Genomic DNA, 81119 nt, shown 5'->3' on the forward strand with positions numbered 1-81119 from the left:
AACCGTAAGAAAGCAATTCGAAAAACTGGGTGTGCAGCCGGCTACACTGCGCGATACGGCAGGAATTGATGAATTGAGATTTATGCGGTAAATATCACCCCATGCCTTGTTATTCAGCTTGGCATGGGGTTGTTTCTTCAAGGAGCCATTGCAGCTTTTGCGGTGAGATAACCAACATATGTATAAGATAGCATGAATTGCGGTACTACTCTGAAAAGTACGGTATTTCCCCGCAGGAAGACCAGTATGGCAACCACGGCTTCCGAAAGGTCCTGGTTCGCAAGCTGCACAACTACATCTACAAGGAGCAGAAAAATAGCAAATTCTCTTCCGCTCCGTACTGTTCATTTTACGTTCCCCCTCGTGAGATGTATATGCTGCTACTGAATTTAGTTATACTTTATGCTATTTGCGTAAATGCCGAAATATATTTCTGTATGGTATGGAATGCCCGAGGTTCATTACAGTCAATATCACACCTATATGCGTGCAAAATCGCCTCCCTCGCAAGCAGTTTCGATTACTTTTCATCATGCCTACGTGCAAACATAAAGGTGTCAAATACGGCCCATGATGTAGTCTCGCAGGAAGTGTGTGCGCGCGGCGCCGGGAGCAAGACTGCTGCCTAACCTTTTATGACACATAGCTGCCGCAATCGCGCACGCCGAGAATATTCAAATGGTTTTCGTCCGCTTCTGCAGTATTCCCTCCTCAAGATCATCTGACATTTTCCGCCCGAATATGCTATACTGAAGATACTACATGCAAAAGAGGAAAAGAGTTATGCAAATTCAGCAGCTTACCTACTTTGTCGCCATTGCGGAGCAGGGCAGCATCAACAAGGCCGCGGAGAAGCTGTTCGTCACGCAGCCCAATCTGAGCAAGGCCATCAGCAATCTGGAAAACGAGCTCAAGGTGCGTATTTTCAACCGCACGAACAAGGGCGTTGCGCTGACCGACGAGGGCAAAAAGCTCTACCAGTACGCGCGCACGATCATCAACCAGATGGAGCTCATTCAGGGCTTATCGGAGAAAGAGCACGCGCCGGTGCTGTCTATTGCCTCCTATCCGATCATCACAATGGGGCGTCTGATGGCGAAGTTCTACAACGATTACCACGATAACCGCGTGGCGCTCAAGCTGGTGGAAAACCGTCTGCAGCAGGTGATCGAGAGCGTGGAGCACGGCGAAGCAGAGATTGGCTTTGTGATGAGCAACAACGTGCAGGTGAAGGAGCTCAAGCACATGCTGAAGTTCAAAAACATTCAATTCCACGCGCTAGGCACGGACACCTGGTACGCAAACCTCGGTCCGAACCATCCGCTGTACCATGCGGCTGAGGTGACGATGGAGCAGCTCCTGCCCCATCCGTTCGTCCGCCTTCCGGACGATTATTTCTCCAATCTGAGCTTTTATCTGGAGATCGACGGCGTGCGTCTCGAGCAGTTCAAGCGTGTCGTTTACGTCAACGACAGCGCAGCGATTCTGTCGCTGCTGCGCTCGACCGATGTGGTTCGCCTCGGTCCGGGACTGAGCGCGCCGGACTTTGCGGAGTACGGCATCCGCACCATCCCGATCCGGAACTGTCAAGTACAGATCAATGTAGGCTGGATTCAGCGCAGCCGAGAAATGCTGAGCACAGAAGCACAGGCATTTGTGAAGATGCTGGAGGAGCTTTACCCGAAGAATGCGAAATAAGACGTTTCGAGGGTTATAACGGGATATTCCGTTTTGTTATGGCTGGGTTATAACAAAAGCGAAATGGACAAAAAAGCGCAGAATGGTATACCGAATAGTGTCAAAGCAAGGGCGCTGTGATTTAGTCACAGCGCCTATTCTTTTGTCTGTTTTTCCTGAAAAGCGGGCGTGAAACTGTACAGGAATACTATTCCGTTTCGGTTATAACGTCACTATAACTTTTATGATTTGGACAGGCATAACAAATTTATGATACGGTATAGACACAGAAAGGAATGAGGCTTATGACACCGATCAGCGCACTTGCGATTCTGTTCTGCATCTACGCAGTCAGCGATCTGATTGCGCAGAAGACCAAAGCAATATTCTCCACGGTGCTCAGCATTGCAATCCTGCTGCTTGCAGGCTTCTGGAGCGGTATCCTGCCGCGCACACTGATCGACGATGCGCAGATCACCGGGTTCGGCAACATCATTGCCGGCCTGCTCATCGTGTCGCTCGGCACGACAATCGACTTCGCGGAGCTACGTCGGCAGTGGAAGGTAGTCGTCACCGCGCTGTGCGGCGTGTGCGGCGCAGTTGCAGCAATCGTACTGATTGGACGACCGTTCATTGGCAGCGAGATGGCGATCGCCGGTGCACCGATCTTCGCAGGCGGCAGCGCGGCAACGCTCATCATGACGAGCACGCTCAAGGAGATGAACCTCACGACGGCGGCGACGTTCTGCATCGTGCTTTACGTGACGCAGAAGTTCATCGGCGTACCGATTGCGTCCCTTCTGCTGCGGCGCACCGCAAAGCTCATCCGCGATGACGCGGTGCTCGTGGAGCAGTACAGCACTTTGCAGGAGGAAAACGACGCGGCGCATCACGGTCCGCTGCATCTGCCGAAATGCTGCGAGCGTCCTTCGATGTATTTCGCCAAGCTGGCAGTCGTTGCGGTCATCGCGTACTATGCGTCCAAGCTGACCGGCGGTGCGGTTCACTACTTCGTCATGTGCCTTATCATGGGCGCGGTGTTCTTCGCACTGGGTTTCCTCGATAAAAACATCCTCGGAAAAACGCAGGCCTCCAGCCTGATCACGTTTTTCGTCACCATTCAGATCTTTTCCAATCTGGCGCAGACCACGCCGGAGCAAGTGTTATCCGTTCTGCCTGCGCTGCTGACCGCAGCGGCCTGCGGCGTTTTCGGAACCATGGTGGCCGCGCTGCTGTGCGCGAAGCTGCTGCACATACCGGTCAGCCTTGCGGCGGCCTACGGCATCAGCTGCACGTTCGGCTTCCCGACCACTATGCTCATTCCGCAGGAGGTCTCCGAGGCGTTCGGACGAAACGAGAAGGAAAAGAAAGCGATCTTGAATTTCCTGCTGCCGAAAATGCTGACGGCAGGCTTCGTCACCGTTACCATCGTGTCCGTACTCATTGCGGGCGCGGCGGTGAAAATGCTGTGAACTGAGACCTTAATAACAGGTTTTCCAATCAAGGAGGTACACAAAAATGGAGCAAATTTACACGCAGATTCGTCGATATATCGACGAACAGCGACAGCCGATGCTGAACCTTTGGCGCGATCTGGTGAACACGGAGAGCGGCACGACGCAGATCGACGGCGTGAACGCGGTATGCAGCATCCTGCGCCGCGAGATGGAGAACGCCGGCATCCACACCCGTGTCCGCGCCATTCAAAACTCCGGTGACATGCTCATCGGCGAGTGGAACCCCGGCAGCACCAAAGCGCCTCTGCTGCTCATCGGCCACATGGACACCGTGTTCAAGGAGGGCGCGGCGAAGAAAAATCCGTTCCGCGTAGACGAGAACGGTATGGCGCACGGCCCCGGCGTGCTGGACATGAAGGCCGGTCTGGTCATGGCACTGTACACGGTCAAGGCACTCGACAGCGTGGACTGGAAGGAACGCCCGATCAAGTTCATCTTCGCAAGCGACGAGGAAAACCTGCATATGCGTTCGGACGCGAAGGAGATCTTCGCAGAGGAGGCAGCAGGCGCGCTCGCGGCGTTCAACTTCGAGACCGGCTACATGGACAACCGTTTCGTGGTCGGCCGCAAGGGCGGCGGCCCGGTCAGCATCAGGATTCACGGCAGAGCATCCCACTCGGGCATTGCGCCGGAGAAGGGCCGCTCGGCGGTGCTCGAGGCAGCGCACAAGATCGTTGAGATCGAGTCGCAGAACGACATCATGCGCGGCAGATTGATGAACTGCGGCATGGTGGACGGCGGCATCGGTGAGAACACCATCCCCGACTCTTGCGAGGTGCGCATCGGCATCCGTTTCCCGAATGCGGAGGTGCGAGACGAGATTTTCGAAATTCTGCATCGTGCAACCAATCACAACTCGGTGCCGGATACGACGGCAGAGCTCGATCTGAGCCGTGTTATGCAGTGTATGGATACGACCGACGGCGTTATGGCGCTGTTCCATCATTTGCAGCGCACCGCACATGACTGCGGCTTCGGTGAGATCGGCTGCTTCCAGGTCGGCGGTCTGTCGGACTCCGGCATTACGGTAGCGTGCGGCGTGCCGACGGTGTGCGGCATGGGCGTGCGCGGCGAGGGCAATCACACCCCGGACGAATATGCGGAAGTAGAATCGCTGTTTCAGCGCAGCGTGCTTGCGGCGTGCGCAGCGTATACGCTGAACGACGATTTTGCAAAGGCTGCCGAATAAGCGGCGGCGCAAAAGGGATAAGGAGGTATAAACTCATGGCAAACAAAGAGAAACAGGCAGAAAACAAGGAAAAGATCGGTATTGGCGCGTGGCTGGCACTGATTGTGCTCATTCTTGTGCTGTCCGGTGCATTCCGCACGGCGGAGGGTCCAATCAAGGTGCTTGACTTTACCAATCTGGCAGGCTCGTTTGGACAGATCGGTGACACAGGTGCGAACCTCATCGGCAAGGGCGGCACCGGCGCGAAGGACGGCTTCATGGCAGGCTTCAACCTGATCCCGGCGGTCATGTTCTTCTGCGGCCTGCTCGGTGTATTCGAGCAGCTCGGCGCATTCAAGGCATCGGACATCCTGTTCCGTCCTCTGCTTCGTCCGCTGCTCGGCATCCCAGGCAAGTGCGGCATCGCATTCATCTCGAGCTTTACCGGTTCGGACGTTGCGGCCGTCATGACCCGTGAGCTGTACGAGGACGGCGAGATCACGGATGACGAGCGCACGATCTTCGTAGCGTATCAGTACGCAGGCTCTGCGTGCATCAACAACACCATCACCGGCGGCGCGCCGCTCGTGGCGATCTGCCCGGTGGCACTCGGTCCGTGCATCGTCATCATGTTCGTCTGCAAGCTGATCGGCGCGAACATCGTCCGTCTGATCCTGCGTGCAAAGCGCGGCAAGGCATAAGGAGGTAACAGAAATGAGCAATCAGGCAACCAATACGGCGGCTGCGGCCGCACCGGCAAAGGCAAAGAAACCCTCGATCGTAGATACCTTCCTCAAGGGCTGCGCAAAGGGCTTCAAGGTCGGCATTGAAAATATCACCCCTGCAATGATCCTCGGCTATGTACTGGTGTACATTCTGAAGGAGACCGGTCTGATGGACATCCTCGGCACGGTCATGTCGCCGGTCATGGGACTGTTTGGTCTGCCGGGCGAGGCATTCGCCGTTCTGATCTCGGCGTTCTTCGCCAAGGCCTCCGGCTGCGCGACCGCTGCTTCCATGTATGAGGCTGGCGCGCTGACGCTCGGTCAGGCCTCCATGATGCTCCCGGCGTGTATCCTGATGGGCACGCTCATCGGCCACTATGCGCGCATCGTGCTCGTAACCGATACCAACAAGAAGTGGCATCCGCTGCTCATCGCCGTCTGCCTGCTTGATGCGGCTATCAGCCTTGTCATCATGCGCATCATTCTGGCGGCAATGGGCGTTCAGTAAAAGGAGGCAAAGCATATGCTTTCCAAGTTATCGCGTCGGCGCGGCCTTCAGCTTGAAGCGCTCGGCAGCGTGCTGATCTGCACGGTCATGCTGGCCGACCGGTTCCTGTTTACGCTTCAGGACGGCTTTGTCCTCACCATAGCCATCATTTCCGCCGTGCTGCTGACGATCGGCATCCGCGTGGTCAAGCGGCACGACGAAGAAAATCAGAACTGATCCTTCGGGCGTTCCTGATACCCAAACCGCCCGATTTCACCCCTCTTTTGGAAAGGGCCTGCGCTGTCAGGCCTTTTCTGTTTCTCCCCCCATTTTGCACAGCAGCGATCTGGTCAGCTACACGATTTCAGACCGTCCGGTACTGAGACCATGCTGAACGAGGCATTTGCAAAAATAAAAAATCCCCGATTAAACCGCAAGGTCAGCAAGTTCGGCTGACCTTGGGTTAAACGAGGATTTTTTTAATTCTGCTTATTTTTTCGCCTTGCTGCCGACCAGATAGCACACAGCAGCAACGATCATGCCGTTGATGGATGCGATACCCCACGGAACCAGATTTGCCACCACAGCGCCCAGCAGAACGCCGATAACCGCAAACCAGTTCACCGTTTCGGTGATCTCCATGTCGTTGTACTTCTCTCGGTTCATAAAGAAGCTCATCACCAGAATAATGCCGACCGGCGGCAGTGTGCAGTTGAGGATATTCAGCCAGCCGCAGAAGTTCCAGTATAGCCAGACCGACAGCACCGTGCCGACAATACCGGATATCAGCACCATCGGCTTCTTTCTCTGGCCGAAGATGTTCGCCAGACCCAGACCGGCGGTGTACAGCGCGTTGTCGTTCGTGGTCCAGATGTTGAGACCGAGGACCAGAATCGCCAGATAGAACAGACCGAGGTTGATCATAACCTCAAAAATGTCATTGCCGCCGACGTAGACCGACGAAATACCGCCGAAGAAAAACATCAGCGAGTTGCCGATAAAGAACGCGATAACGGTCGTGATCGCACCAACCTTGCCGTTGCGGGCAAAGCGGGAGAAGTTCGGCGTTGCCGTGCCGCCGGAGACAAACGAGCCGATAACCAGACCGGCGCCGCCGACAACGGTCAGCGTACCGCTGGACTTGGCAAACTGATCAATCAGCGTGCCGTTGCCCTGTTTAACTGCCATCACCATGGCAACCGTACCCAGGATTGCAACCAGCGGAACCGCAATATAGCTGATGAGCGTCAGCGATTTGATGCCGAAATACGCCGAGGCCGTCATGCACACACCCGCAATGATAACGAGCACCCATTCTGCCGCTGTGCTACCGCCGAGCAGCTCATTTGCAACCGGAATGGCAAACATGGCGATACCGACGCCGAACCAGCCGATCTGCGTAAACGAGATCATCGCGCTCGGCAGGTACGAGCCTTTTGCACCGAAGGCTTTGCGTGCCAGCAGGTCAAGGCTCATGCCGGTTTCCGCGCCGACGTAGCCGAGCAGACCGGTGTACAGGCTCAGGATCAGGCCGCCGATGATCATAGAGATGATAAAGCCGCCGAAATCCAGTCCGTCTGCCAGCTCCTTGCCGACCCACATGCTGGCCGAGAAGAAGGTGAAGCCCAGCATGATCATGAACATGGTTACGATGCCGCGGCGCGCATAATGCGGCACGGCCGCTTCCGCAAAGTCGATATCGACCGATGTGTTGTCATTTTTCATAGATTCTTATCCCCTTTTGTGGCAATACCGCATAATTGAACAAGCGCGATTTGCGGGCAAATTTTGCATCCTGATCAGGCGCGGTTTTGCGGTAATACTTGCTGTATTACCGTGAAATCGTAACGACATCAGGGTACAAAATTTCCGCAAAGCGCCGCAGCTTTCATTGTGTGGTGTTGCCTTATTTATTAAAGAATGTACTTTTTGAGCGTCGTGGTGAACTCGTCAATGCGCTGACGCGCGATCTCCTTCAGCGTTACGTCCTTCAGGCTCTCGACAAAGCCGCGCTCCTGCTGATACAGCCAGCGCGTCAGCTTTGCGTCCAGCTTTTCGTAATGGCAGTCCTTCAGCCAGTCCTCATAGGAAATCGGCAGCGCATGACCCAGTTTTTCCTCCAGCAGCGCCTGCTTGTCGATCTTGTCGGCACGCGCGAGAATGCCGTTCCAGAATTCCAGCACCTCTTCAATGTGCTCGTGGATTTCATAGCGGCGTGCGCCGCCATCGTAGATCGTGCACTTCTCAAACAGCGGATTCTGCATGGAAAGCGTCTGACGGCGGAACTCCGGCGCCACGATGCCGCCCTTCCAGTAAAAGTCGATGAGCGCACGGTTGATGCCGGAAACGCCCTTGTCGCCTTCCTCGTAGCAGCTGAAAACGCCCTCGTAGTACACGGTGATGAATCCCTCAAAGTCCGGCCAGTAGGTACGGATTTCCCTAGTCAGCTTTTCGAGGATTTCAATGCCCTGGGTACCGCCGATGGTAAACAGCAGAATGTTGCGCAGCTTGGCACTCTGCTTGCGGTAATAGTCAGTGACATAACGCAGGCACTGCACAAGTGTCTCGCCCGAGGCGATGATATCGCCGATCATCAGCGTGCTGTTGGGCACCATGGTCAGCTTGCAGTACTTGATATCAAGCGACATCTCATCATTCTCGCCAAACACGCGCTCACTGGACATAAAGCTGATGTCATGCACGCGGATATGCTCCTTATAGCAGCTTTCCTCGAGCGGGTAGTTGAGTGCGCCGCGCAGAATGGACAGAATGTTCGCCGAAGTGATCTTTTTCTGCTCCTTGAGGTAGTACATCATCTGCGAGGTAGCCGTCACGAGCGACGCATACACCTCGTAGCCGACAACCTCCGGATGGTTCATCAGCTTGCGGGTCTCTGCCTCCGAGACGATGTAGTATTCATTGACAAAGCTGCCGCCCGCCAGACGGTAGCAGTCCACACCCTGATCGCTGAATTCCGGTACGATATGGACGTCATTCCAATTTTCGATCATATCAGTTTCCTCCCTAAAAAAAGGGACCTTCTGCCATTTTTGCTGGCAGAAGGTCCTTGGTTTTCATCGTTTTCCTATTTGATTCAACGGAACGCCGCATGTTCTGTTTTTACACAGCATATCCGTCCATCCCCTCTTTTTCGACTTCATTTTACTGAATTTATTATACGGGAGAAACCATACTGTTGTCAACAGATTTGCAAGCCTCAGGCCGGATTTCTTACTTATAATCCGCATTCAGAAACAGCGGCTTGATCGTAGAAATCTCGGCGTATTCCTCCTGCGAGACCTGCATATCCGCATTCATGGTCTGCAGATCGGCCTTGACGACCTCAAGCGCCTCCATGACATTCAGCGCATGGCCTTCCGCGATGGCCTGCTGCATACGGCGCAGCACGATCGGGTGCGCGTACCGTGCGGGCAGCGGAAATGCCGGAAACCGATCGATATAGTTCTGCATCTGTACCCGCGCCTGCTTATCCCCGCGCAGAACAGCCGCATTGTTGTTGCGTGCCGTCGGCAGCAGGCGCCATCCGCCAAACAGGAAAGCTGCCGCCAGCAGGCACAGCAGCAGGTATCCGCCGGAGAAACCGCGGCACACGAGCGACACCACGCCGTAAATCAGCGCCGTCGCCCCGAGCACCATGATCGCTGCAGCCGCCCACCGATATCCTGCACTCCTGCTCTGGTAGTTGCGCCGCCGTTTGGCTGCACGACTGAGCCGCTTGTACAGCTCGGGCTTGCGCTCGAGATACGCGATCGCATTCTCCAGCTCCTCAATCTCCCGCTCGGCGCGTATGCTGAGTGGCGGTCGTCGGCGTTCTTCCGCTCTCCGGCGCTCGCACTCGACCTCGAGTTCGGCCTCCTCTTCCTCGCTGACGCACGGAATCTCCGGATGTATCTTGTGCAGCACGCGCAGCAGCTCGTCGATCTGATCCTCGTACTTGAAACAGCACACCTGCTGCATGCCGCCGTCATACTCCACAAGCAGACAGGCTCTGCCTGCGAGCACCCCCCGGACACCGCCGGTGCCTTCTTCTATAAACTTAAATGCCCGCGTAATGGCGGAAAACGGCACATAATAATGCCGGTCAATAAAATAACTGTTCAAATATAATGCCCGGCGCCCAACACCGCACGGACCGATCCGGCGGCAGTGCTGCTTATCGCGGACAAGCGAAGCGTCATCCAGCATGGTTCTGCTGAGCGGACGCGGTTTAAAAATCATATTCATCACCTGTAAATATTGTAACACAAAAGCATGGATTCAGCCACCCGATCCCATAAGAAATCCTGCTGCATTGGTTCTTTATGAAAACCGACAAATTCTCTCTTTCAGACAAATTGTTTTTGGCATACTATCCAAAATCACAGTATTCCTATTGACAATTAGGATATTCAAGTCTATACTTTCAATCACCAAAACCCGATAGGATTTATATGAATTGAAAGGAGAACCTGTCATGAGCCGAATGTACTGTATGAATCGCTGCTGTATGTGTATGCACCGCTGCTCGTGTATGCGTTCCCTTGTGACCTGGCGAATGTGCGAATAACGCGCATAAACCATCCTGGCGGAAGGCATACGTCTTCTGCCTTTTTTTGTCGAAAGGAGCTCTCCCTTGTGAAGCATTTTGTTAAATCACTGCCAGTTCTCTCCATTCTGCTGGCGCTCGCCTGCGATACTCTGCTGCCGGATTCCGCGCAGCACCCTGCCGCAGAACATCCCTATCTTACATGGGCGCTGCTCATCGGACTGGCCGTGTATGTGATTGCCCTGCTGATATCGCTCGGCAACACCAAGGTACGCGATAAGCTGTCGTACAGCGCACTGTTCTATGCAGGAGCGGTTCTGGTGCTGAACATCCTCAACCTGCTGACCGCCAAGTTTGCGATTCTGCCGGTGCTGTACTTCCCCTCGCTCGACCGTGTGTTCGGCGTTCTCGTTGAGGACAGCGCGTTCCTCGCGACCTGCCTTGCATACTCGGCACGCCTGCTGTTCTTCGGCTGGCTCGGCGGTGCGGTAGTCGGCATGCTGACCGGTATCGCCATCGGCTTCAACAAGACCTTCGCCTACTGGGTACAGCCGCTCGTCCGCGTGCTCGGCCCGATCCCGTCCACCGCGTGGATCCCGCTGGTGCTCATCGCTTTCCCGACTGCGGTTTCCGCCAGTGCCTTCCTGATTGCGCTGGCTGTGTGGTTCCCGACTACCGTGCTCACCAGCAGCGGCATCGCTTCCATCCCCAACTCGTACTTTGAAGTCTCCTCGACGCTCGGCGCGGGCAGCTTCTACCGCATTGCCAAGGTCGGCATTCCGGCGGCTATGCCGCATATGTTCCTCGGCCTGTTCAACGGCACCTGCTCGTCGTTCATCACGCTCGTCACCGCCGAAATGCTCGGTGCCAAGTACGGCATCGGCTGGTACATCAACTGGCAGAAGGAAATGATGGCATATGCCAACGTATATGCCGGACTGATCATCATTGCAGTCACCTTCTTCATTCTCATCACGCTGCTGTTCAAATTCCGCGACCGCGTGCTCGCATGGCAGAAAGGAGTTATCAAATGGTAGGAAGTATTTCGATTTCGGGTGTATCCAAGCATTTTGTCAATCCCACCGGAGAGCGCATTACCGCTCTCGACAATGTTTCGCTCGATATTCCCGCCGGTTCGTTCGTGTCGCTCATCGGACCGTCCGGCTGCGGCAAGTCCACGCTGCTGCGTTTGATCTCCGGTCTGATTCCGATGGACGACGGCAGCCTGACGCTGGACAGCACACCTATCAAGGCCCCCGGTGCAGACCGCGGCTTCATGTTTCAGGAGCACACGCTGTTCCCGTGGCTGTCGATTTACGATAACATCGCGTTCGGCCTGCGCGCCCGCGGCATCTACAAGCAGGAAAAGGACCGCGTAGACGAGTTCATCGAAATGGTCGGTCTCAAGGGCTTCGAGCATTCGTATCCGCACCAGCTTTCCGGCGGCATGTGCCAGCGCGCGTCTCTCGCAAGAGCACTCGTCGGCAAGCCCAAGGTGCTCCTGCTCGATGAGCCGCTCGGTGCACTCGATGCCTTCACCCGCATGAACATGCAGGACGAGATCCTGCGCATCTGGAAGGAGACCGGCATGACCGCCATCATGGTAACGCATGATGTGGACGAGGCCGTGTATCTTTCGGATAAGGTGGTCGTTATGACACCCCGACCGGGACGCATCACCGGTACGTTGGATATCCGGCTTGCTCGCCCGAGAGCACGCAGCTCGGAGGATTTTCTTCACTACCGTGCAGAGATCCTTCGTCAGCTCCATTACGGCGGCACAATCAAAGAACCTAACTACTACATTTAAGATCGCATTAAAGAACGTACGTTCATTATTATTACTTTTATTATATATTTTCCTTGAAAGGACAGAAACCCATGAAAAAGAACGGTATTTTATTTCGAGTGGCAAGCGGACTTCTCGCAGCTTCACTGACACTCTCGCTTACCGCCTGCGGCGGTTCGAGCAGCAATTCGGACGCTTCCGCGGCAGCGGATTCCGCTTCAGACAGCGGCGTAACCCATCTGCGTTTTGCCTACCACGGCAATCTCTGCGGCGCTCCGATCTACATGGCGATCGAGAACGGTTACTTCGCGGATGAAAACATTGAACTCGAGCAGGTAACGGTCGATGCGGCTCACGTTGGCGAAGCCATCGGCGCAGATCAAGTCGATGTCGGCATGGAGCTGCTCGGTAAAATGCTTCAGCCCATCGAGAACGGCCTGCCCATCAAGTTCACCACCGGCATCCACACCGGCTGCACCAAGCTGCTCGTCCCCGGTGACAGCGACATCAAGAGCGTTGCCGACCTCAAGGGCAAGAAGATCGGCGTACCCGGTCTGGCTGACGCGGCAACCGTTGTCTCCAAGCGCTCGCTGAGCGCGGCAGGCATCGGCGTGACCGACCAGAACATGGAGGTTGAATTCTCGGTTTACTCCCGCAACGATTTGGCACAGGCACTGCAGAACGGTGCCGTTGACGCAATCGCACTCGGCGACCCGGCGGCTTCTATTGCAGAGGAGCAGTACGGTCTGACCGCTCTCATCGACACTGCAACCGACCCCGAGTACAAGGACGAGTACTGCTGCGCAGCATTCGTCACCAGCAAGCTGGCTGAGGAGAACCCGAAGGCTGCAGCAGCCTTCACCCGTGCCGTACAGAAGGCATCTCAGTGGGTACAGGAAAACCCGGACGAGACTGCAAAGATCATCACCGAAAAGGAGTATGTCTCCGGTGATGTGGACTTCTGCGCACAGATTCTCAAGACCTACAACTACAAGCCTTCGGTTCAGGGCGGCTATGACGCACTCAAGCAGAACGCCGAAGAGCTGACCAAGATTGGCGTGCTCAAGGAAGGCACCGATGCGACCAAGTTCGCAGACAATGCATATATCTTCTTCGATGATGTTCCGGATGCACCGGAGAGCGACGCTTCCACCAATACCGCCACTAAATCCACAAAGGCCTCCTCTGCCAGCTTCCAGCCGGCAGCAGCAGCCGAGGCTGAGGACGACTGCTGCAGCGGCAAAATCACCAAGCCCGCACAGGACACAAACGCAAAGGCATAACATTGTTTTTACAGGGAGGAAAGGATTATGTCGGAACTGAAATGCACACACAGCTGCTCGGACTGCAGCAGACTCGGCTGCCGTTCGGCCAGCGAGGAGCAGTACCCGCCGTTCTGCCTGACGACGAACGTAGATAAGGCACTGCTCGAGGAAACACTTGAAATCTACCGCAACGACCCGGAACAGGGTCTGATTGCCCGCACCTCCGCGTGCATTGAAGGCGAGTTTTACGGCCGCCTGACCCGTGTCGAGGAAACCATCGAGTTCATCAAGCGCATGGGTTATAAAAAGATCGGCATCGCGTCCTGTGTCGGTCTGATGCGGGAGGCTTCTATCTTCGCCCGTATTCTCAAGGCAAAGGGCATCGAATATTTCACGGTCGGCTGCAAGGTCGGTGCACAGGACAAGACCGAGATCGGCGTACCGAACGAGAAAAAGCTCAACGGCGGCTACGGCCACGAATCCATGTGCAACCCGATCATGCAGGCCAAGACGCTTGCCTCGCACGGCTGTGATTTCAACATCGTGATCGGTCTGTGCGTCGGACATGATACCCTGTTTCTGCGCCACAGCAAGGTTCCGACAACGGTTATGATCGTCAAGGACCGGGTACTGCAGCACAATCCGGTGGCGGCACTGTACGGCGCACAGTCCATGTATTCGCGGTTTAAGGATTTGGGATTGTAAATTCGGTAAACCGGCTGCAATCTGTCACGATCCGGACTGCATCCCCGTGTTTTTACTCTTTGGGCTTCATCGTCATCTCTCTTTCGCCGTTTTGAATGATTGCAAAAATCCTCCTGCCTTCTTTCTGAAGACAGGAGGATTTTTCAGCTTAACCTGTAGCATCGGGCATAGCCAAGGCGTCTCATCTGGTTTTCTCTTTGCCGAGCGTTGAATACAGCACACCGAACACGATAAGCACCGCACCGGCAATAAAGCCGACCGTCATGTGCTCGTTCAGCAGCAGGACACCGAGCACCATCGAGGTGAGCGGCTGAATCGGGTAAAACAGAGAACAGGTGCTCGCCTCTGCACGGGAGAGACAGTAATTCCACAGCGAATGCGGAATGGTCGTGCAGAAAATCGCCACATAAAACAGCACAAGGATGTACTTCGCGTGCAGGAAGTCCATCTCCGGGTGGGTGATGATCTCGCGGAGCATCAGCGGCAGCGTACCGATAGCGGCAACGTAAATACCGTAGGTCGTGACGGTCAGCGCGTCATACTTCTGCGAGAACGAGCGCATGAACACGCTCAACGCACTCCACGTCAGCACCGAACCGAGTGAAAGCGCTATGCCGAGGATATGACCGCCGCCGGCGTCTCCGCCGACAATGCAGACCGCACCGGCAACCGCGCTGACAATGCAGACGACCTTCTTCATCGTCATGCGCTCATGCAGCAGCAGCACCGCAAAGAAGCAGATGGCGATCGGGTTCATGCAGTTGATGAGCGATGCCAGCGATGCTCCCGCCAGCTTGGTGCCGTACTGCTGCAGACCGATGGACAGCACATAGCCGCCCAGACCGAACATGATAACATATTTCCAGTCACCGCCCTTGATCCTGCGCGGCTTGCCGTTCGGGTCGGGCTTACGCAGGCGCTGCAGGATGGTCATGGCGATGGCTGCGATGATGTAGCGCAGGCACAGAAGCGTGAACGGCTGAATCACATCGAGCAGCACCTTGCTTGCCGTGTACAGGCTGCCCCAGAAAATCGTGGTCAGCGCAAGCAACAGGCAGGTTGTTTTATCGTTCTTTTGTTGTTGCACAGTTTGTCAGCTCTCCTTTTGTGCATTATGCTTTTATTATAGCACTACTTTGGCAGATTGAACATAGGACAATATGATTTTTTAGTGATATTGCATTATGCTACTCCCGCACGTTCTCTTCACTCTGAATCAACCGCACGATATGAAAAAAAGAGGACCCAAAGGTCCTCTTTCACCCAGTTTAGTAAACGTACTCGAACTCGAACTCTCCGATCACGACCGGAGCGCCCTCCTCGATGCCCATTTCCTCCAGCTTGGCGTAAATGCCTGCAGACTGGAGCATACGATCCATATACTGGCGGGATTCATAGTCGTCGATGTTGACCGAGCCCATAATCTTGTCCACCCATGCACCGGTGACAACGTATGCGTCGCCGTCGCGCTCGATGGTCCAGTCGTTCTCGGTTGCGGCCTTCTCCTCGACCTCGACGAACTCCGGCTCGTAGATGAATACCGGCGGCAGCTGCTGCAGCTCGTGCCACGTCAGGTTCATCAGCTCCTTGACGCCCTGATTGGTCGCCGCGGACAGCTCCGCAAACAGGAAGCCGTGCTCCTCTGCGTACTTGCGGATCTTCTCAACCGACTCGCGGTCATCGCCCAGCAGGTCGGTCTTGTTGGCAACAATGATCTGCGGACGTGCTGCCAGAAATTCGCTGTAGCCGGCAAGCTCTGCGTTGATCTTCTCAATGTCGTCGATCGGGTCGCGGCCCTCGCTGCCTGCCGCGTCAACCAGATGCAGCAGCAGACGACAGCGGTCAATGTGGCGCAGGAAGTCGTGGCCCAGACCGGCACCCTCGCTCGCGCCCTCGATAATGCCCGGAATGTCGGCCATGACGAAGTTCTGCTCCTCACCAACCGAAACCACGCCGAGGTTGGGCACCAGAGTCGTGAAGTGGTAGTTTGCAATCTTCGGGCGCGCCGCCGAGACCATGCTCAGCAGCGTGGACTTGCCGACATTCGGGAAGCCGACCAGGCCGACATCGGCCAGCAGCTTCAGTTCGAGGATAATATCGCGCTCGACACCCGGCAGACCCGGCTTGGCAAAACGCGGCGCCTGACGCGTCGGCGTTGCAAAATGCGTGTTGCCCCAGCCGCCGTTGCCGCCCTTGGCTGCTACAAACGGCTCGCTGTCGGACATATCCTTCATGACCTGACCGGTTTTCTGGTCACGGATGATCGTGCCGCGCGGTACACGAATGATCAGATCCGCACCATCCTTGCCCTTGCAGCGCTTACCGCCGCCCGGCTCACCGGGAGCCGCGACATACTTTTTCTTGTAACGGAAATCGAGCAGCGTGGACAGATTGTCGTCCACCTTGAAGATGACCGAGCCGCCGCGGCCGCCGTCGCCGCCGTCCGGACCGCCGGCCGCCACATACTTTTCGCGGTGGAAACCAACCTTGCCGTCACCGCCCTTGCCGGATACGATCTTGATTTTTGCAATATCAATAAACATGGTAGTCCTCCTTTCTTCTCAAAGGTGTAATATCTATCTAAAATCAACAAAATCCCAGACGAAGTCTGGGACAATAAAATACCAGTTTGCTTGCAAACTGCAACCACATGGCAGATTTTCCGGACGGAAAATCGAGCCATTGGCTCGCCGCAGCGAATTGCGCCTCCGGCGCAATCATTTAATCGCGGCACTCCGTGCCGCAACAAAACGTCCAGCTTTGCCGGATGTTTTGTTACCCCGACCCAGCCGCATTGTGCGGCGCCGTTGGGGTATCAAATTTCGGTTTCGCAAGGAACCGGAATTTGAATATAGGGGGCTTTTGAAGCCCCCTATACTGCAATCGCTATAATTACTGCGGGTAAACGGAAACCTGCTTGCGGTCCTTACCCAGACGCTCGAAGCGAACAACGCCCTCAACCTTTGCGAACAGGGTGTCGTCCTTACCGCGGCCAACATTCACACCCGGGTGGATCTTGGTGCCGCGCTGGCGAACCAGGATGTTGCCTGCCGGTACGGTCTGACCGTCTGCACGCTTTACACCCAGTCGCTTGGACTCGGAATCACGACCGTTCTTGGTCGAACCAACGCCCTTTTTATGAGCGAAAAACTGTAAGCTAATCTTCAGCATCTGCTTGCACCTCCATTACGTTCAAGAAATCAGAATAATTTTGTTCCAGTTCGGAAAAATGCAGCTTCAGAGCACAAAGTGCATCCTGCCCGCGTTCTACATCGCCTTTCGGCAACGTAAAGCGGATATGCGCTCCGTCATCCTCGATGAGAGTATCGACCGGAATATGCTGTACATCATACAGCAGCGCATGCGTCAGCATAACCGCACTGGAGATCGCTGCGCAAACGATGTCTTCCCCTTCCTCCGCATAGCCTGCGTGGCCGAGAATATCCACCGCGAGGATTTTATCCTCCTGCAGCGAAAAAGTGACTTTGGTCACGGTCTTACGCCTTGATGGACGCGATGGTCACCTTGGTGTACGGCTGACGATGACCCTGACGACGGCGATAACCCTTCTTCGGCTTCATCTTGAAGATGTTGATCTTCTTGCCCTTGCCGGTCTTCTCAACCGTGCCGGTTACAACCGCGCCGGAAACGTACGGAGCGCCTACGGTGATGGAATCACCCTCGCCTACTACCAGAACCTCGTCAAAGGATACGGTAGCACCGTCCTCTACGCCGAGCTTCTCAACGTAGATTACGTCGCCCTCGGATACCTTGTACTGCTTGCCGCCAGTTTTCAGAATGGCATACATGTGTTTTCCCTCTCTTTCGTTGTAGAGTCACGCTTGGCACGGCGGTGCATCGTTTGATACACACTTACAAAAGCCTATGCACAATGCGGCTTTTAATAGCATAGCACAAGAGGCACGAACTGTCAAGTCCATGCCTCTGATTTTTTTAATTTTCCCGCAGATTATGCGTTTGCATCCGCAGATGCGGAAGAAGCGCTGCTGTCAGACGAATTGTCGGACGCACTGCTGTCGCTCGAACTGTCAGAGCTGCTATCCGAGCTGCTGCTATCGCTCGAATTGCTGCCGGAAGCCGTGGTATTGCTGCTGTTATTGAAGAACGAAGCAACAAAGTCATAGAAGCCGGACGGAATCGTGCTCGTCGAGCCGGTTGCGCTGCGGTCGGTGCTGACAAAGCCGGTGTCACCCTCTGCAAGACCGATCACGCGGTCGGTGAACAGCACATAGTACTGGCAGATCGGTGCATCGCCGGTGGAGGCGGCATAGCCGGAAGCGTCATCGCGGTACTCGCCCAGCTTGTCCTGCAGATAGCCCTTCGGAACGCTGATGTAGCGAAGCTGCGAGCCGGTGCTCTGTACTACATAAACGCCGTCGTTCAGCATCGGGATCAGATCCACGATGCTGTTGGTCTCTGCGGTCTTAGCCGCAGGAAGCGTTGCGGTGATGCTGCTCTGCAGGGTCTGATTCTCCTGCGTCAGCGCACCAATCTGTGCGGACAGATTGTCCTTATCCTTATTCAGTGTTTCGATCTGCGAGTTCAGGTCCGCAATTTTACTGCCGCGGGACTTGAACAGTCCGCCGAAGATGATCGTCAGCAAAAGCAGTACCAGCACGGCAATGCAGAGCACCATGCGGTAGTTCAGCTTAACCGATGCTCTGCGCATCGGCTTGCCTTTGCCCATGCGCATGCCGGAACGCACCGGACGTGCCGACTGACGTCTGCCTGTGCGTGCGGGACGCTCACTGCGGTCGAGGCTGCTCGAGCGCTCACTGCGGTCCGAGGCACTTTCGAACCGGCTGAAGTCCGGCTCAAAGCGGTCGAATCTGTCGAAGCGGTCGTTCTGATCGTTCTGATCCATCATTAATTCTCCTGCCTTTCAGCTGCGCTTACTTGGACGGATTTTCGATGACCTGAACCTCACCGTTGGAGTGGCCGACGATCATGCGCTTGCACATGTTGAGGAACAGACCATGCTCCAGCACGCCGAGCATACCGGTCAGCTTGGAGTAAACGTCCTGAATGTCAAAGCCTGCGCCGAGGTGCAGATCCGCGATAAAGTTGCCGTTATCGGTAACGAAGGTCTTGCCGTCGCGTACACGCAGAACCGGATTCCAGCCGTAAGCTGCCATGCGCTCCATCGCCTGCTTGGAGCCGTACTGTGCGATCTCAACCGGCAGATGGAAAGCGCCGATCTTATCTACCAGCTTGGACTCGTCCATGATCCAGATAACTTCCTTCGCCATGGATGCAACGACCTTCTCGCGGTACAGCGCACCGCCGCCGCCCTTGATGGCGTTGAACTGCGGGTCGATCTCATCTACGCCGTCGATTGCCAGATCAACGTGATCCAGCTCGTCGATGGTCAGCAGCGGAATGCCCAGTTCACGAGCCTGCGCCTCGGTAGCCTTGGAGGTCGGGATCGCCTGAATCTTCAGGCCGTTCTTTACCATCTCGCCTACTGCATTTACCATGTGGTACGCAGTGGAACCGGTGCCCAGACCAACAACCATGCCGTCCTTTACATACTCTGCCGCCTTATCGCCGGCAAGCTTCTTCATATCCATTGTATTCGTCCTCCCCTGACGTGATAAACCGTATGTTGCGGTTAACTCATTAGCTTTATTATAGAATGAATCCGGACAAAGGTCAATCTTTTCTAATTTACAAAATAAAAACAATCCCGCCGAAATTTGGTGGGATTGCAAAAGCAGTCGATTTCTGTTATACTTGTCGTTAAGAAAGGTGCTGCCGCGCCTGCGGTAGGCGGTTAAGTCTTGCCCCTGTAAAGGGGGTGGTTTTATGGAATATCTCGTAATTCGTGTAGTGATACTTGTACTTATTGAGCGTATTTTAGGACCAAAGAAGAAATAACCGCCTCTCACTCCCAATGATTGCGGTTATTTCTTCCGTTTTCTTTAGGTGCTGACCGTCTACCGGCAGCACCTTTCGTTATCTTTAGTATACCCGCCCGCACCCGGATTGTCAACCCGGATACGGACGTTTTTTATTTACCGGATGCCGTTCTGCAGCTTTGCCGCCTTGAGCGTATTCTTCATCAGCATGGTGATGGTCATCGGACCGGCACCGCCCGGAACCGGCGTCATGTAAGAGGCCTTTTCCATAACCTCCGGTGCCGCATCGCCGCAAACCTTGCCCTCGGCGTTGCGGTTGATGCCAACGTCAATCACCACTGCGCCCTCCTTGACCATATCCGGCGTAATAAAGCCTGCCTTGCCGACAGCGGCTACCAGAATATCCGCACGACGGCACACCTCTGCGAGATCCTGCGTGCGGCTGTGGCAAATGGTAACCGTGCCGTGACGGTGCAGCAGCAGCATGCTCATCGGCTTGCCGACGATATTCGAGCGGCCGACTACGACGCACTCCTTGCCCTTCGGGTCGATCTTGTACTCGTCGAGCAGTTCCATGACACCCGCGGGCGTGCACGGCACGAAATCAAAATTGCCGACCATGATCTTGCCGACATTGACCGGATGGAACGCGTCCACGTCCTTCTTCGGGTCAATGGCGTCGATGACCGCCTGCTCGGAAATATGCTTCGGCACCGGCATCTGGCACAGGATGCCCGAAATTGCCGGACTTTCGTTGAGCTGCGCGATCAGACCAAGCAGCTCCTCCTGTGTGGTCTCCTCGGGAAGCGCGTACTTCTCGCTGTAAAAGCCGCACTGCTCGCAGGCGCGCTCCTTATTGCGGACGTAAATCTCGCTCGCCGGATCGTTGCCGACGATAATAACCGCCAGACCCGGCGTTACGCCCTGCTTTTTCAGCGCCTCGGTCTCTGCCAGAATGCTGCCGCGCACCTTCGCAGACAGTGCCTTGCCGTCCATTCTTACTGCACTCATGTTGTCGTTCTCCTTTATCGTGAAATGTTATTCGCCTTTTTTCTCGTCCGCCTTGTCCTGCTCCGGCGCATAGAACGCCTTTTCAACCTTGATGCGGTTATACTGCCGTACCAGCACAACAATCGCCGCAATGCAGCTTATGCCGGCTAGCAGCTGCGATACGCGCACCGGGCCGAGATACAGGCTGTCCGTCCGCAGGCCCTCGATCCACGCACGGCCCAAACCGTACCACGCTACATACAGCAGCGCCATTTCGCCCTTGAACCTGCGCTTCTTCGAATAGAAATGCAGCACAAGGAAACCGACAAAGTTCCACAGCGACTCATACAGGAAGGTCGGATGCACCGGAGAGGCGCCGTCAATGCTCATGCCCCACGGCAGAGAGGTTGCACCGCCATGTGCCTCACCGTTGACAAAGTTGCCCCATCTTCCGATGCACTGACCGATCAGCAGACCGAACGCCGCCAGATCGCACAGGCTGGCAAACGACAGTTTCCTCATTCTGCTGTACACCGCCAGTACAATCACAACACCGATGACCGCACCGTAAATCGCAATGCCGCCCTTCCAGATGGCGATGATCTCATTCGGATGCTGGCTGTAGTAGCCCCATTCAAACGCCACATAGTAAATGCGGGCGCTGATGATGCCGACCGGCACACAGATGATCAGGCAGTCCATCAGATTGTCCGACGTAACGCCGAACTCCTGCGTCCGCCGATTGACATACAGCGCCGCCAGCACAAAGCCCAGACAGATAATAATGCCATACCAGTAAATATCCTTGCCGAACAGATTGACAGCGACACGGTTGATGTCAAGGTTCAGGCCGAGCGCCGGAAATGAAATTGTGTGTTCCATGATCTTTCTTCTTTCTATCGTTACTTCGGCTCTACCACCGACATGGTCGAGCGGTTCGGCTGTGCCCAGCGGCGGAACATTTCCTGCACATCCTCCGCATGAATGGTGTCAAACAGCCCGGCAAAATCCAGATAATGCTCGCCCGCAAAAACAGACGCGATCTCCTGCCGTGCATATAGATCGGGCACATCCAGCATACGCAAACGCATGCCGTACAGTGCGTTCTTCATGCGGCGGAACAGCTTCGGCTCGATGCCCTCCTGCGCCAGCCGTGCAGTCTCCCGCTCGAGCGCTTCGCGCACAGCCGCAGGATCTCGGCTCTCGCCGCCGAGGATCGCGCATGCGCCATCCGGAATAAGCGAGTAATCCACATCAAAATCGCGTCCGAGCAGCCGCTTTTCGTACAGCTTTGCATACAGCGGAGAGGTATCGCCGCACAGAATACGCACCGCCAGATCACCGATCAGACTGCGGCGCAGGCGGCTTTCGCCTGCCGGAACCGGTACGTCCTTAAAGCCGACCATACACTGCGGCAGCGACACCTGCATTTTGCGCGTCACAACCGGCTGATGGACTTCCGCGCGGCGCTCGCCGTAATGACGCTGACCGATCTCCGGTGCGTCCTGCGGTGAAATCTCCTCTGCCATGCGGCATACCTGCTCAAAGTCCGCTGTGCCGCACACCACGAGCGCCATGTTCTTCGGACTGTAAAACGCACGGTGACAGGTGTACAGCAGCTCCGGTGTAATATGCGAAATGCTCTCCTCGCTGCCCGGAATGGACACGCGCACCGGATGATTGCGGTACAGGCCCTCATACGCGCCGACGAACACCTCCCAATTGGGTGTGTCCTCTACCATGCGGATCTCCTGATTGATAATGCCGCGTTCCTTCTCCACGTTTTCATCCGTGAAGTACGGCGTGAACACGAATTTAAGCAGAATCTCCAGATTCTCCTCAAACCGGTCGGTGCAGGAAAAGTGATACGCCGTCATGGTGTGGCTTGTGAAGGCGTTCGGACTTGCACCGGTGCGGGCGAATTTCTGCAGTGCATTGCCGTCCTCATCCTCGAACATCTTATGCTCAAGGAAGTGCGCAACGCCCGCCGGTGTGTCATACCGCTTGCCCTCAAAGGTGAACGATGCGTCCACCGAACCGAAATCGGTCGCCAGAATGGCGAAGGTCTTGCTGAAGCCCTCCTTGGGCAGATAGCAGATGCGCAGACCGTTTGCCAGCGTGCGGGTCTGCATACTCTCGTGCAGAGCGGAATCATTCTTTGTCATTTTGCCGCTCCCTTCATAAAGAATACCGTGTCAAGCGCTGTGCCCTGTGCCGCGGCAATGACCTGCTCGCGCGTGATGTCGGCCACCTGCTCGATGCGCGCCTCGGGCGATACAAGCGTGCCTGCGGCCGCCTGTCCCATCCAGTAGCGCTCGAGTGTAAGCGGGTCGTCGAGCATAGTGCGCCAGCCGTTGACCAGCGTTTTGCGTGCGCTTTCGAGTTCTGCGTCCGTAATTTCGCCTGCACGGCACAAATCCAACTGGTGCAGGATTTCATCGCGTGCGACCTCGAAATTTCTGTTCTCGATGCCGGAGCCCACGATCATCAGTCCCTTAGATGCTACAAACTGTGCGCTTGCATAGTAGCACAGCGACTTTTTCTCTCGCACGTTGAGGAACAGCTTCGCGCTTGTCGAGCCGCCGTAGATGGTCTGGAACATCCAGTACGCCGCCGGTTCTCCGCCGGTCAGTGATGCACCGCCGGTGCGGAAGCCGAGTGACAGCTTGCCCTGGGTTACCTCGGCATCCTCAACGACCTCACGAACGTCACCAACAGGCCGCGCCTGCACGACCGTGTGCGGCTGATACAGCGTGCCCTCGCGCGGCTGGGCCAGCGGCGTTGCCATGAAGCGCGCTTCCACCTCGTCCGGCATCATCGTACCGCAGTAGAACAGCTCCACCTGCGCCTCACTCAGCGCGCGGCGATAGGCCGCGTACAGCGTTTCCGATGTAATGCGCTCCGCCTGCTCGATCGTACCAAGCGCGGACTTGCCGTAGTCCTCGTTTTCGCACATGATCTCATTCAGCCGGCGCGGCGCCCACGAACGCGGATCATTTTTAAGGGCAGCAATGCGGTCGATCAGGTTGCCGCGCTCTCCCTCTGCATAGGCGGCGCAGAACAGGCCGTCCTGCAGATACGGGTTGTACAGCAGATCGCACAGCAGACCGATCACACCGGCGGTCAGGCCGTCGGCTCCCGGTGCATAAGCCTCATCAATACAGTCGGACAGAAAGCCGATGCACAGGTTCTCGCCCTCCTTGCGCACTGCAGCTTCAATACGCGCACCGTACAGCTCATCGAGCGCGGTGCCGAACGCCTGCATATCGTTCAGCCTGGCCGTGCCGCGGCGCAAAACCTGCGGCAGACACGCGCGCAGCGCGGCATCCTCGCCGCCGAGCGGCAGCACCAGCATCGCACGCAGCACTGCCCGCTTAAACTTCGGTGTGGTCACGCAGGTGAGATTGATTCCCGCACCCAGCGTTTTTCGGGTCACTTGTTGCATAATTTCCCTCGATTCCGGAAAAGTTTGTCTAACGGGTTATATTATACCGTATATGTGGGAGTAACGCAAACGTAGTTTATGTGAAGTTGCGGTGGTTTAACCGCAACGCAGGCTATTCCGGCACCGACCCGCTGGGATGCACGAACCGCGCAGGCGGTTCGCCCTATCCGGGCGGCATTTCTCAGCACCGGCTGAGTGGGGTACTCGAACCGCGCAAGCGTGTTCGTCCCTTTCCGGGCGGAGAGTTTTCCGCTGAACCTCAGCGGGGGATTCGCCGTCTGCGGACGGCGGGAACGTGCCGCGCCCCGCGCTCCGCAGAGCGCAACTCCTCGCTTGATTTCAAGTGAAAAACCTCCCGCCCAGACAGGGCGTATTGCTGACGAAACTCGTGCCCCCGAAAAGCCAGTGGTTTCTAAAGGCAAAAAGAAAAACCACTCACTTTCGTGAGTGGTTTTCGTGGTGGAAGTTAACGGGCTCGAACCGCTGACCCTCTGCTTGTAAGGCAGATGCTCTCCCAGCTGAGCTAAACTTCCAAGTGGTGACCCGTGGGGGAATCGAACCCCCGTTACCGCCGTGAAAGGGCGGTGTCTTGACCGCTTGACCAACGGGCCAAGGGAAAATGGTAGCGGTAATTGGACTTGAACCAATGACCTTCCGGGTATGAACCGGACGCTCTAGCCAACTAAGCTATACCGCCATATCCTTTTCCGTTGTTATCGCCCGCTCGCTGACGACTTGTTTAGTATAGTCCATAATCGAGTAAATGTCAACACCTTTTTTCAAATTTTTTTGAAAAAGTTTTGGAACCGATTTTTCCGCTATTTCCCGCCCTGTTGCAGACTGTCCAGAAGCTGCTCGTAGAACGCCTCATTCCAAGTATGCGTCTGCGCCAGCTCTTCTCCGGTGAGCATAAAATACTGATCGGATACATATTCGCCTCTGTCCGGAATCGGGTCGTCAAACGTGCAGTCGATGTAATATGTTGTGCCGCCCAGCCGCACAGCATTCCAGCCGTGGTTCATTTCCTCGGATGCGACATAGATGACCTGAATGCCTGCCGCCTTGCACAGCATCTCATACGCGCGACCGTAACCGGCACACACAGCCTTATGATCGAGCAGCGCGCCGTCTGCCGCGAAAGCGGGTGCCGAGCCGTCCGGAGCGTCCTCCTCTGCCGTATCCACATCGTACTCACACTGACGGATGAGGGTATCGTGCAGCGCACGCAGCTTCTCCTCGGCCGTCATGGTCTGCGAAACCGAGCCTGCCGCCAGAACCCTGGCGTACTCCCACGCCTGCTCCTGCCGCGCCTGCCGAGAAACCTCAGTGTTCAGCTCAATGGTCTTATTCGGCCGTGTTACCGCGTGCAGCGCGAATGCGTATGGATACTGCGCCTCCAGTGCCCTGTACACCTCGTCCGCGTCCACGTTGTCCTCGCGGAAGGCAACGCCGTTTCCGCCGTTCTCCGCGTCCTGCCGGAGCAGACCTGCCGCCTGATAGACATTATCCACCGGCTTCGCCTGCAGATACGGCAGCCAGAATGCACCGCCGCCAAGCAGAGTCATGGTCAGCAGAAAGCCGAAAAATCGTCTCATACGTCCCCTCCTTCGGGTATGACAAAGCGGGCGGCTGCGCCGCCCGCTGTCTAACCGTCAAAACGCACCGCGCTTCGACAAAAATGCAATTATCACATCAGCTTCACAGTGTAATATACCGCAGTGATGAACAGATATGCCGCTGCCGCACCCAGTGCGATCATGACATGACTTGCCGCAAGTACAACGACTGCCGTCAGCGCTACCATCACGATCGGCGTAATGGTGAGCATCAGGTACGCGTTCTTGCTGAACCGGGTGTCGATCTTGCTGCCGCGGAAGGTGAACTTGCCCTTCTTGCGGCGCAGAGAAGCCGTAACACCGATCTGGATCAGCGCCAGCACCGCGGTACCTGCTACCGCCACGGTGGACATCCACGTATGGTTAGCCGAAACCAGTGCACGGTGAATCACCAGCATCGCCGCAACACCCACACCGGTATCTACTGCAATCAGGAAAAATTCCGGCGCATAAGAATGATACACCAGATAATACACTGCCAAAACCGGCAGAACAACATACATCGCCTTGATCGGCATGGTGCCGTAGTAGTTGATCGCGGTCAGGAATACGATGGCAACGATGCTTGCAATCAGCATATTGCGTCCGCATACGATGCGGCGCACGCTGCTGCGCTTGCCTGCATGCTCCTGTCCCAGCATGATAATGCCGGCTGCTGCGCCGACAATGCCCACGCCGAGCAGCACCCGCGTTACCAGCACGCCGGTCTTCCAAGTGTTGCTGTAGCCCAGCAGACGCTCGAGGATCATCAGCACCAGCACGCCGAGCAGGCACACGCTGAATACCGCGAGTACCTTGTTGGTGGTATACTCTTCCTGAGAAATTGGCTTTTTACCCACATTGTTTTTTGCCAATGTTTAACACTCCCTTTATTTCTTCTCACATGTTGCCACCGGCATAGAGCACGGCCGCAAGCGCCGCAATCGGCGCAGTCTCACACCGCAGGATGCGTGTACCGAGCGAAACGCTCTGCAGTCCCGCGTCCACGGCTGCCTTTGCCTCAGCCGGATCGAAGCCGCCTTCCGGCCCGACCATCAGCGAAACCGTGTCCTTGACACCGCCTGCAAGCGCGTCGTGCAGACCGGTCCGCTTCTCGTTTTCGTAGAAAAACAGTGCCGTTTCACTTTGCGCCGCCTGCACGATCGCCTGAGCGACCGGTACAACGGCTGCCACCTCCGGCAGACGTCCTCTGCCGCACTGCTTTGCTGCCTCGGCAGCGATTTTACGCCAGCGTTCCACCTTCTTTTCGGTCTTATCCGGTCGGGAAACGCAATTCTTGGACAGATACGGCACGATACGGCTGACGCCGAGTTCTACCGCCTTCTGCACGATAAATTCCATTTTGTCGCCCTTAGGCAGCGCCATAAACAGCGTGATAGCCTGCTTCGGCTCGGTATCCGCCGCGTGGCAGCTTACGACCCGGCAGGTCACGGCTTCCTTCTCCACGGCTTCCACCGTGCAGTCAAAATCCATTCCGGCACCGTCACACAGGGTAACACCTTCGCCGACGCGCAGACGCAGAACACGTCCCGCATGATGCGCGTTTTCTCCGGTAAGGGTCAGCACGCCGTCCTGCGGCTGCTGATCGACAAAAAATCGAGGCATAATAATCAAATAACCTTTCCTATTTTAGCAAAAAAACAGCCGTTTGGCAAGTGAACATTCCGTGAATCCTGAAATAAATCACTTTTTCGCAGCAAAAGCGCTCCAGTCATCGCTCTTCTCGTGCGAAAGAATCGTAAATCCGCTCTTTTCCAGCGCCGTGCGCACCTCCTCGGCACGCTCGTTGAGGATGCCGGAGCAGATCAGCGTACCACCCTTGACCAGCTTATCCGCAAACATGGGCGACATGCCGATGATGACATCAGCCACGATGTTCGCCACGATCACGTCGTAGCCGCCGCCGATGTCCTCGGCAAGCTTCGGGTCGCGCAGCGCGTCGCCGCACAGACCCCTGCCGATCTCAACATGGTTCTTTTCCGCATTTTCGTGTGCAGTTTTCAGGCAGTTCTCGTCGATATCGACGATAGTCTGCACATCCGCACCGAGCATAGCCGCCGCAATGGCCAGAATACCCGAGCCGGTGCCCATATCGAGCAGCTTGTCACCCGGCTTTACCGCATCCTCGAGCGCCATCATGCACAGCTGGGTCGTGTCGTGGCTGCCGGTGCCGAAGGACGACGCCGGGTCGATTTCAAGGATACGGCGGCCCTGCGGGTCCTCAACCGTCTCCCACGAGGGCTTGATCATAAAGCCGCGTCCCACCGGGAACGGCTTGAAATACTGCTTCCAGCCCCACTCCCAGTCCTCCTGACGGGTCAGCGCGGTTTCGGTACACAGTCGGCCCCAGGCGTGCTCCTCATCGCGTGCCTTGAGGTTTTCCAGCGCGGCACGGATATCCGCGTACTGCTTTGCACCCTCGTCGCTGTCCGGCAGATAAATCTTCAGACAGGTTTCCTGCGCGCGCTTCTCGCGCACGAGATCCTCGTCTACATAGTCCCAGTATATTTCGGTGTCCTTGAGAAATTCTTCAAAATCCGCCGCATCCTCAAGCACATAGCCTTCTACACCGTTGTCCTCAAGCAGTGCCTCGACCGGACCGATGCCCTCGGTCGTCGTGTAGATCGTAACTTCTCTCCAGTCCATAGGTTCCACCCTGCCTTTCCTATCCAGATAACCGCGCTCCGCGCGGTATTCAATAACAATTTGCTTGCATAATTGCAACTACAAGACCGGTTTTCGTCCAGAAAACCGAGTCTTTGGTCCCGCAGCGCGACCAAGAAGTCGCGCAAGGATAGCGGCCGCCCGCAGGCGACTGCCGCTCTGCGGCAGCATTCAATCCGCGGCGCATTGCGCCGCAACAAAACCCGCGACATGTGCGTGGGTTTTGTTTCCCCGCCCCAGTGCCCCTGGGGCACGTCATTCGGGTATCGAAAGGCGGTTTCTCCGGAACCGTCTTTCGTATATAGGGGACTTTTGAAGTCCCCTATAAGCGGATCATGCCGTATTTCGTCTCAAAGTACGAAATGACCGCGTCTTCCTGCTCCCATGTGCCGTCATACAGCGCAAGTCCCGGAAAAACCCGCAGACCCTGCTCCAGCAGGTCGGCAGATTCCGCGCACAGGCACAGCGGACGCGAGATCATATAGCGGGATTCCTCCAGTGTGACAACATCCTCTTCGGTTTCGAGCAGCAGCTTGAACGCACCCGAATCATCCTCGGCTTCGATGAGATCCTCATCCAGATGCGGACCGCACTCGATCTCATCTGAAATGTCGATGGTCGGAGCGATAAAATGCGCGTGCTTGCCATCCGGCGCACAGATAAAATCATCGTGATCGCGCGGCAGCGTTTTGCACGCCACCTGATTGCCGTGCAGCGCTGCGACGAATGCTTCCGTAATGTCGGGCACAATGACCTCAGTGTTGTACAGTGTGGTTTGAGACAGCCAGTCCGCGTGCATGCACACGCCGAGCGACAGCCGCGCATACGGTGCCGCGATTTCGAGCGCCTGCGTCAGCGATTCGGGATCGTGTGCGCTGATCAGCACAGTCGTAACGCCAATGCGCTGCAGCACACCGATAGCCGCCCGCACATCCGTGCCGTCCGGCAGATGGCCTTCATCGTCCTCCACATTCAGCTCCGCAATTACCGTTCGGCCGCACAGATCGCCCAGAGCCAGCACAGCGGCACGCAGTGCCGGAAACGTCGGCGCGCCATGCAGATAATAGAACGCCGCATCGTCGTGCAGCAGCGGACGAAAGGCATCCTTGCACTGCTCAATATAGTGCATGGTGATCGGGCGTTCGCAGTGCTCCGCATCGGGTTCGGGCGGGCACGCGAGCGCCAGGCCGACCGGCAGCGGTGCCAGTTCTTCAGACCATGCATCACACAATTCGGCATTCGGTGCAAGCGCGCCTGCAAACCGCTCAGGCGCAGTATGATACAGCGGAATTGCCGCCGGATCGTTCAGCAAAAGCTGCGGTTTATGCTCGGATTGACATAAAGGAATATCCAAGGTTGTTCTTCCTCCTAAGAAGATGAAAAATATTCATATTTCAGTTGATAAAGTTTACTTTTTCGTCCAGCTGCCGTCACTCTTAACGATATACTTCTGCGGTTTTGCCGCCGCCAGTCTGCACATTTCAAGTGCGCTCTGCAGCTGATCGTCCACCAGATAGGTCTGGCCGTTCAGCGCAGTAACCGCTTCGTCCAGTGCACTCAGCATCTCCGGAGACGCATACAGCGCCGCAGGCAGATCGTAAGCCGCCCGGAAGGACGCTACCGCGTCCGCTACGTCGCCGTCATACCTGCCGGTTGCTTCGGTGAGCAGCCCCAGCAGCGACAGGCGCTCGGTCATGGCGTAAACCGCGTCCGAGCTGTCGCCAAAACGCAGGGTTGTGCTCGTATCGAGCGGTTTCAGGTCCTTGGTATTGACCGTAACCTTGCGGTTTTCCAGCTGGATATCCGGCGTCAGGCCGACGCCTTCCCAGCAGCCCTGCTTGGGCAGCTCGAGTTCCAGCGTGGTGATGACCAGCTTGTCGCCGTTTACCAGATCAATGTGGAACTGACCCTGTCCCTTGCCGTAGGTCTTGCTGCCGATGAGTGTCGCCGAGCCGGTGTCCTGCAGGCTGCCTGCCAGCAGCTCCGCCGCGGAAGCCGTGCCGCCGTCCACCAGAACGACAATCTTGCCCAGCGGCAGCGCATTGCCGGTCGAATAGGTCTGCTCCAGGCCGCCCATATCGTCGCGGTAGCGGACGCCGGCAAGCTCTGCATCCTTGACCGGTGTCATAGCATTCGCCATTTTGAGCGCCGCGTCGATCAGGCCGCCGCCGTTGCCGCGCAGGTCGAGAATGACCGCACGGGTGTTCTTGGACGGCAGGCTGTCCCAAATCTCCGAAAACGCCGACCAGTCGTTCTGCGAGCCGATGGCGCTGACCTTGATGTACTCCACACCGTCCGCCATCGTCTTGTTGGAAACGTACACGCGGTTGACCTGACGGCGCTCACAGGTAACGGTAATGTCCCGTCCGTAGCGGCGCACGGTCAGCTTGACCGACGTGCCTTCCTCGCCGCGCAGCTTAGACGCTACATCGGCATTTTTCAGCTTGGTTGCGTCCTCACCGTTGATTTTCACGATAAGATCGCCAATCTGCAGACCGGCTTCCTCCGCCGCTGAATAGCGCATGACCTCAGCGATCTGTACGCCGTTTTCTGTCTCCTGCAGGCCGACACCGATGCCGACAAAGCCCTCAAGCGTCGAAAATCCCTGCGAATACTCCTCGCTCGACAGATACATGGAATGCGTATCGAGCAGCGAGAGAATGTCGTTGAGCACGTCATACATCTCATCCGGATGCTTTTCCAGATATTTATTGATATAGTTCTGCAGAACGTACGGATCATGTTCTGCCTTGAGGCCGAAAGCATCAATGAGCGCCCAAACGCCGTCAAACCACGTTTCGCTCTGTCCGTCCTGCGTGATCGCACCGGCGGAGGCGGTCATCATTGCCGCCGTCATCGCCAGTGCCGCTATTCTTTTCGCTAATTTTTTCATGTGGTTCTCCTCCGCGCTCAGCGCGGCAAAAAATCCGTTTTGCTTGCAAAACGTAACCGCATGGCAGGTTTTTTACCGAAAAACCGAGCCATTGGTCCCGTCCGCAGACGGCCGCCGTTACACGGCGGCTTTCAATCAGCGGCGCATGCGCCGCAACAAAACCCGCGACATGTGCGTGGGTTTTGTTACCCCGACCCAGCGCTCTTGGAGCGCGTCATTCGGGTATCGAAGTATGGTTTCTCCAGAACCATACTTCGTATATAGGGGACTTTTGAAGTCCCCTATACGTTGTCACATCGACTCCGGTGCGTCTACGCCGATGAGTTTCAGCACGTTCTCAATGGTCTGCTTTGCTGCCAGGCACAGGGTCAGACGCGCATCACGGACAGTCGGCTCGGCATCCTTGATGCGGCAGGCATTGTAGAAATGATGGAACTGCTGCGCCAGTGCAACGGCGTATTTGTTGAGGCGCGACGGATCGCGGCTGACAGCGGACTGCACGATCTCCTCGGGCAGCAGAGCAACCTGCTTGATGAGCTGACGCTCATCTGCGCCGGTCAGCACGTACAGGTCGGTCTTGCCGGTATCCGGCAGCGCAATGCCGCTCTCCTGTGCGTTCCTGAGCACGGAGCAGATACGCGCGTGCGCGTACTGCACATAGTACAGCGGGTTGTCGGAATCCTGCTTGATAGCAAGGTCAAGGTCGAACTCCATCTGGGTCTCCGCCGCGCGGGAATTGAAGAAGAAACGCGCTGCATCTACCGGAATCTCGTCGAGCAGGTCGGTCAGGGTCAGGCTCTTGCCGGTACGCTTGGACATGCGGACAACCTCGCCGCCCTGCATCATGCGGACAAGCTGCATGAGCACGATCTCCAGACGGTGCGAGCCGTCCAGTCCGAGTGCATCCAGAGCGCACTGCAGACGCTTTACATGACCGTGATGGTCAGCGCCCCAGATGTTGATAACACGGTCGAATCCGCGCTTTTCAAACTTATTGCGATGGTAGGCAATATCCGCCGCAAAGTAGGTATAAAAACCGTTTGCACGGCGCAGAACGTCGTCCTTGTCGCAGCCGAAGTCGGTCGAACGGAGCCACAGTGCGCCGTCCTCGGTCTCGTAGGTTGCGCCCTTGGCGGTCAGCATATCAATGGTCTCCTTAACGTAACCGCTCTCGTGCAGAGTGGACTCGCGGAACCATACGTCGTAGTTGATCTTGTAACGCTTGAGGTCGCGCTCCATGCGGGCAATGTTGGTCGGCAGGCCGTAACCCTCGATAACGGCGAAGCGCTCCTCCGGGGTCTTTTCGAGCAGGCTGTCACCGTACTGCTCTACCAGATCATGCGCCAGCGCCTTAATGTCGTCGCCCTGATACCAGGAAGCGTCAAACTCGATGGCGTCCTCGCCGCGGATCTCCTGGATATAGCGGCCCTCAACAGAGTGCGCGAACTTGTCTACCTGATTGCCTGCATCGTTGATGTAGAACTCACGGGTAACGTCGTTGCCGGACCAGTCCAGAACCGAGGACAGGCAGTCGCCCAGAACACCGCCGCGCGCGTTGCCCATGTGCATCGGGCCGGTCGGGTTGGCGGAAACGAACTCTACCATGACCTTTTCCGGCTTTTTGCTCTCGGTACGGCCGTAATTCTCGCCCATGGCGAATACGCCGCGGACAGCCTGCTCGTACCAGCCCTGATTCAGCGTGAAATTCATAAAGCCGGGGCCTGCAATGGTCACGGTGTCAAAGCAGCTGCCCTCGAGGTCGAGGTTGGCTACGATGCTCTCCGCGATCTTGCGCGGCGCCATGTGCAGCGGCTTTGCACACTGCATGGCAAAGGTGGATGCCCAGTCGCCGTTGGAAGAATCCTTCGGGGTCTCTACTGCAACCGGAGGAATGGTGCCCTCAGGCAGCTCGCCTGCGGCTACAGCCTTGCGGTACGCCGCTTCTACAACGCGGGTTGCTTCGGCGCGTGCGATTTCGTATGCGTTCATGTGTACACTCCTATATCTAAATCTCTTATTTTTACTTTATTAAACGACCTGAATGTTCGGTTTGGTCGATACCGTCATCTCAAAGTGGTGTTCTCCCATGAGAGAGTTGTCCACCTCGACCGTATAGTCGATGATAAGGTGTCCGCCGTTCTCGCCGATGGTGTTGTGCACCCGCGAGGTATGGGTGGCGATAGCCATTTCGCTGCCGACCGGCGTCTGATACAGACCGACATGGCGCTCGTCCTCAGCGAACAGCATGTGCGAGGGAAACGTACCCGTGCGGATGAGGGCAACCGTTTTGCCGTCCAGCTTGACGGTGGTCTTGGTGCCTTCGAGTCCGGTCAGTTCACTTTCCTCGTATGCGATGTAATATTTTCCGCCGCGCTCGTACAGCGTGGCAGCGGTTTGCAGGTCGATGTTCTCCTCGTCACAGCCCGCAAACTGCTGCTGCGAGGAAATCGTCAGCCAAACGTCCTTCTTCATATTTCTATGCTCCTTAATAGCGGGCAATATCTACAAGCTCCGCACCGACATCGACCTTTTCCTGCAGGAACAGCTCGGCGAGCTGGTCAAAGCCCTGCGGATCGTCCGAAACGAAATACTGCGTTGTACCCGTGCCCTCGTTCGGGTCAAACTGCGTGGAAGCGAGGTTTGCCGCCTCTGCGCCCGAGTCAATGAGCGTCACATCCGGACCCATAAAGTCGCCGATGACCTCCTCGAGCAGCGGATAATGTGTGCAGCCGAGAATCAGCGTATCCACACCTGCGTCCTTCAGCGGCGTGAGATATTCCTTCACGATCGTTTCGATGACCACATCGCCGCGGTGCACGCGGCCGTTCTCGACCAGCGGCACGAACAGCGGGCACGCCTGCGTGAACAGGTCGAGCGTGCCGTCCTTTTTGTGCAGATACTTCTCGTATGCACCCGAACGGATGGTGGCCGCCGTGCCGATCACGCCGACTCTGCCGGTCTGCGTCATGGTCATGGCGCGGCGGCAGGCAGGCTCGACCGTGCCGATGATTGGGATGTCGTTCTCATCGGAAAGCAGGTCAAGCGCGATAGCGGACACGGTGTTGCAGGCAATGATGATGGATTTCAGGTCAAACTGGCGCAGAAACGCCACATCCTGCCGGGCATACTTAGTGATGATATCGCGGCCGCGCGTACCGTACGGCACACGGCCGGTATCGCCGAAATAGATGATATTTTCCTGCGGCATCAGGGCGTGCAGACGGCGCACGGCGGTCAGACCGCCCAAGCCGGAGTCAAATACGCCAATCGCACGCTTATCCATTGTGCTCCTCCAGTGCCAGAGAGATCAGGCGGTCGAGCAGCTCGGCATAGCCGATGCCCTCGTAGTCAAACAGCTTGGGGTACATGCTGATCGAGGTAAAGCCCGGAATCGCGTTCAGCTCGTTGAAAACGACCTCGCCGCTGTCGTGCGTTACGAAAAAGTCCACGCGGGACAGGCCGCGGCAGCCGAGTGCGGTGTAAACGCGGACAGCGTCCTGACGGACGGTCGCAAGCTGCTCCTCGGTGATATGTGCCGGAATGTACAGACGCGAGCTTTCGTCCTTGTACTTGGCGTCAAAGGTGTAGAACTCCTGCGTCGGAGCGATCTCGCCGACCGTGGAGGCCTGCGGTTCAAGGTTGCCGAGCACAGCGCACTCGACCTCGTGACCGTCGATGAACTCCTCGACGAGCACCTTGGTATCCAGCTTAAATGCTTCGGTCAGGCCCTCGGCCAGCTCGAGCAGATTGTTCGCCTTGGCAACGCCCACGGACGAGCCCTGCGAGCACGGCTTGACGAATACCGGGAACGCGCCCAGCGTTTCCGCAGCCGCGGCGATTACTGCCTCGGCATTGCGCTCAAAGTCATATCTCAGCGCCAGATAGTACCGCGCCTGACGGACGCCGGTGCCCTCAACGACCTTTTTGGTCAGTGCCTTGTCCATCGTATTCGCGCTTGCAGCTACGCCGCAGCCGACGTACGGAATGCCGGCCAGTTCGAGCAGACCCTGCATCGTGCCGTCCTCGCCGCCAACGCCGTGCAGCACCGGAAATACGCAGTCCAGACGGACAATCTCGATCTCTCCCTCACGGAGCAGCACCATGCCGTGCATGCCGCGGTCGGGTGCGAGAACGACCTTTACCTTGCCGGTCATGCGCTCCCACGCACCGCTTTCTACACGGTCCGGATCACAGTCCGGGCAGTAGAACCACTCGCCGCTGCGGGTGATGCCGACTGGATAGATTTCATATTTATCTTTATTTAGGTTTCGCAAAATAGAAGCGGCAGACAGGCACGAGATGTCGTGCTCACTCGAAATACCGCCGAATAATACAGCCAGTTTCATTTATCAGATTCGCCCTTTCGTTCGTTTCCTCTGCCCATACTTATACAGATACCATTATACGCTATCTTTCCGGCGAATACAATGCGAAAACAGTGTTTTTCCTGCACTGATCCCACAAAATTTACAATTCCTTCATAGTTATTTTTGATATACCTGTTGACGGGCTATATTATATTTCATATAATATTATTAGAAACACAGGAGAGGAGGATTCCATATGTCCTATCCCATCTCGTCCTCCCTGCTGGACGGCATCGTGCTTGCCGTAGTCGAGCGAGAGAGCACCTACGGCTACCGTATCACGCAGGACGTACAAAAGGTACTGGATATTTCCGAATCTACGCTGTATCCGGTACTTCGGCGGCTGATGAAGGACGGCTGCCTGACCACCTACGATCAAGCCTATGCAGGCCGCAACCGACGCTACTACCAGATCACCGAGCACGGCAGAGCCGCTCTGCGGCAGCACCGCATCGACTGGCAGAACTACCGCAGCGGGATCGACACGATCTTTTTTGGAGGGGTGAACGAATGAACAGAGCAGATTACATGGCAGCGCTGCGGCGTGCGCTTTCGGTTTTGCCGGAGGAGGAACGCGCGAACGCTCTGCGCTATTACGAAGAATATTTTGATGACGCAGGCCCGGAAAACGAGGCGAAGGCCATCGAGGAACTCGGCGAGCCGGCAAAGGTTGCCGCGCAGATTCTGGCGGACTACCGCGAACTGACCGCTGTACCGCATGCACAGCCGATAAAAGAGAAGCGCCGCTGGCGCGGTATCAGTCCGCTGCTGCTGATTGTGCTGGTGCTGCTCGCTATCCCGATCGGATTGCCGCTCGTGTTTGGCGCAGGTGCAACCGTGCTTGGCGTGCTTCTGGCGATCGTTGTGACCGTGCTCGCGGTGATTTTCGCTGTACTGCTCATTCTGTACGGCATTCCGCTTGCGCTGATTTGCGGCGGAGCCGTGATTGCCCTGCTGTCCTGCACACTGTGGGCGACACCGGCGAACGCGCTCGTCACACTCGGCAACGGACTGGCTGCCTTTGCCGCCGGTATCCTGCTCGGACTGCTGTCCATCAAGCTGAGCATTCTGTTTGTGCCGCCGGTGTTCCGCGCCTTTGTCGCCGTGCTGCGTGCGCCGTTTAACTGGATTCGCAACAGATGCCGCCGTACAGGAGGTGGAAGTGTATGAAAAAGCTCATTATTGCCTGCACTGCCGTGCTGGTGCTCGGACTCGGACTGACAACGGTCGGTCATGTGCTCGGCGGACAGTTTTACAGCGTGTACTACGATGGTGCGCTGCACCCGTTCAGCGATGCCGCACAAAATTTTTCCGATAAGTTTGTGAACATCAGCGACCACATTGTCACCGCCGATGAAGATGATGACAGCCATTTTGACACCGACTGGGTGCAGGATTACCTCGAAACCCGCCGGAATGCCATCGAAGGTTACAGCCTGCCCAAGCAGTCGCTCGACCATATCACCAGCATCGACCTGACGCTCAAGGGCGGCGATTTTGAGATACTGTATGTATCCGGCGCGGGCACGGACTTTACGCTGGATGGCGATTACAGCGTTGCGACCAGTTCTTTTACCCAAAACGGCAAATGGACAGCAAACATCTGGGCGAACAGCGGCACTGTCACCCTCATTATCCCGCGGGACAGCACATCGTTCCGTGAGATAGACATTGCCTGCACGCAGTCCGCAAACCTGTTCATCGAGGATAACCTCAGCGCAGACAGCATCAAGCTCTCCACGCAGGACGGCACGCTGACGACCAACGGGCTGTATGCACAGAACATCAACCTTTACACCAACACCGGAAACATTTCGGCATCCCTGCTGGAATTCAATCTGAGTCGGTGCCATATACAGGCGCATACAAACGGCGGTCCGGTCACGCTGAACGGCACTTCTCTGGTGCAGCTCAACGAGGACGGCAGCGGCACGGCACTGTATGACAACCGCTATGATACCGAAACGAAGTCCTATCGGCTCGACTTCTCGCTCGACCTGAACGCGACCGTCGGCGGCAGCGGCCGCATCGACCTGCTGAGCAAATACGAGGTCGGCCTTGTTCCTCAAGATGCACAGGGTCAAGATGTAACTTGACGAAATCCACAAAACAACGTATGATAAAAGAAAAGGAGACTTTACGATGAATGGCAAGAAATTGTATCGCAGTGAATCCAACCGCATGCTGTGCGGTGTCTGTGCCGGCATCGCGGAATATTTTGATCTCGACCCGACTTTGATCCGTCTGGCATGGGCGCTTGTGTGCTTTCTCGGCGGTTCGGGTATCCTGGCATATATCATCGCCGCGATCATCATTCCGTCCGAGAGCACGCGCAATAACAATATGATGTGACCCATCGCCGTTTCTCCGGAAAAGAGAGGAAGTGCTCGCTATGAGCGAAAATCAGCAGCCGCTGGACGAAGAACAGGCGGTTTCCGATGTGCAGGAGCAGGAAACCCTGCCTGCCGCAGCCGAAGATACCCCGCCCGCTGCGCAGGATGAAAATGCACCCGCCATCCTCGACGCGGAACCCGAAGAGGAAGAAGAAGATATTGATCCTGCCGATGTGAAGATCTTCGGCATGAAGCGCCATGTGTTCCAGCTGACCTGTCTGGGCGCCGCTGTCGGCTATATCCTGTGCGGACTGGTCGGTATTCTCAGTGAGAAGATGCAGGGTACCGGTCTGGGCGATATTCTGGCGAAATCCCCGAGCACAACCGTCTGGGCGGTCGTTGTGGCCGCTGTCGGCTATTTTATCGGCTCGCGTCTGGAGAAAAAGCGCGAAGCTGCTCTTGCGGACGAACAGGCCGCACTCGAGCAGTCCAATGATACAAACGCATAATTTTCCTTTTGGAGCTGTCCGGAAAGAGAGTCTGTGTAAGCAGGCTCTCTTTTCGCGTTTGCACAACAAAAAAGAACCCCGAAGGGTTCTTTTTACCGCTCATCGCTGTGAATTTTATCGAGAATCTTTTTATCCCGCTTATTCTGCGGCTCAAACCGTGCAAACAGGTCGGGCCGATCCTTTTTCGTGCGGCGCAGGCTCATTTCGCGTCTCCATGCTTCAATATTGGCATGGTGCCCGGAGAGCAGCACCTCCGGCACTTCTCTGCCGCGCCAGTTTTCCGGGCGGGTGTACTGCGGATGCTCGAGCAGACCGTCCCAGTGGCTTTCCGCCGTGAACGCTTCCTCGTCCGGCAGAACGCCCGGCACCATGCGGCATACCGCGTCCGCGACAGCCATCGCAGGAATCTCCCCGCCGGTCAGCACAAAGTCGCCGATGGAGATCTCCTCGTCCACGCACTCGTCAATAAAGCGCTGGTCAATGCCCTCATAATGGCCGCAGACCAGAATAAAGTGCTCCTTTGCGAGCAGCTCACGCGCTTTCTGCTGGTTAAACGGCTGTCCCTGTGCAGAGAGGAACACCGTGTGCACATGCTCACCGGCACTCAGCGCCTGATGGCACAGATACAGCGGCTCAGCCAGCATGACCTGTCCGCGTCCGCCGCCATAGGGCGCGTCATCCGCCTTGTGGTGCTTGTCAAGCGCATAATCGCGGATGTTGGTTGCCTTGACCTCGACAACACCCTTGTCCTGTGCGCGTCCGATGATGCTTTCGCGCATAACCGCGTTGATCATCTCCGGAAACAGCGTCATAATGTCGATTTTCATTCGATCAGGCCCTCGATGCTCTCAACGTAGATCACGCCGGCTTCCATATCGATCTCCTTGAGGAACGGCTTGATGGCCGGAATGTAGATCAGGCGGCCGTCCTCACCGGCGATTTCGTACATATCATGCGCCGGATTACTGGTCAGCACATCGCGGATGCGGCCGATTACGCGGTCAACGCGCAGATCGAACACCTTGAAGCCCAGAATATCCTGAATGAACACGAGATCCTCGGGCAGCTCTACGTCCTCGCGGTCGAGGTGGAGCACCTTGTTGCGCATCGCCTCGGCGGCTTCGACCGTATCAATTCCCTTGATGTGCATGAGCACAACATTCTTGTGAACCTGCGCCTTTTCGACGGTCACAGGCGTTTTTTCGTCCAGATAGAGCGTGTCAAAGTCACACAGCACCTCAGGGCTGTCGCACCAGCTCTGCACCTTCAGGTCGCCGCGCACGCCGTGCGTGCCGACGATCTTGCCGGCCTCTAAAAATTTCTTCGGCATATTCGTTCTTTCCTCCTGCCTGTGAGCGTTTTTATTTCTGCGATGTTTGATTGATGGTGATTCGTTTATCTGTCGGGGATTTCACCGTCTGCGGACGGGTCGCGCAATTCTTTAGCCCGTTACTACGCACGGCACCTGCGAATTTAGGCATTCACCACCACTGAACTGCGTAGGTGCCTTCCAACACAACACGTTAAGAGTTTGTGCGGCACTGTTATGCCGCACCCAGCGCTAATGAACCCGCCTGTGTAGCAGTCCGGTATCTGGCACTGCAAAACGGTTGAGAAAGACACGGAAGGAAAAATCCTCTGCCGTTCCCCGATAGTCTCAGTTCTCTGATTGTCGCCGTGCTCTCTAAGGGAAAAGGGGAGAAAATCAGAGGGTGGAAAACCGCAGGTTGTCTACCCTCTTGTGCGCCCGCGGCGCGCAGCCGCAGCGTCCTCGCCGCCCGCAGGCGGCGCCACTCCTCGCTGAGGTTCAGCGAAAAACACCCCGCCCGTTAGGGACGAACACGCTTACGCAGTTCGTACACCCCGCTGGATCGGTGCAGATAAAACAAAAAATCGCCGCGCTGCGGCGATTTTCGGAAAAAGCCAGCGCCTGACGGCACCGGCTCTTCATTCAAGTTGAAGTGATTAACACTTCGGCGCGATCCGCGCAGGCTCAGTCGAGAATATCAACTGTGACGCGCTTGTTCTCGCGATTGCCTGCCGCTTTCATGAGTGTGCGGATTTCCTTTGCGATGCGGCCGTGGCGACCGATAACGCGACCCATATCTCCCGGTGCTACACGCAGCGAGTAGGTGATGTTATCGCCGTCGATCTCCTCAGTAATGGCAATCGCAGCCGGATCGGAAACCAGATTTTCGACTATATAAGTCAGTAACTCTTTCATTTCGACGACCTCACTCAATTCAGCACACCGGCCTTCTTCAGGATACCGCGAACGGTATCGGTCGGCTGAGCGCCGTTCTTGATCCACTCCTGAGCGCGGTCAGCGTTTACGTTGACAACAGCCGGCTCTGCCAGCGGATTGTAAGTGCCGATCTCCTCGATGAAACGACCGTCACGCGGGTAACGGGAATCAGCGACAACGATGCGGTAGAACGGAGTCTTCTTAGCGCCCATGCGACGCAGTCTGATCTTTACCATTGAAATTTCACCTCCTGTTATAGAAATTTATCTATTGTAAATTTACTTTACAAACGAATAGCGATTAAAACGGCAGCTTGAAGCTGCCCAGTCCCGGGAAGCCGCGGCGCTTTTTGCCCTTGCTGCGTGCCATGCTGGTAAGCTGCTTGGTCATCTTCTGCATGGCCTCAAACTGCTTGAGCAGCTTGTTGACCTGCTCGACCGACAATCCGCAGCCGTTTGCAATGCGCTTCTTGCGGGAGTAGTTGATGATGGAGGGATTATCTCTCTCCTTCGGGGTCATAGACTGGATGATGGCTTCGGTATGCGCCATCTGCTTTTCGTCGATCTTTGCACCGGCGAGGGCTTTTGCGTCCACACCCGGCAGCATGCCGAGCATTTCCTCCATCGAGCCCATGTTTTTCATTTTCTGCAGCTGATCGTAAAAATCGGTCAGCGTCAGCTTGCCGGCCATCATCTTCTTGGCGGTTTCGGCTGCCTGCTTCTGATCGAAGGACTCCTGCGCCTTTTCGATCAGCGTCAGCACATCGCCCATGCCGAGGATGCGGCTTGCCATACGGTCCGGGTGGAACGGCTCGATATCGCCGAGCTTCTCGCCCGTACCGATGAACTTGATCGGCTTGCCGGTAACAGCCTTGACCGAAAGCGCTGCACCGCCGCGTGCGTCGCCGTCCATCTTGGACATAAGCACGCCGTCGATACCGAGGGCCTCGTCAAAGGTCTGTGCGACCGTTACAGCGTCCTGACCGGTCATTGCGTCCACCACGAGGATGATCTCGGTGGGCTTGACCGTTGCTTTGATGTTCTTCAGCTCATCCATCAGCTTTTCGTCGATGTGCAGGCGGCCTGCGGTATCGAGGAAAACCAGATCATAGCCGTTCTTGCGGGCAAAGTCGATGCCGTGCTTTGCGATCTCGACCGGATCGCCCTGACCTTCGTCAAAAACGGGGATGTTAAGCTGCTTGCCAACTACCTTTAACTGTTCGATAGCTGCCGGACGGTAAACGTCACAGGCTACGAGCAGCGGTCGGCGCTGCTGCTGCTTGCGGAGCAGAGCGGCCAGCTTTGCGCAGTTGGTGGTTTTGCCGGCGCCCTGCAGACCGGCCATCATCACGATGGTGGGCGGGTTCGGTGATATGGTCAAACGAGTAGTCTGGCCGCCTAAGAGCGAAACCAGCTCCTCATTTACGATCTTGATGACCTGCTGGGTCGGAGACAGGCTTTCGAGGATCTCCGCGTCCGTTGCCTTTTCGGTAACGGTCTTGATGAAGTCCTTTGCGACCTTGAAGTTGACATCCGCCTCGAGCAGTGCCATGCGGATTTCCTTCATTGCGTCCTTGATATCGGACTCGGTCAGCCTTCCCTTGCTGCGCAGGTGCTTAAAAGCAGATGAAATTTTTTCGGTAAGCCCTTCAAATGCCATGTTAAGCCTCCTGCCTGAGCTGTTCGAGCAGTGCCGTCATGCGGGAAACGATCTCGTCCGCCTCGGCACTGTGCAGTTGTGCGGCGTTCAATTCATGCAGCTGCTCAACCTCGTGCTGAAGTTCCTCTGCGCACCGCTCGGTGTCGCCGTATCGGGCCACCAGACCGAGCTTGTCCTCCATCTCATGAAGGGCGTGCTCCGCTCGCTTGATGCTGTCGCGCACACCCTGACGGGTGATGCCGGCGTGCTCGGCGATCTCGGAAAGCGAAAGATCTTCATTGTAATACAGATCAAACAACTCGCGCTGCTTCTCGGTGAGGGTTTCTCCGTAGAAGTCAAACAGCAGGCTCATTTCAAGCGGTGTTGCCTTCATGGTGATCCTCCCTCCGAAGTGTAAAGTGTTTTGCCTTTACATCGAACGTGTTTATTCTATCCTATATCGGCTCTTTTGTCAAGAGGAAACTTTTCATATTGTAAAGATTTTTTCGTTCCGGTTGAACCATCGAGAATTGCGGATGGAAACTGCAGCTTCTCCCGCTTTGCAAGCGACCCGCTCACCGATTCATCCACCGAATCACGCTCAGCGCCTGCGGCGCGATCTCACTCGGAGACGCCGCCGGCTTCGCCAGAAAATATCCCTGCAGCAGATCAACGCCCAACTCAATAACCTTGCGCAGCTCGGCTTCGGTTTCGATGCCCTCGGCAACGATCTTCATGCCGCGTCCGTGTGCGTATTCCACAATATCCTTGACCAGCTGCTGCTTATCCGCATCGGTGTCGATATCGCAGATGATGGTGATATCCACCTTGATATAGTCCGGCGACAGCTCGAGCAGACTGTTGCTGTTGCTGTAACCGCTGCCCCAGTCATCCAGCGCGAACGCGCCCTGATCGCCCAGTGCCCTGCGCTTGCGCTCCAGCGCCTCGCGGTCGATCTCCTCTTCCTCGGTGATCTCGATAACCAGATTATTCAGCAGCTCGGCAAACTGCGCCTTGAATTCCGCAACATCCTCATCCGTCAGGCTGCTGTTGGCAATCGAGTTGAGAAACAGCTTGGTGTTCCTATGCAGTCGCCCCCTGTTCTGCATCATCACAAACGTGGATGCCGCCTTGAAGGCGGTCAGCCGCTCAACCTCGTACAGCTTGTCCATCTCGCGCGCCAGCTTCATCACGGTCAGCGGCGAACTCAGAAGCGGCATTTTCACACGCAGCAGCGCCTCATACGCCTCTACCCTGCCGGTATGCGCTGAGAAGATCGGCTGAAAATGGTAGCCTGCACTGCTCTCACGCAGCATCTGCAGGAATTCCCTGCGCAGCTGTGCTGCGTAGACCTCCTGATTATAGGCACCGATATCAAATTCACCCATTTCGCCCTTGGACTCATGCTTCACCTGATACATGGCAAAATCCGCATACTTTTTGAGCGTAGCCAGATCCCTGCCGTTCTCCGGATACCACGCGATACCGCCGGAAATGCTGATGCGCATGGTGTCGCCGTTCGGCAGAAGCGCCGTGCGCTCCTTCATTGCATCGGAAAGCCTGTTCAGCACCTGACGGATTTCGTCTCGTTCATCGTAACCATAGAACAGCACAATGAATTCATCTCCCGACATACGGGCGCAAATGGTATTCTGGGGCAGCGTCTGTGCGAAGCACTGACCCGCCAGATTGATATATCGGTCGCCCCAGTCATGGCCGAACGTGTCGTTGATATGCTTGAGGTTATCCATATCCATCATCAGCAGTGCAGCATGCCCCAGCTTTTCCGGCATACGGAACAGTTTTTTCGCCTGTGCATCAAAGGCACGGCGGTTGTACAGACCGGTCAGCACATCGTAATCGCGCTCATGCTCGATACGGCGGCGCTCAAGTGTTGTCGCAGTCACATCCTCGACCAGACCGACCTGCACCTCGTCCTCGCAGGTGATGCGCAGCATGACAAACCGCTCACTGCCGTCCTTTTGCGGAATGGTGAACACACAGCCGCCGTCCTGCAGACTGAAGCTCTCATTCTGCAGCACCAGATTCTCCATCAGCATCTCAAACTGCTCCCGTGTCACATCATTCGGGTCGATGTCCTGCATGCCAAGCATGGAGAAAAAGTTGTCGGTCACGAATACTTTATCGCTGTCCTCACGCATTTCATAGCCGCCGAGTTCAATACTTGCCATGTCCATAATACGCAGGAATTTCGTGGAGGTATCCAGAATATCCTGACTGAGCTGGGTGATTGCAGTGGAAAAGCCGTCTAACTCGCGGATGCCGGTGCGCGAGAGCTTTGGGATCTCCGTTCTCTTATCCTGTATAGCGGCTATCTCGTCGGACAGCTGCCGGATCGGATGCGCCAGTCCGCGGCTGACCAAATAACTGCATACCAGACCGACGGCCAGCGTCAGCACGACTGCCACCAGCAGCAGACTCTGCATATCGTTGGAGATTTTATACAGCGTGCTGTTGGGCACTATGCCGAGCAGCAGCCAGTGCTCATCCGAAAATGGTGCATTGCGGTTGTACAGCGTCAGCGGTTCCGCACAAGCGAAGTATTTTGTCTTATTGACGACAATGGTGCCGGCAGCACCGCTGTCCTGCATGACAATGCTCTGCGCGCTTTTCAGCGAACGATCCTGCGTAGAAAACGTCACCAGCTGCAGCGGGATGCCGTCGGCCTGCTTTTCATCAGTCGTTACGGCGAGCAGGTATGCGCCGGTGCCGTCATTCTGCAGTTCGGTCAGCGGCAGCTGCTCCTCCAGATAGCTGCACAGCAGCTCCACGCCGACAACGCCGTACACCGTGCCGTCCGGCAGGATGAGCGGCTGCGCGTACGCGATTGCCTCCCGCTTGTCTCCCGGCAAAACATACGGCGAGGTCGTCCAGCGGCCGTACTGCGCCATCAGCAGCTTGCCGCCGTCCTGATAGGCGGTCATGAACGGCTGATACACAAAATCATCAAGCTCTTCATAGTCCAGCGCGGGCTGCCAGCAGGAGTCCGTCGTAATACGCATGGACTTCACGATTCCTGCCGGTGCAAACGACAGCATCAGATCCTCGTTGCGCTCGGAAGCCGCCGCATCCGGGTCCAGATCGCGCAGATAAATGCCCGGCAGACGCCCATTGGTCTTGCGAGCATCCAGATCGCATGTATTGAGCACCACGAATACGCCCGTCACCGACGAGCTGCGCAGCTGCGTCACCAAATCATCCGCAATCGCTTCAAGCAGCGGCTCGCTCGAAGCGCTGCTCTGTCCCAGCGTATCCTTTGAGATTTGACCGGAGGTCAGCAGCGCTTCGGTCTTCTCGTTGATCCGATTCGGCATATCGCCGAGATTCTGCGCCTGCACGAGAAAATCCTCCAGATAACTGCTGCGGTTCTCAACCTGTTTGGCTAAAATATCCTCCGCGTTCCGGTCCAGCTGCTGTGGCACGCGGCTTACCGCGATGGAGCCGATCAGCAGTGTGACCTCGACCGCCAGAATGACCAGTACCGATATAAATATAGTGGAAAAGACCGATCTTTCCCGTTTTTCTGTTGGCTTACTGCGAGCCTTCATACCGCACCGCCTGTTCAAACCTGATCTCTCGAGCTGTTTCTCTTATCCTTCGTATGCCTGAAGCTGCGCCAGCGTATCCCGATACCAGCTGTCAAAATATGCATCTGTCAAGAATTCCGCCTCGGCCTGCTCCGCGCGCTGCCCGGCTGCAATGCGCTGCTCCACCGTGTCGCGGTCTGCCACAGCACGATCACTCATCGCGTATTCCAGCACCTTGCGCGCGTCCTTGCTGCCCTCGAAGGCACGGGTGGTGTACAGCTTATTCTCGTTTACCGTCTTGACCGCCATCTGCAGAACGGACTTGACCTCGGGTGTCATAGCAACCTCGCTGTCAGCCAGCATTTCTTCTTTATTCGCTTCCCGGGTGACCGGCAGATAACCCGAGCTGATCGAGAACTGAATGTTGTTCTCCGGTGCAGTGAAATACTTGAGGAAGGTTACGCTCGCCTTGATCTCCACCTCATCACCCTTGGTGACAACCATGCCCGCCCCCTGCTGCACCGAAACCGGTTCACAGTCCGCAAAATGCGGATTCGGCAGCACTTTCAGCTCAATCGAATGACTGTCGTCATCACTGGTCATTACACTGTCCGGAAAGAAGGTCGCGCTCGAGCTGGAGCCGACATAGGACAGGATCGTACCGGTTTTGATGTCGTCGCTGCGGAAATGGCCGGTTGCCTCAAAATAGCCCTTGATAAACGGTACATAGTAGTTGTCCCACAGCTTACGGATAACATTTTTATCAAAATCAAGCGTCATTTTGCCGTTCTGTACGTCAAAAATCGTGCAGCCAAGCTCCTTTGCACCGATGAGCAGATAATTTGCCATCGCATCTCTGCCAAACAGAGCACGGCCATCATCCGGCGCCTCGGTCTGTGCGTCCGTCCAGTTATAGTATTTCTCGGCCGCTGCAGTCAATCCCTCAACCGTCGCAAGATCGTCATAGGTCGTGCCGGTCGCCTGCGAAAACGCCTGCCAGTCGGTATCGTTCAGGTAGAGCACCTCGGTAGCCTTTGCGGTCGGGAAAATCTTGATGCTGCCATCACCGTCAAAGTCGCCCTCGGTGAGATAGCCTTCGATGTACTCGCTTTTCTCGCTTTCGGTCAGGTAGTCATTCAGGTCCACGACCATGCCCTGCTGATCGAGCGCATAGGCGGTATCCGCATAGCCGGAAAAGATATTCGGCAGTTCTTCCGCACCGACCTTGCCTTCTGCAGCGTTCAGCACGTTAGTCTCCAGATCATTTACACTGCCCTGACTGGCGCTTTCCACCGTGATCCCCTGCTCTTTGCCGACCGTATCGTTGAAATTCTGCACCATCCGGTTGAATGCTTCGAGCTGCTCACCGTTATAGTAGTTCCAGATTGTGATCGTCACCGGCTCCTTTTCCGCACCGCAGCCGCCGCATGTCAGCGCCAGCATGACCGCAGCCGCCGTTCCGGCGATCAGCCGCTTGTATGCCTTCATAGTTTCCTCTTTTCCTCATGATAGTATGTAAACAAATTCATCCGATTCTATGTATTTTCCCATATGCACGGAATTTTTCTTTTTCCATTCATATAAGGCAACACCGCACAATTAAAGCAGCGTGCACCGCACGGAAAGAGCGCGGAAATTTTACGCGGGCATGCTGCCGCATGGCAAATGAAATTGATAATGGTATTTGTGTGCTGTATGCATGCACCCGCTGCAGTATCTGTCTGAACTGCTATAGTTTATCACAATGCGCAAAAAACGTAAAGCGCGAGTTCCCTGTGACACACTTTGCACCTTGTTTTTTGCTTTTCTTTTTCCGCACAGCATGGTAGAATACTATCAGTCCGAAAAAAAGGAGGGCGCATGCCATGAAATGGCTTTCACATCTGCGCACGGTGCAGCACCATCGTTTTCTGGTTCTCCGGCACTGCTGGCGCGTTGGATTATACTGGCAGGGACTGACGCACGATTTGAGCAAGTTCAGTCCGGTGGAGTTTTCCGCCGGTGCAAAATATTATCAGGGCAACCGCAGCCCGAACGAAATCGAACGCCGCGAAAAGGGCTACAGCGCAGCATGGCTGCATCATAAGGGCCGGAATAAGCATCATCTGGAGTACTGGATCGACTACGCCGCCGACGGCTCCGGTATGTGCGGCATGAAAATGCCCATTCAATATGTAATAGAGATGTTCTGCGACCGCGTAGCCGCCAGCAAGACCTATCGCGGTGCTGCCTACCGCGACAGCGATCCGTATGATTACTATGCGCACTCGGTCGATCACTATATCATCCACCCGGATACCGCCGCCGCACTGGAATCCCTGCTGCGTATTCTGCGCGACGAGGGCGAGGAAAGAGCGTTTGCGGCTGCACGAAAACTGCTTAAAACGGGATATTGAGCAAAAAGGAATCAGCCGGCCGGCTGATTCCTTTTTTATAATATGATGTGCGGCCGCAAAAGTATCCACAGGCTGTGGATACTTTTTGTTGATGTCCGCTTTGCAAGCAAAGAACCGAAACAGCGCACAGAACCTTCGTTCCGTGCGCTGTGTGTTTCAGCATTATCTTCCTTGGGCAATACCGCCGTCCCGAGGCGGTACGATTGGGAACGTTGGAGCGTCAGACCCGACCGTTTTTCCAAAGGAAAAAGAGATTTAACAGCGTGCAGCCGGTCTGCGAATTACTCCCACAGACCCTTAGCCTTCATGTCGTCGATGTACTCATCGCAGTTGGTGGAGTCAACGACCTTGGAGCCGGAGTCGATGAAGGAGTCAACCTGCTCGCCTTCCAGTGCCTTTACCGCAGCTTCCACTGCCTTATAGCCCATGTCGTAGCCGAGCTGGGCGATATCCATGCCGAGCGTACCGTCCTTGATGGCGGAGATAGCGGAGGTATTGCCGTCAAAGCCGCAGACGATGGTGTCAGCATACTTGGCGTTGCCGGAGTCCTTGATGATCTTAACAACGCTCATTGCCATGTCATCGTTGGAGGAAAGAACAACATCAATGCCGTCCGGATACATCTGCATAACGGATTCCATTGCGGTTGCAGCCTTCTCAGCCAGACCGTCGCAGTACTGCACCTCAATGACCTCGCCGCCGGCTTCCTCAACGCCTTCCTTGTAGCCGGCCAGACGTGCTTCGTGCGTCTCGTCGCCCTGTACACCGGTAACGATAAGGACAGTCGGCTTGTCAACACCGTTCGCCTTGGCGGCTTCTACGGCTGCCGTGCCGCCGCTCTTGGCAGCGTCCTTGTTGCCGGTGCCGACAAACGCGAGCTTCTTGTCCGAGGTAAAGTCGGTATCGAGTGCGATTACAACCTTATCGGTGTTCGCAACCAGCGTGGAAGCAGAATTCGACTGCAGCGGAGCCAGTACCAGCGCGTCAATGCTCGGGTTGCCGAGCGAGGTCTCGATCATGTTGACCTGCTCATCGTAAGACGTTGCCGACGTCGGAGACTGGATATCTACGTTTACGTTGTCGTGCTCATCGGCGTATGCCTTTGCACCTGCCATAACCTTGTTGAAGTGGCCGTCGGTCAGCTTTACGATAACCGAGATGTTGTAAGCGTTACCGCTGCTGCCGCTGTCTGCGGAAGAACCGCCGTTATCGCTCGCAGAGGAGCCGCCGCAGCAGCCCGCCAGCATACCTGCACACAGTGCGCTTGCCAGAGTCATCGCTAACAGTCTCTTTTTCATGATAATTGTCCTTTCTTTCCTCTCGTTTTTCTCTTCAGGGGTCTCTCTTTTTTATTCAATAGCGCCGAAGCGTTACTTTTTACAGATCGCAGGGCATTGCTTCCTTGAGTACGGTGGTGGACTTTTTCAGTCCGGTCAGTGCCGGCATGGTCAGATCCTCCATCTCCTGACTGATCGGGCCGTCATAGCCCTCCATGCTCAGGCAGGACAGGAATTCCTTCCACCAACTGACATCATTGCCGTGACCGAGTGCAACATAGTTCCATGTGCGCTTTGCAAACTGGTCGATGGTCTTAGTGTCGAGTACGCCGTCCGGACCGATATAGTTGCGTTCGATGCGAACGTCCTTGGCGTGTACATGGTAAATGCGGTCCGCGCCCAGCTTATGTACTGCGGCGACCGGATCGCCGCCCATCCACATCAGATGGCTCGGATCGAGGTTCATGCCGACCATCGGGCCGACTGCGTCACGCAGACGAATGAGCGTTTCCGGATTGTAGACCATCTGGCAGCCGTGGTTCTCCAGTGCGATCTTCTCGATGCCGTTGGCCTTTGCCAACTCGACCGTCTTTTTCCAGTAGGGGATAAGTACCTCTTCCCACTGCCAGTTGAGAATCTTGGTGGTAATCGGCGGCCAGCTCGTTACGATCCAGTTCGGGGTGTGATCCTCCGCCGAACCGCCCGGGCAGCCGCTCATCATAACGATTTTCTTGACACCGAGCAGGCCTGCCAGCTTAAAGGTCTTTTCGACTACCTCCTGATGCAGCTTGCCCTCCTCGTTCGGTGCAAGCTGGTTGCCCGAGCAGTTGAGCACCTCAAGCACCAGTCCGCGCTTTGCGATAGCGTCCATAAAGCTTTTGCGGGTTTGCTCGCTCTCAAGCATGGCATCGAGGTCAATATGCGGCGCTTTGGACCAGTTGCCGCAGGCGATTTCGATGGACTCGTAGCCGAGTTCCGCAACGGTATCAAGCATTTCTTCAAACGGCATGTAGCCGAGACAGTCGGTATTTAAGCAGAATCTCATAGTTATTCGTCCTTTCCAAACGATTTCTTATCCGGTGCCGCGGCATCCAGTGCACCGCGGCACGCCAGAGAAGAGAAAGAGAAAAATTGGGTGTTACTTTTTGTAGAAGTCCGGCATCTCGTCGTAGTGAATCTCTACAACGGTCTGCGTGTCACGCGCCTTGGAAGCGGCCTTTGCAGTTACCTGTGCGGTATAGCCGTCCCACGCGGACGGACCGTCTACGCGGCCCTCCTTGCAAGCGTTGATCCAGGACTGGAATTCGATGTTGTATGCTTCCGGAAAGCGCTCGGACCAGTCGTGGCAGATGGGCGTTACGCGGGAATCGTTGGTGCGGATCATGGCGTTTGCCGGCTCGGGCAGGTTGATGCAGCCCTCCTCGCAGACGACCTCGCAGCGGACGTCATAGCCGTAGCGGCAGTTTACGAAGGATTCTACATCAATGCGCACGCCGGATTCGGTGGTCAGATACATGATCTGCGGGTCGCGCAGCTCGCCTTCCGCGTTGCGGGTGGTCTTGGGGAATACGACCTCGGCAGTCTTGTAGTTTTCACCGAGCAGCCAGCGCAGAACGTCGATTTCGTGGATCATGGAGTTCTCAACCGGCATAGAGGTGGTAAAGCCCGGTGCGTCATAGTTGCGGTGTACGCAGTGCAGCATGAGCGGCAGGCCGTACTTGCCGGAATCGATAGCTTTCTTAAGCTGATTGTAGCCCGGGTCATAGCGGCGCATGAAGCCGACCTGAACCAGCTGCTTGCCGGCGGCCATCTCGGCCTCTACGATGCGCTTGCAGGCATCCGCCTCGGGTGCGAGCGGCTTTTCGCAGAATACATACTTGCCGGCCTTGATTGCCGCCATGACGTACTGCTCGTGGAACGGATCGAGCGTGGTAACAACAACGGCGTCGATTTCGTCCGAAGCGATCATCTCCTCGCCGCTCTCCCAAGCCTTGATGGCGTACTTCTCGGCAACCGACTTGCAGAAATCAACATTTGCGTCCGCGCAGCCGACTACCTTTGCACCCTGCAGGGTGTTGTTGATGCGCTCAATGTGCGTGCGGCCGATTGCGCCCGTGCCTACCAGACCGATTTTCAGTTCTTCCATGATATTTCCTCCTCAAGTATGTAATTTCTTCTCATTTATGCAATTTTTTCTTTACGAGTACGTACTCGTAATTCTCTATAAAAAATATCTGCTGTTATTTAGCAAATATCTTTTGACGGGATTTTATGTTTTTATCGCTGTATCAGCCGATTTTTCGATTTACGAGTACGTACTCGTAAATCTCTACAAAAAAATATCTGCGGGATTCGCAAATATTTTTATGAAAAACATTCCTTGACCAGAATACGGATGTCGGTAAAAATACGGTCGATCACGGGTTTTCTACCGAATACGAGCTGATCCATGATCAGCTTGACCGGAAGCGCGCCCTGCTCGTCTTTTTCACCGCCGAGTGTCCAATCTACAACGCCCTGTCGCATCAGCTCTACGATTTCGGGATAATCCTCGTAGCAAAGCACACGAACATCGTTCGCACGACCGGTTTCGATCAGCGCTCTGCCGACCTGTGCTACGCCGCCGCAGGTAATGTAAATTCCGCGCAGATTCGGCTGTTCTGCTAACAGCTGCACCGTTTTTTCATAGGTAATCTGCGGATTTTCGAAGCTCTCCACGCGCGATACGATCTCAATCTGCGGATACTCCACTTTCAGAAAATCCGCAAATCCCTGTTCACGCATCTGCACATAGTAGTTGTTGTTTTCTGTCTCAATCGCACTCGAAATGATGGCAATCTTGCCGTTTCCGTTCAGAAACTGCCCCATCAGCCGACCGGCAATGCGGCTGGCTCTTGCGCTGTCAATGCTGACACAGCAGGTACGGCGCGAACCGGCGATATCCGAATCGGTGGTGATAACAGGAATACCTGCATCAGCCGCCCGGTTAATCGCTCGACGCACACAATCTGCGTTGATCGGACTGAGGATGATGCCGTCGGACTGCTCGTTGATGGCCTTGTCGATATAATCGCTCTGCCTCTTGGCTTCCTGGAACCCGGTAACTGCATAGCTGACTTCAATATCGAAACCTGTCTGCTCTTTTACACCGCGTTCGATACCTTTTTTTAGGTACGGCAGTGCATCCACCTGCACCAGAATGGCAGAAATACGATACACCTTGCCTTGACGCTGCAGCACACGGCCGCTCGGATTGGGCGTATAGCCCAACTCGTTAATAATGGCCTGCACTCTTGCGCGAACCTCATCGCTGACACCTACACGGTGATGTACGACCTTATCGACCGTTGACGGATGAACGCCGGCACGCTCGGCGATTTCCTTCATGGTAACTCCCATACCGAACAACACCTCACTTTCATCGGCATAACAGTGTTTTATTGGTTAACGTGTACGTCCTCGTTATTTTACGAGTACGTCCTCGTTATCTGACGATGTTATTGTAGCGCGATAAGCACGCAGCTGTCAACTGTTTTTTACGAAGTTTTTGAAGTTTCATCTTTTTCATAAAATCCATGCTATGTTTTTGGTGTTTTACAACAAATGCTGTCACGATTGCTGTCAAGGAAAATTAAGTCGTTCTAAAAGTTATCATTTTCTATCTATAAATGCAAAAAAGCTGCACTTTCATAGCAAAAAGTGCAGCTTTCATGGCGGAGACAGAGAGATTTGAAAAGCAAAGTTTTGATTTTTTGCATCTTTTCCTGTGTTATTCCGTCTTATTCAGTTCATTATCCCATTTTTTAAGTACATATAGCACATACAGTTTCGGTTGTTTTTATCGTGATTGCTGTCACGTTGCTGTCAGCCCGAGCGGTTTCCCGCTCGGGCTTTTGGCTTTTATACCGGTCTAAACACACCGCCGTCCAGACGGCCGATTACCCATGCGTCAGAGCCGTTGACCTCTACAATATATTCGGCTTCCCATTCATACTCGCCAATCTTTGCACAGACCAAATATTCGTTCTCTGCATATGGTCTAACATAGTCGAAACCGGTACAGTAATCGCCTTGGCTCTCCACATAGCTGCTGACCGCACCCTGCGCCAACTTTGTCGGCGAAACATTCTGCTCGGCCCAGCCCATCTTCTGCTCATATGCAGAAATAGTATCAACGTTCGCCTTTTCTACATCGTTCAAGCCGCTGCCATCATACGACGAATTCGGTGTATACCACGACTTAGCCGCGAAGTAATTCTGAATTTCCTGCATCTGAAATACATAGCCGTGACGAGCAAAAATCTCGTTGCGGGCCAGCAGAGCCGTCTTTTGATCCCAGCCTGCCATATCGGACTCAGTGATATACTGGCGGTCGCTCGGGAAAATATAATCAGCCGATGAGATATCCGCAGTCGATGCCGGTTCTGCTGCTGTCGTATTGCCAGTATCCTGCTGTGCATAGTCGCTCATATCCAGATAGCCGTAAGCATCCAGCATCCATGGAACCGAGGTTTCCAGTGCGTCCTCACCAAACAGCGTGCAAAGCTGTGCGCGATCACCCGTATAGTTTGCTGCCGCACCATACAACACTGCAGAACCGGAGATCTGATCCAGCTGATCAATAAAGACTTTCATCTTCTCTGCGCTGTCGAGTTCTGTTTCATGCTTTGTGGTGTAAGCCATAAAGTATAGACTGTTTAACTCTGCCGCAAGGTCGCTTGCCTTTTCAATCTCTGTATTGGGATCATGAAAAGCAGAAATTTTGAACACCTGCTCGTCCAGCATTTTGAACTGAATCGTTGTGTCGCCCACAGTTTCATCTGTATATTTTACTTCAACAATCTGCTGACCATCATCGTTCTCTCCGCCGTCCCACTCGGCTGTGCAGTCCAGCAGATCTTCATAGTAGCTGCCGAGCAATTCCTGCACCGTCATATCGGTAAATTCACCGAGATAGCCGTTTTGCACCGTTTCGATATAAGTATCTGTACTGGTCGTGCCTGTATTACCACCAGACGTACCAATCATCACTGCAATCAAAATCAGTACAACCGCCACAATACCGCCGATGATAAACTTCTTTTTACCACCCTTTTTCGATGGTACTGGCGCTCCCTGTGGTGGTATTACATTCTCATGAACGTTTTCTGTGCTTGCAGCAGCTTCCACCGTCTTTGCGTCCTCTTGAACTGCCTCTACGCCCAGCGGAGAACCGCATTTCGGACAGAATGTTTTCTTTTCCTTAATTTCCGTACCGCAATTTGGACAAAACATCTTTTACCAACTCCTCAGTATTAAATTTTTTACGAACAACAGCAGTATAATCGCCATAGAGCCAATACCATATCCCGCTAAAACGCCTGTGGCAAATCTTCTTCGATTGGTAGACACCTGCCACTCCCATAGCTGAGTTAAACCGTCTATCGCCAGTGGGATACAGCAAACGACATACACGCTCACGTTCTTTCTACAAACCGTATACGCTGGCACAGCGAGAATATATCCCACCAGAACGCCTGTGCATCGGGCACACAGCGGAAACTTCATGCCTTTCCAGTAAAAGCTCCTGTCTGCGCGTTGATGGCATCCCGCTCGATGACCAACTGCCATCAGCCATTCATACACCGTTTTCTTCATCACGAGCCTTTTTCAGTTTACTCAAATACTCTTGATATTTCTTTGCATTTTCGACTGCTTCGTTTAACTCGGTTAAGGCTGGTGATAGCTTTATGTAATACGGCGGCATCATGCACATTACTCCAATCACCATTGCAGCAAGAAACCAGATAATTATCGTAATCAGTTCGTCCATATCAATAGCCAGAAATGCTATAAAGCCCATCAATGCAATGATGATTCCTCTCCCAATCATCCGGAATGTATTCTGTACCTTACACGCCGGGTACTCTTGCAAAAATGCCTGCTTCTCCGCTTTCAGGCGAGCTTTCAAAGCCTTATAGCGGTTTTCAGCTTCTATCACTTCGTTGTCGATATTCTGGAGTATTACTGGATTCGCTGCCGACAGCAATGCTTTTCGCCTGGCTTTTGCATTAAGTTCTTGTTGAATTTTCTCCTGCCGAGCCTTTTCCGCTACTTTCGCAGTCCCCGCTTGAAACTTTTTACCGCAGGAATGGCACACCCAGTAATCATCGGTAAATCCCGGACTTGCTCCGCACAGACCGCATAATATACCGATCGGCCCGAAAATCATCATACCGCAGCAGGCATCTGTAAACGATCCGCTGCTGCCAGAATGATGAACAGCCACATACTGCGTATTTTCCGAACCGCACTTTGGACACTTCACGCGATCCCCTCCCCTTTGCTTTCTTATGCACAGTATATCATTTCCAGCCTCATTTGTAAATGATATAACAATCACTATTTACAAGTGTATATATCAATTTGCCGATTGGAACAACTACCTCTATGATGGTATGAGAGGTGTTGCCAATGACTGATATTTCGGCTGCAATCGGCAAACGAATCCGGACTTTCCGCAACGCACAGGGCATCAGCTTGGAAGAATTATCTTTCAAAGCCGATCTGAACGCTGCACACTTGGGACAAATCGAACGCGGTCTGCGCAATCCGACGATTGAAACGCTGAACCGTATCGCCACTGCGTTGGACATATCGTTTTATGAACTGATCGGCTCGGTCGAGGAAGTCCCGCAGAAACAACCGGAAACCAATGAGATCAAACGGAAAATCGACGCACAGTTGTCCTCCATGACTTTGGACGAGCAGAAGGACATACTGCGCATCATTCGCATATTCCGCCGCCGTTTTGATGAAGAAAACAAAAAGACTGACTGATATACTTATGTGGTATCAGTCAGTCTTTTATATTTTGTAGTTTATACACATTGTAAAACATTGCTATTCGATGCCCATTGTGGTAATATTAAACCAATAAAAGTTAAATTGTCGCAAAATAATTGGACAAAATACAAAGAGATCTCCTAAGAGATCTCTTGTTCCACACACTGTGGAGCCGCATACACGGCGCTTGCGCTAAAAGCTTATTTGAACTTGTAGTGTAATACCTAATGGTAGTAAATCATTGGTACACTATGGTCAACCGCTTTCTACAGAGCATAAAAAGCAGTTGATTAAAGATATGTTCATACACCCTGTTTCCAAGCAAAAAGGCAAAGTCACTAAAAAGAAAATCTATGAATATCTGAAATCAAAAGGCTGGATTTCTAAAGCTACAAATATAGATTCTATCAACGGAATTGATGATAAGATCAAATCTGATTTGCGCTCCGCCTTCGGCAGTGCACAGCCGTCTGCCGGATTGTGGGCGATCAGCCGCTGCTCGACTGCCAGCTTCAGGGCAGAGGAAATGATTTGATGGATGTTGCGCACTGTTTTGGCGCTCAGTCCCTTGGGCTGCTTCTGTGCTTCGATTCGCTCTACCCGCCCTTCTGCCAACAATTTCTTGTAGAACTGTTGCAGATGCAGCGTCGTCAGATCATTCAACGGGATCTTGCCGAGCTGCGGCTTGATGTGGTTTTCGATGTAGCCATGATAGGTCAGGTAGGTGGATGGGCGCATTTTGATTTTGGCATAGTTCTCATACCACACTTCTAACCAGTTACCCACGGTGTAGGTCTTGGCCCGTCCGTAGTCGATGCCCACATTTTCCTCGATGGCTTTCTTCAGCTTTTCCTTGACTTCCGCTTGCGTCTTTCCAAGGACGTTTTTAATGATGGCCTTTCCTGTTTCTGGATCGTGACCGACTGTGTACCGACCCTCCCAGCGTCCGTCCTTTCGTTTGCGGATATTTCCCTCCCCGTTTGCTCGTCGCTTTGGCATATGTTAAGCAACCAGAGATTACAAGCGGGAATCCTGTCCACAAAAGAGCCAGATCTGGAATATATGTTCCATCGCCATCCACAAAGCAACAAGAGCGGTATATGAGATACAACCTTACCCTACGGAACAATCTCAGTGCAGTCGATCACCAAAAGGGGCCCAATTACCCTCGCACAGGCCCTGCTCCTTGGAAAATGAGCAGATTCATTTTTTATCATCATGCCAGGTATGACCGCCCAAAAGATCAGGCATACTGTAGCAAAGGGGGCCTGCGTATGAGAAAACCAAGCCGCGAGGCTTTGACGAAACGAATCTGGTTTGATTACTTCAATGAGGTCCTTCGCAAACAAAACCTCATTGATTGGAACACCTATCAGAAAATCAAGTTGTCTATCCAACAATAAGAAGCTGTTGATTGCATAAGCTCAAGTCAAAACCACCAGCTAAGCTGGCTGTCAGCATGTCCAGACACCCGGTCATTGTGCCCCATTTTTCCCCGTTTCAGCATCCCTCACCACTCATTTTTCCCGTTTACAAACGAAAAAGCCCAGCTTTCGCTGGACTTTTTCGACAGACTGGGGCATCCAAAAGGGTGCCCTTTTTCATTTCTGCAGGCCATGTACAGCCCACTCTGCTTCTGCCCTGTTCGTATCTAGGATACTCAACTGGCACTTCGATTTGCAGGATGCATGGATCTGGGCGCTTTACTCCCCATCCACAGGCTTGCCAACCATGTATACCCAGCCATGAGGAGGACAGACAGAATATGTCCAGTACCCGATGACCACACCGTCAAAGGGAGCAATGACCCGATCCACTTCCTCTCCGAACAGGTTCGTAATGATGGAAAGCGTGTCGCCCTTACGCACAGAATCCATTGCCTTCTTCACAGGCACATGAATCCCGCCGTTGCGGTTATAGATATAATCAATGTCATAGTGGTGTACGCCCTCATTGGCGGGCACGCTGCCCTCCAGAATCCCCAGCAGGGTCATCACATTGCGAATTCCGGTCTCCAACATCTGCTTGTGCTCATCCCGCTGATACATGCGGGTGCACTGTCCGCCGATCTCGGGTGTAATGCAGGGAATGCCCATCTGATAGGCATACTCATCCTCAATTCCGCTGTTCTCCGCGTAGCGGGTGTTCTTCCACAAGACCTTAAAGCCAAAGCACTGGGCCATTTCACGGGACTTATACGCCACAGGAGACTCCTCTCCGCAGTACAGCACAACAGGCTCCAGATACTCGCTGTTGCCGCCGCCGTGGATGCAGATCACCGCGTCAGCCTTCTTGATGATGTTCTCACAGTACCAGCTGCACACATAAGCCGTCATGGGGCCGGTTCCGCCCGGATAGATGCGATTCAGATCCTGGGGCACAAAGTCCAAGGTATTATAGCGCTTCATTTCGGCAAAGGCCTCTGCATTCAGGGCAGGGATTCCAATGAAGCTTCCCTTCATCTTGGATACATCCAGCCCCTCAAAGGTCTTGATAATTCCCTCAGTACCCTCATACTCGTCGCCGTGGTTGCAGGCATCCACCACCAACGTGGGACCGTCCTGGGCGCCCACCGCCAGCATAATGGGAATATTCACCCATGAACCGTTGGCCCGCTGGGCCAAATGAATAAAACCATATTCCTTGGTGCCCTTCTTTTGGAGTGCCTGGGTAAGATCAAACGATTCGTCATACTCTTTGATATTGGTCTGCATAATCCATATCCCCTTTCTCTATCATACCACACTGTCCGCGTCGCTGTTCAGTGCTTGGACAATGCTTGTGCACTCAGATACAAAGCGGTTCACCTGCCGGCGGAAGGCTGTCCGCCAATACAAAAATTCCTGAGGTGGCAGGTCGTTGCGGTGCTTGCCCCTGACCAGCTGCAGACCGGGCAGCAGGCCCACTGCAAATGTGTTGTCAAAGTGATATTCATCACAGGCACTGCACAGCAGTCTCGTCAGCCGGCCTCCTGCCTCCTTCGCCTGTCTGTCACTGGAAAAGCAGATACGCCCGGCACAGGCCTTGTCCAGCTCCTCCAGTGCCCGTTCTACAGGAGCGAAATCAAAGTCATCGCCGCAATGGGTCCGGATGTCTGCCACAGTATCTCTCATTTGCGACAGACACCCTGCCGCGTCAAAGGGAAGATGCGCTTCATCAGCAAACTCTTTTACCAGCTCCACCAGCACCCGTGTATCCCTCATCAGAAGCTGGGGGTCCACCTTATCCATGGTATCCTCCACGGAATGCCACCACCAGCCTCCGCCGCTGCCTGCACAGTGCCAGCGGCCACGGTTGGGCGGCGCCTGATAAAAGTCAAAGGACACCTGGATGGGAATGCGCGGCCCGAAAAATGACAGGTCTGATCCCCGCCCCAGCGGGCGGATCACCACCTCAGCCTGCCCGGTGCACCGACGCAGGATATCCCCAAGGGTATCCCCTGCCACACCGGACGTGGAAAACCCGATCTCCTGCGCTCCCATACAGCCGGGAGAGTCCATGTTGACCAGCGCCACACAACGGGCATCCAGGTCCTCAAACTGCTCATCGCAGTACCAAGTGCTCCCGGCATACCGTCCGTTGGAGTGGGCCGGCCACCACGCGATTTTGACACCCCGCCGCAGCTGCTTCTGGGACAGTACCCGTGCCAGTTCCAACACAGCGGCATTCCCGGTGGCATTATCCGTCACACCATAATCCCAGGAGTCATAGTGGCTGCCCACCAGCACATACTCCGGCGTTTCACCGGCCAGCTCGGCTACAGGGATCTGAAGACGCACACATCCACACTGCAGTACGCTGCGCACCGTCGCGGTACGGCTGCAGGCTCCAGGCGTCAGCAAGGGCAGTATGGATTCTCTGTCACAGCTTCTCAGGCCCACCACCGGAAAATCAGGATAGGTTTTTCCGTTTTCAGGCTCCGCGGTGCCCCACACAGGGCTGACCGTCTCGTAGTGAAGCACAGGCTCCTCGCTGGTCCACAGATGGATCAGGCCCTTTACACCGTATCCCCGCAGCTTTTGAACATAGTCCTCATAAAAATTGTCCCCAATCACGATGCAGCCCCGCGCCCCCGCGTACCAATCCTGCTCCTGTCTGGGCTTCATCTGGTCGTGGGCATGGACATCATAAAACAAGGGGGCGGTCACTCCGTCCGGACAATGGGCGGAGAAGGAACGGGGAAGGGCTTCAAAGGTCTGATCCATCCCCTCTACAGTAACTGACGCTTCTATAGGAGTGGAGACATATCCGTCACACTCATACACGCGGCATGGAATGCCCCATTCCTGCAGCTTCTTGATCAGATAGCCGCAGGCACGGTGCTCATCTTCCGAACCGCCGATGCGCTTCAGCCCGGAAAACACATCCAGTGTCTCCATCAGGCATTCCCGTGAGAGTTCTTCCATTCCTCAATTCTCCTTTTGGTGCGCAAGGAAACACTGGTACACATCCTGCCAGGCAGCCTCATCCGTCACAAGGCGGAAGGCAGCCAGTGCACAGCACACAGCACCGTCATAGATGCCCTGATGAGCCCGCGCCTCTTTCCCGGTCTTTACCCATGCGTCCGTGTGAGGAGGATCATCTGTCTCGATGGTCTTTACCCGCAGGCAGCAGCTGGGCAGCCGGTGGGTCACCGCGCCGAAATCGGTAGAACCGCAGTCCTTCCGGGGCGGAGCAATTCCGTCACACGCAAATTTTTCTGCACACTCCATCAGCAGCGCACCCATGGCATCATTGATGGTGGTGTTGTAAATATGCGCCACAGGGGTAATTTGTACCTGTGTCTGGGTAGCCATGGCAGCAGCCTGGGCAATCTCCCGGGTCCACTGCTCCACGCTCTCCAGATACGCCATGGAGGAGTGGCGGATCTCTACCTTAACCTTGGCAAAATCGGGCACGGAGTTGACTGCCGTCCCCCCAGCCAGCACAATATTGCTCACCCGGCTGGAATCCTTGAGGTGATTGCGCATGAGCCCAAGCCCTGTCTGCAGCATGGTCACCGCATCCACTGCGCTGCGCCCAGCATAAGGCGCAATACCCGCGTGGGCGGTTTTGCCGTGAAATTCCACATCCATCTCGATCAGAGCCAGAGAGGGCGTCTCCAGCTGGGTCAATGTGCTGCCGTGCACCATGAAGGCCACATCAATATGGTCAAACCCGCCGTGGGCGGCCATCTCGTTTTTGCCTCCGTCCAGCGACTCCTCGCTGGGCGTCCCGATCACATGGATCTCAAAGGGCTGGTCCGAAGACTCCAGCACTCCCCGCAGGGCCATTGCCGCGCCGATCATGGCAGGGGTCTGCATATGGTGGGCGCAGCCATGTCCCTGGCCCCGCAGCGCATCATATTCCCCTAAAAATCCTACTGCGCGCCCTCCGGCAGCCCGCCCTCCCTTGCGGCGGTACACGGCACAAAAAGCCGTATCCAGCCCGGCGTAGGGAATGGTTACTTCAAAATCGTGGGCTCGCAGCCACTTTGTCAGCGCAGCTGAGGAGCGGTACTCCTCATAGCCCGGCTCGGCGTAATCAAAAATTTCGTCGCTCAGCGCGCACAGCTGCGGCATCAGCTCTGAAACGATATTCGCAATTTGCTTCTGAATTTCTTCCATGGCATGTCCCATCCTATATCTTTGAAATTTATAATATCCTGCCGTCGCGCCATGCAGTTGCGGCGGCCAGCTCTAAACGGATCAGTAACCGATCACCACAGCCAAAGCCAGGAAGGCCATAGAAACCAGGCTGAGCAAAATCACCAGCTTAATGACGTACTTCAGCCACACGGAATAGGGAATCTTGGACGCAGCCAAAAATCCCAGCATGGTGGACGAAGTGGGGTAGATGGCATTGGTCAGGCCGTCACCCAGCTGGAAGGCCAGCACAGTGCTCTGGCGGGTCAGGCCCACCAGATCGCCCACAGGCGCCATGATCGGCATGGTGGCTGCCGCCTGGCCCGTACCAGAGTTGATGGGCAGGTTGATGATGTTCTGCACCAGGAACATACCGATGATCTTTACCGAGCTGGGCAGTGCCACAATCGCATTGGCCAAGGCATTGATAATGGTATCAATGATCATGCCGTCCACCATAACGGTATTGATCGTACCGGCCACTCCCACAATCATCGCACCGAAGGTGATATTGGCCATGCCCTGCACATACAGATCGCAGATCTTGTTGCCGCTGAACCCGGCCAGAATACCGCATACCACACCCAGCACCAAAAACAAAGTAGCCATTTCGGTGATAAACCATCCCAAGTAGGCCACGCCGTAAATCAAAACGGCAAGCGCGATGACAACGGCCAGAAGGATCAGCTTGTGCCGTCCGGTCACTTCAATCGCAGATACATCCACATCCTCCAGGTTGGAATCCTCGTTCCCCATCAGGTTCTTGGAGGGATTCTTCTTTACCTTCTCCGCGTAATGAATAATATACAGGCTGGTCGCAACAATAAACGCCACCAGGATAATCCAGCGATACCAGGCTCCGGAGAACATGGGAGTCACACCCGCGATGGACTGAGCCACACCCACATTAAAGGGATTATAGATGCCCGCCGTAAAGCCCACGATGGAGCCCATGGCGATCATGGCTGTACCTGTGATGGTATCATAGCCCACTGCCTTGGCCACTGCAATCCCAATAGGCACAAACACCAGAACCTCCACAGACATTCCCATGGTGAAGCCGCCTACGGCAAAGACCGTAATGAAGATGGGGATGAGCAGCTTTTCTTTTCCCGCAAACATCTTGCCCAGTTTGGCACAAAAGGCGGTGATCATCCCTGTCTGCATAATCAGCTCAAAGGCGCCGCCGATGATGAAAATAAAGAAGATGATCTCGTTTACGCTGGAGCTGCCCAGAGTTCTCACAAAAGCCATGGGGATTTCCAGCGGTGAAACCGGTGACGATTCCACCTGAGTGTATGTACCCGGTACAATCAGCATACGGCCGCTGGCATCCTCCTGGCGCTCAAACTGGCCGGCAGGAATCACGTAGGTCAGCAGGCAGACAACCAACACGATCAGAAACAGAATAATGTACGTGTGGGGCATCTGGATGCCTTTTTTCTTTTTCGACGTTTCAATGGACATTCTTCTCTGCACTCCTCACAATCAAGTGTCTAATAATTATACATTTATTTTTTTCTTTATGCAAGGGCAAATCGAGATTTATCGAGGAATCTGAATTTATCGTAAAAAACTCCCTTGAGCCGCCAGCGGCTCAAGGGAGTCTATGGATGTTTTGACCACTGTATCCACAAAAACTGATTAAAGTTCCAGCCCATTCCACGCTTCTGTCAGCCGACACAGCCGTTACAGAAGCGTGTGTGCTGCTGAAGTTTCCACTGGGCAGGCTGACACGGGCATAGCGGCCATCCCAAATTCAGTGTAAACTCCTCAGCTTGGAAGCGCGCAAAGTTTATCTGCAGCCACAGCAGATTCATCCCGCTGCCGCCTTCTCCTATACGATGTTCCCCCTCACAGACTGAGGGTACAGATGTAACGGATGGGTCGAATATGTCCTGCAACCGTGCGGTCTATGCGCCGATAATTCATAGTTCGTATGGGCACCATCTTCTTAATAGTGAGCATAACCTCCTGCATTTTTCGCTCCCGATCCAGTTCTGCTTGCTCTTGTTTTCGACGAGCCTCAACGGCAGCATAATCGGTGAACAGATCCATCTGCTCAAATTCGCCCTCTCTGGTCATCGCCTCACTCTCTGAAATCACCCGACCCGCAACGATGTTAAGTCGCCGCACCATGAGGTCGGTATTCACAATACGATCAAAGAGCGCTGTAGCTGCCCCCATGATTTTCTTTGTAGAGGAGGTATAATCGTTCAGGCGCTCGGTTCCATGGGCGTGCTTTGGAACCTCGCGGCCATAGTGATCCTTGACTATTGGGCCATGATAACGATTTCGCCGTGCCGGATCAGTTAGGTTCTCAATGTCATAGCCGACCGTCAGAACAATCTGGTCGGTCATCAGCTTCTTACTCACCAAATCCAGTGCCAGTTGCTCTGCCATTTCTCTCAGCACCAACCGAGCCCTTTCTGCGGAATACGGGCAATGCAGGACCTGACCGGAACCAAGGCTGTTTTCACTGGGATGATATGCCTTAACCGCTTGGATGGTACAGGGTTCCCAGCCCCACGAATGGTCAATCAACAACTCAGCGTTTTTCCCAAAGAGCTGGTAAAGAAGATCCTCATTGCATACCGACATTCGCGCAACATCGCCCATGGTAAACATTCCGTGTGCCTCTAACTTCTTGGCGTATCCACGTCCAACCCGCCAGAAATCGGTGAGTGGCTGGTGCGACCACATGGTTTGACGGTAGGTCATCTCATCCAGCTCTGCGATGCGCACGCCGTTCTCATCCGCAGGGATATGTTTTGCCAAGATATCCATTGCGACTTTACATAAATAAAGATTCGTACCAATACCTGCGGTGGCTGTAATTCCGGTATTCTCGATCACATCTAGGATAATTTTCATTGCAAGTTCTCTGGGGGTAAGTTTGTAGGTGGATAGATAATCGCCAAGCTGGACTAGAGCATATTATAGAGAATTCTACGGGCAATAACAATAAAATTTTCGCTGATTTAAGTTATGAAATGCGATTGAATTGTGAAGATTTGAACCGAATTGCTGATGTTCGTGTATATGTCAATGATGTGCTTGAGTCCTCTGTTTACAATAATGGACGAATTTATTTTCCTAGTCGAGGGATAAGCAATAGACGAATTTTTCTAGATTGTTATGGGTTTGCGGAGTTGTCTATTACGCTTATATTAGTAGATGGACAAGAATGTACGCTGAATTCAGAGTATTTACCGATTTTGGTGCGACGAGAGGAACTTAATAATTCGGTAGAAGCAATGGCTAGATTTGTTTATAATAATCAAGAATGGCTTTTGTTAAATGGAGAACTCAAACCGAAAAAACCATCTGGGCTTAAAGAGAATGGGTACCGTAGTCTTGCGACACAGATTTTGTTAGCAGAAGAGATTGCAGCTATATATGAGAGTAGTTATGGATATTTCAAAGCTAATAGCAGATTCAAGTTGAAAAAGATGTCTGTAATTGAGAGACTAGAGCGAATACAATATGTGACGCAGGGAACGCTGTCATATACAGCAACGCATCCAGAGTACTTGCGGCAAGTAAATAGTACGCAAGGTATATTTATTGGAAATCGTGTGTATCAACCACAGAAAACAGAAACTGTTCAAAATACACGCTCATATGATATATATGAGAATAGAGTGATTTTAGCATTTCTAAGGAATATGATTGATTCGGTACAATCTTTGCAAGGATATTGCTGTAATCTATTAAGTAAAATCCCCAATGATGAAGATTATAGCTCAGAGTACATTTATTCATCATTTTTTATGTTTTCTGAAACAAGAAAAATGATAGAAGATGGAAAGACTCAGTTGGAGAAATTGTCTGAAAAATTTACATATTTATGGGGAATGTATAGTGATATTCTTCGTATCCCCCTAGATCAACATATAGTACCCCCTAGACCGACTGCAATTTTTCTCTCCGTTCCACAATATAATCGAATATTCGTTAGAATTCATCAATGGTTTAGTTTTGGAATATATAATTTTTCTAAAGAACATTTTATGCTCTCCTTTATTAAAATTTCAGCTTTGTATGAAAGTTATCTTTTGGCGAAATTCCTTTGCTATTTCAGAGATAGAGGGTATTCATTGGAGTCTTCTAGACGTTGCGTATATCCGGTATCAAAACGATGGAAATACAAAAATACTTCTGTACGAAATACATTTGTATTAAAAAATGGTCAGAAAAGGATTACTTTATATTATCAGCCTGTAATTTTTGATACAGATCAGCGCTCTGTAAATGGTATCGGGTTGTATAGAAATAATTCTATATCTGTGTATGCGGGTAATGAAGATGACTGTAGGCAAGGCGGTCATTACTATGTGCCAGATTTTCTGATTAAAATTGAAGAAAATGGCGATTCCCAATATATGATCGTAGATGCAAAATTTAGTGATTATAGTAGTGTACGACGCTATTATGTAAAAGATTTGGTGTTTAAGTATTTATTTTCAATTAGTCCAATCGAGGAAAATGAATTAGTATGCGGTCTTTGTATTATGTATGGTAAATGCAAGTCTAAGGAACGACTGCAAACAGCATATGATAAGCAAATATTAGGCACTGAAATCTATCCATTTATAGAAATATTCCCCTTAATAGAAGGAATAGATTCTGCAGGACAGTATGAAAAGATGGATCGATTGCTGAAGAAATTACTATAAGATTTAGGCAAAAAAATAAAGCTGCCCGCTCGGGCAGCTTTATTTCTCTCTCAAAAGAACTGGATCGGTTGACGCAGCGGCGGCTCCATATTATACATATTCGCCATCGTCTGCATCGCGGTCCACTTCTGGTCGGTCAGCACATGGGCATAGGTATCCAGCGTAAATCCAACAGAATAATGTCCCAGCAGAACCGAGAGCGTTTTCGCATCCATGCCCTGCTCCATTGCACGGGTAGCAAAGGTATGCCGCAGTGCGTGAAAGTTGTAATTCGGCAGATTGGCCGCAGCCAGCATCTTCTGGTAATATTCGCGCATGAGGCGCGGCTCGACATAGAGACCGTTCTCCTGCGTAGCAATCAGGCCGCTGTCGAAGTAGGCAGTGCCCAGTGCGGCGGCATCCTGCATCTGCACGGTTCGCCAGTTCTGGAGGTCCATCACCAGATCAGGCAGCATAGGGATACTGCGGATGCTGTTCTGCGATTTCGGTGTCTGCGTAACGATTTCGGTTTTGCTATCGGCCTCGTCATCATCATAGCGCTGTAAGCGATTGAGCGTCTGGTTGACATGAAGCATATTCGTATAGAAATCAATATCACACCAACGCAGGCCGACTACCTCACCCAATCGTAAGCCAGTTACCAAAGTCATCCGCACGAATACGCCATATCGGAACTGATAACTTGCCTGCATCAAGCGGGCCTGCTGTTCGCGGGTCAGAACCTCAATATGCGGTTTGATGAGCGGCGGCAGGCTTACGCTGCCGGACGGATTGGAGAGAATCAGTCCCTCGGATTGTGCCTGTGCAAGAGCCTTATGTAAGCACATATTCAGATTGGAAATGGTTTTGGGAGATAAGTTCTCCTGCTCCTGTTTGTAGTTGTAGAATATCTGGAGCGTACGCGGGGTCAACTCTTTCAGCTTGATAGTGCCGAGCGACGGTTTGAAATGCTTGCGGACATAGGTTTCATAGCTCTTATAGGTGGACTGCTTGAGCGTGTGCTGCATATAAGTCGTCAGCCAGTTATCCAGCCACTCGCCTACGGTCGTATTGTTCTGTAAATACTGCGGTGTCTGTACCATAGCGACACTCAAAGCGTGTTGTATATCAACAGCTTCATCAAGTGTATCGGCGTACTTGGAAATACGAGTCGATTTACCGGTTTCCATATCTCGGCCGGAGATACGGACTTCGTAGCGCCCATTCGGTTTCTGGCGGATACTGCCCTCACCGTTGTGACGCTTTTTCTTATTCTTCTTATTGTTGTTCATCTGTAATGCCTCCGATGCGGTTTTACTGATGAGTTCGGATCGGGTTAGAATTTGATTTTAAGGTGAAATGGTTCTGTGCTATAATGGAAATCAATAGATGACAGAAACGGTGATACAGATGGAAAAGACCACAGGCGAATTGATGGATATTCTGCGCAGCAAGCCAGATGCAGCAGCCTTTGTTCAGGAGAACGCTGACGAGTTGCAGAATAAAACCGTACCGGAGCTATTAGCGGACCTGCTGGAACGTAAACAGCTGACAAGAGCGGCAGTAATCCGTGCGGCAGGCTTGGCGCGTACCTATGGCTACCAGCTTTTCGACGGTACTTATACACCGACACGGGACAAGCTGATACAGCTTGCGTTTGGCTTTCAGCTTACGGTAGAGGAAACGCAGGCGCTTCTCAAAGCCGCAGGCCATGCTGTGCTGTACCCGCGAAACGCGCGTGATGTGGTCATTATAGAGTGTCTGTACCAGCGATGCGGCATCATTGCGTGCAATACCAAATTGGAGGCACAGAACCAGCCGTTGTTAGAGTGAGCGCAGGCTGCGATACAGCGTTGCCTTTTTCACCCCAGTCAGCTCCTCAATCTCCCGAACGGTATACTGCTTGGTGTGATAGAGCTTAACCGCTTGCTTGACCTTCTGCGCGTTAGTGCGCGGTCTGCCGCCGATGTGGCCGCGTGCTCTGGCGGCATCCAAACCCTCCTTGGTGCGCTCTGCAATCACGTCACGCTCGAACTGCGCGACGGCGCTCATTAGCGTAAACAGCAGCTTTCCCGCCGGTGTGGAGGTGTCGATCTGCTCTTTCAGGCTGACCAGATGCACGCCACGTTCGTGGAACAGCTCCACCAGTTCGATCAAGTCCTTCGTGCTGCGGCCCAAGCGGGACAGGCTCTCAATTACTACCGTATCGCCCTCCATCATGCGCTCTAGCAGTTTGTTCAGTTCCGGACGGTCGCGTTTGGTGCCCGTCATTTTCTCATTGAAAATGTAGTCCACGCCGTACTGCGACAGCATATCGAGCTGCCGCGCAAGGTTCTGCTGTTCGGTGCTGACACGGGCATAGCCGAATTTATAGTGCTTCATATCGTCCTCCTGTTGCAAAAATCTTCGTTTATGAAACAAAAAAATTTGCCCTCGGAATGTGGTATTCCGAGGGCAATTTTTGTTCCAAAACTCGTTTCAAAATCAATGTGCCGAAAGTCAGGCGTTTTTGAAACTACACATCATCGGTCAGATCGAGCAGTTCGTCCAATGCTTCCAGCACTTCACCGAGTACCCAGATTACACTAAATAATCCCATGTTGTTCGTCCTCCCCTCTTAGTATGCGTATAACAGCTCTCCGGTCATTTCGTGCAGCAGAGTCGGATCGTAGAGCATCTCCTCGATTTCCTCCTCTGAACAGCCGTAGTCGAGCAATACCTGAATTTCATCCGCCGTTATGCCGAACACTTTCGCCACGCTGAACAGATCATCGTAGTTCGCAGTCGTGTCCTCATAGTAATCGCGGTAATATGGATAGCGTCGCCACCAATGCGCATAGCTGGTTTTCGGCATAAAGCTGCCGGAAGTGATACGTCCCGCTCGGTCGATCTTCAAAATCTCGCCCTCCTTTGGCTCCAGAATGTCAGAGGGTGCGGTCAGCTTTAACTTCTTGCTGGTCTTGCACAGGATTTCCTGTGTGGAAGCGTAGAGCAGGTAGCCGTCGTAAAACATGATGCACAGCGGGTTATCGCCAACCACAAACCAGATAGCATCGTCCTTATCCAGCACCGTAAACACAAAAGAACCCTCGACCTTTTCAGCCATATTTTTGAGGCTGTCAAAGTCGAGGGTTTTGTTTTTCTCTAAGAGCTGGACGGCAATGTAGCTGTCGGTCTCAACGCTCGTTTGCGGAAGATTTTCGTTCAAACGTAATTCGCGATCGTTCCAAAGTACGCCATTATGCGCGAGAGCAAAGCTACTGCCGTCAACATGACCAAGGAACGGATGGTTATTCTGGTTAAACTGCGCATTGCCCTGTGTTGTCATGCGGGTATGGCCCATAATGGTATTCACGCCGTTCGGAATATGAATCTTCATCTTCCGAGCGGGAATCGGACGTTTGTAGATACGCAGGCGGTCGTTGAAGTTATAGGCGATGCCGGTTGCATCCGTGCCGCGCACCTGACACTCTCTGGCAAGGGTATTCAGAATTTTGTTCTTTGTGTGAGTGCTCAGGCACTCCGTAAAGTCGATTAAGCCAAACAGACTGCACATACTCATTCCTCCTCGCTTGCGGTGACAGGTTCGTTGACATACAGGCGGCGTTCCTTAAGATACTGGATAAGTTCCGGCTCCTTGATTTCGTCGAGGAAGTCAAACCAGCTCATGTCCTGCACCTGATAATCGGACAAAGCAACAGCCACCTCGACAAGATGGTTGACCATCTGCAAAGTGGCTTTCAGTGTGTTTAATTTCAAAGTTCCGCGGAACATACGGATTTCTACGGTGTCAGAGTTCGTAAGATTGACCGCTGTATAGCGCCCAGCGCAGGAGTTCTTCGCGTGGCTCATCTGCTCGGACGGCGTAAGGCGAATACCGTACCGAGCCGCCCAGCGGTTCATCTGGCTCTGCGTACGGCGGCTGAACCGCAGAAGCTCAGCCCAGAATTTCTCTGCAAAGTAGAGCAGGCGGGCGATTGCGGCCTCCTGCTGCTCATAAGTACAGCCAAACGCCAGACGCGAGATGTGAACGTGCAGTCCGCAAGTGCCGGCGGCATGGCTCAGATAGCCCATGCTCTGCGCTTTGCGAAGAACCTGCTCCCATGGCATTTCATTCAGGTGGTACTCCAGCGTCATGGGATGCGTGACAAGTTCCAAGCCTTCATCCAGACTGCCATCCGTTTTGATATACAGGTTTTCGGCGTTTGCATTGGCAATGTCGAGCAGCTTTTGCGCGTTGCTGTTAACCGTGCCGCCCTCGTCAATTTCCAGCTCTACACCAAAATGCCGCAGGCCCTTGCCGTGGAACACAAGGTCGGGCGTATAGTTGTAGTCGTGAATCGCGCCTTCGTGCTCGTCCCAGCAATCCGAGCAATAGGAATGATCGTCATCATCGAAGTAGGCATCATAGCTGCGCAGGATGCAGCCACAGTCGTGGCAGCGGACATAGTGCTCGTCAAAACAGCCCTCGCAGAGCGTGTGGTGATCGTCCTCGACGGCGCTTTCCTGATAGATGCGATCGCCGCAGTGGTCACAGGTTACTGTCAAACGATCTACACAGTCCTCACAGAGCCAGTCGCCCTCTACCTCAAACATCTTGCTGATCGGGTGCTCTGCACCGCAGTTGTCACAAATTCGAGTATCTTTCATTTTTGTTTCCTCCATTCAGTATTTGTTGGGTTGTTGATACTTCATGGAGATAATATATAATTGAAAATACGCTTATTTACGGAAATAGTACAAATCCCCCATTTATGCACACATAAATGGGGGAAATCTTCTGTGTTCCGCGTTCCGCGTTCTGACGGTATACTTTTTACACTTATACTTATTATTACTATTATTCTTAGTATACACTGTGGAAAAAGTATCTATGCGGAACGCAGAACGCGGAACAAATTTATTCTTTAAGAACTATTGGAACTGTTTTTTCGTATATTCATAATTTCTTATCATCATATCACGCAACTGCTCTTTATTGAGCGGATCAGAAGCAATTTCATACAACACCTCAAACAACTCTTCATTGCTAAAAATCAAATCCCAAATGACATGATATTTATGCTCTCCAGCTAATGAAGTTTTTTTATGAAATGTTAATCTGCGCTTAAACTTTTTTTGTTCATCCGGTGTAAGTTGCTCTGGATTATCGGTATATTTCTTTTGCAATTTCCAACACTTAATAAAGTTTTTCTGTTCTTCAAGTTCTGCGTGCGCTATATGATAAAAAATATCAGAATATATTGATTCTACTTTTTCGTTATTCCCTTGAGTATTTACTAAACCATCCTCTTTCTCAATAAATTCTTGAATAGTAACCTGTTCTTTCTTCCTTTGCTCCTCTTTTACCTTATCCGATGGTCGACCTGAAACAATAATAGGCTCAAACAGTAATATATCACTTCTTTCAATAGTATCATCGTTATTCGTACGAACTACACGAGGACAATCTACCTGTCCTCCCAGATATTCAGCACTAACCCCAAATACCTTTGCAGCCCCACGACATATCCATTCAGATTTACTCTTCCCCTGTTCAACCTTCCACAACGACTGCTTCAATGCATCAACCCTTTTCTCCTCTTCCGATAACTCCTTTATCCTCGCCGCAACTTTGTCATTGGAGATATTTTTCTCTTCTCTTAACATCCTGTACCGTTCGCTAAAAGTCTTTGCATCAATCTGTAATTTTGTCGGAACCGCTACTCCTATATTACGCGACTTTGCTTGTAATTCTGGTATTAAACAAGGTTTTCCTTTTTCGTTATTTTCATCAACAGCCGCTTCGCTTTCTGCCGCATCTTGCTTGTTTTCCATCTCGCTGTCATCAATAATCTCATCTGGATTGACAGCATTTTTTCGCTATTCTGACACTTATCGCCCTCACCGTTATCTGCCATTTTCTGCTTTTCTTCTTCATTACCCAGCATAATTTTAGCTTCCTTCAACTTTTAAAAAAATTACCTTTTATGCGAGCACTGTAAACTTTTTGAGCATCACAATTATTACTGTTGCCACTTTATTTTTATCACACGCCGCACACATCCAAAAAAGTTCCAAAAATCATCGTTTTTCGCGTTTTTCACAATTTGCAAACCACATATCACATCATGTAATATATAGCACGAAGAGGCCTCTAACACCAAAACAAGGAGGTATTCCTACGACATCAAACAATTACCCACTGGACAAAAACGGATACGCTATTCCCATCCTCTTTGATGCGATCAACTCCGGAAGCAACAAAGCAATACCCGCCGATTCACCGACAGCATCGCCAGAAGATGTGATGAACAATGTCCTGTCTGCATTTTGTTCCAATTCCTCTGATATTACTATATCACAACAGGAGTGTGCCAACAATACAGACAGTCCCGAGAAGGCTATATCCGTTCCCGCTCTGGCACCAGTTTCCTGTGCACCTGCACAGCAGGCAGCAGTTTCGATTCCACAGAATCAGCCTGCGCCAACGGAAACAGCCGTTTGTCCACCCGTAATAGAGCGTCCCAAAGCGGCTAATGCAGCGACAATAGCCAAACGCATCGCCTCGACCGGTAAAACCCGAATCTATCAAGAGCACGTTTACTGGTACGAGAACGGCTGGTATCACCTGCTGCAAACCGGTGAGCTGCGCCGCCTGATGCGTTCTCTCTGTGCTGATGACATCGAAAAACACAGCAGCAAGCGGGTTTTCGAGGACATCGAAGTCTTCCTGCTCAGCAATTCCAAGCTGCTTGCTGAACCACCAGGCAACCATTCGCTGCTCTGCATCCAGAACGGTATCTATGATATGACAACGAACACCATATCACCGCATACTTCTGCCTGCTTTTTCACGCATTGCCTGAACGTATCGCTGCCTACTCTGTGCCATGGTACGCCGCACTTTGACAATTTCATAGGTTTTATCACCGGAAATGATTACGCTCTGCAAATGCGTATCTGGCAAATGCTCGGCTATATTTTTGCCTGTGATACCGATGGCAAGGTATTCTTCCTGCTGCAAGGTGTCAGCAACAGCGGCAAAAGCGTGCTGCTTGAGTTGCTGCGCTCTATGTTCAATCCCGAAGCTGTGAGTACACTTGATCTTTACCGTCTTGGCGACCGTTTTTCCGGTGCAGCCCTGATTGAAAAGAAGCTCAATATCTGCGGTGATCTTCCTAATCGTACGCTCTCGGCACAGGCCGTTGCAACGCTCAAACAGATCACAGGACGCGATCTTATGACAGTGGAGGAAAAGTATAAGCCGCTTGCAACCATGGCACCAGCGATCAATCTCGTGTTCGCATCGAACTTTCCGATTCGGATGGTCGAAGAAGATACGGCGCAGTTATCCCGCATGGTGGTGATACCTTTTCGGTTCTCTATCCCTACGGAACAGCAGGATCATCTACTCACGCAGAAAATCCTTGCCGAGCGGGACGGCATCTTTCTCCGCGCAATCCACGCATATCACCGTCTGCTTGCGGACAAGTACATTTTTGCAGGACAGGCCCTCGTCGATCAACTGTTATCCCAGTCCTATGCATCGCCTATGTCCGAAAACCAGAATATCGCTGCATTTTTGAATGATTGCTGTATCCTGACCGACGATAACAGCTTTACCTCTACGCAAGACCTGCACGAAGCCTGCATCGCCTATTGCGTGGGACACGACTTGCCGATCATAACTGATCGAACACGCTTTTCGCGCATATTGCGCAGCCAGCTTGCGAATAAAGTCAAGCCGAAAAAAATACGGATCGGTGACAAGACCCACAATGGGTACATCGGAATTAAACTATCGAACCAATAAGGAGAAACAAATTATGGGTAAGCATAAAAATAACTACAAAAGCAAAAATGTCCGCTACTATGTTCTCAAGGGCAGCAATGCCGTTATGATCGCCTACAACTGGGATCAGGCAAACGAATGTTTCCGGAAGTACATCTGCTCTCCTAAACGTCAAATCTCACACTGCTCTTACTTAGACGCACAGCACGATGCGCTGAACCACCTCAGAGAGATTGCACCCGGTCTTCCTATTCCACTCGAACTACCGCTTGGCCGTACTATCACGGTCCGGTCGCTCATGCAGCAGTACTTAGGCAATACGGAGGTCTGATTCTATGGCAGCACAAGTAAAATGTATCACCTTATCCGCCCGTGATCTGGCTGAACTGCTCGGCATAAGCCGTAGCGCTGCCTATGCGCTCTTTCACCGCGAGGATTTCCCAACACTCAAAATAGGCCGCCGCCTGCTTGTAAAACACGATGCACTGATGCAATGGCTCAAAGAGGACGCCGCCAAGCAAAGTGCCTGAATATGCAGCAGAGGGCAAGGTCTAAAACCTTGCCCTCATCTTATCTCACGCACAGCATTTATCCCCAGCTTGTGCAAAACTTGCATAGCTGTGCTATACTATTTACATACAACCGAACTGTATGTGCCGGAAAGGAGTATTTTTCTACTTATGGCACGAAAAAATAAAAAGCGCGAAGCCGGAAGCGGCTCTATTACCAAGCGGAAAGACGGTCGCTGGCAGGGTCAGTATGTGTCCGGATACGATCCGGAAACCGGAAAGCCTCGTCGTCATACCATTTACGGCAAAACGCAGAAAGAGGTCGCAGAGAAACTGCGTGCTGCAACCTCCAGTATTGACAACGGCACCTTTCAGGAACCGCGTAAAATCACGGTAGCCGAATATGCCGCAGAATACATGGCAACTCATGTTGCCACGCTGACCGATTCCACACAGCGCAGTTACGAGAAAAATCTTCGGCTGCATATTCTTCCCGCACTGGGTTCCCGCTGTTTAACCGACCTCACCCACCGCGAGGTACAGCGCTTTGCTTCGTCTTTAAGCGCAGGCGGTAAAGGACTTGCCCCCAAGACTGTACACACCGTATTCGGCACGCTGCACGCCCTGTTGACCGCCGCACAGCGCGATGAGATCTTACAGCGCAATGTTGCTGACTTCTGCTCTCTGCCGCGTGTAACGCAAACCCGCGCCAAAGCGATCACCTCTGCCGAGCTGAATCAGTTTCTCGATCTGATCCGCAAGGACGAATTCTATTATCTGTTCTTCCTCGATATTTTCTCCGGTATGCGCCAGTCCGAAATTCTCGGCTTGCGCTGGGCTGACATTGACTGGGACCGGAACAGCCTTGTTGTACGCAAGCAGCTCCAGCAGAAATGCAAGAAAGGTGATTACAGCTATACGCTCATTGACCCGAAAGAGAACAAGCAGCGGCGTATTATTCTGGCGGAAACGGCTATGCTGACGCTTCAGAAGCAGCGCACCAAGCAGCAGCGTCAACGTTTAGCCGCCGGACCGCTGTGGAACAATCCGTTTGATCTGGTTTTCACCAATGAATTTGGCCGCGCACTCAACCACCAGACCGTATACAAGCACCTCAAGCGTCTGCTGCGTTCCTGCGGTATGGGGGATTATACGTTTCATTCTCTGCGCCACTCATTCGCTACGATTTCGCTGGAAAACGGCGATGATATTAAGACCGTGCAGACGAATTTAGGTCACAGTACAGCTTCGTTTACGCTGAAAACCTACGCTCATGTCAGTGACCAAATGCAGCGCAGCAGTGCCGCCCGTATGGAGGAGCTGATCTCCAGTTTGGGAGCCGTAAATTAGCCCGTTGCTGTCACGATTGCTGTCAAGAAAAATTAAGTCGTTCTAAAAGTTATCATTTTCCATCTATAAATGCAGAAAAGCTGCACTTTTCGTAATAAAAAGTGCAGCTTTCATGGCGGAGACAGAGAGATTTGAACTCTCGCGCCGATTTCTCGACCTACTCCCTTAGCAGGGGAGCCCCTTCACCAGCTTGGGTATGTCTCCATGTCAAGGTATTGAGTTGTGCGCGGAGTTATTCTCGATCGAACCCTCCGCGCGCAATCTCGTGATTGGCGGAACGGGTGGGATTCGAACCCACGCGCCCTTTCGGACAAACGGTTTTCAAGACCGCCTCGTTATGACCACTTCGATACCGTTCCGTATCTTGCCCGATAAGCAAGATATATTTTACACCAGATCCTCGTGTTTGTCAACACATATGTGAACATTTGTTCTCACTTTTTTCTTATCACAATTTCATGCAGAGATGCGACGCTCACCGTGGGAGCAAAGAGGGTAGACACCTGCGGTTTCTACCCTCTTTGAACACCCGTTTCCCTTGGTAGCCTACCTTGGGTGCAGATAGTAGACTGCGTAAGCAGGAAAAGGAGTACGGCAGAGGATTTTTTCTTCCGCGTTGTATCCGCATATTCGCATTTCGCTTACCGTACTGCTACACAGGTCGGCTACTCTACGCAGGCGCGGCACAAGATGAATTGCCTGAAGGGCAAGAGAAGGTACTCTGAAGTATGACAGTGCCGCGCAACTCGTTAGTTTGTGCAGATTATCCATTTCCTGCGGGTATAATCACTGCTCGGTGTTAAATCTCTCCACTCTTAATTCTCCATTCTCCATTTTCAATTCTCAATTTCCAACTCCTCACTCCTAACTCTCCACTCTTAACTCATATTGCCAACAAAAAAAACAGCCGAACCGCAAGGGTTCGTCTGTTTTTGTGCCTTATTTCAGCTTTTCTTCCCATTCTTTTACCTTAAAACCCGGAAGAGCAAAGTCCTCTCCGATGAGCAGCGGGCGCTTGACCAGCATGCCGTCGGTCGCGAGTAGCGCATACTGCTCGTCCTCGGTCATAGCCGGCAGCTTGTCCTTGAGCCCCAGCGCCTTATACTGCAGACCGCTCGTATTAAAGAACCGCTTAAGCGGCAGACCGCTCTTTTCATGCCACGCACGCAGCTCCTGCTCGGTCGGATTGTCCTGCTTGATATCACGCTCGTCAAACGCCACGCCGCGCTCCTGCAGCCACGCCTTCGCCTTCTGGCAGGTCGAGCACTTGGGATAGCATACAAACAGCATTTCGTTGTCCTCCTCTGTTAATCCTCGGCTGCCGTCTGCGCTGCGTCCGAGCGGCACAGGCAGAACAGCTCAGCGGCCAGCATAACGCACGCTGCTGCACCCAGAATGCCGCGCAGCACCATTTTGATCGACCACATGGACGGAATGCCCATCAGCATAGCCAGACCGTAGCCGCCGATATCCGACACCGACATGGTGACCGCCACTGCGGCAAAGAACGCCAGCATAGCCGGAGCCGGCTTACCAAACAGCAGACGCGCCAGCTCATAAAACGCCAGCACAATCATCACATCCGCTACCAGTCCAAAGCCGAACGACGCCAGCTTCGGATCGGTGCAGGTCATGCGGTAGTTGACCAGCAGATGCAGGCAGCTCCAGAACAGCGGTACGAGCGTCATTGCGGCGCTCTTTTCCGTCATCTGTACGCCCTGTGCCTTGGCCAGACCAATCATGCAGCCGCCGGTCAGCACGCCCATGATCGCGTAGACGATCTCCAGAACGCGTGCCCATGCAGCCGCGTCCTGCTCTGCTGTGGTGATGGTCAGATACAGGTAACCCAGACTGCCCGCCGCTACAATCAGTCCCGCAACGACAGCCGCCATGCGGAACAGCGCCTCCTTCGTACCGAGCAGCTGCTCAAACGGTACCTTATTGCGCGTCTTAAGCGGCAGCGCCAGCACAGCATATACGATTGCACTGATAGCGAACAGCGCGATCACGAACCAGATCCATTTATCGCCTGCCGTCGGCAAGCCGGTGCTTACGTCAAAACCGTTCAGCAGGTGCAGCGCGCGCAGCGCAATCCCCGGAACGCACAGCACGACCGCCAGAATCGGCAGAAGCTTCGTTGCTTTCATGTTGTTTCCTCCATTAAGAGATAGTATTAAACGCTACTATTATAGCATACTTGCCGCAAGGCTTCAATACAGCGAATAATTGATATTTGCATATAAAAACAACCGCCTGTTCAAAACAGACGGTTGTTTCGCGCATTGCGCGTGTTCAATAGAATTTGCCGTGCAAATTCCAAAAATCCGGGAGCATGTACCAGCGGAACCATGGTTCCGCGACAGCAATCAGTGCTGGCTTACCTTGGGCATCTGCACCTTTTCCTGTGCATTGAACTCCGTGTTTGCCGGAGTCTGCTTACTCATGCCGAGCTTGAGCAGAATCGGCGTTACCAGCGTAGTAACGATAACGACCAGTACGATCGGCGGGAACATGTGCGGGTCGATCAGACCGGCCTGCTCGCCCTTCTGTGCTACGATCAGTGCAACCTCACCGCGAGATACCATGCCCAGACCGATGGAGAATGCATCATAGGTCTGGAAGCCCATGACGCGGGCACCGAGACCACAGCCGATGATCTTGGTCAGGATTGCAACGATGGTCAGTACCACTGCGAAGATCGCCATGGTGCTGGTCAGACCTTCCAGGTTGGTCTTAATACCGATGGAAGCGAAGAACAGCGGAGAGAACAGCATGTAGCCGAGCACGTTGGTCTTGCTTGCAACGTAGTCACGCGCAGAGGACAGACGGCACATTACGATGCCTGCGAAGTATGCACCGGTGATATCTGCAATACCGAAGTAACGCTCTGCAACGTAGCTCATCAGGAATGCGAATGCTACCGCATAGATTGCAATACGGCGATGATGATGCCACTTCTCCTCCATCTTGAGGAATACGCGGTACATAACGAGACCAACAACCAGTACGAAACCGAAGAACGCAACGATGCGGCCGAGTACCAGAATCGGCTTTACCGACGGGTCAGTCAGTGCGGTCAGAATGGTCAGCACCACGATACCGAGGATATCGTCGATTACAGCCGCGCCGAGGATTGCTGTACCGACTTTACTTTTCAGCTTGCCCATCTCACGCAGGGTCTCAACGGTGATCGAAACCGAGGTAGCGGTCAGAACGACACCGATGAAAGCAGCCTTCAGCATGTTCATCGGGTCGGTCGGATCATTGTCGAACGCCAGATAGCATGCAACACCACCGATCAGCGGCACGATAACACCGATCAGCGCAATAACGAAGGACGCAAAACCGGTGGTTTTCAGCTCGTCCAGATCAGTATCCATACCTGCGTTAAACATCAGGATAATTACACCGATCTCAGCGGCCTTTACCAGAAAATCGGTCTCGCCTACCCAGCCGAGGCAGCTCGGGCCAACCAGCACACCGGCAATCAGTGCACCGACAACCTGCGGCATATGCACGCGCTCCGAAGTAAGGCCGAATACCTTTGTGAACAACATGATGATCGCAATCGTCAACAGAAAGTCATATGACATTGTTCCCACCCTTTCTTAATGTGATAACCTTTTGCATAGAATATTATACTCTTTTTCGCGCAAAGAACCAGCTAAGATTTCAATTTTTGCTCCGTGATTTTGAACGAAATTACCAAACAGCGCATTCAATCTCTGTGCACTCTGCCAGTTTCGCTATTTTCTGACATTATCCAGCAAATCCTTCCGAAATCGCCTGTTATCCCTCTGCGAAGATATGCGTGCGCGCGCCCATGCGTCCGTAAAACACAAATCGGCAGAACGGACCAACCACAAAGATCTGCAGCGGGTACGCCAGCAGGAAGCCTAACTCGTCTAACTTGGATTGTTTTTTATGCCCCGTCTATGCCGCAAGGCAAAAAAAGAACGCCTTGCGAGCATAAGCTTGCAAGGCATTGAAATTTTAGCTTTTCCATTATATCATATTGCACGGAAATTTCAAGTGTTTTTTCTTCGCCTATTCCTATTATATATAGTCGCCGCTTGAGAAGCGAACGAAATGTGCGCTAACGCCGCGCAGGCGCACAAGAGGGGAGACACCTGCGGTTTCCACCCTCTTGTGAATCTCCCCTTTCCCTTAGAGGGTCTGGCACAGACCAGAGACCGGCGACCGCTCCGAAATGGGGGAACGGCAGTCGGGTTACCGTTGCGTGTCTTTCGTGAAATATTCGTAGTTCACAGATAGATTACTGCTACACAGGTGGTTTACTCTACGCAGGCGCGGCATGACCGTGCCGCGCAATTCGTAAGCGCGTTATGATAGACAGCACCTACGAGGATAAATTGTACCAAACGTCTAAATTCGTAGGTGCCGTGCGGTACAACGTGCCAAGGATTTGCGCGGCACTGTCATGCCGCGCCTTGCGTTGATTAACCCGCATGTGTAGCAGAACGGTATCTGACCCTGCGAGCAGGTTGCTCAAGAGGACGGACTCCGAAGGTAGTTCGTCCGTAGCAGAGAAAAAATCCTCTGCCGTCCCCCTATTTCGCAGCGGTCACATGTTGGCAATCTGCGCCGGACTACCAAGCAAGGGAAAGGTAGGAGTCCAAAGAGGAAGGAAAACCGCAGGTTGTCCTTCCTTTTTGCCCCCGCGGCGGGCGCCGCACTCT

General features: G+C 53.7%; 77 protein-coding genes, 5 tRNA genes and 1 pseudogene. 24 read left to right on the forward strand and 59 right to left on the reverse strand.

The features are described 5' to 3' along the window. Positions 1-783 precede the first annotated feature (783 nt). The 6 genes from PGS25_RS11515 (at position 784) to PGS25_RS11540 (ending at position 5811) form a co-directional block, all read left to right on the forward strand. The gene (locus PGS25_RS11515; protein WP_270418778.1) at positions 784-1698 is read left to right on the forward strand and encodes a LysR family transcriptional regulator; all 915 of its coding nucleotides are present in this window, start codon (positions 784-786) and stop codon (positions 1696-1698) included. Between the two features lie 284 nt (positions 1699-1982). Next, positions 1983-3149, forward strand: coding sequence for a hypothetical protein (locus tag PGS25_RS11520; protein ID WP_270418780.1), 1167 nt, complete (start codon positions 1983-1985; stop codon positions 3147-3149). Between the two features lie 46 nt (positions 3150-3195). After that, positions 3196-4383: a M20/M25/M40 family metallo-hydrolase gene (locus PGS25_RS11525; RefSeq protein WP_270418782.1), complete on the forward strand. Its 1188-nt coding sequence runs from the start codon at positions 3196-3198 to the stop codon at positions 4381-4383. Between the two features lie 35 nt (positions 4384-4418). Then, on the forward strand, positions 4419-5063 hold the full coding sequence (locus tag PGS25_RS11530; RefSeq protein ID WP_118480957.1) for a nucleoside recognition domain-containing protein: 645 nt from the start codon (positions 4419-4421) through the stop codon (positions 5061-5063). Positions 5064-5076: 13 nt separating this feature from the next. Beyond that, positions 5077-5595 carry a nucleoside recognition domain-containing protein gene (locus PGS25_RS11535; protein WP_270418783.1) on the forward strand — a complete coding sequence of 173 codons (519 nt, stop codon included), beginning with the start codon at positions 5077-5079 and terminating at the stop codon, positions 5593-5595. Positions 5596-5610: 15 nt separating this feature from the next. Further along, on the forward strand, positions 5611-5811 hold the full coding sequence (locus PGS25_RS11540; RefSeq protein WP_270418784.1) for a hypothetical protein: 201 nt from the start codon (positions 5611-5613) through the stop codon (positions 5809-5811). Positions 5812-6063: 252 nt separating this feature from the next. On the opposite strand, the gene codB is transcribed toward PGS25_RS11540, so the two are convergent. The 3 genes from codB to PGS25_RS11555 all read right to left on the reverse strand — a co-directional run bounded on the left by codB (position 6064) and on the right by PGS25_RS11555 (position 9813). Beyond that, positions 6064-7299: a cytosine permease gene (codB, locus tag PGS25_RS11545; protein WP_270418786.1), complete on the reverse strand. Its 1236-nt coding sequence runs from the start codon at positions 7297-7299 to the stop codon at positions 6064-6066. 188 nt (positions 7300-7487) lie between these two features. Then, positions 7488-8585 (reverse strand): hypothetical protein, encoded by a 1098-nt coding sequence (locus PGS25_RS11550; RefSeq protein ID WP_270418787.1) that lies wholly within the window; start codon positions 8583-8585, stop codon positions 7488-7490. Between the two features lie 220 nt (positions 8586-8805). Beyond that, positions 8806-9813: an ATPase P gene (locus PGS25_RS11555; protein ID WP_270418788.1), complete on the reverse strand. Its 1008-nt coding sequence runs from the start codon at positions 9811-9813 to the stop codon at positions 8806-8808. Positions 9814-10209: 396 nt separating this feature from the next. Between PGS25_RS11555 and PGS25_RS11560 the strand changes: the two genes are divergently transcribed. The 4 genes from PGS25_RS11560 to PGS25_RS11575 all read left to right on the forward strand — a co-directional run bounded on the left by PGS25_RS11560 (position 10210) and on the right by PGS25_RS11575 (position 13879). After that, positions 10210-11157, forward strand: a complete 948-nt coding sequence (locus tag PGS25_RS11560) for an ABC transporter permease (RefSeq protein WP_270418789.1) — start codon at positions 10210-10212, stop codon at positions 11155-11157. Then, a complete protein-coding gene (locus PGS25_RS11565; protein WP_270418790.1) occupies positions 11151-11930 on the forward strand; it encodes an ABC transporter ATP-binding protein in 780 nt (259 codons plus the stop codon). Before PGS25_RS11560 ends, PGS25_RS11565 begins: the two co-directional genes overlap by 7 nt. Positions 11931-12001: 71 nt before the next feature. Then, positions 12002-13192 carry an ABC transporter substrate-binding protein gene (locus PGS25_RS11570; protein ID WP_270418791.1) on the forward strand — a complete coding sequence of 397 codons (1191 nt, stop codon included), beginning with the start codon at positions 12002-12004 and terminating at the stop codon, positions 13190-13192. 27 nt (positions 13193-13219) lie between these two features. Then, positions 13220-13879 carry a DUF1847 domain-containing protein gene (locus PGS25_RS11575; RefSeq protein WP_270418792.1) on the forward strand — a complete coding sequence of 220 codons (660 nt, stop codon included), beginning with the start codon at positions 13220-13222 and terminating at the stop codon, positions 13877-13879. A 181-nt stretch (positions 13880-14060) separates the two neighbouring features. Here the strand turns inward: PGS25_RS11575 and PGS25_RS11580 are convergent, their stop codons facing one another. The 11 genes from PGS25_RS11580 to yfmF all read right to left on the reverse strand — a co-directional run bounded on the left by PGS25_RS11580 (position 14061) and on the right by yfmF (position 24193). Then, positions 14061-14966: a DMT family transporter gene (locus PGS25_RS11580; RefSeq protein ID WP_118361037.1), complete on the reverse strand. Its 906-nt coding sequence runs from the start codon at positions 14964-14966 to the stop codon at positions 14061-14063. Positions 14967-15147: 181 nt separating this feature from the next. Then, a complete protein-coding gene (gene obgE / locus PGS25_RS11585) occupies positions 15148-16422 on the reverse strand; it encodes a GTPase ObgE (RefSeq protein ID WP_270418793.1) in 1275 nt (424 codons plus the stop codon). 349 nt (positions 16423-16771) lie between these two features. Beyond that, entirely contained in the window at positions 16772-17050 is a 279-nt protein-coding gene (gene rpmA / locus PGS25_RS11590) for a 50S ribosomal protein L27 (protein ID WP_110436006.1), read from the reverse strand. Beyond that, a complete protein-coding gene (locus PGS25_RS11595) occupies positions 17037-17372 on the reverse strand; it encodes a ribosomal-processing cysteine protease Prp (protein WP_110436005.1) in 336 nt (111 codons plus the stop codon). The genes rpmA and PGS25_RS11595 overlap by 14 nt, the downstream gene beginning before the upstream one ends. A gap of 4 nt (positions 17373-17376) precedes the next feature. Continuing rightward, positions 17377-17688: a 50S ribosomal protein L21 gene (rplU, locus tag PGS25_RS11600; RefSeq protein ID WP_117489775.1), complete on the reverse strand. Its 312-nt coding sequence runs from the start codon at positions 17686-17688 to the stop codon at positions 17377-17379. A 161-nt stretch (positions 17689-17849) separates the two neighbouring features. After that, positions 17850-18764: a hypothetical protein gene (locus tag PGS25_RS11605; protein ID WP_270418795.1), complete on the reverse strand. Its 915-nt coding sequence runs from the start codon at positions 18762-18764 to the stop codon at positions 17850-17852. Positions 18765-18792: 28 nt separating this feature from the next. Continuing rightward, entirely contained in the window at positions 18793-19470 is a 678-nt protein-coding gene (gene rpiA / locus PGS25_RS11610) for a ribose-5-phosphate isomerase RpiA (RefSeq protein WP_110436003.1), read from the reverse strand. A gap of 444 nt (positions 19471-19914) precedes the next feature. Further along, positions 19915-20769, reverse strand: coding sequence for a bifunctional methylenetetrahydrofolate dehydrogenase/methenyltetrahydrofolate cyclohydrolase FolD (gene folD / locus PGS25_RS11615; RefSeq protein ID WP_270418797.1), 855 nt, complete (start codon positions 20767-20769; stop codon positions 19915-19917). 27 nt (positions 20770-20796) lie between these two features. Next, positions 20797-21630: a prolipoprotein diacylglyceryl transferase gene (gene lgt, locus PGS25_RS11620; RefSeq protein ID WP_270418798.1), complete on the reverse strand. Its 834-nt coding sequence runs from the start codon at positions 21628-21630 to the stop codon at positions 20797-20799. A gap of 20 nt (positions 21631-21650) precedes the next feature. Then, positions 21651-22913 (reverse strand): EF-P 5-aminopentanol modification-associated protein YfmH, encoded by a 1263-nt coding sequence (yfmH, locus tag PGS25_RS11625; RefSeq protein WP_270418799.1) that lies wholly within the window; start codon positions 22911-22913, stop codon positions 21651-21653. Beyond that, on the reverse strand, positions 22910-24193 hold the full coding sequence (gene yfmF, locus PGS25_RS11630; RefSeq protein ID WP_270418800.1) for an EF-P 5-aminopentanol modification-associated protein YfmF: 1284 nt from the start codon (positions 24191-24193) through the stop codon (positions 22910-22912). The genes yfmH and yfmF overlap by 4 nt, the downstream gene beginning before the upstream one ends. An 80-nt stretch (positions 24194-24273) precedes the next feature. Between yfmF and PGS25_RS11635 the strand changes: the two genes are divergently transcribed. Then, positions 24274-24540, forward strand: coding sequence for a hypothetical protein (locus tag PGS25_RS11635; RefSeq protein ID WP_270418801.1), 267 nt, complete (start codon positions 24274-24276; stop codon positions 24538-24540). A 110-nt stretch (positions 24541-24650) separates the two neighbouring features. Here PGS25_RS11635 and PGS25_RS11640 read toward each other — a convergent pair. From PGS25_RS11640 to PGS25_RS11700, 13 genes are all read right to left on the reverse strand, one after another. Then, positions 24651-24726, reverse strand: a tRNA-Val gene (locus tag PGS25_RS11640). 3 nt (positions 24727-24729) lie between these two features. Then, a tRNA-Glu gene (locus tag PGS25_RS11645) sits at positions 24730-24804 on the reverse strand. Between the two features lie 9 nt (positions 24805-24813). Further along, positions 24814-24890, reverse strand: a tRNA-Met gene (locus PGS25_RS11650). A gap of 121 nt (positions 24891-25011) precedes the next feature. Then, positions 25012-25788, reverse strand: coding sequence for a transglutaminase domain-containing protein (locus PGS25_RS11655; RefSeq protein WP_270418802.1), 777 nt, complete (start codon positions 25786-25788; stop codon positions 25012-25014). 92 nt (positions 25789-25880) lie between these two features. After that, positions 25881-26663, reverse strand: a complete 783-nt coding sequence (locus PGS25_RS11660; RefSeq protein ID WP_270385183.1) for a hypothetical protein — start codon at positions 26661-26663, stop codon at positions 25881-25883. Between the two features lie 25 nt (positions 26664-26688). Further along, a complete protein-coding gene (locus tag PGS25_RS11665) occupies positions 26689-27414 on the reverse strand; it encodes a 16S rRNA (uracil(1498)-N(3))-methyltransferase (protein WP_117489875.1) in 726 nt (241 codons plus the stop codon). Positions 27415-27492: 78 nt separating this feature from the next. Further along, complete coding sequence (gene prmA / locus PGS25_RS11670) at positions 27493-28455, reverse strand: 50S ribosomal protein L11 methyltransferase (RefSeq protein ID WP_270418803.1); 963 nt, start codon at positions 28453-28455, stop codon at positions 27493-27495. Between the two features lie 340 nt (positions 28456-28795). Further along, positions 28796-29827: a hypothetical protein gene (locus PGS25_RS11675; protein WP_270418805.1), complete on the reverse strand. Its 1032-nt coding sequence runs from the start codon at positions 29825-29827 to the stop codon at positions 28796-28798. A 54-nt stretch (positions 29828-29881) separates the two neighbouring features. Further along, positions 29882-31366, reverse strand: a complete 1485-nt coding sequence (locus PGS25_RS11680) for a S41 family peptidase (protein WP_270418807.1) — start codon at positions 31364-31366, stop codon at positions 29882-29884. A gap of 291 nt (positions 31367-31657) precedes the next feature. After that, positions 31658-33355 (reverse strand): arginine--tRNA ligase, encoded by a 1698-nt coding sequence (gene argS / locus PGS25_RS11685; protein WP_270418809.1) that lies wholly within the window; start codon positions 33353-33355, stop codon positions 31658-31660. Positions 33356-33394: 39 nt separating this feature from the next. Continuing rightward, complete coding sequence (locus PGS25_RS11690) at positions 33395-33838, reverse strand: DUF1934 domain-containing protein (RefSeq protein WP_118361062.1); 444 nt, start codon at positions 33836-33838, stop codon at positions 33395-33397. Between the two features lie 13 nt (positions 33839-33851). After that, entirely contained in the window at positions 33852-34649 is a 798-nt protein-coding gene (gene murI / locus PGS25_RS11695) for a glutamate racemase (RefSeq protein ID WP_270418811.1), read from the reverse strand. Then, complete coding sequence (locus PGS25_RS11700; protein WP_270418812.1) at positions 34642-35712, reverse strand: D-alanine--D-alanine ligase family protein; 1071 nt, start codon at positions 35710-35712, stop codon at positions 34642-34644. Before PGS25_RS11700 ends, murI begins: the two co-directional genes overlap by 8 nt. Before the next feature lie 217 nt (positions 35713-35929). On the opposite strand from PGS25_RS11700, the gene PGS25_RS11705 reads away from it, so the two are divergent. From PGS25_RS11705 to PGS25_RS11725, 5 genes are read left to right on the forward strand one after another with little or no spacing between them, the layout of a single operon-like run. Beyond that, positions 35930-36247, forward strand: a complete 318-nt coding sequence (locus tag PGS25_RS11705; RefSeq protein ID WP_110435989.1) for a PadR family transcriptional regulator — start codon at positions 35930-35932, stop codon at positions 36245-36247. Next, positions 36244-36903: a DUF1700 domain-containing protein gene (locus tag PGS25_RS11710; protein ID WP_270418813.1), complete on the forward strand. Its 660-nt coding sequence runs from the start codon at positions 36244-36246 to the stop codon at positions 36901-36903. Before PGS25_RS11705 ends, PGS25_RS11710 begins: the two co-directional genes overlap by 4 nt. Beyond that, a complete protein-coding gene (locus PGS25_RS11715) occupies positions 36900-37829 on the forward strand; it encodes a DUF4097 family beta strand repeat-containing protein (RefSeq protein ID WP_270418814.1) in 930 nt (309 codons plus the stop codon). Before PGS25_RS11710 ends, PGS25_RS11715 begins: the two co-directional genes overlap by 4 nt. Before the next feature lie 46 nt (positions 37830-37875). Next, complete coding sequence (locus PGS25_RS11720; RefSeq protein WP_110435986.1) at positions 37876-38085, forward strand: PspC domain-containing protein; 210 nt, start codon at positions 37876-37878, stop codon at positions 38083-38085. Positions 38086-38125: 40 nt separating this feature from the next. Then, positions 38126-38575, forward strand: a complete 450-nt coding sequence (locus tag PGS25_RS11725; RefSeq protein ID WP_118761747.1) for a hypothetical protein — start codon at positions 38126-38128, stop codon at positions 38573-38575. A 92-nt stretch (positions 38576-38667) separates the two neighbouring features. Here the strand turns inward: PGS25_RS11725 and trmD are convergent, their stop codons facing one another. The 8 genes from trmD to PGS25_RS11765 form a co-directional block, all read right to left on the reverse strand. Next, on the reverse strand, positions 38668-39402 hold the full coding sequence (trmD, locus tag PGS25_RS11730) for a tRNA (guanosine(37)-N1)-methyltransferase TrmD (protein ID WP_118480907.1): 735 nt from the start codon (positions 39400-39402) through the stop codon (positions 38668-38670). Further along, entirely contained in the window at positions 39399-39905 is a 507-nt protein-coding gene (gene rimM / locus PGS25_RS11735) for a ribosome maturation factor RimM (RefSeq protein WP_116705292.1), read from the reverse strand. Before rimM ends, trmD begins: the two co-directional genes overlap by 4 nt. A 663-nt stretch (positions 39906-40568) precedes the next feature. Further along, complete coding sequence (locus tag PGS25_RS11740; protein WP_110435982.1) at positions 40569-40799, reverse strand: KH domain-containing protein; 231 nt, start codon at positions 40797-40799, stop codon at positions 40569-40571. A 14-nt stretch (positions 40800-40813) separates the two neighbouring features. Next, positions 40814-41056 (reverse strand): 30S ribosomal protein S16, encoded by a 243-nt coding sequence (rpsP, locus tag PGS25_RS11745; RefSeq protein WP_110435981.1) that lies wholly within the window; start codon positions 41054-41056, stop codon positions 40814-40816. A 64-nt stretch (positions 41057-41120) separates the two neighbouring features. Continuing rightward, on the reverse strand, positions 41121-42479 hold the full coding sequence (ffh, locus tag PGS25_RS11750; RefSeq protein WP_118480905.1) for a signal recognition particle protein: 1359 nt from the start codon (positions 42477-42479) through the stop codon (positions 41121-41123). A 1-nt stretch (position 42480) separates the two neighbouring features. Then, entirely contained in the window at positions 42481-42852 is a 372-nt protein-coding gene (ylxM, locus tag PGS25_RS11755) for a YlxM family DNA-binding protein (protein ID WP_110435979.1), read from the reverse strand. A 181-nt stretch (positions 42853-43033) separates the two neighbouring features. Next, positions 43034-46027, reverse strand: a complete 2994-nt coding sequence (locus PGS25_RS11760) for a GGDEF domain-containing protein (protein WP_270418816.1) — start codon at positions 46025-46027, stop codon at positions 43034-43036. Positions 46028-46069: 42 nt separating this feature from the next. Continuing rightward, positions 46070-47494: an extracellular solute-binding protein gene (locus PGS25_RS11765; RefSeq protein WP_270418817.1), complete on the reverse strand. Its 1425-nt coding sequence runs from the start codon at positions 47492-47494 to the stop codon at positions 46070-46072. Between the two features lie 377 nt (positions 47495-47871). Here PGS25_RS11765 and PGS25_RS11770 point away from each other — a divergent pair, with 377 nt between their 5' ends. Beyond that, entirely contained in the window at positions 47872-48402 is a 531-nt protein-coding gene (locus PGS25_RS11770) for a DUF5662 family protein (RefSeq protein WP_110435976.1), read from the forward strand. Between the two features lie 281 nt (positions 48403-48683). On the opposite strand, the gene PGS25_RS11775 is transcribed toward PGS25_RS11770, so the two are convergent. From PGS25_RS11775 to PGS25_RS11800, 7 genes are all read right to left on the reverse strand, one after another. After that, complete coding sequence (locus PGS25_RS11775; RefSeq protein WP_270418818.1) at positions 48684-49700, reverse strand: sugar ABC transporter substrate-binding protein; 1017 nt, start codon at positions 49698-49700, stop codon at positions 48684-48686. 79 nt (positions 49701-49779) lie between these two features. Beyond that, the gene (locus PGS25_RS11780; protein WP_270418819.1) at positions 49780-50724 is read right to left on the reverse strand and encodes a sugar phosphate isomerase/epimerase family protein; all 945 of its coding nucleotides are present in this window, start codon (positions 50722-50724) and stop codon (positions 49780-49782) included. Between the two features lie 93 nt (positions 50725-50817). Then, positions 50818-51825, reverse strand: a complete 1008-nt coding sequence (locus tag PGS25_RS11785) for a Gfo/Idh/MocA family protein (protein WP_270418820.1) — start codon at positions 51823-51825, stop codon at positions 50818-50820. A gap of 218 nt (positions 51826-52043) precedes the next feature. Further along, complete coding sequence (locus PGS25_RS11790; RefSeq protein WP_270418821.1) at positions 52044-53078, reverse strand: LacI family DNA-binding transcriptional regulator; 1035 nt, start codon at positions 53076-53078, stop codon at positions 52044-52046. A gap of 501 nt (positions 53079-53579) precedes the next feature. Beyond that, on the reverse strand, positions 53580-54953 hold the full coding sequence (locus tag PGS25_RS11795; RefSeq protein ID WP_270418822.1) for a YARHG domain-containing protein: 1374 nt from the start codon (positions 54951-54953) through the stop codon (positions 53580-53582). 3 nt (positions 54954-54956) lie between these two features. Continuing rightward, positions 54957-55316 carry a DUF2085 domain-containing protein gene (locus tag PGS25_RS15760; RefSeq protein ID WP_442865284.1) on the reverse strand — a complete coding sequence of 120 codons (360 nt, stop codon included), beginning with the start codon at positions 55314-55316 and terminating at the stop codon, positions 54957-54959. After that, positions 55297-55986, reverse strand: coding sequence for a hypothetical protein (locus PGS25_RS11800; protein ID WP_270418824.1), 690 nt, complete (start codon positions 55984-55986; stop codon positions 55297-55299). Before PGS25_RS11800 ends, PGS25_RS15760 begins: the two co-directional genes overlap by 20 nt. Positions 55987-56132: 146 nt before the next feature. On the opposite strand from PGS25_RS11800, the gene PGS25_RS11805 reads away from it, so the two are divergent. Next, the gene (locus PGS25_RS11805) at positions 56133-56498 is read left to right on the forward strand and encodes a helix-turn-helix domain-containing protein (RefSeq protein ID WP_110435972.1); all 366 of its coding nucleotides are present in this window, start codon (positions 56133-56135) and stop codon (positions 56496-56498) included. Positions 56499-56855: 357 nt separating this feature from the next. Here the strand turns inward: PGS25_RS11805 and PGS25_RS11810 are convergent, their stop codons facing one another. The 6 genes and pseudogenes from PGS25_RS11810 to PGS25_RS11835 form a co-directional block, all read right to left on the reverse strand. Beyond that, on the reverse strand, positions 56856-57503 hold the full coding sequence (locus PGS25_RS11810) for a site-specific integrase (RefSeq protein WP_116705286.1): 648 nt from the start codon (positions 57501-57503) through the stop codon (positions 56856-56858). A gap of 704 nt (positions 57504-58207) precedes the next feature. Beyond that, positions 58208-59218, reverse strand: coding sequence for a succinylglutamate desuccinylase/aspartoacylase family protein (locus PGS25_RS11815; protein ID WP_110435970.1), 1011 nt, complete (start codon positions 59216-59218; stop codon positions 58208-58210). A 21-nt stretch (positions 59219-59239) separates the two neighbouring features. After that, on the reverse strand, positions 59240-60910 hold the full coding sequence (locus tag PGS25_RS11820; protein WP_270418825.1) for a M28 family peptidase: 1671 nt from the start codon (positions 60908-60910) through the stop codon (positions 59240-59242). Between the two features lie 3 nt (positions 60911-60913). Next, on the reverse strand, positions 60914-62110 hold the full coding sequence (locus PGS25_RS11825; protein WP_270418827.1) for an amidohydrolase: 1197 nt from the start codon (positions 62108-62110) through the stop codon (positions 60914-60916). Positions 62111-62191: 81 nt separating this feature from the next. Beyond that, on the reverse strand, positions 62192-63595 hold the full coding sequence (locus tag PGS25_RS11830; RefSeq protein ID WP_118481135.1) for a YfcC family protein: 1404 nt from the start codon (positions 63593-63595) through the stop codon (positions 62192-62194). Positions 63596-63982: 387 nt separating this feature from the next. Further along, positions 63983-65044: pseudogene (locus PGS25_RS11835) on the reverse strand (DinB/UmuC family translesion DNA polymerase); the annotation flags it as partial. An 83-nt stretch (positions 65045-65127) separates the two neighbouring features. Here PGS25_RS11835 and PGS25_RS11840 point away from each other — a divergent pair. Then, a complete protein-coding gene (locus tag PGS25_RS11840; RefSeq protein ID WP_270418829.1) occupies positions 65128-66807 on the forward strand; it encodes a hypothetical protein in 1680 nt (559 codons plus the stop codon). Positions 66808-66857: 50 nt separating this feature from the next. Here the strand turns inward: PGS25_RS11840 and PGS25_RS11845 are convergent, their stop codons facing one another. Then, entirely contained in the window at positions 66858-68078 is a 1221-nt protein-coding gene (locus PGS25_RS11845; RefSeq protein ID WP_270418830.1) for a tyrosine-type recombinase/integrase, read from the reverse strand. 97 nt (positions 68079-68175) lie between these two features. Between PGS25_RS11845 and PGS25_RS11850 the strand changes: the two genes are divergently transcribed. Continuing rightward, complete coding sequence (locus PGS25_RS11850; protein WP_118761730.1) at positions 68176-68619, forward strand: helix-turn-helix transcriptional regulator; 444 nt, start codon at positions 68176-68178, stop codon at positions 68617-68619. Here PGS25_RS11850 and PGS25_RS11855 read toward each other — a convergent pair. The 5 genes from PGS25_RS11855 to PGS25_RS11875 all read right to left on the reverse strand — a co-directional run bounded on the left by PGS25_RS11855 (position 68611) and on the right by PGS25_RS11875 (position 72716). Beyond that, a complete protein-coding gene (locus PGS25_RS11855) occupies positions 68611-69168 on the reverse strand; it encodes a recombinase family protein (protein WP_270418831.1) in 558 nt (185 codons plus the stop codon). The two genes, PGS25_RS11850 and PGS25_RS11855, sit on opposite strands and share 9 nt — an antisense overlap. 235 nt (positions 69169-69403) lie before the next feature. After that, positions 69404-70342 (reverse strand): class II glutamine amidotransferase, encoded by a 939-nt coding sequence (locus PGS25_RS11860; RefSeq protein ID WP_270418832.1) that lies wholly within the window; start codon positions 70340-70342, stop codon positions 69404-69406. Positions 70343-70344: 2 nt separating this feature from the next. Beyond that, positions 70345-71436: an amidoligase family protein gene (locus PGS25_RS11865; RefSeq protein WP_270418834.1), complete on the reverse strand. Its 1092-nt coding sequence runs from the start codon at positions 71434-71436 to the stop codon at positions 70345-70347. A gap of 264 nt (positions 71437-71700) precedes the next feature. After that, positions 71701-72603, reverse strand: a complete 903-nt coding sequence (locus tag PGS25_RS11870) for a hypothetical protein (RefSeq protein ID WP_270418835.1) — start codon at positions 72601-72603, stop codon at positions 71701-71703. Beyond that, positions 72528-72716, reverse strand: a complete 189-nt coding sequence (locus PGS25_RS11875; protein WP_270418837.1) for a hypothetical protein — start codon at positions 72714-72716, stop codon at positions 72528-72530. The genes PGS25_RS11870 and PGS25_RS11875 overlap by 76 nt, the downstream gene beginning before the upstream one ends. Positions 72717-72775: 59 nt before the next feature. Between PGS25_RS11875 and PGS25_RS11880 the strand changes: the two genes are divergently transcribed. The 4 genes from PGS25_RS11880 to PGS25_RS11895 all read left to right on the forward strand — a co-directional run bounded on the left by PGS25_RS11880 (position 72776) and on the right by PGS25_RS11895 (position 76419). Then, positions 72776-74581: a DNA primase family protein gene (locus PGS25_RS11880; RefSeq protein WP_270418839.1), complete on the forward strand. Its 1806-nt coding sequence runs from the start codon at positions 72776-72778 to the stop codon at positions 74579-74581. 13 nt (positions 74582-74594) lie between these two features. Next, positions 74595-74891, forward strand: a complete 297-nt coding sequence (locus PGS25_RS11885; RefSeq protein ID WP_270418841.1) for a hypothetical protein — start codon at positions 74595-74597, stop codon at positions 74889-74891. Between the two features lie 4 nt (positions 74892-74895). After that, positions 74896-75090, forward strand: a complete 195-nt coding sequence (locus PGS25_RS11890) for a helix-turn-helix domain-containing protein (protein ID WP_270418842.1) — start codon at positions 74896-74898, stop codon at positions 75088-75090. Positions 75091-75240: 150 nt separating this feature from the next. Then, positions 75241-76419 carry a tyrosine-type recombinase/integrase gene (locus tag PGS25_RS11895; protein ID WP_270418844.1) on the forward strand — a complete coding sequence of 393 codons (1179 nt, stop codon included), beginning with the start codon at positions 75241-75243 and terminating at the stop codon, positions 76417-76419. A gap of 113 nt (positions 76420-76532) precedes the next feature. Here the strand turns inward: PGS25_RS11895 and PGS25_RS11900 are convergent. The 5 genes from PGS25_RS11900 to PGS25_RS11920 all read right to left on the reverse strand — a co-directional run bounded on the left by PGS25_RS11900 (position 76533) and on the right by PGS25_RS11920 (position 80012). Next, positions 76533-76623 (reverse strand) — tRNA-Ser (locus PGS25_RS11900). A gap of 66 nt (positions 76624-76689) precedes the next feature. Further along, a tRNA-Ser gene (locus tag PGS25_RS11905) sits at positions 76690-76778 on the reverse strand. A gap of 580 nt (positions 76779-77358) precedes the next feature. Further along, on the reverse strand, positions 77359-77709 hold the full coding sequence (locus PGS25_RS11910) for an arsenate reductase family protein (protein ID WP_118729629.1): 351 nt from the start codon (positions 77707-77709) through the stop codon (positions 77359-77361). A 17-nt stretch (positions 77710-77726) separates the two neighbouring features. Next, positions 77727-78566, reverse strand: a complete 840-nt coding sequence (locus PGS25_RS11915; protein ID WP_270418846.1) for a hypothetical protein — start codon at positions 78564-78566, stop codon at positions 77727-77729. Positions 78567-78785: 219 nt separating this feature from the next. Beyond that, positions 78786-80012, reverse strand: a complete 1227-nt coding sequence (locus PGS25_RS11920; protein WP_270418847.1) for a cation:proton antiporter — start codon at positions 80010-80012, stop codon at positions 78786-78788. Between the last annotated feature and the right edge of the window lie 1107 nt (positions 80013-81119).

Origin of the sequence: Butyricicoccus sp. AM78-15b2TA, assembly GCF_027665985.1 — a bacterium.
Classification (GTDB): Bacteria; Bacillota; Clostridia; order Oscillospirales; family Butyricicoccaceae; genus Agathobaculum; species Agathobaculum butyriciproducens.

What these genes read in the sequence shown, in the direction of transcription:
- PGS25_RS11515 (WP_270418778.1), top strand. Translation starts at nt 784, where the DNA reads ATGCAAATTCAGCAGCTTACCTACTTTGTCGCCATTGCGGAGCAGGGC.
- PGS25_RS11520 (WP_270418780.1), top strand. Translation starts at nt 1,983, where the DNA reads ATGACACCGATCAGCGCACTTGCGATTCTGTTCTGCATCTACGCAGTC.
- PGS25_RS11525 (WP_270418782.1), top strand. Translation starts at nt 3,196, where the DNA reads ATGGAGCAAATTTACACGCAGATTCGTCGATATATCGACGAACAGCGA.
- PGS25_RS11530 (WP_118480957.1), top strand. Translation starts at nt 4,419, where the DNA reads ATGGCAAACAAAGAGAAACAGGCAGAAAACAAGGAAAAGATCGGTATT.
- PGS25_RS11535 (WP_270418783.1), top strand. Translation starts at nt 5,077, where the DNA reads ATGAGCAATCAGGCAACCAATACGGCGGCTGCGGCCGCACCGGCAAAG.
- PGS25_RS11540 (WP_270418784.1), top strand. Translation starts at nt 5,611, where the DNA reads ATGCTTTCCAAGTTATCGCGTCGGCGCGGCCTTCAGCTTGAAGCGCTC.
- codB (WP_270418786.1), bottom strand. Translation starts at nt 7,299, where the DNA reads ATGAAAAATGACAACACATCGGTCGATATCGACTTTGCGGAAGCGGCC.
- PGS25_RS11550 (WP_270418787.1), bottom strand. Translation starts at nt 8,585, where the DNA reads ATGATCGAAAATTGGAATGACGTCCATATCGTACCGGAATTCAGCGAT.
- PGS25_RS11555 (WP_270418788.1), bottom strand. Translation starts at nt 9,813, where the DNA reads ATGATTTTTAAACCGCGTCCGCTCAGCAGAACCATGCTGGATGACGCT.
- PGS25_RS11565 (WP_270418790.1), top strand. Translation starts at nt 11,151, where the DNA reads ATGGTAGGAAGTATTTCGATTTCGGGTGTATCCAAGCATTTTGTCAAT.
- PGS25_RS11570 (WP_270418791.1), top strand. Translation starts at nt 12,002, where the DNA reads ATGAAAAAGAACGGTATTTTATTTCGAGTGGCAAGCGGACTTCTCGCA.
- PGS25_RS11575 (WP_270418792.1), top strand. Translation starts at nt 13,220, where the DNA reads ATGTCGGAACTGAAATGCACACACAGCTGCTCGGACTGCAGCAGACTC.
- obgE (WP_270418793.1), bottom strand. Translation starts at nt 16,422, where the DNA reads ATGTTTATTGATATTGCAAAAATCAAGATCGTATCCGGCAAGGGCGGT.
- rpmA (WP_110436006.1), bottom strand. Translation starts at nt 17,050, where the DNA reads ATGCTGAAGATTAGCTTACAGTTTTTCGCTCATAAAAAGGGCGTTGGT.
- rplU (WP_117489775.1), bottom strand. Translation starts at nt 17,688, where the DNA reads ATGTATGCCATTCTGAAAACTGGCGGCAAGCAGTACAAGGTATCCGAG.
- PGS25_RS11605 (WP_270418795.1), bottom strand. Translation starts at nt 18,764, where the DNA reads ATGGATCAGAACGATCAGAACGACCGCTTCGACAGATTCGACCGCTTT.
- rpiA (WP_110436003.1), bottom strand. Translation starts at nt 19,470, where the DNA reads ATGGATATGAAGAAGCTTGCCGGCGATAAGGCGGCAGAGTATGTAAAG.
- folD (WP_270418797.1), bottom strand. Translation starts at nt 20,769, where the DNA reads ATGAGTGCAGTAAGAATGGACGGCAAGGCACTGTCTGCGAAGGTGCGC.
- lgt (WP_270418798.1), bottom strand. Translation starts at nt 21,630, where the DNA reads ATGGAACACACAATTTCATTTCCGGCGCTCGGCCTGAACCTTGACATC.
- yfmH (WP_270418799.1), bottom strand. Translation starts at nt 22,913, where the DNA reads ATGACAAAGAATGATTCCGCTCTGCACGAGAGTATGCAGACCCGCACG.
- yfmF (WP_270418800.1), bottom strand. Translation starts at nt 24,193, where the DNA reads ATGCAACAAGTGACCCGAAAAACGCTGGGTGCGGGAATCAATCTCACC.
- PGS25_RS11655 (WP_270418802.1), bottom strand. Translation starts at nt 25,788, where the DNA reads ATGAGACGATTTTTCGGCTTTCTGCTGACCATGACTCTGCTTGGCGGC.
- PGS25_RS11665 (WP_117489875.1), bottom strand. Translation starts at nt 27,414, where the DNA reads ATGCCTCGATTTTTTGTCGATCAGCAGCCGCAGGACGGCGTGCTGACC.
- prmA (WP_270418803.1), bottom strand. Translation starts at nt 28,455, where the DNA reads ATGGACTGGAGAGAAGTTACGATCTACACGACGACCGAGGGCATCGGT.
- PGS25_RS11680 (WP_270418807.1), bottom strand. Translation starts at nt 31,366, where the DNA reads ATGAAAAAATTAGCGAAAAGAATAGCGGCACTGGCGATGACGGCGGCA.
- argS (WP_270418809.1), bottom strand. Translation starts at nt 33,355, where the DNA reads ATGAACGCATACGAAATCGCACGCGCCGAAGCAACCCGCGTTGTAGAA.
- PGS25_RS11690 (WP_118361062.1), bottom strand. Translation starts at nt 33,838, where the DNA reads ATGAAGAAGGACGTTTGGCTGACGATTTCCTCGCAGCAGCAGTTTGCG.
- murI (WP_270418811.1), bottom strand. Translation starts at nt 34,649, where the DNA reads ATGGATAAGCGTGCGATTGGCGTATTTGACTCCGGCTTGGGCGGTCTG.
- PGS25_RS11700 (WP_270418812.1), bottom strand. Translation starts at nt 35,712, where the DNA reads ATGAAACTGGCTGTATTATTCGGCGGTATTTCGAGTGAGCACGACATC.
- PGS25_RS11705 (WP_110435989.1), top strand. Translation starts at nt 35,930, where the DNA reads ATGTCCTATCCCATCTCGTCCTCCCTGCTGGACGGCATCGTGCTTGCC.
- PGS25_RS11710 (WP_270418813.1), top strand. Translation starts at nt 36,244, where the DNA reads ATGAACAGAGCAGATTACATGGCAGCGCTGCGGCGTGCGCTTTCGGTT.
- PGS25_RS11715 (WP_270418814.1), top strand. Translation starts at nt 36,900, where the DNA reads ATGAAAAAGCTCATTATTGCCTGCACTGCCGTGCTGGTGCTCGGACTC.
- PGS25_RS11720 (WP_110435986.1), top strand. Translation starts at nt 37,876, where the DNA reads ATGAATGGCAAGAAATTGTATCGCAGTGAATCCAACCGCATGCTGTGC.
- PGS25_RS11725 (WP_118761747.1), top strand. Translation starts at nt 38,126, where the DNA reads ATGAGCGAAAATCAGCAGCCGCTGGACGAAGAACAGGCGGTTTCCGAT.
- trmD (WP_118480907.1), bottom strand. Translation starts at nt 39,402, where the DNA reads ATGAAAATCGACATTATGACGCTGTTTCCGGAGATGATCAACGCGGTT.
- rimM (WP_116705292.1), bottom strand. Translation starts at nt 39,905, where the DNA reads ATGCCGAAGAAATTTTTAGAGGCCGGCAAGATCGTCGGCACGCACGGC.
- PGS25_RS11740 (WP_110435982.1), bottom strand. Translation starts at nt 40,799, where the DNA reads ATGAAAGAGTTACTGACTTATATAGTCGAAAATCTGGTTTCCGATCCG.
- rpsP (WP_110435981.1), bottom strand. Translation starts at nt 41,056, where the DNA reads ATGGTAAAGATCAGACTGCGTCGCATGGGCGCTAAGAAGACTCCGTTC.
- ffh (WP_118480905.1), bottom strand. Translation starts at nt 42,479, where the DNA reads ATGGCATTTGAAGGGCTTACCGAAAAAATTTCATCTGCTTTTAAGCAC.
- ylxM (WP_110435979.1), bottom strand. Translation starts at nt 42,852, where the DNA reads ATGAAGGCAACACCGCTTGAAATGAGCCTGCTGTTTGACTTCTACGGA.
- PGS25_RS11760 (WP_270418816.1), bottom strand. Translation starts at nt 46,027, where the DNA reads ATGAAGGCTCGCAGTAAGCCAACAGAAAAACGGGAAAGATCGGTCTTT.
- PGS25_RS11765 (WP_270418817.1), bottom strand. Translation starts at nt 47,494, where the DNA reads ATGAAGGCATACAAGCGGCTGATCGCCGGAACGGCGGCTGCGGTCATG.
- PGS25_RS11770 (WP_110435976.1), top strand. Translation starts at nt 47,872, where the DNA reads ATGAAATGGCTTTCACATCTGCGCACGGTGCAGCACCATCGTTTTCTG.
- PGS25_RS11775 (WP_270418818.1), bottom strand. Translation starts at nt 49,700, where the DNA reads ATGAAAAAGAGACTGTTAGCGATGACTCTGGCAAGCGCACTGTGTGCA.
- PGS25_RS11780 (WP_270418819.1), bottom strand. Translation starts at nt 50,724, where the DNA reads ATGAGATTCTGCTTAAATACCGACTGTCTCGGCTACATGCCGTTTGAA.
- PGS25_RS11785 (WP_270418820.1), bottom strand. Translation starts at nt 51,825, where the DNA reads ATGGAAGAACTGAAAATCGGTCTGGTAGGCACGGGCGCAATCGGCCGC.
- PGS25_RS11790 (WP_270418821.1), bottom strand. Translation starts at nt 53,078, where the DNA reads ATGGGAGTTACCATGAAGGAAATCGCCGAGCGTGCCGGCGTTCATCCG.
- PGS25_RS11795 (WP_270418822.1), bottom strand. Translation starts at nt 54,953, where the DNA reads ATGTTTTGTCCAAATTGCGGTACGGAAATTAAGGAAAAGAAAACATTC.
- PGS25_RS15760 (WP_442865284.1), bottom strand. Translation starts at nt 55,316, where the DNA reads ATGAAGAAAACGGTGTATGAATGGCTGATGGCAGTTGGTCATCGAGCG.
- PGS25_RS11805 (WP_110435972.1), top strand. Translation starts at nt 56,133, where the DNA reads ATGACTGATATTTCGGCTGCAATCGGCAAACGAATCCGGACTTTCCGC.
- PGS25_RS11810 (WP_116705286.1), bottom strand. Translation starts at nt 57,503, where the DNA reads ATGCCAAAGCGACGAGCAAACGGGGAGGGAAATATCCGCAAACGAAAG.
- PGS25_RS11815 (WP_110435970.1), bottom strand. Translation starts at nt 59,218, where the DNA reads ATGCAGACCAATATCAAAGAGTATGACGAATCGTTTGATCTTACCCAG.
- PGS25_RS11820 (WP_270418825.1), bottom strand. Translation starts at nt 60,910, where the DNA reads ATGGAAGAACTCTCACGGGAATGCCTGATGGAGACACTGGATGTGTTT.
- PGS25_RS11825 (WP_270418827.1), bottom strand. Translation starts at nt 62,110, where the DNA reads ATGGAAGAAATTCAGAAGCAAATTGCGAATATCGTTTCAGAGCTGATG.
- PGS25_RS11830 (WP_118481135.1), bottom strand. Translation starts at nt 63,595, where the DNA reads ATGTCCATTGAAACGTCGAAAAAGAAAAAAGGCATCCAGATGCCCCAC.
- PGS25_RS11845 (WP_270418830.1), bottom strand. Translation starts at nt 68,078, where the DNA reads ATGAACAACAATAAGAAGAATAAGAAAAAGCGTCACAACGGTGAGGGC.
- PGS25_RS11850 (WP_118761730.1), top strand. Translation starts at nt 68,176, where the DNA reads ATGACAGAAACGGTGATACAGATGGAAAAGACCACAGGCGAATTGATG.
- PGS25_RS11855 (WP_270418831.1), bottom strand. Translation starts at nt 69,168, where the DNA reads ATGAAGCACTATAAATTCGGCTATGCCCGTGTCAGCACCGAACAGCAG.
- PGS25_RS11860 (WP_270418832.1), bottom strand. Translation starts at nt 70,342, where the DNA reads ATGTGCAGTCTGTTTGGCTTAATCGACTTTACGGAGTGCCTGAGCACT.
- PGS25_RS11865 (WP_270418834.1), bottom strand. Translation starts at nt 71,436, where the DNA reads ATGAAAGATACTCGAATTTGTGACAACTGCGGTGCAGAGCACCCGATC.
- PGS25_RS11870 (WP_270418835.1), bottom strand. Translation starts at nt 72,603, where the DNA reads ATGGAAAACAAGCAAGATGCGGCAGAAAGCGAAGCGGCTGTTGATGAA.
- PGS25_RS11875 (WP_270418837.1), bottom strand. Translation starts at nt 72,716, where the DNA reads ATGCTGGGTAATGAAGAAGAAAAGCAGAAAATGGCAGATAACGGTGAG.
- PGS25_RS11885 (WP_270418841.1), top strand. Translation starts at nt 74,595, where the DNA reads ATGGGTAAGCATAAAAATAACTACAAAAGCAAAAATGTCCGCTACTAT.
- PGS25_RS11890 (WP_270418842.1), top strand. Translation starts at nt 74,896, where the DNA reads ATGGCAGCACAAGTAAAATGTATCACCTTATCCGCCCGTGATCTGGCT.
- PGS25_RS11895 (WP_270418844.1), top strand. Translation starts at nt 75,241, where the DNA reads ATGGCACGAAAAAATAAAAAGCGCGAAGCCGGAAGCGGCTCTATTACC.
- PGS25_RS11910 (WP_118729629.1), bottom strand. Translation starts at nt 77,709, where the DNA reads ATGCTGTTTGTATGCTATCCCAAGTGCTCGACCTGCCAGAAGGCGAAG.
- PGS25_RS11915 (WP_270418846.1), bottom strand. Translation starts at nt 78,566, where the DNA reads ATGAAAGCAACGAAGCTTCTGCCGATTCTGGCGGTCGTGCTGTGCGTT.
- PGS25_RS11920 (WP_270418847.1), bottom strand. Translation starts at nt 80,012, where the DNA reads ATGTCATATGACTTTCTGTTGACGATTGCGATCATCATGTTGTTCACA.